Source organism: Pseudomonas arcuscaelestis (assembly GCF_016881005.1).
Classification (GTDB): Bacteria; Pseudomonadota; Gammaproteobacteria; order Pseudomonadales; family Pseudomonadaceae; genus Aquipseudomonas; species Aquipseudomonas arcuscaelestis.
Genome location: NZ_JACOPV010000016.1, coordinates 1 through 113,765 on the forward strand (window position 1 = coordinate 1; position 113,765 = coordinate 113,765).

Annotated in this window: 102 protein-coding genes, 2 tRNA genes and 1 riboswitch (1 of these 105 running past the window's edge); of the genes, 58 read left to right on the forward strand and 46 right to left on the reverse strand. The window is 59.8% G+C overall.

Translation table 11 applies throughout. The features are described from left to right. Positions 1–299: 299 nt before the first annotated feature. The gene (locus H8F21_RS22750) at positions 300–605 is read right to left on the reverse strand and encodes a hypothetical protein (RefSeq protein WP_203479694.1); all 306 of its coding nucleotides are present in this window, start codon (positions 603–605) and stop codon (positions 300–302) included. Between the two features lie 159 nt (positions 606–764). On the opposite strand from H8F21_RS22750, the gene H8F21_RS22755 reads away from it, so the two are divergent. Together H8F21_RS22755 and H8F21_RS22760 are read left to right on the forward strand one after the other, a co-directional pair. Further along, complete coding sequence (locus H8F21_RS22755; protein WP_203543064.1) at positions 765–1,265, forward strand: sigma-70 family RNA polymerase sigma factor; 501 nt, start codon at positions 765–767, stop codon at positions 1,263–1,265. Next, on the forward strand, positions 1,262–2,209 hold the full coding sequence (locus tag H8F21_RS22760; protein ID WP_203585390.1) for a FecR domain-containing protein: 948 nt from the start codon (positions 1,262–1,264) through the stop codon (positions 2,207–2,209). Before H8F21_RS22755 ends, H8F21_RS22760 begins: the two co-directional genes overlap by 4 nt. Here the strand turns inward: H8F21_RS22760 and H8F21_RS22765 are convergent. The 12 genes from H8F21_RS22765 to H8F21_RS22820 form a co-directional block, all read right to left on the reverse strand. Continuing rightward, positions 2,179–5,025, reverse strand: coding sequence for a M16 family metallopeptidase (locus H8F21_RS22765; protein WP_203585391.1), 2,847 nt, complete (start codon positions 5,023–5,025; stop codon positions 2,179–2,181). The two genes, H8F21_RS22760 and H8F21_RS22765, sit on opposite strands and share 31 nt — an antisense overlap. After that, positions 5,015–6,718, reverse strand: a complete 1,704-nt coding sequence (locus H8F21_RS22770) for an ABC transporter ATP-binding protein/permease (protein WP_203585392.1) — start codon at positions 6,716–6,718, stop codon at positions 5,015–5,017. Before H8F21_RS22770 ends, H8F21_RS22765 begins: the two co-directional genes overlap by 11 nt. Positions 6,719–6,785: 67 nt before the next feature. After that, positions 6,786–9,560 (reverse strand): TonB-dependent receptor, encoded by a 2,775-nt coding sequence (locus H8F21_RS22775; protein ID WP_203585393.1) that lies wholly within the window; start codon positions 9,558–9,560, stop codon positions 6,786–6,788. Positions 9,561–9,667: 107 nt separating this feature from the next. Continuing rightward, on the reverse strand, positions 9,668–11,374 hold the full coding sequence (locus H8F21_RS22780) for a SulP family inorganic anion transporter (protein WP_203585394.1): 1,707 nt from the start codon (positions 11,372–11,374) through the stop codon (positions 9,668–9,670). A gap of 132 nt (positions 11,375–11,506) precedes the next feature. Beyond that, complete coding sequence (locus H8F21_RS22785; protein WP_136474941.1) at positions 11,507–12,046, reverse strand: BRO-N domain-containing protein; 540 nt, start codon at positions 12,044–12,046, stop codon at positions 11,507–11,509. Between the two features lie 379 nt (positions 12,047–12,425). Then, the gene (locus tag H8F21_RS22790) at positions 12,426–13,340 is read right to left on the reverse strand and encodes a LysR family transcriptional regulator (RefSeq protein WP_203585395.1); all 915 of its coding nucleotides are present in this window, start codon (positions 13,338–13,340) and stop codon (positions 12,426–12,428) included. A gap of 64 nt (positions 13,341–13,404) precedes the next feature. After that, positions 13,405–14,130, reverse strand: coding sequence for an SDR family NAD(P)-dependent oxidoreductase (locus H8F21_RS22795; RefSeq protein ID WP_203479691.1), 726 nt, complete (start codon positions 14,128–14,130; stop codon positions 13,405–13,407). A 14-nt stretch (positions 14,131–14,144) separates the two neighbouring features. Continuing rightward, the gene (locus H8F21_RS22800; protein ID WP_203479690.1) at positions 14,145–15,068 is read right to left on the reverse strand and encodes an NAD-dependent epimerase/dehydratase family protein; all 924 of its coding nucleotides are present in this window, start codon (positions 15,066–15,068) and stop codon (positions 14,145–14,147) included. An 11-nt stretch (positions 15,069–15,079) separates the two neighbouring features. Further along, positions 15,080–15,910 carry a polysaccharide deacetylase family protein gene (locus tag H8F21_RS22805; RefSeq protein WP_203543057.1) on the reverse strand — a complete coding sequence of 277 codons (831 nt, stop codon included), beginning with the start codon at positions 15,908–15,910 and terminating at the stop codon, positions 15,080–15,082. Beyond that, the gene (locus H8F21_RS22810; RefSeq protein WP_203585396.1) at positions 15,907–17,331 is read right to left on the reverse strand and encodes an APC family permease; all 1,425 of its coding nucleotides are present in this window, start codon (positions 17,329–17,331) and stop codon (positions 15,907–15,909) included. The genes H8F21_RS22805 and H8F21_RS22810 overlap by 4 nt, the downstream gene beginning before the upstream one ends. 17 nt (positions 17,332–17,348) lie before the next feature. Next, positions 17,349–18,305, reverse strand: coding sequence for an agmatinase (speB, locus tag H8F21_RS22815; protein ID WP_136474947.1), 957 nt, complete (start codon positions 18,303–18,305; stop codon positions 17,349–17,351). Positions 18,306–18,596: 291 nt separating this feature from the next. Next, positions 18,597–20,009, reverse strand: a complete 1,413-nt coding sequence (locus H8F21_RS22820; RefSeq protein ID WP_203585397.1) for a purine-cytosine permease family protein — start codon at positions 20,007–20,009, stop codon at positions 18,597–18,599. 261 nt (positions 20,010–20,270) lie between these two features. On the opposite strand from H8F21_RS22820, the gene H8F21_RS22825 reads away from it, so the two are divergent. Then, entirely contained in the window at positions 20,271–20,717 is a 447-nt protein-coding gene (locus tag H8F21_RS22825) for a hypothetical protein (protein WP_136474949.1), read from the forward strand. Between the two features lie 121 nt (positions 20,718–20,838). After that, positions 20,839–21,564, forward strand: a complete 726-nt coding sequence (locus H8F21_RS22830; protein WP_203479686.1) for a tellurite resistance TerB family protein — start codon at positions 20,839–20,841, stop codon at positions 21,562–21,564. Positions 21,565–21,849: 285 nt separating this feature from the next. Here H8F21_RS22830 and H8F21_RS22835 read toward each other — a convergent pair whose 3' ends face one another. After that, positions 21,850–23,097 carry a ribonucleotide-diphosphate reductase subunit beta gene (locus H8F21_RS22835; RefSeq protein WP_203479685.1) on the reverse strand — a complete coding sequence of 416 codons (1,248 nt, stop codon included), beginning with the start codon at positions 23,095–23,097 and terminating at the stop codon, positions 21,850–21,852. 219 nt (positions 23,098–23,316) lie between these two features. Then, positions 23,317–26,199, reverse strand: a complete 2,883-nt coding sequence (locus tag H8F21_RS22840) for a ribonucleoside-diphosphate reductase subunit alpha (RefSeq protein ID WP_203479684.1) — start codon at positions 26,197–26,199, stop codon at positions 23,317–23,319. Positions 26,200–26,987: 788 nt separating this feature from the next. On the opposite strand from H8F21_RS22840, the gene H8F21_RS22845 reads away from it, so the two are divergent. The 3 genes from H8F21_RS22845 to fhuF are packed head-to-tail and all read left to right on the forward strand — an operon-like array spanning position 26,988 to position 29,868. Then, positions 26,988–27,707 carry a response regulator gene (locus H8F21_RS22845; RefSeq protein ID WP_203585398.1) on the forward strand — a complete coding sequence of 240 codons (720 nt, stop codon included), beginning with the start codon at positions 26,988–26,990 and terminating at the stop codon, positions 27,705–27,707. Further along, positions 27,704–29,323, forward strand: coding sequence for an ATP-binding protein (locus H8F21_RS22850; protein WP_203585399.1), 1,620 nt, complete (start codon positions 27,704–27,706; stop codon positions 29,321–29,323). Before H8F21_RS22845 ends, H8F21_RS22850 begins: the two co-directional genes overlap by 4 nt. Continuing rightward, on the forward strand, positions 29,320–29,868 hold the full coding sequence (fhuF, locus tag H8F21_RS22855) for a siderophore-iron reductase FhuF (RefSeq protein WP_203479681.1): 549 nt from the start codon (positions 29,320–29,322) through the stop codon (positions 29,866–29,868). The genes H8F21_RS22850 and fhuF overlap by 4 nt, the downstream gene beginning before the upstream one ends. 3 nt (positions 29,869–29,871) lie before the next feature. Here the strand turns inward: fhuF and H8F21_RS22860 are convergent, their stop codons facing one another. After that, positions 29,872–30,573 (reverse strand): 4'-phosphopantetheinyl transferase family protein, encoded by a 702-nt coding sequence (locus H8F21_RS22860; protein ID WP_203479680.1) that lies wholly within the window; start codon positions 30,571–30,573, stop codon positions 29,872–29,874. Between the two features lie 192 nt (positions 30,574–30,765). Between H8F21_RS22860 and H8F21_RS22865 the strand changes: the two genes are divergently transcribed. From H8F21_RS22865 to H8F21_RS22880, 4 genes are all read left to right on the forward strand, one after another. Beyond that, positions 30,766–31,368, forward strand: a complete 603-nt coding sequence (locus H8F21_RS22865) for an outer membrane beta-barrel protein (RefSeq protein ID WP_136474956.1) — start codon at positions 30,766–30,768, stop codon at positions 31,366–31,368. A gap of 110 nt (positions 31,369–31,478) precedes the next feature. After that, positions 31,479–32,156, forward strand: coding sequence for a response regulator transcription factor (locus H8F21_RS22870; protein ID WP_203585400.1), 678 nt, complete (start codon positions 31,479–31,481; stop codon positions 32,154–32,156). Beyond that, positions 32,153–33,499 carry an ATP-binding protein gene (locus tag H8F21_RS22875; protein ID WP_203479679.1) on the forward strand — a complete coding sequence of 449 codons (1,347 nt, stop codon included), beginning with the start codon at positions 32,153–32,155 and terminating at the stop codon, positions 33,497–33,499. The genes H8F21_RS22870 and H8F21_RS22875 overlap by 4 nt, the downstream gene beginning before the upstream one ends. 312 nt (positions 33,500–33,811) lie before the next feature. Further along, the gene (locus H8F21_RS22880; protein ID WP_203479678.1) at positions 33,812–35,134 is read left to right on the forward strand and encodes a dicarboxylate/amino acid:cation symporter; all 1,323 of its coding nucleotides are present in this window, start codon (positions 33,812–33,814) and stop codon (positions 35,132–35,134) included. An 81-nt stretch (positions 35,135–35,215) separates the two neighbouring features. Here H8F21_RS22880 and H8F21_RS22885 read toward each other — a convergent pair whose 3' ends face one another. Both H8F21_RS22885 and H8F21_RS22890 read right to left on the reverse strand, forming a co-directional pair. Beyond that, on the reverse strand, positions 35,216–35,710 hold the full coding sequence (locus tag H8F21_RS22885) for a SprT family zinc-dependent metalloprotease (RefSeq protein WP_203543048.1): 495 nt from the start codon (positions 35,708–35,710) through the stop codon (positions 35,216–35,218). A 140-nt stretch (positions 35,711–35,850) separates the two neighbouring features. Next, positions 35,851–36,450, reverse strand: coding sequence for a Yip1 family protein (locus tag H8F21_RS22890; protein ID WP_136474961.1), 600 nt, complete (start codon positions 36,448–36,450; stop codon positions 35,851–35,853). A gap of 273 nt (positions 36,451–36,723) precedes the next feature. On the opposite strand from H8F21_RS22890, the gene ttcA reads away from it, so the two are divergent. Next, positions 36,724–37,548: a tRNA 2-thiocytidine(32) synthetase TtcA gene (gene ttcA, locus H8F21_RS22895; RefSeq protein ID WP_203479676.1), complete on the forward strand. Its 825-nt coding sequence runs from the start codon at positions 36,724–36,726 to the stop codon at positions 37,546–37,548. A 5-nt stretch (positions 37,549–37,553) separates the two neighbouring features. Continuing rightward, the gene (locus H8F21_RS22900; RefSeq protein WP_203479675.1) at positions 37,554–38,225 is read left to right on the forward strand and encodes a DNA-3-methyladenine glycosylase I; all 672 of its coding nucleotides are present in this window, start codon (positions 37,554–37,556) and stop codon (positions 38,223–38,225) included. 57 nt (positions 38,226–38,282) lie between these two features. Here the strand turns inward: H8F21_RS22900 and H8F21_RS22905 are convergent, their stop codons facing one another. The 3 genes from H8F21_RS22905 to arsC are packed head-to-tail and all read right to left on the reverse strand — an operon-like array spanning position 38,283 to position 39,647. Further along, the gene (locus H8F21_RS22905) at positions 38,283–38,699 is read right to left on the reverse strand and encodes a DUF2069 domain-containing protein (protein ID WP_203479674.1); all 417 of its coding nucleotides are present in this window, start codon (positions 38,697–38,699) and stop codon (positions 38,283–38,285) included. After that, positions 38,692–39,297 (reverse strand): NAD(P)H:quinone oxidoreductase, encoded by a 606-nt coding sequence (wrbA, locus tag H8F21_RS22910; protein ID WP_203479673.1) that lies wholly within the window; start codon positions 39,295–39,297, stop codon positions 38,692–38,694. The genes H8F21_RS22905 and wrbA overlap by 8 nt, the downstream gene beginning before the upstream one ends. Beyond that, on the reverse strand, positions 39,294–39,647 hold the full coding sequence (gene arsC / locus H8F21_RS22915; protein ID WP_203479672.1) for an arsenate reductase (glutaredoxin): 354 nt from the start codon (positions 39,645–39,647) through the stop codon (positions 39,294–39,296). Before arsC ends, wrbA begins: the two co-directional genes overlap by 4 nt. 86 nt (positions 39,648–39,733) lie before the next feature. On the opposite strand from arsC, the gene H8F21_RS22920 reads away from it, so the two are divergent. After that, positions 39,734–40,198 carry a TlpA disulfide reductase family protein gene (locus H8F21_RS22920; RefSeq protein WP_203479671.1) on the forward strand — a complete coding sequence of 155 codons (465 nt, stop codon included), beginning with the start codon at positions 39,734–39,736 and terminating at the stop codon, positions 40,196–40,198. An 87-nt stretch (positions 40,199–40,285) separates the two neighbouring features. Here H8F21_RS22920 and H8F21_RS22925 read toward each other — a convergent pair whose 3' ends face one another. The 4 genes from H8F21_RS22925 to H8F21_RS22940 all read right to left on the reverse strand — a co-directional run bounded on the left by H8F21_RS22925 (position 40,286) and on the right by H8F21_RS22940 (position 44,964). Continuing rightward, a complete protein-coding gene (locus H8F21_RS22925; protein ID WP_408004467.1) occupies positions 40,286–40,690 on the reverse strand; it encodes an META domain-containing protein in 405 nt (134 codons plus the stop codon). Continuing rightward, the gene (locus H8F21_RS22930; RefSeq protein ID WP_203479669.1) at positions 40,687–41,124 is read right to left on the reverse strand and encodes a hypothetical protein; all 438 of its coding nucleotides are present in this window, start codon (positions 41,122–41,124) and stop codon (positions 40,687–40,689) included. The genes H8F21_RS22925 and H8F21_RS22930 overlap by 4 nt, the downstream gene beginning before the upstream one ends. A gap of 31 nt (positions 41,125–41,155) precedes the next feature. Further along, positions 41,156–42,145, reverse strand: coding sequence for a 2-hydroxyacid dehydrogenase (locus H8F21_RS22935; protein ID WP_203479668.1), 990 nt, complete (start codon positions 42,143–42,145; stop codon positions 41,156–41,158). Between the two features lie 65 nt (positions 42,146–42,210). Next, positions 42,211–44,964: a response regulator gene (locus H8F21_RS22940; RefSeq protein ID WP_203479667.1), complete on the reverse strand. Its 2,754-nt coding sequence runs from the start codon at positions 44,962–44,964 to the stop codon at positions 42,211–42,213. A 217-nt stretch (positions 44,965–45,181) separates the two neighbouring features. On the opposite strand from H8F21_RS22940, the gene H8F21_RS22945 reads away from it, so the two are divergent. The 7 genes from H8F21_RS22945 to H8F21_RS22975 all read left to right on the forward strand — a co-directional run bounded on the left by H8F21_RS22945 (position 45,182) and on the right by H8F21_RS22975 (position 53,420). After that, the gene (locus H8F21_RS22945) at positions 45,182–45,901 is read left to right on the forward strand and encodes a response regulator transcription factor (RefSeq protein ID WP_203479666.1); all 720 of its coding nucleotides are present in this window, start codon (positions 45,182–45,184) and stop codon (positions 45,899–45,901) included. Beyond that, positions 45,873–47,246, forward strand: a complete 1,374-nt coding sequence (locus tag H8F21_RS22950) for a sensor histidine kinase (RefSeq protein WP_203479665.1) — start codon at positions 45,873–45,875, stop codon at positions 47,244–47,246. The genes H8F21_RS22945 and H8F21_RS22950 overlap by 29 nt, the downstream gene beginning before the upstream one ends. 103 nt (positions 47,247–47,349) lie before the next feature. Then, positions 47,350–48,252: a cysteine synthase CysM gene (gene cysM / locus H8F21_RS22955; RefSeq protein WP_203479664.1), complete on the forward strand. Its 903-nt coding sequence runs from the start codon at positions 47,350–47,352 to the stop codon at positions 48,250–48,252. Then, a complete protein-coding gene (gene rlmD, locus H8F21_RS22960) occupies positions 48,252–49,610 on the forward strand; it encodes a 23S rRNA (uracil(1939)-C(5))-methyltransferase RlmD (RefSeq protein ID WP_203479663.1) in 1,359 nt (452 codons plus the stop codon). The genes cysM and rlmD overlap by 1 nt, the downstream gene beginning before the upstream one ends. Before the next feature lie 99 nt (positions 49,611–49,709). Beyond that, on the forward strand, positions 49,710–51,950 hold the full coding sequence (gene relA / locus H8F21_RS22965; RefSeq protein ID WP_203479662.1) for a GTP diphosphokinase: 2,241 nt from the start codon (positions 49,710–49,712) through the stop codon (positions 51,948–51,950). A gap of 74 nt (positions 51,951–52,024) precedes the next feature. Then, positions 52,025–52,855 carry a nucleoside triphosphate pyrophosphohydrolase gene (gene mazG, locus H8F21_RS22970; protein WP_203479661.1) on the forward strand — a complete coding sequence of 277 codons (831 nt, stop codon included), beginning with the start codon at positions 52,025–52,027 and terminating at the stop codon, positions 52,853–52,855. A gap of 25 nt (positions 52,856–52,880) precedes the next feature. Beyond that, entirely contained in the window at positions 52,881–53,420 is a 540-nt protein-coding gene (locus tag H8F21_RS22975; RefSeq protein WP_136474978.1) for a DUF2058 domain-containing protein, read from the forward strand. A gap of 43 nt (positions 53,421–53,463) precedes the next feature. Here the strand turns inward: H8F21_RS22975 and H8F21_RS22980 are convergent, their stop codons facing one another. The 4 genes from H8F21_RS22980 to purM all read right to left on the reverse strand — a co-directional run bounded on the left by H8F21_RS22980 (position 53,464) and on the right by purM (position 56,262). Next, the gene (locus tag H8F21_RS22980; RefSeq protein WP_136474979.1) at positions 53,464–53,646 is read right to left on the reverse strand and encodes a hypothetical protein; all 183 of its coding nucleotides are present in this window, start codon (positions 53,644–53,646) and stop codon (positions 53,464–53,466) included. A 185-nt stretch (positions 53,647–53,831) separates the two neighbouring features. After that, positions 53,832–54,542 (reverse strand): DUF3108 domain-containing protein, encoded by a 711-nt coding sequence (locus tag H8F21_RS22985; protein WP_136474980.1) that lies wholly within the window; start codon positions 54,540–54,542, stop codon positions 53,832–53,834. Positions 54,543–54,550: 8 nt separating this feature from the next. Further along, a complete protein-coding gene (gene purN / locus H8F21_RS22990; RefSeq protein WP_203479660.1) occupies positions 54,551–55,204 on the reverse strand; it encodes a phosphoribosylglycinamide formyltransferase in 654 nt (217 codons plus the stop codon). Then, positions 55,204–56,262, reverse strand: a complete 1,059-nt coding sequence (gene purM, locus H8F21_RS22995; RefSeq protein ID WP_203479659.1) for a phosphoribosylformylglycinamidine cyclo-ligase — start codon at positions 56,260–56,262, stop codon at positions 55,204–55,206. The genes purN and purM overlap by 1 nt, the downstream gene beginning before the upstream one ends. 345 nt (positions 56,263–56,607) lie before the next feature. On the opposite strand from purM, the gene H8F21_RS23000 reads away from it, so the two are divergent. The 6 genes from H8F21_RS23000 (at position 56,608) to H8F21_RS23025 (ending at position 61,706) form a co-directional block, all read left to right on the forward strand. Next, positions 56,608–57,675 carry a DUF2066 domain-containing protein gene (locus H8F21_RS23000; protein WP_203479658.1) on the forward strand — a complete coding sequence of 356 codons (1,068 nt, stop codon included), beginning with the start codon at positions 56,608–56,610 and terminating at the stop codon, positions 57,673–57,675. 15 nt (positions 57,676–57,690) lie between these two features. Beyond that, on the forward strand, positions 57,691–58,764 hold the full coding sequence (locus H8F21_RS23005) for an AI-2E family transporter (protein WP_203479657.1): 1,074 nt from the start codon (positions 57,691–57,693) through the stop codon (positions 58,762–58,764). 157 nt (positions 58,765–58,921) lie between these two features. Then, the gene (hda, locus tag H8F21_RS23010; protein ID WP_010220358.1) at positions 58,922–59,626 is read left to right on the forward strand and encodes a DnaA regulatory inactivator Hda; all 705 of its coding nucleotides are present in this window, start codon (positions 58,922–58,924) and stop codon (positions 59,624–59,626) included. A 115-nt stretch (positions 59,627–59,741) separates the two neighbouring features. Continuing rightward, positions 59,742–60,374: a C40 family peptidase gene (locus H8F21_RS23015; RefSeq protein WP_136474985.1), complete on the forward strand. Its 633-nt coding sequence runs from the start codon at positions 59,742–59,744 to the stop codon at positions 60,372–60,374. 134 nt (positions 60,375–60,508) lie between these two features. Beyond that, positions 60,509–61,039: a C40 family peptidase gene (locus H8F21_RS23020; RefSeq protein WP_203479655.1), complete on the forward strand. Its 531-nt coding sequence runs from the start codon at positions 60,509–60,511 to the stop codon at positions 61,037–61,039. A 16-nt stretch (positions 61,040–61,055) separates the two neighbouring features. Continuing rightward, positions 61,056–61,706, forward strand: coding sequence for an O-methyltransferase (locus tag H8F21_RS23025; protein WP_203479654.1), 651 nt, complete (start codon positions 61,056–61,058; stop codon positions 61,704–61,706). Between the two features lie 51 nt (positions 61,707–61,757). Here H8F21_RS23025 and H8F21_RS23030 read toward each other — a convergent pair whose 3' ends face one another. Next, positions 61,758–63,074, reverse strand: coding sequence for a PQQ-dependent sugar dehydrogenase (locus H8F21_RS23030; RefSeq protein ID WP_203585401.1), 1,317 nt, complete (start codon positions 63,072–63,074; stop codon positions 61,758–61,760). A 68-nt stretch (positions 63,075–63,142) separates the two neighbouring features. Continuing rightward, the gene (locus tag H8F21_RS23035; protein ID WP_203543037.1) at positions 63,143–63,721 is read right to left on the reverse strand and encodes a hypothetical protein; all 579 of its coding nucleotides are present in this window, start codon (positions 63,719–63,721) and stop codon (positions 63,143–63,145) included. Positions 63,722–63,870: 149 nt separating this feature from the next. Further along, positions 63,871–64,093, forward strand: a riboswitch (cobalamin riboswitch). Positions 64,094–64,258: 165 nt separating this feature from the next. Here H8F21_RS23035 and cobO point away from each other — a divergent pair. From cobO to H8F21_RS23105, 15 genes are all read left to right on the forward strand, one after another. Beyond that, positions 64,259–64,870 carry a cob(I)yrinic acid a,c-diamide adenosyltransferase gene (gene cobO / locus H8F21_RS23040; RefSeq protein WP_136474990.1) on the forward strand — a complete coding sequence of 204 codons (612 nt, stop codon included), beginning with the start codon at positions 64,259–64,261 and terminating at the stop codon, positions 64,868–64,870. Further along, positions 64,867–66,162 (forward strand): cobyrinate a,c-diamide synthase, encoded by a 1,296-nt coding sequence (locus H8F21_RS23045; RefSeq protein WP_203585402.1) that lies wholly within the window; start codon positions 64,867–64,869, stop codon positions 66,160–66,162. Before cobO ends, H8F21_RS23045 begins: the two co-directional genes overlap by 4 nt. After that, positions 66,159–66,806, forward strand: coding sequence for a 5,6-dimethylbenzimidazole synthase (gene bluB / locus H8F21_RS23050; protein WP_203479650.1), 648 nt, complete (start codon positions 66,159–66,161; stop codon positions 66,804–66,806). Before H8F21_RS23045 ends, bluB begins: the two co-directional genes overlap by 4 nt. Further along, the gene (gene cbiB / locus H8F21_RS23055; protein WP_203585403.1) at positions 66,806–67,714 is read left to right on the forward strand and encodes an adenosylcobinamide-phosphate synthase CbiB; all 909 of its coding nucleotides are present in this window, start codon (positions 66,806–66,808) and stop codon (positions 67,712–67,714) included. The genes bluB and cbiB overlap by 1 nt, the downstream gene beginning before the upstream one ends. Further along, positions 67,707–68,699 carry a threonine-phosphate decarboxylase CobD gene (gene cobD / locus H8F21_RS23060; RefSeq protein WP_203585404.1) on the forward strand — a complete coding sequence of 331 codons (993 nt, stop codon included), beginning with the start codon at positions 67,707–67,709 and terminating at the stop codon, positions 68,697–68,699. The genes cbiB and cobD overlap by 8 nt, the downstream gene beginning before the upstream one ends. Continuing rightward, on the forward strand, positions 68,696–70,150 hold the full coding sequence (locus H8F21_RS23065; protein WP_203585405.1) for a cobyric acid synthase: 1,455 nt from the start codon (positions 68,696–68,698) through the stop codon (positions 70,148–70,150). Before cobD ends, H8F21_RS23065 begins: the two co-directional genes overlap by 4 nt. 1 nt (position 70,151) lies before the next feature. Next, positions 70,152–70,673 carry a bifunctional adenosylcobinamide kinase/adenosylcobinamide-phosphate guanylyltransferase gene (cobU, locus tag H8F21_RS23070; protein WP_203585406.1) on the forward strand — a complete coding sequence of 174 codons (522 nt, stop codon included), beginning with the start codon at positions 70,152–70,154 and terminating at the stop codon, positions 70,671–70,673. Next, on the forward strand, positions 70,670–71,725 hold the full coding sequence (gene cobT / locus H8F21_RS23075; protein WP_203585407.1) for a nicotinate-nucleotide--dimethylbenzimidazole phosphoribosyltransferase: 1,056 nt from the start codon (positions 70,670–70,672) through the stop codon (positions 71,723–71,725). The genes cobU and cobT overlap by 4 nt, the downstream gene beginning before the upstream one ends. Further along, complete coding sequence (cobC, locus tag H8F21_RS23080) at positions 71,722–72,291, forward strand: alpha-ribazole phosphatase family protein (RefSeq protein ID WP_203585408.1); 570 nt, start codon at positions 71,722–71,724, stop codon at positions 72,289–72,291. Before cobT ends, cobC begins: the two co-directional genes overlap by 4 nt. A gap of 1 nt (position 72,292) precedes the next feature. Beyond that, entirely contained in the window at positions 72,293–73,021 is a 729-nt protein-coding gene (locus H8F21_RS23085) for an adenosylcobinamide-GDP ribazoletransferase (protein WP_203479643.1), read from the forward strand. A 99-nt stretch (positions 73,022–73,120) separates the two neighbouring features. Next, positions 73,121–74,284, forward strand: coding sequence for a glycoside hydrolase family 5 protein (locus H8F21_RS23090; protein WP_328824533.1), 1,164 nt, complete (start codon positions 73,121–73,123; stop codon positions 74,282–74,284). Between the two features lie 53 nt (positions 74,285–74,337). Then, positions 74,338–74,742, forward strand: a complete 405-nt coding sequence (locus H8F21_RS23095; RefSeq protein ID WP_203479641.1) for a MarR family winged helix-turn-helix transcriptional regulator — start codon at positions 74,338–74,340, stop codon at positions 74,740–74,742. Positions 74,743–74,804: 62 nt separating this feature from the next. Next, complete coding sequence (locus H8F21_RS23100) at positions 74,805–76,007, forward strand: MFS transporter (protein ID WP_203543030.1); 1,203 nt, start codon at positions 74,805–74,807, stop codon at positions 76,005–76,007. Continuing rightward, positions 76,004–76,126, forward strand: a complete 123-nt coding sequence (locus H8F21_RS29805) for a hypothetical protein (RefSeq protein WP_256658329.1) — start codon at positions 76,004–76,006, stop codon at positions 76,124–76,126. Before H8F21_RS23100 ends, H8F21_RS29805 begins: the two co-directional genes overlap by 4 nt. A gap of 44 nt (positions 76,127–76,170) precedes the next feature. Further along, entirely contained in the window at positions 76,171–76,728 is a 558-nt protein-coding gene (locus tag H8F21_RS23105; RefSeq protein ID WP_136475003.1) for a glutathione peroxidase, read from the forward strand. Between the two features lie 9 nt (positions 76,729–76,737). On the opposite strand, the gene H8F21_RS23110 is transcribed toward H8F21_RS23105, so the two are convergent. Continuing rightward, positions 76,738–77,001 carry a DUF2798 domain-containing protein gene (locus H8F21_RS23110; protein WP_203585410.1) on the reverse strand — a complete coding sequence of 88 codons (264 nt, stop codon included), beginning with the start codon at positions 76,999–77,001 and terminating at the stop codon, positions 76,738–76,740. Between the two features lie 115 nt (positions 77,002–77,116). On the opposite strand from H8F21_RS23110, the gene H8F21_RS23115 reads away from it, so the two are divergent. Next, positions 77,117–78,052 carry a LysR family transcriptional regulator gene (locus H8F21_RS23115; protein WP_203585411.1) on the forward strand — a complete coding sequence of 312 codons (936 nt, stop codon included), beginning with the start codon at positions 77,117–77,119 and terminating at the stop codon, positions 78,050–78,052. Positions 78,053–78,089: 37 nt separating this feature from the next. Here the strand turns inward: H8F21_RS23115 and H8F21_RS23120 are convergent, their stop codons facing one another. The 3 genes from H8F21_RS23120 to H8F21_RS23130 form a co-directional block, all read right to left on the reverse strand. Beyond that, a complete protein-coding gene (locus H8F21_RS23120; protein ID WP_203543027.1) occupies positions 78,090–79,355 on the reverse strand; it encodes an OmpP1/FadL family transporter in 1,266 nt (421 codons plus the stop codon). A 147-nt stretch (positions 79,356–79,502) separates the two neighbouring features. Beyond that, entirely contained in the window at positions 79,503–79,985 is a 483-nt protein-coding gene (locus tag H8F21_RS23125; RefSeq protein WP_203585435.1) for a hypothetical protein, read from the reverse strand. Positions 79,986–80,703: 718 nt separating this feature from the next. After that, positions 80,704–80,928, reverse strand: coding sequence for a hypothetical protein (locus H8F21_RS23130; protein ID WP_203479620.1), 225 nt, complete (start codon positions 80,926–80,928; stop codon positions 80,704–80,706). Positions 80,929–81,881: 953 nt separating this feature from the next. Between H8F21_RS23130 and H8F21_RS23135 the strand changes: the two genes are divergently transcribed. Both H8F21_RS23135 and H8F21_RS23140 read left to right on the forward strand, forming a co-directional pair. Continuing rightward, on the forward strand, positions 81,882–82,310 hold the full coding sequence (locus H8F21_RS23135) for a tetratricopeptide repeat protein (protein ID WP_203479619.1): 429 nt from the start codon (positions 81,882–81,884) through the stop codon (positions 82,308–82,310). A gap of 178 nt (positions 82,311–82,488) precedes the next feature. Further along, the gene (locus H8F21_RS23140) at positions 82,489–83,877 is read left to right on the forward strand and encodes a DNA recombination protein RmuC (RefSeq protein WP_203585436.1); all 1,389 of its coding nucleotides are present in this window, start codon (positions 82,489–82,491) and stop codon (positions 83,875–83,877) included. Here H8F21_RS23140 and H8F21_RS23145 read toward each other — a convergent pair. Further along, positions 83,849–87,322, reverse strand: a complete 3,474-nt coding sequence (locus tag H8F21_RS23145; protein ID WP_203479618.1) for a hybrid sensor histidine kinase/response regulator — start codon at positions 87,320–87,322, stop codon at positions 83,849–83,851. The genes H8F21_RS23140 and H8F21_RS23145 overlap by 29 nt on opposite strands. 224 nt (positions 87,323–87,546) lie before the next feature. Next, positions 87,547–88,740, reverse strand: coding sequence for an MFS transporter (locus H8F21_RS23150; protein ID WP_203585412.1), 1,194 nt, complete (start codon positions 88,738–88,740; stop codon positions 87,547–87,549). A 185-nt stretch (positions 88,741–88,925) separates the two neighbouring features. On the opposite strand from H8F21_RS23150, the gene H8F21_RS23155 reads away from it, so the two are divergent. Both H8F21_RS23155 and H8F21_RS23160 read left to right on the forward strand, forming a co-directional pair. Further along, positions 88,926–90,071 (forward strand): TDT family transporter, encoded by a 1,146-nt coding sequence (locus tag H8F21_RS23155; RefSeq protein ID WP_203543023.1) that lies wholly within the window; start codon positions 88,926–88,928, stop codon positions 90,069–90,071. 79 nt (positions 90,072–90,150) lie between these two features. Further along, positions 90,151–92,025 carry an MFS transporter gene (locus tag H8F21_RS23160; protein WP_203585413.1) on the forward strand — a complete coding sequence of 625 codons (1,875 nt, stop codon included), beginning with the start codon at positions 90,151–90,153 and terminating at the stop codon, positions 92,023–92,025. Positions 92,026–92,040: 15 nt separating this feature from the next. Here H8F21_RS23160 and sugE read toward each other — a convergent pair whose 3' ends face one another. Beyond that, on the reverse strand, positions 92,041–92,358 hold the full coding sequence (sugE, locus tag H8F21_RS23165) for a quaternary ammonium compound efflux SMR transporter SugE (RefSeq protein ID WP_203479614.1): 318 nt from the start codon (positions 92,356–92,358) through the stop codon (positions 92,041–92,043). A 162-nt stretch (positions 92,359–92,520) separates the two neighbouring features. After that, positions 92,521–93,441, reverse strand: coding sequence for a recombination-associated protein RdgC (gene rdgC / locus H8F21_RS23170; protein ID WP_136475014.1), 921 nt, complete (start codon positions 93,439–93,441; stop codon positions 92,521–92,523). 160 nt (positions 93,442–93,601) lie between these two features. Between rdgC and H8F21_RS23175 the strand changes: the two genes are divergently transcribed. The 10 genes from H8F21_RS23175 (at position 93,602) to H8F21_RS23220 (ending at position 104,603) form a co-directional block, all read left to right on the forward strand. Then, positions 93,602–93,677: transfer RNA gene (locus H8F21_RS23175), tRNA-Val, on the forward strand. A gap of 13 nt (positions 93,678–93,690) precedes the next feature. Further along, positions 93,691–93,767 (forward strand) — tRNA-Asp (locus tag H8F21_RS23180). Positions 93,768–94,133: 366 nt separating this feature from the next. After that, entirely contained in the window at positions 94,134–97,925 is a 3,792-nt protein-coding gene (locus H8F21_RS23185; RefSeq protein ID WP_203585414.1) for a bifunctional nitrate reductase/sulfite reductase flavoprotein subunit alpha, read from the forward strand. A gap of 272 nt (positions 97,926–98,197) precedes the next feature. Then, positions 98,198–100,753, forward strand: coding sequence for a nitrite reductase large subunit NirB (gene nirB, locus H8F21_RS23190; RefSeq protein WP_203543020.1), 2,556 nt, complete (start codon positions 98,198–98,200; stop codon positions 100,751–100,753). Continuing rightward, positions 100,753–101,118, forward strand: coding sequence for a nitrite reductase small subunit NirD (gene nirD / locus H8F21_RS23195; protein ID WP_203543019.1), 366 nt, complete (start codon positions 100,753–100,755; stop codon positions 101,116–101,118). The genes nirB and nirD overlap by 1 nt, the downstream gene beginning before the upstream one ends. Before the next feature lie 60 nt (positions 101,119–101,178). After that, on the forward strand, positions 101,179–102,111 hold the full coding sequence (gene pcaQ / locus H8F21_RS23200) for a pca operon transcription factor PcaQ (protein WP_203479610.1): 933 nt from the start codon (positions 101,179–101,181) through the stop codon (positions 102,109–102,111). A gap of 227 nt (positions 102,112–102,338) precedes the next feature. Next, a complete protein-coding gene (locus H8F21_RS23205; RefSeq protein WP_136475019.1) occupies positions 102,339–103,073 on the forward strand; it encodes an FKBP-type peptidyl-prolyl cis-trans isomerase in 735 nt (244 codons plus the stop codon). 281 nt (positions 103,074–103,354) lie between these two features. Continuing rightward, positions 103,355–103,795, forward strand: coding sequence for a YkvA family protein (locus H8F21_RS23210; RefSeq protein ID WP_136475020.1), 441 nt, complete (start codon positions 103,355–103,357; stop codon positions 103,793–103,795). 98 nt (positions 103,796–103,893) lie between these two features. Next, positions 103,894–104,232, forward strand: a complete 339-nt coding sequence (locus H8F21_RS23215; protein ID WP_136475021.1) for a helix-turn-helix domain-containing protein — start codon at positions 103,894–103,896, stop codon at positions 104,230–104,232. Continuing rightward, positions 104,214–104,603 (forward strand): hypothetical protein, encoded by a 390-nt coding sequence (locus tag H8F21_RS23220; protein ID WP_203479608.1) that lies wholly within the window; start codon positions 104,214–104,216, stop codon positions 104,601–104,603. Before H8F21_RS23215 ends, H8F21_RS23220 begins: the two co-directional genes overlap by 19 nt. 19 nt (positions 104,604–104,622) lie before the next feature. Here the strand turns inward: H8F21_RS23220 and H8F21_RS23225 are convergent, their stop codons facing one another. Together H8F21_RS23225 and H8F21_RS23230 are read right to left on the reverse strand one after the other, a co-directional pair. Then, positions 104,623–106,350: a bifunctional diguanylate cyclase/phosphodiesterase gene (locus H8F21_RS23225; protein WP_203585415.1), complete on the reverse strand. Its 1,728-nt coding sequence runs from the start codon at positions 106,348–106,350 to the stop codon at positions 104,623–104,625. Positions 106,351–106,474: 124 nt separating this feature from the next. Further along, on the reverse strand, positions 106,475–108,562 hold the full coding sequence (locus tag H8F21_RS23230; protein WP_203479696.1) for a carboxy terminal-processing peptidase: 2,088 nt from the start codon (positions 108,560–108,562) through the stop codon (positions 106,475–106,477). Positions 108,563–108,702: 140 nt separating this feature from the next. Between H8F21_RS23230 and H8F21_RS23235 the strand changes: the two genes are divergently transcribed. After that, positions 108,703–109,665, forward strand: coding sequence for an NAD(P)H-quinone oxidoreductase (locus tag H8F21_RS23235; RefSeq protein WP_203585416.1), 963 nt, complete (start codon positions 108,703–108,705; stop codon positions 109,663–109,665). Positions 109,666–109,740: 75 nt separating this feature from the next. Here H8F21_RS23235 and H8F21_RS23240 read toward each other — a convergent pair whose 3' ends face one another. The 5 genes in view from H8F21_RS23240 to H8F21_RS23260 are tightly spaced (at most 25 nt apart) and all read right to left on the reverse strand, a layout consistent with a single transcriptional unit that may run on beyond the window. After that, positions 109,741–110,394 (reverse strand): HAD family hydrolase, encoded by a 654-nt coding sequence (locus H8F21_RS23240; RefSeq protein WP_203479605.1) that lies wholly within the window; start codon positions 110,392–110,394, stop codon positions 109,741–109,743. 25 nt (positions 110,395–110,419) lie between these two features. Beyond that, positions 110,420–111,409 carry an ABC transporter ATP-binding protein gene (locus H8F21_RS23245; RefSeq protein ID WP_203585417.1) on the reverse strand — a complete coding sequence of 330 codons (990 nt, stop codon included), beginning with the start codon at positions 111,407–111,409 and terminating at the stop codon, positions 110,420–110,422. 1 nt (position 111,410) lies between these two features. After that, positions 111,411–112,208: an ABC transporter permease gene (locus H8F21_RS23250; protein ID WP_203479603.1), complete on the reverse strand. Its 798-nt coding sequence runs from the start codon at positions 112,206–112,208 to the stop codon at positions 111,411–111,413. Beyond that, on the reverse strand, positions 112,195–113,028 hold the full coding sequence (locus H8F21_RS23255) for an ABC transporter permease (protein ID WP_203543071.1): 834 nt from the start codon (positions 113,026–113,028) through the stop codon (positions 112,195–112,197). The genes H8F21_RS23250 and H8F21_RS23255 overlap by 14 nt, the downstream gene beginning before the upstream one ends. A 5-nt stretch (positions 113,029–113,033) precedes the next feature. Next, positions 113,034–113,765: the 3' portion of an alkaline phosphatase family protein gene (locus H8F21_RS23260; RefSeq protein WP_203585418.1), read on the reverse strand. It continues 75 nt past the right edge of the window; only the last 732 of its 807 coding nucleotides appear in the window; the start codon falls outside the window, past its right edge — the gene reads right to left on this strand; its stop codon occupies positions 113,034–113,036.

Sequence of the window (113,765 nt, forward strand, 5' to 3'; positions counted from 1 at the left end):
CTCAGTAGTGAAACGATGCATCGCCGATGGTAGTGTGGGGTTTCCCCATGTGAGAGTAGGTCATCGTCAAGATTAAATTCCGAAACCCCTATCTGCGCATGCAGGTAGGGGTTTTGTCTTTTCCGCGGTCGCAAGCCGCGTCAATGTGGCGGCTTGCGTGCCTCGCGATACCCATACCCATACGCACCGCAGTCGCAGGTCAAGTCTGCGCCCAGCGGTTGATATCGCTGGCGTTAAATCGACAAATCGATAGGCAAAAAAAACCACCCCGTTGGGAGTGGTTTTGGGCATCTGATTGCTTACACAAAAGCCTGCGGCGTTACGCCACGAGGCAGGCGGCAGCGATCAGGCTGTGCGGCCAGGCGTACACGCCAGTTGGCCTTGAAGCAGAACGCGCTCGCTGCAGCCTTTTTCACTAGGCTGGCTTGGCGCTGTTTGCGCAGCTCGGCCAATGAGGGGGTCGCGGTCTTGGCCGGCGCCTCTTGCGTTTTGACCAGAGAACGTTGGCACGACTTGCAATCGACTTTGTCGGTTTCAGAAGTGCTGCTGAGGTTATTGCCGTTGCGACCGCAAGCGACGGAGTCGCTGCTGGTTGAATAGTGCATTACCAAAACTGTACATCTCCACACATATGAACATAAGCCCCAGTATTTTCGCATAGTTGGCAGCGGATGCGGCGCTGTCGTCACTACGCTGCAGTTCAGCGTTTCAATCCTTTTGAATAATGATTATCATTAGCGATTATTCCTAATGTCTAAGTGATCATGCATACCAAGGATGTTGTCGTCAGCCTCTATCAGGATCACTGCGGCTGGCTCAAGGGGTGGTTGCAGCAGCGTCTGGGGTGTTCGAGCGACGCCGCCGACCTGGCGCATGACATCTTCGTCAAGGTGTTGCACAAGAACCTTGAGGAGGTGCGAGAGCCTCGGGCGTTTCTCAGGACCATTGCCCACGGCTTGATGGTCGACAAAGTACGCCGCAAGGAACTTGAGCGTGCGTACTTGATCACCATGCAGCAGATGCCTGAGGCACTGGCGGCTTCGCCTGAGTTGACCTGCTCGATTCTGCAGTCGTTGTATGCACTGGATCGCATGTTGAACAGTTTGCCGACCAAGGTGCGCCAGGCCTTCCTGCTGTGTCAGGTCGACGGTCTCAAATACGCTGAAGCCGCTGAACGACTTGGCGTTACGGTCAGCTCTATCAAAAAGTACATGCACACCGCGCTGCTGCGCTGCCTGGAACTGGAATTGGAGCTGGAGGCATGAGTGCGCTGCGCGACGATCGGCAAAGCCTGAGCGAGGCGCTGAACTGGCTTATTGAGTTGCGTGAAGCTCAACAAGGTGACCCTCGCTATAGCTCCTGGCAGGACTGGCTTGCGGCCAGTGGCCAGAATCGCCAGGCCTGGCAACGCGTCGAGACGCTCGGCCAACGGCTGTCAGGTAGCCAGGGTCGTTTACTGCTGCACTCCTTGCGAGCAACCCCTGCGCCGACTTCCCGTCGCGCCTTCGTCGGTAAGCTTTGCGTGTTGCTCGGCGGCGCGGGGGCTCTTGCCTACAGTGGACAGCGTCTGGCATGGCCGGAGCTGAGTGCTGGGTACCGCACCACCACTGGTGAGTTGCGCAACCTGGAGTTGAGCAATCACCTGCAATTGACCCTGAACACCGCCACAGCGCTGGATATAGACAGTGGCGGGCAGGGCACACGGATTGCATTGCTCAAAGGCGAGATCATGGTCGACTCGCGCCAGGTGGTGTCCGGCCCTATACAGGTGCAATTGTCCGAGGCGCGAGTGTGGGCTGACCGGGCACGTTTTTCGGTTCGTGCGCTGCAGGGTGAGTCGCCACGGGTGTGTGTCTACCAGGGGCAGTTACGCATCAACTTCGGCAACAAGGAGCAGCAGCTTGTCGGCGGCGAACAATTAGTGATTTCAACGCAGCAGACGCGCCGCGAAGATTTGCCGGTTGCCTCCGACGCCTGGACCCGTGGCTTGTTGATCAGTGACAGCATGTCCTTGGCATCCTTTATTCGGGAGCTGGACCGTTACCGTGGCGGGTGGCTGCACTGCGACCCGCAAGTCGCAGCGTTGCGTGTTTCCGGTGCCTTTGATCTGCGCCATCCCGAACAGGTCCTGGCCACGCTCGGCCAGGTTCTGCCGGTAAAAGTGCAATACCGCACCCGTTACTGGGCGACGGTGGTTCCCGCGGCTTGAAGGGCAGTGCTGGCTGGGGCCAGAACGAACAACTTGGGGTTATGCCCCAGCAGCTTCCTGCACAGGGCGTTGACGTGGGAAAGATCCAGCTCGCGTAAACGTTGCGGCGCATCGGCCAGGCTGTTGAAGTCGTCATCCACCATCGCCACCTGGACCAGGGCTTCGGTCCAATAGGCAGCGCTACGACGTTGCTGCGTCAGCTCGTTGAGCTGGGCCTGGCGGGCCTGGTCCAGCTCGTTCTGACTGACGCCTTGCTCGGCCAGCTGGCTCACGACCTTCTGCGCCTGTGCGGTCAAGGATTCGGCGCGTTCGGGGGCGGCGGTGAAGTTCAGCCGAGCCAGGTAGTAGGACGATGGCAAGCGTGTAAGCAGTTGGCTGAAACCGATGGCATAAACCCCGGATGCTTCTTCACGAATGGCCTGGCGCAAGCGCTGGTTGGCAACTTTGTCGACCAGGGCCAATGTCTGGACATTCAGGTCGCTCCATTGTGCAGGATTGCTATAGAGCAGGTTGACCATCGTCTTCGGGCTGCTGGACCACGGGTATGTGTGCTGCATGCTCTGCTGCAACGGCTGCACCCCAATGTCGCGCCAATGCACAGCTGCGCCTGCGACTGTAGGCAGGCTGGCCAGCCAGGTTCGTGACAGCTGCTGTACGTGCTCCATATCCACCGGACCGCTGATCACCAAGGTCATTCCTTGACGCACGGCGAACAGCTCGCTGTATACCTCGCGCAGTTGCGCGGCCTGGAAGGTGCGCCAAGGTCCCTGGGCATCGCTGACCAGGCGCTCGCCGTTGCTGTAAGCGGTGCGATTGATGGCATCCATGAAGCGTCGTTCGGCGGGCAAGCTGTCGAGGCTGGTGATGTAACGTTGGCGCATTTCTTCCAGGCGTTCACTGTCGAAACGGGGCGCCGAGAGTTTCAGACGCAGCAGCTTGAACAGGGTTTCCAACTGATCCGCAGGTGCCGTGCCGCGCATACCGTGAAACAGGCTTTCGCTGAACGGCTTCAGTTGCACCTGACTGGCCTGCCCCAGTCGTGCCAGTTGCAGTGCCGAGTACTCGCCGTAACCACTGCGCTCCGCCAGGCTAATGGACCAGTTGGAGAGACCGGCCTGATCGGTGGGCTCGACAGATGTCCCCCCGTACTGGCGCAACTCCAGGCGTACATTGTCCTGAAGGGCTGGATCGGCCTTGACGATCACTCTCAGCCCGTTGCTCAGGCGCCACTGCAGTGCAGCGACTGCTGGCAATGGCGACAGCTCGGTCACGCTTCCTGGCGCCGGTGTGGCAAGTTGCAGTTGTTGCATCCGCGCAGCGTAAGGAAAGGCCTCAGGCTGGCTAGCCAGAGCCTTCTGCCATAGTGCCGCCCAGTGCTGGTCGTTGTGCTGCTTGGCGTCGCTCTTGGGGCCTACCAGCGCCAGGCGCGGTGATGCCTCGGCCAATAGCTCGCTGACCGCTGCCTGCAGGTGCAAGGCGGTGATCTTCGGTAGCCAGGCCTGGGTAATTTGCAGTTGCTGACGCTTGTCATACAGCGGCATCTGGAACTCCACGGCCTGGGCCATGGTGTCGGCCAGCACCTGATTGCTATAACGCTGTTGGCCGCTAGCCTGGTTATCCAGCTTTTCCACCAGGCGCTGCTTGGCAGCGTCCAACTCCTGCGCAGAAACCGGTTGAGTGGCCATGCGTTGCAGTTCGGTGAACAACTGCTCGCTGGCCTGAGCGTAGTTAGGGTCACGCGGGTGCAGCACGATCCGGTATTGGCCACGGCGGGCGTCAAGCAATAGGGCGCGCTCGGCAACCCCCGCCTGGCTGAACATCCCTTGCTCCACCAGAAGGTCAAGGCGCTCGTCGAGTACGCTTAACCACAGGGCATCAATCAAATCACGCCATTGCCCATTCTGGCTGTCCAGCGCGGCCGGCAGGTTTCGCTGCAATACCAACTGCACAAGACGCTGTCCCTGTTCGGCATCAAACACCGAAGCCACGCGCAACGCCTTCGCGCCACGAAACTGTGCGGTGCTGGACGGTGCTGCAGTTCCGCGCGGTTGGGTGCCGAACAATGCATCGATGCGGCCACGTAGTTGAGCATCGTCGAAGCGCCCGACCAGCAGCAAGGTCATGCGCTGGGGTTGGTACCAGTCGCGGTAATACGCCTGTGCCTGCGCAAGGGGCGCATGACGAATGACGTCCAGGTCGCCGATGGGGTTGCGGTCCTGGTAGTCGCTGTCCTGGTAGAGCAAGTCATCGATGCGCTGATTGATGCGTTGCCCCACGCCTTGGCGTAGTCGCCACTCTTCGACGATTACCTCACGCTCGGCTTCGAACGCTGCCGGGTCGAAGCTCAGGTTCGCAGCCCAATCCGCCATCAGGCGCAATGCCAGGTCGGCATGTTCAGGAGCAGCGTCGGCCAGGGAGATTTTGTACAAGGTGCTGTTGAAGCTGGTGGCGGCGTTGATATCCGGTCCCAGGCTGATGCCCAAGCGTTCCAGTGCGGCCAGGCCGGCTTTGCCCGGAAAGTGTTGGCTACCCTTGAATGCCATGTGCTCGACGAAGTGCGACAACCCGCGCTGTTGCGGGCTTTCCTGCAGTGAACCGCTGGCTATCAACAGGCGCAGTTCCATGCCATCGGACTCGCGTGGTACCAACATCACCCGCATGCCGTTGGCCAGGTGGTACTCGCGTAGTTCAGGCCGCGTGGGTAGCGCATGATGGGGTTCGTTCGGTACAGGCGCGGGGTGCTGGGGCACAACTGCTGCGCCGCAGGCGGTCAGCAACAGCAGCGTACACAGCGTCAGAATGGGTCTAGCGTTCATGTGCAAAGCGTTCCTCGCAGGGGTAAGTCGCGGCGTTCAGGTCGATTACGTGGTCGGCCTGAAGCGCCAGATGAGGCTGATGGCTGACCAGCAGGATGGCGCTGCTGTGCAAGTGCCGGCGCAGCAGCGCCAGCAATGCGCTGGCGGCAGGTGGATCGAGCGCCGAGAAGGTTTCGTCGAGCAGCAACAGTGCAGGGTGGTTGAGCAGCAGGCGGGCGATTAACAGGCGCTGGCGTTCACCACCGGACAAACGCTGATACCAGTCAGCTCGGTGCGCCAACTGATCACGCCAGTGGCCCATGCCCACCTCATCCAGCGCCCAGTGCAATTGGCTGTCGCTGAACGCCCCCGTCAGGCGCGGATACGTCAGCAACTCGGTCAGTGTTCCGTCTCCCAGGTACGGGTCCTGAGGCATCCAGAACACCGCAGCCTGTATCAGCCATCGGCCTTGAAAGTGCGGCCAGAACCCGGCCAGGGTTCGCAGCAAGGTTGATTTCCCCAACCCCGAGCGTCCGCTCAGCAAGGTCAGGGTGCCAGGCTGCAAGCGCAGGGTCAGTGCGGGCAGCAACGGTGAGCCATCGCTGTGCTGGACCGACAGCTCGGCTTCCAGCAGTGCATTGCCTGAAGGTTTGGAGGCAACCATGGGCGCGTGCAACGGTGCATCCAGCATCACCACAAAGCCATGCAAGCGCTCGACACACGCGGCCCACGCGGCAATGTCGCGATAGGCGTAGATAAACCAGCTCAAGGCGCCAGCAACTTGACCGAAGGCCGACTGAATACGCATCAGCCCGCCCAGTTGTAGTTCACCTGATAAAAATTTGGGCAAGGCAAAGAAGAACGGCGCCAGCAGGGTGGCTTGTTGATAACCGACGGTGAAAAACGCCAGGTTGCGTTCTGCGCGCATCAGGCGGTACCAGTTGCCGATCACTTCAGCGAAACGTGAACGCAAGGCCTCGCGGTCATGTTCCTGGCCGTGATGCCCTGCAATCGCATCGGCGTGGCGACGGCGAAAGATCAGGGCGCTGCGGTAGTCCGCCTCACGCTGTTGCTGACCGACGTTCAGGCCTTGCAGCGCGCCACCGATCCAATGGGTCACGGCAATCCCGGCCAGGGTATAGGCCAGGCAGGTCCAGACCATGTAGCCCGGCAGGCGATAGGTTTCTCCTGCAAGACTGAATGTGAAGGCACCCGACAAGGTCCAGAGAATGCTGACGAACGAAACCAGCGTAACCAGCGAACGGATGAACGACAGCAGCAGCTTGAGCGAGTGCTCGACCATCAACCGCACATCATCGGCGATGCGCTGGTCGGGGTTGTCCGGCTCGCGGTCCTGTAGCTGCAGGCGATAGTGCTGGCCCTCTGCAGAAAGCCAGCGTGTGCACAAATGTTCTGTCAGCCAGTTACGCCAGCGAATATGCAGGTGCTTGCGCAGGTAGTCGGCATACACCACGACCAGAATCATCGCAGCAACCAGGCCGACAAAGCTGTACAGCAAGGGATAGAGCGCCTCGCCGTCGAGCGCTTGCAAGGCGTTGTAGAAGTCGCCGTTCCACTGATTCATGCGCACGCTGAACCACACGCCAAGCAGCGTCAGCGCAATCACTGTGGCCAGTAAAAACCAGGCGGGCCACGCCGAACGCGAGCGCCAGAAAGGGCCGGTGATGGCCCAGAATTGTCGAAGTCTTGTCATCAGGATCCACGGCCCGGTCTGGGCCGCTCCTCAAAAGAAGGAGGCGGCCCCGCAAGGCCGCGACGGCTCAGAAGTCGTACGTCATGCCCAACCACACCTGACGGCCAGGCTGATAGATCTTGTAGGTGCCGCCGTTCCACGACATGGTGTCGCTCTGGTTTTTGTTGTTGAGCACGTTGTTGACCTGGGCGTTAAAGCCCAGGCCATGGGCAAAGGCCGGCTTCCATTGCACGTTGGTGTCCCAGCGCCACAGTGAACCGATTCGCGCCGAGCTGTATTTACGTACGCGCAGATCACTGTCAGGCAGCGGGTAATAGCCGTCTACGCCGGTGTCGTGCTTGTACACCTGATCGCGGCTGCTTTCCCAGGTCACCCGGTTGAACAGGGTGATGCCGTAAGCCTGCCAATCGGCCTGCCAATCCACGTTGAGCTTCCAGGGGGCGTTGAAGTCGCTGGCCGGCAGGTCCTTGGCATTGATCACCTTGCCTTCGTACCAGACCTGGCTTGGGTCCAGCTTCATGGTCATATCAATGTCGCTGTAGCCCAGCTCCAGAGCGGTATCACTGCGGGTGCGCTGCCAGGCCAGCGCGGCGCTGAAACGGTGTTCTGCATGCAGGGCACGCCAAGGCTCGAGCATGCTGACGCTGAGGTAGACGTTGTCGCTGTCGGTCTTGCTGTCGTTGACGAATTCCTTGACGCTGCGCTCGTTGCTGGCGCGACTGTCCGGGTACTTGGGACGACTGCGCACTTCATCGCGGTGCTTGCGATTGACGTACTGCACGGCCCACAAACTGTTACCCCAGCGCTGATCCAGGCCGAGCATCAGCTCATCGCTGTAAGGCGTCTTCAGGTTGTCCAGGCCTTCATAGTCTGGCGTTGCGTCCCAGGTGCCGTCGCCGTTGTCAATCAGCGGGAAGCAATCGAAGTAACAGTGTTTGAGGCCACCGTTCTGCGCACCGTACAGGGCGTAGGTGAGCATGGAACTGCCGTAATAACGGTTGGCGCCAGCCTTGAGCACCGTAGCACCGTTGCCAAACGCGTCCAGGGACACCGACAACCGCGGCGCCAGATTGTTGCTGCCGATGAAGTCGTCGCGATCCATGCGCAGGCCTGGTCGAACGGTCAGGCGTCCCCAATCCATCTCGTCCTCGGCGAACAGGTGGTAGCTGGTGTAGCGGGTGCTTGCTGAGCCGGCAAAGAAGGCATCGATCTGACGCAGGTTGATGTATTCGCCGTACGCGTCGAAATTGGCCGCGTAATAGGTTTCCTCACGCTCGAACTCGGCATCCACCTGGTTGACGCCGGCACCGAGGGTGAAGCGATGTCCCAGCCCGGCGGCGAAGATGCGGTCGAAGGCAAACTGGCCGGACAGCTCCACGGTGTCCTGATAACTATTCAGGCTGCCGGGGCCGCCGTAGTTGTACGTAACGGGATTACGCCAGTCGCTGGAATCGATCAGGGATACTCGATGGTCAGTGTCACTGTCGCGAATATCGGTCAAGTGCCGGTAGCTGGCATTGAGCTCCATTTGCCCTAGTGAGGTCATGTGTTCGAGCTTGAGGATACTGGCCAGGCCATCATGGCTGTTCTGGTAGCCGGAGTTGGCCACCGTGTTCTGGAACATCTGCTCCTCGTAACCGGAGTACAGTACCGTCCAATGCACGGTGGTTTCCGGGGTGGCGTACCAACTGAATTTGCTCGACAGGTTGTCGGACTGGCGCCGTTGCAGGCGGTTGCTTGGCGGGTGATTGAAGCCAACGAGTGTATCGCCATCGATATCGAATCCCGGCCCGCCAAGGTCGCGCATGGGGATCTTCGAGTCCCGGCGCGAAGCGCTGACCACTACGCCGAGGTTCTCTGCCAGTTGGGTTTCGCCCCAGAAGCCGTAGTCACTTTTCTGGTAGCTGGGCTGGAAGCGCGAGGGGTGCGACATGCTGTTATTGGTGCTGTCGAAATCCAGGCTGTCGTCGGTGAAGGTTTTGTTCCAGTCGGCATCGGTGTGGCGGTAGTACAACTGGCCCGCCTGGCCACCGCGCCAGCTGCGCGATGTCGCCTCTACCACACCGCCGGTAAAGCCGCTGTAGCGGGCGGAAATGTTCGAGTCGTGAACTTCCAGGCTATCGATCAGGCGGCTATCCAGGTAGAACCCCTGTTCGCTGGAGGTGCCCGAGGCCATGGTTACGCCGTTGCCGGCATCGACCGGATCCAGGTCATTGTTCATACGCATGCCATCGAGGCTGAACAAGCCCTGATAGGGGCGTGAGCCGTGGATAGAGATCGAGTCGGGCTTGATTTCCCCTTGGCTCAAGCCGTTCTGGCTGCTGTTGGAGAACTGCACCACCGGGTGACTGCGCAGCAGGTCGGTAAGGTTGCTGTTGGCCTGGGGCCGATGTTCGATTTGCTCCGAGGTCAGCCGGAAGGGGTGAGCAAAGCGGTTTTCCTCCGCCATTTGCGGGCCGGTCACGGCAGTGCTGGGCAGGCGCACGCTGTCTTGCGACAAACCTTTTTGGGCCTTGATCAGGTAGCCGCCATCGACCGCTTCGTAGGTCAAACCAGTGCCCGCCAGCAGCAACTGCAACCCGGACATCGGGCTGAAATTGCCCTCCAATGGCTGCGCCTGCAGCTTGTCGACCAGACGCGCATCGAACGCCAGGCGGATGCCTGCGTGCTCGGCAAAACGAGCAAGGCTTAACCCCAATGGCCCGGCCGGCAGCGAAAAATAGCGTTTTTCAGCGGATTGTTCAGCGCTGCGCCCAGGTTCTTCGGCCTGCACCGCAGGCACTACAGCGAGCAACAATGAAGCACACAGCAAAGACGGGAGGTGGGGGTGATGACGGAACATCAATCGGGGATCCTATGCAGTCTCGATGCAACTCCACCGAAGTGGAAATCATTATCGATTGCTATGCCGATCCAGATTGAAAAAGGGACAATGCCCTGGGAAAAATTTTAGGGCGTCCAGTCCACCCCATGCTCTTCGAGATAAGAATCCACGGCAGCCCCAACCGTGGGTTGAAAAATGTCGGTGCCAATATGTTCCAGCACTTCCAGGCGCAGGAGTTTGTCTTTGACCGGGTCTTTCATTTCGGCAAAGCGCAGCTCGATGTTTGAAGCGCGCAGTGCCTGCTCCAACTCCACCAGCATATCCGCCGAGGTGACATCCACGCTGGTCACCGGCTCTGCGGCCACCACCACCCGGCGAACCTCGGTAGGGGATTTGGCGATGGCTTCCAGCACGCATTTTTGAAACAGTTCGGCGTTGGCAAAGAACAGCGGCGCATCCCAGCGAAACAGCACCAAACCGGGCACCAGGCGGGCCTTGGGGTAACGCGAAATATCGTGAAAGCCGCGAATCCCATCAACCCGGCCGAGCACGGTGTAGTGCGGGCGCCAGCCATCCCAAAGAAATTCAATGACTGCGATCACCACAGCCAGTCCGATACCCGGAACCGCCCCGAGCACCACGACGCCGACAAAGCAGGTGATTGAAAGCCAGAACTCCCAGCGCTGAATCCGATAGATCCGCTTCAAGTCCTTGAACTCGAAAAGGCCGATGGCGGCGGCGATCACCACGGCTGCGAGGGCGCTGTTGGGCAGGTGTTGCAACAGGTTGGGCGCAAACAGCAGCAACAGCGCCACGCCAATGGCGCCGACTACACCGGTTAATTGGGTGCGTGAGCCGGCCGCCTCGGCAACCGGCGTGCGCGAGGAACTGCTACTGATGGGAAAACCCTGGAACAGCCCGGTTGCCAGGTTAGCGATACCCAGGCCGACCATTTCCTGGTTCGGATCGACAGGTGTGCGGGTCCTGGCCGCGTATGTACGTGACAGCACACTGGTGTCGGCGAAAGACACCAATGCAACGGCGAAACCGCCGATCAGTACGGTGCTCAGGTCCGAGGCCTGCAGCCAGGGCACGGAAAAGTTGGGTAAGCCTTGGGGCATGGAACCCAACACCTTCACGCCATGGGTGGTATCGAGCCCAAGGCTGCCGACCACAAGGGTGGCGGCTACCACTGCAATCAAAATGCCGGGCAGGCGCTGGAAGCGAGCAAGCAGCAGAATCAACGCCAGCGTCGCGGCGCCTATAACGAAGCCAGCCCAATTGGCCTGACCTGCCAGCAGCGCTTCGTCGAGAGCCAGCATGTCGCGCAGCGGCCCGGTGCTCTGCACGGAGATGCCGAACAATTTTGGTGTCTGGCTGATCAGCACGGTGAAGGCGATGCCGTTCATGTAGCCGTAGCGAATGGGCTTGGACAACAGCTCAGTGATAAAGCCCAAACGCAGAAGACCGGCGCCGATACACACAAGCCCCGACACCAGTGCCATGGCGCTGGCAAGGGCGATGGCGCGCATGGGGTCACCACCGGAAAGCGGCAGTACCACGGCCAGGATAATCGCCGCCAATGCCGAGTCAGGTCCTATCACCAGAATGCGGCTTGGTCCGAACAGGGCGTAGGCCAGCAGCGGCACGATACTGGCGTACAGCCCGTAGATACCCGGTACCCCGGAGGCTTCGGCATAGGCGATACCCACCGGAACCAACATGGTCGTCAGCACCAATCCGGCGAGCAGGTCCTTGGGCAAGTCCGCGAAGTGATACGACCGTAGTACCTGTAGCCCGGGCAACCAGCGTCGCCAACCGCGTTCTTTCATGCACTGCTCCTTGCGTGGGATGGACGCGTTCAAGGATGGTTTAGCATGTTTTATGCGGCGCCAACCTGCAGAAATCAATAGGTGCCGGTGGACGTAATTACTTGTGCAGATACAGCTAATGGGGGACTTGGCTCAATCCCCAAACCTATGCAGCCGCAGCGCTCGTTGTGCACATTCGCGCCAACTTGATTTGCGTTTCACCGGTAGCACAATAGGCCCCTCTACTTTTAGCACCACGGGCACGTCGCGTAAGCGTATCCAAGGCTCGCTTTGCCAGTACAACAAGCTCGCGGTAGCCCCTCCCGGCCAGCGCATCAACCCCAGCCGCGGCAAATCGGTCTTCTCAGGTTCACGTCCATCACGCAGTACCGCTACCACTTCATGGGTTAGCCAGTGCCGCAGGTGGCGATTTTCCGGGATGTAATGATGAGCAAGCAGGGTATAGGCCCCGGATTCGCTAATCATGACCGTCGCTTGGTACTGGCCGTAGCGCAGCAGCTGCACTTTGCGATGTTGGTCGGGGTCGAGCTTGCGGATGCAGTGTTGGTCGAAAAAATGGCCTGTCATTCGACCCAGCTCAAGGGCGCAGAACCATGCCTGGGATTCGAGCCAGAGGACATGTAGAGGGCGGTTGTGGCGGTAGAACAGTATCGGTTCATGATGGTCAGTCACAGCTGACCTCCGATAGAGCGCTGAAGCAGAGTGCGCACGTCGGTAGGCATATACAAAACCCCTGCGTGATTACAGCCTTACTAAAGGCTGGGTGTCGGGAGCTAAGAAACCCCACGCAGAAGGCCGGACGTATTTCCCTTACGGGTCTTGTATTAGTCCACTCCCGACATATCAGAGTGTTTTGCGCGCAGCAGTAGACCACAGGCAAAAAAATGCCGCATCTGTCGGGAGCGGGCTAGCCGCTACGTGAGGCGTTTCTTAGGCGCCAATCCTTACGGTAAAACGGCGATGACCCCCGGTCAAATGCTCAGCTGTAGGCAATTTCCGAAACTAAAAATTGACCCTCCAGCCTCACCAGCGGGCATGCCCCAGGATGGCCTTATTCCGTCGGGGGCTGGCTGCTGTCTATCATCAACGCGGCCAGAAAACCGGCCAAGCCCGTCTGGATCTGAAGGCCTTGGCGGGTAATGCAGTGGAAGGCTGAAATGTAGGACAGTCGGTCCGCAAGAATGGGCCGCAACCGTCCCTGCTCAACCCAGGTTTGCGCATAGTGGGTGGGCAGATAGCCAATGTAGCTGCCCGAAAACAGCAGGAGGGCGATGGCTTCCATTGAAAAGGCGCTGATCATGTTGCGAAAGTGCAGCTCGTAGGGGCGGCGATTTTCGGCAACGTAGCCGCGATCCACGTAGTCCGAGGCGCTGATTTCGTCAATGGTCAACGACTCGTCAGGGCGATTGAAAAAGGGATGCTCGGCACTGCAGTAAAGGTTCTGTTCCTCATCGAACAGCGGCTTGTAGTCCAGCCCCGACAAGCGATGATGGAAGGCACCTATCGCCAGGTGCAAACGCTCCTCCAGCACTGCTTGCTCAAGTTCGTCCGGGCGCATTACATGCAACTGCAAGCGCACTCTGGGGTTACTTTTACGAAAGCGCGCAATTGCAAAGGGTAGAGGGCTGTTAGGCATCGTTGCCAGGCTGTCGACGGTGCCCAGTTGCAAATGCTCCTGGGAGCGCCCGTTGACTGCCACGGTTTTCTGCCGAAACCGTTCGATGTCGGCAAACAGCTCTTGCGCCGCAGTGTAGGTCGCCATGCCCTCGTCGGTAAGCTGGAAACCTGACTTGCCGCGCTTGCACAGCGAGTAGCCAACGCGAATCTCCAGGTCGCGGATAACCACACTCAATCGCGGCAGGCTCATGTTCAGACGAACTTGAGCCGCGGTAAAACCGCCGGCTTCGACAATGGTGCAGAAGGTGCGCAACATCCGCAGATCTACGTCGTTCAGATTTCCGAGCATGGCTTCCTCTTTTTTCAGGCATTTCTAGCGTGGTGGTATAGCGTCCCTTAAAGCGTTCGAGCGCTCAGCCATTCATCACCCCACCGCCATTCACACCCAACACCTGGCCTGTGGTGAAGCTTGCGTTGTTGGAGGCCAAGAATACAACGCTATTGGCAATCTCCTGTGCGCTGCCAAGCCGTTGCAAAGGATAGCGGGCGGCTTCCTCTTTGATATAGGCCGGCCCCAGGCGCTCGACCATCGGGGTGAGCGTTCCACCCGGGGCCACCGCATTCACGCGCACACCTTGCGGTGCCAACTCCCTCGCCAATGCCTTGGTAAAGGCGATGATTCCACCTTTGGCAGCGGAGTAATGGCAAAGGTTGGCGCAGCCAAGCTGGCCAAGGTCGGAGGCAATGTTAACGATGGCACCGCTGCCTTGGCGGGTCATCAGGCGCGCTGCTTGCTGGGAGAACAGGAAGGTCCCGTACAAATGCACGCGCAGCATTTTGTCCCACTGCTCGAACGACATTTGCGTGATCGGCGCTTCATTGAGAATGCCGGCGTTGTTCACCAGCACGTCCAGACGCTGCACGCCGCTGAAGGCCTGCTGTACCGTCGCCGGGGCTGAAACATCGCCCAGGGCGATTTGCACGCTGACACCCTTTTGCTCCAGTTCCTGTACCAACGACTCAAGTTCGTGGCTGAACGTCAGGTCGTTCAATATTGCGCTGTCCCCCGGTTCGGCCAGCGCCAGCGCGATAGCACGACCAATACCATTGGCAGCACCTGTCACAAGATACGATTTCATCGATCAGCTCCATTTCAGTAGGGGTGGTTTTCCAACCAGCGTGCGTAAGTAGCCAGGCCGTCACTCAGCAGAAATTCGGGGCGATATCCCAACTGCTCACAAGCGGCCGTAATGTCGAAGCGTGCGTTCTCATCCAGCACTTCGAGGGTGCCCGGACCAATATGGATGGCAGCATTGGGATAGAGCTGCCGCACACGGTTGGCTACATCGGCATAACGCTCCTGCTCGCCTGCAGTAACGTTGAAAACCCGTTGCTTGAGTTGCTGCTCATCGACAAAGGCTGCCAGCAGGCAGGATGCAGCCACATCGGCGACATGCACGTACTGCAGTCGATAATCGCCGCCGTACGGCTCTGTGAGCGGCTGCCCATCGATGGCTGCGCGCAGCAATTCCTTGAGGTAGCACTGCATGAATTGCCCAGGCCCGTAGATCCAGCCGGGGCGAAGCGAAACGACACTGACCTGATAAAGGTCGGAGTAGACCTGGCCAAGTTTTTCGGTGAACACCTTGGTGCAGCCGTAAGGGGTCGTTGGGTTCAGCGGCGCAGTTTCATCGATAACGCCAAGCGCCTGGTTGTGTCCGTAGGCGCATTCAGAGCTGAGGTTCACTACGCGGGGAATTTCGCACAGCCTGGCGGCCTCCAGCACATGGGTGGTACCCAGGGCGTTGGTCAGCACGGTTTGCAGTGGAATGCGCCGAGAATCTACCGGGTGCGAGATAGCGGCGGTATGAATAACCGCGTCAAAACGCTGCAATCTGCAGGTTTCGATCAGGCTGGCCAAGTCCAGCAGATCGCCTTGCCGATAGTGGAAGCCGGACGCATCGATGGCGCATAGCAAACTACGGTCGTAGCCTGTGACGCTGTGCCCTTGCTTGAGCAATTGGTGCACGACTTCTTGCCCAAGAAACCCGTTGGAGCCAGTTACCAGAACATTCATGGGACAACCTCTCAGTAAGGGTGGACGGGGAGTTCAAGCGCGCCTCGGCGCACCTGCTCGTATACGTCATCGGGTGTGCACCACCAGGCGTCGTCGTTCTGCTTGATGAGCTGGATCAGGCGTTCCAGCATCAGCAATCGTGAAGGCCTGCCAATCAGTTGCGGGTGCATGGTCAGAATGAAATGTCCGCCATAGGCGCGCATGCCTTCGAGCTCTGCGGTCCATAGGCTCAAGGCTTTGTCTGGTGCTTCGATTACTCCACCCACCGCAGGCTCGGCGGAGTAGGCGAACTGCTCCCAATCATCGAGCGCCCAACTGACCGGAAGCTCGAGAAGTTGCCCGGTGGCACCACCGACCAGATACGGACGGTCGTCACCCATCAGGCTGCTGTCACTTCTGAAACCAAGCTCGACCAGCGCCTCAATCACATCCGGCGTGATTTCCCAGACAGGCGCACGGTAGTGATGCACTTCGCGCCCGATGGTGCGCTCCAGCACCGCTTTGCTGTCTTTGAGAATCTGCAGGTTCTGTTCCGGCGTTTGCTCGTCTACCCGTTCATGGAAATAGCCGTGGCAACCGATGCTGTGGCCGGCCTCGGCGATGCCGCGAACCACGTTCGGGTCCCTTTGCGCCACCACTGCCGGAACATAGAACTGCGCGCGTATTTCATAGCGCTCCAGCAGCTCGAGAATCCTCGGCACGCCAACCCGGCGCCCGTATGCGCCCATGGAAAGTAATGTCAGGCGACGCCCTTCGAGGCTGGAGGAATCCCACGCGGTTTCTGCATCCAGGTCGAAACTCAAGGTGACGGCAAAGCGTTTGCGATCAGGCCACATGATCATGGGGAAACGATCCTCTGCGACAGCGCCTTGCGGCGCATGCGGTTGTAGACAAGCACGGCTGCGCCACTGGCGATGATCACCGCGCCGCAGTACCAGACGTGATAGAGATAGGCAGGGTCTGCAGGCTGGGCCCCTGCGGTGTAGGCGATGTAGGCCAGGGTCAGCAGGGCCAGGGCGGGCAGGCCCGACATGGCAAGTGCCTTGGTCCGTTGTTGCTCACGAAAGGTGGCGAAGATGAAGCACAGGAGCATGGTGCTGTAGGAGATCATCATGGTGATCGACACCACGTCGTAGTACCACTGCAGTTCGCTGATCGGTTTTGCCCAGATCATCGCCAGTGCGCACAAGGTACCGATCAGGGTGAGGCGCGCCGGCACGCGTCGCGTGTTGAGTTTCTCCAGTGCCGAGGGCAACTCGCCTTCGTGGCTCATGCGATAGCCGGCACGTACCCCGGCATTCAGCGAGATGTTCAAGCAATTGCATGCGGAGGTGATGATGACCAGGGTGGGCAACCACAGTAGCCACGAGGGCAAGTACAGCTGGGCAATACTGCCAATCGCCTGTGCGCTGTCGGCGAACATGCCTGCCAGCGTGCTTGCAGGCACAGCCATCTTCCAGCCAATGGCGGCGATCGAATAGATCACCAGCATGGCTGTCAGGGTCAGCAGGAACGAGCGCTGGATGGTTCGTACGGGCGTCTTCGCTTCCTCGATGAAATTGATCGAGGAGTCGAATTGGGCAAGCATCCACATGCCAAACAACATGCCCGGTCCGATTGCGGTCCAGAAGCTGTCGAGCGATGACGGCATGTAGGAGTTCAACACGCCGGCGCCAGGCACCTGCGGGTCGATGATGCCAGCCAGCCCAAGGCCCAGGAGTACGGCCAGCTCCAGCGCCAGGAGGCAGATAGCGACTTTTGCGGTCGCTTCCACCCCGCGCAGGTTGAGGACCATGAACACCACGATCAGCACGCTGGCCACCAGTTGCCCGGTGTACGGCGAGCCGTTGAGCCCTAGCAGGCTTTGGGTGTACTGCGCGCCCACCAGTGCACACATCGCTGTGACACTGAAGCACATGATCACGTAGGCCCAGCCAAGGATGATTGCCGCCCCGGGCGACAGGTAGCGTTTGCTGAAGACAAACACCCCGCCTGCCGCTGGCGCACGTCGCACCAGATAGATAAGACTGAAGGCAATCACCATCATCGGGAAGAAATAAGCCGCCAGAATCGACAGTGGAGCCAGTTCTCCCGACAGGGTGTACAGCAGGGGCATCGACGATACCCCTACCCATGCCGGTCCGTTGAAAGCCAGGGTATTGGCGCAGACATTCAGTGTGCTGAGCCGGCCTTTGGACAGGGTGGTATCGATTTCCCGAACCTCACCCTTGCGGTCGTAACCTATGAAGTCGCTGAAGCTCATGCTGGCTTCTCCTCGACTTAGCTGCGTTCAGCCAAAGCATCGGCAAGGATGCAGAGGAGCTCGAACATCATGGTTGCGCCAACCAATGCTGTGGCACCGCCCAAATCAAAAGGCGGGGAGACTTCCACCACATCGGCGCCGACCAGGTTCAGTCCACGCAAACCACGAACCATTTGCTGCGCCTGCAGGGTGGTCATCCCGCCGATTTCAGGGGTGCCGGTGCCGGGTGCAAAAGCGGGGTCGAGCACGTCGACATCAAAGCTGATGTAGGTGGGGTCCTGGCCCACCACACGGCGTACTTCTGCCAGCGTGCCCTCGACGCCAAGGTCGCAGAACTCTTCCATGTGGATGACGCGAATGCCGCATTCTTCTGCGAAGGCTTCATCGTCTGCGGAGTAAATCGAACCGCGAATACCGATTTGTACCGTGCGTCGCGGGTCGAGCAGGCCTTCTTCGATGGCGCGACGAAAGGGCGTGCCGTGGGTGTAGGGGTTGTCGCCGAAGTAGCGGTCGTTGGTGTCGGAGTGCGCGTCGAAATGCACCATGCCGATGGGACGGTGGCGTGCCAGTGCGCGAAAGATCGGCAAAGTGACAAGGTGGTCGCCGCCCACCGACAGCGGAATCACCCCGGCCTGATGCAGTTTGCTGAAGAAACCTTCGATCTGCTTCAAGGAGTCGAGCAGGTCGATCGGGTTAACCGGCGCGTCGCCCAGGTCGCCGACGCGGGTCAGGTCGTAGGGCGCAATGCGGCTGACATGGTGAACCTTACGCATCAGGCTGGACATATTGCGCACTTCCCGCGGCCCGTGCCGAGCCCCGGCACGGTTGGTGGTGCCGCCGTCCCACGGTACACCGACCAGGCCGATACGGACTTGCGCGGGGTCTTCGAACACGGGCAAGCGCATGAAGGTCGGAATGCCGGCGAAACGTGGCACCAGTGCAGCATCAACGGGTTGCGGGTTGTTATTGCTCATAGCGGATCTCCTCGTCGAACCGGGGTGACGGTCGACTCATTGTCTTTATCGTTCAGGAGTGAAAAAGGGCAGGTGCAGCCAGGGCGTGAAACCGGGGAGGGGTGAGGGCATAGATAAAAACCTTGTTATTATTTTTGGATGTTCCAGGCTTAGCGTACGAACAGCGGGCGAGTTGATAAATCGCCAACATCGAAAGTCAGCTTTTCAAAAAAATTAAGTGATTGCCGGGTGAACGCTCACCCCGAGAGCGTATGCAGGGGGTGAGCTGCGCGGGTTTGAACCCAATGCTATTTACAGGCTGTGTTGTACGGGGGATGAAACGGCTGCTTTGGATCTCTTAGCCAGGAAGTAATACATAACCCCGGGTATTATCAAACCAATGATCCAAGAGATATCGACGCCATTCATTTTTTCAACCAGTGCACCGGTATAGAGGCTGGTTGAAATAAAAGGCATTTGAATCAGGACGCCAATTACGTAAGTGCTGATGCCCAGCGTGTTCCATCGGCCATATTGGCCATTGGGATCGAACAGCGCGTTCAAGTTGTATCGCTCTTTATTGACGAAGTAGAAATCGACAAGATTGATAGCGCTCCAAGGCGTGAAGAATGCCAGCAAGAACAAGATGAACGATTTGAAAACGCCGATGAAAGAGTCCTCACCCAGCAGCGCAACAGCGGTCGATGCGCCGACAATGCACAATACGAAAACAATGCGTTGGCGTTGGCTGATTGCAACATGCCCGCGAAAGCCACTGATAACCGTAGCGGCGCACATGAAGCTGCCGTAGGCGTTCAGGGTCGAGATCGTGAGTTTGCCGAAAGCGATGCTGAAGTAGATCAGGGCGGCGGCGGCCCCGGTGCTTCCCAGTCCGACGATCACAGAGACTTCATGGCCGGCGAAGTTCGCACCTGCCAGGGCCGCGGCGAACACCCCGAGTACCATCGATATCTGCGCCCCGATAACTGAGCCAAGGCCAACGGCGAGGATCGTCTTGATTGACGAAGTCTTGCTCGGCAGGTAGCGCGAATAGTCCGCCACATAGGGTCCATAGGCAATCTGCCAGGACGCGGAGAGTGACACGGCGAGAAGAAAGCTACCCCAGTCGAAATGACGAATCGCAAGCAACTGGCCGATATCGTTGGTGAGGGTCAGTCGGGCAAAGAGATAGCAGAACGCAACAACCCCAACGATGCTCGCGGCACGCCCGGCGATGTGAATGAAGCGATAGCCCATGATGGTCATCAGCATCGTCAAACCGGCAAAGATCAGAATGCCACTGCTGTTACTGACACCGGCCAATTGCGAAACAGCCTGGCCGGATAGAATCGCGCCTGTTGCGTTAAAGCCCAAGTACATCAGCGCAACTAGAATAATAGGGATGGTTGCGCCATAGACACCAAACTGCACACGGCTGGAGATCATTTGCGGAAGACCCAGTTTCGGCCCTTGTGCAGCATGCAGGGCCATGACAGCACCGCCAAATATCTGCCCGACCAACAAACCAATCAGTGACCAAAATACATCGCCGCCTAAAACAACAGCGAGGGAGCCTGTTAGCAATGCAGTAATTTGTAAGTTGCAGCCTAGCCACAAGGTGAACTGACTGAAGAGGCTACCGTGCCTTTCCGATTCGGGTATGTGGTCGATAGTGCGTGTTTCGAGCAAGGACGGCTGCGCTGAATCAACACGGGTGTTGGGCATTTGCTATCTCCACGGGACATTGTTGTCCTCGTAATTGTTGTGGGTCGCAAGAGATGGGCAGGGATGTAATGCGAGAGTGGTTTAATTGGGTTTTGTTGTTTTTTTTGTGCGCGGCTAGAGTAGCGATAGTTTGTAGCTAATAGATACCCTGAACTGATTAATCCGGCTTTCGGTTTCGGTTAACTATGTTGCTGTCGTACTGTAGGCAGGCCGACCGGGGGCAGGTCTATACTGGGTACTCACTTCTGCGAGTGAGTAATCATGAAAGACCTGACGCGCATGTGCTGGCTGGCTTCGGCAGTCGCTGTTGTGATGATGGGCTGCGCTGGCTATGAAAATCGCAAGGCCGACTTCGTCCAGATCGATCTTAAGCCCGTAGGGCATAACGCTGGCGAAATCGGCTACGTCACGATGGTGCCACGCGGCAATGCAACCGACCTTAGCTTCCATGTCAGCGGTGTATACCGCAGCTTGCACCAGGTTCGCCTGTATACCTATATCTACAAGGGCTCCTGCACCAGCCGCGCGGCGCAACCGGCTTACTCATTGAATGACATCGTCATGGTCAATCGCAGCAGCACCGGCTGGGATTTTTCCAGGACCGTGCCCACACCCATTGGCACGTTGAGTGGCCATGGTTACTCGGTGGTTCTCAGCACTGGCCCGGAAGAGGGCAGCATCGAACAGTTCTGCGCCGAGATTCCTTGATGCTGGGCGGATATAAACAAGGCAGGGCCTGCTCGGCCGTCAGCCAGACGGTCGTGGTGGGTTGCCTTGAGGGGGCTATCGTTTGTTGTCTGGGCAACAACTACCACAGGAGGGCGGTGCCATGAACACCAGTGATCTACTCGAACAATTACTCCGGTCCGGGCAGGGCTCGCAGGCGCAACAAGGGGGCGGCGGCATGTCGTCGCAAGACCCAATGGGCGGACTGGGTGGTTTGCTGGGCGGGCTGCTCGGCGGCGGTGGAGGCGCTGGTGGTGGCGGCCTCGGTGGTTTGCTCGGCGGTCTATTAGGTGGCAGTAGTGCCAGTAACAATGGTGGCGGTTATAGCCAGGGGCGTTCCGGGGGCGGTACAAATTACGCGGCCTTGGCCTCGTTGGGCATGATGGCCTTCCAGGCCTATCAAAGCTGGCAGCGCAGCCAGGCGGCAGCCCCGCAACAGATGGTGCGCACTGTCGATCAATTGTCCGGGCCAGAGGCCGAAGATCACAGCCATGCGATCCTGCGTGCACTGATTGCTGCGGCCAAGGCGGACGGTCGCATCGACAAGCAGGAAGAACAGTTGATCTACGCAGAAATCAAACGCCACACCAGCGACCCGCAATTGCAGCAATGGTTGGATGTTGAAGTCAGCAAGCCGCTCGATGCTGCCGAAGTCGCCCAATCAGCCCAGGACCCGGCCATGGCCGCGGAAATGTACCTGGCCAGTGTGATGCTGGTGGATGACCAGCAAGAAGCAGAGCGGGCCTATCTGGACGAACTGGCCGGCGCGCTACAGATCGATCCGCAGTTGCAGCTGCACCTGGAACAGCAGGCCAAGGGCAGTGCCTGACTGGCCGAGTTACCCTCTGGTTAAGTTGGTTGGGGGAGTGAGGCTGCGAGCTTATCTATTAATGTGGCACCGCTGCCGGCCCTACGCTGACTCGAAACCGCCCCGCGCCAATGGATCAGCACCTGGCTGTATGTGTCACCGACTACACAGTTGGCCTACCGTGAATAAGCAAAAAAAAGCCACCTCAGCATGCAGTGCTGAGGTGGCTTTGGTGGCTTCAGGTCTAGCGGTTCAGTTAACGCCGAACAGCGTTCAACTGCTCATCTGCACCTGGGGAGCAAGGCATCAATCCCAGCTCAACGCCCCACCTGTTTGATACTCGATAACCCGAGTCTCGAAGAAGTTCTTCTCTTTCTTCAAGTCCATGATCTCGCTCATCCATGGGAACGGGTTGGTGGTACCTGGGTATTCTTCTTTCAAACCGATCTGCGACAGGCGACGGTTGGCGATGAACTTGAGGTAGTCCTCCATCATCGCCGCGTTCATGCCCAGTACGCCGCGCGGCATGGTGTCGCGAGCGTATTCGATTTCCAACTGGGTGCCTTGCAGGATCATTTGCGAGGCTTCTTCTTTCATTTCGGCATCCCACAGGTGTGGGTTTTCGATCTTGATCTGGTTGATCACGTCGATACCGAAGTTCAAGTGCATGGACTCGTCACGCAGGATGTACTGGAACTGCTCGGCAACGCCAGTCATCTTGTTGCGACGACCCATGGACAGGATCTGGGTGAAGCCGCAGTAGAAGAAGATGCCTTCCAGAACGCAGTAGTAGGCGATCAGGTTGCGCAGCAGTTCTTTGTCGGTCTCGACGGTACCGGTATTGAATTCCGGGTCGGAGATCGCGCGGGTGTAGCTCAGGCCCCAGGCGGCTTTCTTCGCAACCGACGGGATCTCGTGGTACATGTTGAAGATCTCGCCTTCATCCATGCCCAGCGATTCGATGCAGTACTGGTAGGCGTGGGTGTGGATCGCCTCTTCGAACGCCTGGCGCAGGATGTACTGGCGGCACTCGGGGTTGGTGATCAGGCGGTACACGGCCAGCGCCAGGTTGTTGGCAACCAGGGAGTCGGCAGTGGAGAAGAAGCCCAGGTTACGCATGACGATGCGACGCTCGTCGTCGGTCAGGCCTTCCGGGTTTTTCCACAGGGCGATGTCCGCGGTCATGTTGACCTCTTGCGGCATCCAGTGGTTGGCGCAACCGTCCAGGTACTTCTGCCAGGCCCAGTCGTACTTGAATGGCACCAGCTGGTTGAGGTCGGCGCGGCAGTTGATCATGCGCTTTTCGTCAACCGCAACACGGGCAGCGGAGCCTTCCAGCTCAGCCAGGCCTTCGGCGATGTCGAGTTGGTCCAGGGCGGCCTTGGCACGCTTGACGGCTTCCGAGTCATCGGCAGTCACGGCGCGGGCTTCCAACGCGGCAACACCGCCAGCGTTATCGAGCTTGTCGATGCCTGCGGCAGCAGCTTGAGTGGCGGTTGCGCCTTTGGAGGCTTCTTCGCCTTCGTCTTTGTCGAATTCGTCCCAGCTCAGCATGGTGGGTCTCCTGCTTGAGGGCCATGTTCAGTATGGCCGGTGGATCTTGGTTGCGTTGCTTGCGGTTGAGTACTGCTGTGCACGCAAAAACTTTGAATGCTTCCGGGAGCTTGGCTCCTCGGAGGAGGCCAGGGTTGTCCCTGACCTTCTATTAGGCTGCTGTGGGAGCGGCTTTGGCCGCTTTCGCGGGGCAAGCCCGCTCCCACAGGGGGTGTGGCGTTACTGGCAGGCTTCGCAATCCGGCTCGTCGATAGCGCAAGCCTTCGGCACTGGCGCAGGGCCGGCTGCCTGGATCGGGGCGCTGTCGCCACCGCTGGATACAGCGTTGAGCTTGCCGGTGTTGATGGTCGACTTCTCGGTGCTGGTCGCAGCCAGGGCACGGAGGTAGTAGGTGGTTTTCAGACCACGGTACCAAGCCATGCGGTAGGTGACGTCCAGTTTCTTGCCCGAAGCGCCGGCAATGTACAGGTTCAGCGACTGGGCCTGGTCGATCCACTTCTGACGGCGGCTGGCGGCGTCGACGATCCACTTGGTTTCCACTTCGAACGCAGTGGCGTACAGGTCTTTGAGTTCCTGTGGAATGCGCTCGATCTGCTGTACCGAACCATCGTAGTACTTCAGGTCGTTGATCATGACCGAGTCCCACAGACCGCGGGCCTTGAGGTCGCGAACCAGATACGGGTTGATCACGGTGAACTCGCCCGACAGGTTCGATTTCACATACAGGTTCTGGTAGGTCGGCTCGATCGACTGCGATACGCCGGTAATATTGGCGATGGTTGCGGTCGGCGCGATGGCCATGATGTTCGAGTTACGAATACCTTTCTGAACACGAGCCCGTACCGGTGCCCAGTCCAGGGTTTCGTTCAGGTCGACGTCGATGTACTTCTGGCCACGGGCTTCGATCAGGATCTGTTGCGAATCCAGTGGCAGGACGCCTTTGGACCACAGCGAACCCTGGAAGGTCTCGTACGAGCCGCGCTCATCGGCCAGGTCGCAGGATGCCTGGATCGCGAAGTAGCTGACCGCTTCCATCGACTTGTCGGCGAACTCGACGGCCGCGTCGGAACCGTAGGCAATGTGCTGCAGGTACAGCGCGTCCTGGAAGCCCATGATGCCCAGGCCCACTGGACGGTGCTTGAGGTTCGAGTTACGTGCTTGCGGCACCGAGTAGTAGTTGATGTCGATCACGTTGTCGAGCATGCGCACGGCCGTGTTCACGGTGCGTTGCAGCTTGGCGGTGTCCAGCTTGCCGTCGACGATGTGGTTCGGCAGGTTGATCGAGCCCAGGTTGCAGACGGCGATTTCATCCTTGTTGGTGTTCAAGGTGATTTCGGTGCACAGGTTCGAGCTGTGGACCACGCCCACGTGCTGCTGCGGCGAACGCAGGTTGCATGGGTCTTTGAAGGTCAACCATGGGTGGCCGGTCTCGAACAGCATCGAGAGCATCTTGCGCCACAGGTCTTTGGCCTGGATGGTCTTGAATACCTTGATCTTGTTGTATTCGGTCAGCGCTTCGTAATACTCGTAGCGCTCTTCGAAGGCCTTGCCGGTCAGATCGTGCAGGTCGGGTACTTCGTTTGGCGAGAACAGGGTCCACTTGCCGTCATCGAAGACGCGCTTCATGAACAGGTCAGGGATCCAGTTGGCGGTGTTCATGTCGTGGGTACGACGGCGATCATCACCGGTGTTCTTGCGCAGCTCGATGAATTCTTCGATGTCCAGGTGCCAGGTTTCCAGGTAGGCACAGACAGCGCCTTTGCGCTTGCCGCCCTGGTTTACCGCAACAGCTGTGTCATTGACCACTTTCAGGAATGGAACGACGCCCTGGGATTTACCGTTGGTGCCCTTGATATAGGAGCCCAGTGCACGCACAGGGGTCCAGTCGTTACCCAGGCCACCGGCGAATTTCGACAGCATGGCGTTGTCGTGGATCGCGTGGTAGATGCCCGAGAGGTCGTCCGGCACGGTAGTCAGGTAGCAGCTCGACAGCTGTGGACGCTGGGTACCGGCGTTGAACAGGGTCGGGGTCGAAGCCATGTAGTCGAAGGACGACAACAGGTTGTAGAACTCGATGGCACGGGCTTCTTTGTTTTTCTCTTCGAGCGCCAGGCCCATGGCCACACGCATGAAGAACACCTGAGGCAGCTCGAAACGTACGCCATCCTTATGGATGAAGTAACGGTCGTACAGGGTCTGCAGGCCCAGGTAGGTGAACTGCTGGTCGCGCTCGTGGTTGATCGCCTTGCCCAGTTGTTCCAGGTCGAAGTCGGCCAGTGCCGGGTTGAGCAGCTCAAACTCCACGCCCTTGGCAACGTAGGCTGGCAGGGCCTTGGCGTACAGGTCGGCCATCTCGTGGTGAGTGGCGCTGTCGGCAACGCCGAGGAAACTCAGGCCTTCGGCACGCAGGGTGTCCATCAGCAGGCGGGCGGTAACGAAAGAGTAGTTCGGCTCGCGCTCGACCAGGGTACGGGCGGTCATTACCAAGGCGGTGTTGACGTCCTTGATGGCCACGCCGTCGTAGAGGTTCTTCAGGGTTTCGCGCTGGATCAGGTCGCCATCGACTTCGGCCAGACCTTCGCAGGCCTCGGAGATGATGGTGTTCAGACGGTTCATGTCCAGCGGCGCCAGGCTGCCGTCAGCCAGGGTGATACGGATGCTTGGGTGCGGCTGAACGGTGCTGTCTTCGGCGTGGCTACGGGTAGCACGCTCTTTGGCGCGCTGATCGCGGTAGATCACGTAGTCGCGGGCAACTTTCTGCTCGCCGGCACGCATCAGAGCCAGTTCGACCTGGTCCTGGATTTCTTCGATGTGGATAGTGCCGCCCGACGGCATGCGACGTTTGAACGTAGCAGTAACCTGTTCGGTCAGACGGGCAACGGTGTCATGGATACGCGACGAGGCAGCAGCGGTGCCACCTTCAACTGCAAGGAACGCCTTGGTGATAGCCACGGTGATCTTGTCGTCGGTGTAGGCGACGACAGTGCCATTGCGCTTGATCACACGCAGTTGGCCTGGGGCGGTAGCAGCCAGATCCTGGTTCGAATCGGCGGCCTGCGGCGCCTGGGCCTGCGGGTTCTCGCGAGTTGTGTCGGTTTGCATGGGTGTCTCCACATTCTCTATGTTTATTTAGGCGCTGTGTAAGCGCCAACCGTTCCGTCCGAAAGCCCAACAACCGACCCTGACGACACGCAGGAACACGACGCTCCGGCATGCCGAACAGGTCGGGCATACTCACTTCGGGACAGATCAGGAAATAAGGGGCAATTACTTGCCGCTCCCTGGCCGAAGTCAAAGGTTCTGAGTCTCGCTCAAAACTGTTGCTGTAAGGTGTGCCTATGGCTTGCAACACCCGTACCCGAAACAACACCCTCCAAGGGTTTGCAACGGACGCCTGCGCCGGAGCGGTTTGGCTACTGAATACGTTTTAAGTTCAAGCAAAAAAAGCACTATTTAAGGGCTTGAGTTCTTTGCTTGACTTGTGCTTGGGAATCGCTTCAAAACCCAAGATGTAGTGTTTTGTTTCGATGGGGATACAAGATAATGCGGTCCAAGGGGTATTGCAAGGTCATGCTCTGTGGATAACTTGTGCGTAGTTTGTGAGTGATTTTGCCTAAAGCCTTGTAGGCCGCGTCTTAGCGCCAGATCACCACTCGTCACCCTTTTTTTAACGGGCCGTCGTTACCCAGGTACAAATTTTAGGGCGCGCACCCTACCACAATTTCCTGGTTCTTCCGAGCGGCCGACGCGGCGGTTGTCCGCAACGGGTGGCGGCGGTTGGCAGGTGTCGGTGCCTTCCGTAGTATCCGGGGCAGAACTGGCCTTTTGGGGACGCCAGTACCCAACGCATATAACAACAAGTTCATAACAATAAGCTGTCGAGGTGGACCGTGGAGCAGCAGCGCAGCCAGGTATTGATTGTCGAGGATGACCAGCGTTTGGCCGACCTGACACGCGAGTACCTGCAGGCCAACGGCTTTGAAGTCGAGGTTGAAGGTGATGGCGCCAAGGCCGCGGCGCGGATAATCGCCGAGCAACCGGACCTGGTGATTCTCGACCTGATGCTGCCCGGAGAAGACGGCCTGAGCATCTGTCGCAAGGTTCGCCAGCAATTTGCCGGGCCAATTCTCATGCTCACCGCTCGCAGCGACGACCTGGACCAGGTTCAAGGCCTGGACCTGGGCGCCGACGACTACGTCTGCAAGCCGGTTCGGCCGCGCTTGTTGCTGGCGCGCATCAACGCGTTGCTGCGCCGCAGCGAGCCTGCCGAGAGCGAACCAGTGCAATGTCTGCAGTTCGGGCCGCTGCGGGTCGATAACGTGCTGCGCGAGGCCTGGCTGCAAGACAACGGTATCGAGCTGACCAGCGCGGAATTCGATTTGCTCTGGCTGTTGGTCAGCAACGCCGGGCGCACGTTGTCCCGGGAAGAAATTTTCACCTCGTTGCGCGGCGTCGGTTATGACGGCCAGGATCGCTCCATCGATGTGCGTATTTCCAGAATCCGCCCCAAAATCGGCGACGACCCTGAGCACCCGCGAATGATCAAGACCATCCGCAGCAAAGGCTATCTATTCGTGCGCGAGGCGGCAGAGGCGATGGGCCAGTCGTGATGAATTCGATTTTCCTGCGTATCTATGGCGGCATGCTCGCCGCCCTGGTGCTGGTGGCAGTGCTTGGGGTGCTGAGTGTGCACCTGCTCAACGAGGTTCGAGCCGGTCAGTACCGTGAGCGTCTGGCCCACGGCACCTTCACCTTGATGGCCGACAACCTGGCGCCGCTTGGCGAAGTGGAGCGCAAGCGCAATCTGCTGATCTGGGAGCGCTTGCTGGGCATTCCGCTGGACCTGCAACCGTCGTCTGCCGCGGGTCTGGATGGCGGCCAGCGCAGCAAGTTGAATCGCGGCCAGGTGCTGGTAGAGAAGACCGGCCCGCATGCGGCCAGGGTCATGCGCCAGGTCGGCACGCAGGACCTGCTGTTGGTGGGCGAGGTAGAGCAGATCAGCGAGCAGTTGGCGCGAGCGACGATCTACCTGCTTGCCGATGAGCTGGTGCGTTATCCCATTGGTGAGCAGCCCCGGCGCCTGGCGCAGATCAAGCAGGACAAAGGTTTTGGTTTTGACTTGAGCCTGCGCCGTATCGACCAGACCGACATGGACGACGACCAGCGTCGACGTGTCGATGAAGGCGACACGGTAATGGCGCTTGGCAAGGATGGCGACTCGATCCGCGTAGTTGCCGGCATGGTCGGCACGCCCTGGGTGCTGGAGATTGGCCCGCTGTATCAGATGAACCCTTATCCGCCGCAGTTGCTGGCGTTGATTGCGGTACTTGGGCTGTGCCTTATTGGTTTGATTGTCTATCTATTGGTGCGGCAGCTGGAGCGACGCCTTTCCGATCTCGAGACTGCTGCCACGCGCATCGCCCAAGGCAGCTTGTCTACCCGTGTGGCGGCCGATGATGCCGATTCTGTCGGGCGCCTGGCCGCCGCCTTCAATGGCATGGCCGAACACCTGCAGCGTTCGCTGGCCATCCAGCGGGAGCTGGTACGCGCCGTTTCCCATGAGTTGCGCACCCCAGTGGCACGGCTGCGCTTCGGCCTGGAAATGATCGCCAGCGCCCGCGACGACCAGGCGCGGGAAAAATATTTGAGCGGCATGGACGGGGACATTCAGGAGCTCGACAAGCTGGTTGACGAGATGCTCACCTACGCCCGCCTCGAGCAGGGTGCGCCGGCCTTGAACTTTCAGCGAGTCAACCTCGATGCGCTGTTCGATCAGGTGATTGCCGAGCTGGCGCCCCTGCGCAGCGACGTCAAGGTGGTGCGCGGCGTGTGCCTGGGCGATGAGCAAGAGGCTCAAGGGCAGGGGGCATGGGTCGAAGCCGAGCCGCGCTATTTGCAACGGGCCGTGCAGAACCTGGTGAGCAATGCCATGCGCCATGCAGAATCCCAGGTCAGCCTCGGTTATCAGTTGGGAACGCAGCGTTGCCGAATCGATGTCGAGGATGACGGCCCGGGTGTTCCGGAGGAAGTCTGGGATCGCATCTTTACTCCCTTCACTCGACTGGATGACAGCCGAACCCGTGCTTCAGGCGGTCACGGCCTGGGCTTGTCGATTGTGCGGCGGATTATCTACTGGCATAACGGGCGGGCTTCGGTGGGCCACAGTGAACAACTAGGGGGCGCCCGGTTCAGCTTGACCTGGCCGCGCAGCCAGGATCAGGAATGAGTGCTGCCCAGCCGCTGGACAAGGTGCTCGAAGCGTCTCGTTTCGACGCGCTGCTGCTTGAACTGTATGGCCCGGAACTGATGCCCGGGCAACGCCCCGTATTGGTTTCGCAGTGGTCCAAGTACTACTTTGCTGCGGTCTGGAAGGTGCTGCTGGACGGCGCATCACTGCCAGTGTTCGCTGCCACCGAGGTAACCCTGGATGCTCGTGGACTGCCCATCATGCTGACTGGGAAGGCAGAGCATTGCGCAGGACTGGATGCGCTGCTGCAACAGCACCTGCAACCGCTGGTGTCGCGTCTGGCGACCTTGGGGGCGGTGGCACCCGGGGTGCTCTGGGGCAACGCGGGCGATTGCCTGGATCAGGCATTGCAGGGGGTGGAGTTGGACATCGGCGACCTGGGCCGTTTGCTCGCCTGCGCTGACAGCCCGCTGCATGCGGCAGTGGGCCTGAATGCGTCGGGCAAACGTCAACGTCGCACCTGCTGCCTCAGCTACAAGGTGGATTGGGTCGGCCATTGCCAGCACTGTCCGTTGCTTGTTTGACGCTCAGACGCTGACCAACGTCAGCAATTGGTCATCCTGCAAACAGAACTGTCCCTCAAGCTCGCGGCCGCTATGCCATTGCGCCGATAAATCAGTGAGCAAGCGCAAGCGTGCGTGGCCGTCCGCGGACCATTCCAGCACCTCGGCATGCTCGAAATAGAAGCGCTGTTGCACGATGGGGTAGAGGGCCTTGAACAGGCTTTCCTTGAGGGAAAATGTCAGGGTCACGCTGAGTCCGGTCTGCGCGCTATCCATTCTTTGCTGCTCGGCCTCGGTAAGAATCTCCCGCACCAGGCGTTCAGCGCGCTCATGGCTGAGTAAGGTTTCCTGATCCAGTCCAATGCCCTGGCAGTCACTGTTACGCGCGACCACGGCAGCCGCCCAGCCTTTGCCGTGGGTGATCGAACCGCTGATGCCGGTGGGCCAGATCGGGGAGCGATCCTCGTGGGTAGCGGGGACATACAGGCGACCATCAAGGCGCTGCAGGGCAGCCCGGGCGCACACTCGTCCGGCCAGGTACTCCGCCTGGCGCTTGGCGACCGAGCGTTGCAGGTTGGGCGTCTGCTCGATGCCGGCGCGCGCGAAGTCGTCGCTGGCAAGCAAGGCGGGGTCAAAGGCACAGCTGACCAGCTCTGCACCGGCAATGGTCTGCGGCAAGGGCCAGTGGTGGTGCAAAGCAGTGCAGCAGGAGGGCAGTCGGTTCATGGCGCTATTGTGCCGTGGCGATCAAGTGCTTGCCAATGATGCTCAGCGAGAGCACCCCGGTGCGGGTTAGGGGGTATTTTCATTCTGCGGGCGTTGTTCAGCCTAGGTTCAGGCTGGGTTCAGCGGCGGTTCAGGAGGGTTTCCTTAACCTTGCTCTATCACTTGAACGGCACACCGCCAGGAGTAACTCTCATGAAAGCGCTCAACACTCTGTTCCTTGCCGCAGCCTTTTTCAGCGCCAGCGCTGCAGTCCAGGCAGCCGACACCACTTTCGCCGGTGTCACTTACGGCCAGACCAGCGACAAAATCAAAAAATCCGGTTTGCTCAGCAGCAACACCGAGCACTTGAACACCGACGGCATCATCAGTAAGGACGGCACCTGGGGCGTACGTGTCGGCCAGATGAACGACCAGGGTCGCTACTACCTCACCTATGACAACGTTTCCAACGACCACAGCGGCTTGAAGGTGCGCCAGGAAAACCTCTTGGGCAGCTACGACATGTTCTACCCACTGGGCACCAGCACCAAGCTGTTCGGCGGTGCCAGCGCCGGCCTGACCAAGCTCAGCCAGGAGTCTTCCGGCTACAGCCGCGACACCGATACCGGTTACGCCATCGGCTTGCAAGCCGGCGTGCTACAGCAGGTTTCCGACAATGCCTCGGTTGAACTGGGCTACCGTTACCTGCGCAGCAATGCCAGCACCGAGCTTGCCGAGCATGGTGGTCCGAAAGTCGGCACCCTGCGCCTGGACAGCAGCGCGCAAACCTACCTGTCGGCCAACTACTTGTTCTGACCCACGCACGGGATTGCTCGAACCGACCTGCAAGCGCATGGCCGGTTCGCTGTTATTCTGCACGGGGCCAGGCCTGCGTGACGAACTAAGGAAAGGGTAGGGAGGAACCTATGAAACTGCTGGTGGTTGAGGACGAAGCGCTGTTGCGGCATCACTTGTTCAGCCGCTTGACCGAGAGTGGGCATGTGGTTGAAGCCGTGGCCGACGCCGAGGAAGCCTTGTATCAAGCCGCGCAGTTCAACCATGACCTGGCGGTGATCGACCTGGGCCTTCCGGGCATGAGTGGGCTGGACCTCATTCGCCAGTTGCGCTCCCAGGGCAAGGGCTTTCCCATTCTGATTCTTACCGCGCGGGGCAACTGGCAAGACAAAGTCGAAGGCCTGGCGGCAGGCGCCGACGATTATGTCGTCAAGCCTTTCCAGTTCGAAGAACTCGAGGCGCGGCTCAACGCCTTGCTGCGGCGTTCCAGCGGCTTTACCCAGTCGACCATCGCTGCCGGCCCCCTGGTGCTCGACCTCAATCGCAAACAGGCGACGCTGGACGAACAGCCGCTGGCGCTGACTGCCTACGAGTACCGCATCCTGGAATACCTGATGCGCCATCATCAGCAAGTGGTGGCCAAGGATCGCCTGATGGAGCAGCTGTATCCCGATGACGACGAGCGCGATCCAAATGTGATCGAAGTGCTGGTGGGGCGCCTGCGCCGCAAGCTTGAGGGTGACAACGGCTTCAAGCCTATCGATACCGTCCGTGGCTTGGGCTACCTGTTCACCGAGCGCTGCCGATGATCCGTTCGTTACGGGTGCGCCTGATGCTGGCGGCTGCGCTGCTGGCGCTGTTGTTCATGCTCGCCTTGCTGCCAGCCCTGCAGAAGACGTTCAGCCTGGCATTGCAGGAGTCGATCGAAAAGCGCCTGGCCTCGGATGTTACTACCTTGATATCGGCAGCGCGCATCGAGCACAACCAGTTGCAGATGCCGGACTTGCTGCCGGATGAAAAATACAACCTGCCCGACAGCCGTTTGCTCGGCTACATCTATGATCGCCAGGGCAATCTGGTCTGGCGGTCCCGGGCTACGGCCGATGAAAACATCAACTACACCCCACGCTATGACGGGCGCGGCAACGAATTTGCGCGCATCCGCCAGGCCGACGGCGAGGAGTTCTTTGTCTATGACGTCGAAGTCAAGCTGCTCGGTGGCAAGACGGCAGCGTTCAGCATCGTTGCATTACAGCCGGTGCGCGAATACCAGCATACCCTCGACGGCCTGCGCGAACGCCTGTACCTGGGGTTTGGTGCGGCGCTGCTGGCCTTGCTGGTGTTGCTCTGGGCGGGTTTGACCTGGGGCTTGCGCTCGTTGCGCCAGTTGAGTCACGAGCTTGATGATGTCGAGTCCGGTGCCCGCGATGGGCTCAGCGGCGAGCATCCTCGTGAGTTGTTGCGTTTGACCGGTTCATTGAACCGCCTGTTGCGCAGTGAGCGTGACCAGCGCCAACGCTACCGTGATTCCCTGGACGACCTGGCCCATAGCCTGAAAACCCCGTTGGCGGTGTTGCAAGGGGTAAGTGAAAGCATGGGCCAGCGTCGTGAAGACCGTGAGCAGTCGCGGATTCTGCAAAGTCAGATCGAGCGCATGAGCCAGCAGATCGACTACCAGTTGCAACGCGCCAGCCTGCGCAAGAGTGGCCTGGTCCGTTATCAGGTAGCGGTGCAACCGTTGCTCGAAAGCCTGTGCAGCACGCTGGCCAAGGTGTACCGCGACAAACAGGTGAACATCACCCTTGATGTGCCCGAGCAGGCTGTCGTGCCGATGGAGCAAGGGGCATTGCTCGAGCTGCTTGGCAACCTGCTGGAAAACGCCTACCGCCTGTGCCTGAGCCAGATCCGCATCAGCCTGCGCAGTGATCCTTCGGCGATCGAGTTGTGTATCGAGGATGACGGTCCGGGCGTACCGCTTGATCAGCGCGAACGCATTCTGCAGCGTGGAGAACGCCTGGATCGGCAGAACCCGGGGCAGGGCATTGGCCTGGCGGTGGTCAAGGACATTATCGAGAGCTATGACGCCAGCCTCACGCTGGATGACTCCGAACTCGGTGGCGCCGCATTTCGTATCCGCTTTTCCTTGGACTGAATCGCCATTTTCTCTGGAATGAATCGCGATTTCCTCTGGGCGGATTACCGCCATCCTTATGGTTTTGCAAAAGGTGTCGGGCGGAAATCCGCCAAATCGCTCGGCACTCTTGCATCCTCTTTGTGCACGAAACCCGCGTAAACACTGGGCTTGCACTCATAAAGCGCACATTGGCATCGGGCTTGCTATTGACCAGACAGAGATCTGCCAGGCAGCTCGACACAACAAATCCCTCCAGTGCAGGAGGGTTCGCGCTTTAGGTACCCCACGCGTCCTGGGAAGGATCGGGGCGGTACACTTGAGGAAATAGCCATGACGACGCGTCAGCCACTGTACAAATCGCTGTATATCCAGGTGTTGGTAGCCATCACCATCGGTATCCTGCTGGGTCACTACTACCCTGAAACCGGCGTTGCCCTCAAACCCCTGGGTGACGGCTTCGTCAAACTGATCAAAATGGTCATCGCCCCGATCATCTTCTGCACCGTGGTCAGCGGTATCGCTGGCATGCAGAGCATGAAGTCGGTTGGCAAGACCGGTGGCTACGCGCTGCTCTACTTCGAAGTTGTTTCCACTATCGCCCTGATCATCGGTCTGGTCGTGGTCAACGTTGTCCAGCCGGGCGCTGGCATGCACATCGATGTCAGCACCCTGAACGCCAGCAGTGTGGCCGCCTATGCCGCCGCCGGCGCGCAGCAGACAACGATCGGCTTCCTGCTCAACATCATTCCAAACACCGTGGTCGGCGCCTTCGCCAACGGCGACATCCTGCAAGTGCTGATGTTCTCGGTGATCTTCGGTTTTGCCCTGCATCGCCTGGGTGCCTACGGCAAGCCGCTGCTGGACATGATCGATCGCTTCGCCCATGTCATGTTCAACATCATCAACATGATCATGAAGCTGGCACCGGTCGGTGCTTTCGGTGCCATGGCCTTCACCATCGGTCAGTACGGGGTAGGTTCGCTGGTGCAGTTGGGCTACCTGATGGCCTGCTTCTACGCCACGTGCGTACTGTTCATCCTGGTGGTGCTGGGTGGTATCGCCCGTGCACACGGTTTCAGCGTTCTCAAGCTGATCCGCTACATCCGTGAAGAGCTGATGATCGTGCTGGGTACTTCGTCGTCCGAGTCGGCCCTGCCACGCATGCTGACCAAGATGGAACGCCTGGGTGCGAAGAAGTCCGTGGTAGGCCTGGTGATTCCAACGGGCTACTCGTTCAACCTGGACGGAACGTCGATCTACCTGACCATGGCTGCGGTGTTCATCGCCCAGGCCACCGACACGACCATGGATATCACCCACCAGATCACCTTGCTGCTGGTGCTGCTGGTTGCGTCCAAAGGTGCCGCCGGCGTCACCGGTTCGGGCTTTATCGTGCTGGCGGCCACCCTGTCCGCAGTGGGCCACTTGCCGGTAGCCGGCCTGGCACTGATCCTGGGTATCGACCGCTTCATGTCCGAAGCCCGTGCCCTGACCAACCTGATCGGTAACGCTGTTGCGACCGTGGTGGTGGCCAAGTGGGTCAATGAACTGGACGAAGACAAGCTGCACGCAGAGCTTGCTTCCGGTGGTTCGCCGCTGATCGATACCCGCCCGATGGACGACCTGGGCGTAGCCGAGGGTCCTGCTCGCTAAGCCATTGGCTGAGCCATGAAAAAACCCATCTACGGATGGGTTTTTTTGTGCCTGGTTGAATACCTGTCATGGGGCAGGGCTTTACTCTACGCGCGTCTCGCCGCTGTACACCAAGGTGTTGCGGCAGCGCCTGCACAGGTAGCGCCGGCCCTGACGCACCAGGCTGTGGCGCTGGGACGAGAAGGGGAAGTCGCTGTCGGCGCAAGGGCAGCGGTAGATGTAGCGCGTCACTGTGCGACGTTTGACTTCATAGGTGTGGCAGCGATTGGGTGGCAGTTCGTAAACACCGCGCATGATTAGCTGCCATTCCTCGCCATGCGGCTGGATTCGATCACCAAACAGTTGATGGGCAACCAGATGGGCGACTTCGTGGGCCACGGTCTGCTTGAGGAAGTCATCGCTGTTTTCGCGGTACAACTGCAAATTGAATCGCAGCAGGTTTTCATGCAAATGGGCGACGCCAGCCTTTTGCCCACGCAGCTTGAAGCTCACTTCAGGGCGGGGAAAAGGGCGCTTGAAAAAGGTTTCGGCTTGCTGATAACAGGTTTCGACGCGGGATTTGAGCAGTTCGGGCATATCGGGGAACACTCCTGGCCGGCAATTATGCCGCAACCGCCGCGGCGCTGCCGAGCCACCTGTCAGCGCACAGCTTCAGGCCGCCTTGCGGCGGCCTGAAGGTTACTGCGCCTATGTTGCTGATTTTCTAATAATGGATGCTAGTTGGTATAGACAGGCCCCACGCCCAGTCCCCAGACAATCACGGTGAAGGCCATGATGGCTACCAGCACCACCAGGCCGACCGCCAATACCGAGCTCGAGAACAGAAAGCCTTCGTCCGAAGGTATGTTCATGAAGGTCGGCAGGCCGACATAGAGCAGATAAACCGTGTAGCACACGGCTGCCGTGCCGACGACCATCCCCAACCACAGGTGGGGGTAGAGCGCCGCCAGGCCGCCGACAAACAGCGGCGTTGCGGTATAAGTAGCAAACGCGATGCAGCGGGCCATGCTTGGGTTGGCGTCGTAGGTGCGCGCCATCCAGTGAATGAAGGCGCCCATTACCGCGACACCAGCAAGCATTGCCAGGTACGACATGATGGTCATCCATAACGCGCTTTCCTGGGTCAGCATGACCGGGGCGCGATCGCCAATGACCCAGCCGACCTGGGTAGTCCCGATAAATGCAGAGATGGCGGGGATCGCCGCCAGGATGAGTGTGTGGGTCAGGTACATGTGGCTGATGCTTTCTTCCTCGCCACGGATTTCTTTCCATTCTTGGTCAGGATGGGTAAACAGCCCCAGTACGTGATGGATCATGCCAGTCACTCCTTCCGTCGTTACCATCGCCCCCCAGCGGAGCGCTTGTGACCCCAAGTGATGGGGGCCAGAGGATCGAGGTCACCTATGATGTGTGGCCTTATGTCGCAGTATAGGAAGGAGTACGCCCCGCAAAGCCGGCTTTTTAGAGCAAATTGCGCTGTAAGCGCCACGGCTAATCACCTTGCAGTCTTTATCGGATGGGCCTACGCCTGCCGACGGTTTGTGCGTAAAATATGCCGCTTTTGTCACACCTCGCGGATTTCAAGCGCTATGGGCACCCTTTCGGTCAACCAGAACAAACTGCAAAAACGCCTGCGTCGTCTCGCCGGCGAAGCCATTACCGACTTCAACATGATTGAAGACGGTGACAAGGTCATGGTCTGCCTGTCCGGCGGCAAAGACAGCTACACCATGCTCGATGTTCTGCTGTACCTGCAGAAGGTGGCGCCGATCAAATTCGAGATCGTCGCGGTGAACATGGATCAGAAGCAACCAGGCTTCCCTGAGCACGTGCTGCCGGCTTACCTCAAGGCCTTGGGCGTCGAGTACCACATCGTCGAGAAAGACACCTATTCGGTGGTCAAGGAGCTGGTACCGGAAGGCAAGACCACCTGCTCGCTGTGCTCGCGCCTGCGTCGCGGCACCCTGTACACCTTTGCCGACGAGATCGGTGCAACCAAGATGGCCCTGGGTCACCACCGTGACGACATTGTCGAGACGTTCTTCCTCAATATGTTCTTCAACGGCACCCTCAAGGCCATGCCGCCGAAGTTGCGCGCCGACGACGGTCGCAACGTGGTGATCCGCCCGCTGGCCTATTGCAGCGAGAAAGACATCCAGGCTTATTCGGACCTGAAGGAATTCCCGATCATTCCGTGCAACCTGTGCGGCTCGCAGGAAAACCTGCAGCGTCAGGTCGTGAAGGACATGCTGGTGGAGTGGGAGCGTAAAACGCCGGGCCGTACCGAGAGCATCTTCCGTGGCTTGCAGAACGTTGTGCCGTCGCAACTGGCTGACCGTAACCTGTTCGACTTCGTCAACCTAAAGATCGACGAAACCGCCACCCCGCGCTTTGTTGACGTGATGAACATCTGACCGGCATGCGCGATTACCAATGGTTGCATGAGTATTGCCTGAACCGCTTCGGCTCCGCGGCGGCCCTGGAAGCCCATCTGCCCCAGGCCAGGACCGCAGAGCAGCTGCGTGCTATCAGCGCCGACCGTTATCTGTCGACCTTGGCGTTGCGGGTGTTTCGCGCCGGGCTCAAGCACAGTCTGGTGGATTCCAAGTGGCCGGCTTTCGAACAGGTGTTCTTTGGCTTCGATCCGCACAAGGTCGTGTTGATGGGCGCCGAGCACCTGGAACGGCTGATGCAGGACACGCGCATCATTCGCCACCTGGGCAAGCTCAAGAGCGTGCCGCGCAATGCGCAGATGATGCTCGACGTGGAAAACGAGCGGGGCAGCTTTGCTGCCCTGATCGCCGATTGGCCGGTCACCGATATTGTCGGTTTATGGAAGTACCTGGCCAAGCATGGCAACCAGATGGGTGGGTTGTCGGCACCGCGCTTCTTGCGCATGGTCGGCAAGGATACGTTCATTCCTACCAACGACATGAGCGCAGCGTTGATTGCCCAGGACATCATCGACAAGCCGCCGACCAGCCAACGCGACCTGGCGTTGGTCCAGGCTGCTTTCAACCAGTGGCATGCTGAAAGTGGCCGGCCGCTGTGTCAGTTGTCGGTGATGCTCGCGCACACCGTCAATCATTGAGGCACCTACCGGGTGATGTCGGCTTAGCCACACGGTAGGAGCGAGCTTACCCCGCGTTCAATTCGAGCCTTCACCGGCCAGGCGCCGGTCATACTGGAAGCGCCAGCGCACATACAGCAAGGCACTGATGAACAGCGCCAGGCTGATTGCCACTTCCAGCCAGCCGAACAGTGCCCGCGCTGGGTCGAATGCAGCCAGTACCCCTTTGATGAAGTACAGGTTGACCACAAAACAGGTCCAGGCATGAGCGCGGGCGTTGCCCAGCAGCATGCCCGGTAGCAACAGCGCCAGCGGCACCAGTTCTACCGCCAGGATCACCCCGGTGCGGGCGCCATGCAGGTCGGCGAACATCAGGTTGTTGATCGTCAGCAGCGCAATCAGGCCAAAAAAGCTTGCCAGGCTCAATGCGCGGACTAGCCGCAGGCGCGGCATCAACCAGTCGATAGAGGGCAGTACCTTGGGCTTTTTAGCCACGGCTGTTCTCCAGCAGTTTGGCAGTGCTGGCCAGGCGTTGGCCCAACGCGCGGCACAGGGCGATTTCGTCAGCATCCAGGTCGCGTTTGCCGTCTGCCCCGGCGTGATGGCTGGCGCCATAAGGGGTGCCGCCACCGCGGGTTTCCAGCAACGCCGACTCGCTGTAGGGCAGCCCCATGATCAGCATGCCGTGGTGCATCAACGGCAGCAGCATCGACAGCAGGGTCGATTCCTGGCCGCCATGCAGGCTGGCGGTGGAGGTGAACGCCGCTGCCGGCTTGCCGACCAGACCACCGCTGAGCCACAGGCTGCTGGTGCCATCGATGAAGTACTTCAGTGGCGCAGCCATGTTGCCGAAGCGTGTCGGGCTGCCCAGGGCCAGGCCCGAACAATGGCGCAGATCGTCAAGGGTGGCGTACAGCGCGCCGGCGACCGGAATGTCCGGGGCCACGGCCTCACATTCGGTGGAAATCGCCGGAACGGTACGAATTCGTGCTTCCAGGCCTTCCATTTCGACACCGCGGGCAATCTGCCGGGCCATTTCACTTGTCGAGCCGTGGCGGCTGTAAAACAGGATCAGGATGTAAGGTGCGCTCACGGCAGGATCTCCAGAACCTTCTCCGGAGGACGGCCAATAACCGCTTTGTCACCGGCAACCAGAATAGGGCGCTCGATCAGTTTTGGGTGCTTGACCATGGCGTCTATCAGTTGCGCATCGCTCAAGGCCGGGTCAGCCAGGTTGAGCGCCTTGTACTCGTCTTCACCGCTGCGCAGCAATTGACGCGCACCTACGCCCAATTTGCCGAGCAGGGTCGTGAGGGTCGCTGCATCGGGTGGGGTTTCCAGGTAGCGCACAACAGTGGGGGCCAGGCCACGGGCTTCGAGAAGTTCGAGGGCACCGCGAGATTTCGAGCAGCGTGGATTGTGATAAAGCGTCAGGTCAGTCATGTTCGGGTCGCATCCAGCAGGGTGTGGCAGCTATTCTAACCGCAGCGACTTCGCATTTTGCTTGAATCTTCGAGAAGGATTGACCCATGACAAGGCGTTTTGCAGCAGCACTGGCCATCACCGCGAGTTTGTTGCTCAGCGGTTGCGGTGCAGACTATGGCCTGGACCAGAACGGCCAGACTGTGAAAGCCGAGCAGATCGACGGGCACTGGCTGGTGCTCAATTACTGGGCGGAATGGTGCGGGCCCTGCCGTACCGAAATCCCAGAACTCAATGCCGCCGCCAAGCAATGGCAGGCGCAAGGCATCAAGGTTGTGGGCGTCAACTTTGACGGCCTGCAAGGCGATGACCTGAAAAAAGCCACAGAGGCACTGGGTATTGGCTTCACCGTCCTGGCCCAGGACCCGGCCGAACGTTATGAGCTACCGCGCAGCGAAGCGTTGCCTGTCACCTACATCATCGATGACAAAGGCAAAGTACGCGAGCAGTTGATGGGCGAGCAGACACTGGAAGGACTGAACGCAAAAATCAAGGCTCTCAAGGGGGTCTGAAGCGTCAAGCTACAAGCTGCAAGAAAGAGCAGGAGGTTCACCCCTTGCTTTTACTTGGTGCCTGTAGCTTGTAGCTTAAGGCTACCGTCAGCCCTCTTCAGGCCAAAAGCGCAGTGGCTTGCCTTCGGCAGGCCAGAAGCGTACTTGTTCGATTGGCGAGATGTCCCAGCGTTGCACGGTCTCCAGGGCCTGGAGGAAGCGCTTTTCCTGTTCCATCAAGGCCGGTGCGCACATTTTGCGGGTGCTGCCGACTTTGCCGAAGGTGATTTTGTCGCCGTCGAGCTGGTAGGGCGCGAACCAGTGGTTGCAACCGCCATTGCCATAGGCCCGGCCATCGCTGGCCAGGGTCAGGGTCAAGTGGCTGTAGTCCATCAGCGGGCGCTCGCCAATCCATTCCAGCAGGTAGCTGCGCTCCTGCTCCAGCTTCATTGGCTCGGCAGCGCAGCCCAGCAGCACTGTGCCGGTCAGGGCCGCGAGCAGCAGGTTTTTCACTGGGCCGTCTCCTTGCATTTCGGGCACAGGTGCTTGTCGCCACGGCTGCTCCAGCCCAGTTCAGCGATGCGTGCGCTGGCGGCCGGCTGCAAGGCTTTCTTGCCAAGCTTGGCGTCTACCGCGAATTCGAAGCTGAGGTTGGCCTGGCAGCTGTCGCAGTTGACTTCCCAGGTGTGGATCGCCAGTTCGCCGAACACCGGGCCACTGGCAACCGCGACCCATTGGCCGGTTGGGTTGATCAAGTGGCGTACGGTTTCCACGGTCAGGCGCATGGACAAGTCCTTGCTGCCCTTGAGGGTGACCAACAACACGTCATTTTTCTTGATCGAACCGCCATTGCCGGTCACTTGGTAGCGACCCGGCACCAGCGCGCGGCATTCGATCAGGGTGTATTGCGGATTAAACAGGGTGTAGCGGAAATCGTGTTCGACCATGGGTCCTCCAAATCTGCCGCGTATCCTAGCATCAACCCTCGACCAAGTTCTGCGGATTGCCTGCCGCCCAGCGGGTAATGTTGTCCAGCGTCGTCTCAGCAATGGCTGCCAGTGCTTCGCGGGTGAGGAATGCCTGGTGGGCGGTGACGATAACGTTGGGGAAGGTCAGCAAGCGCGCCAGTACATCGTCCTGCAATGGCAGGTCGGAGCGATCCTCGAAAAACAGCTGGGCTTCTTCTTCGTAGACGTCCAGGCCCAGATAGCCCAGTTGACCGTCCTTCAATGCCTCGATCAGCGCTGGGGTATCGATCAGCGCGCCGCGACCGGTGTTGATCAACATGGCACCCGGCTGCAACTGCCCAAGGCTCTGTGAGTTGATCAGGTGCTGAGTCTGTTCGGTCAGGGGGCAATGCAGGCTAATGATCTGCGCCTGGCGTAACAACTCCGGCAGCTCAAGATAGGTGGCGCCCAACGCCAGCAACTCAGGGTTGGGGTAGGGGTCATAGGCCAGCAGCTTGCAGCCGAAGCCGGCCATGATGCGCGCAAACGTGGCGCCGATCTGGCCGGTGCCGACCACGCCGACCGTTTTGCCATGCAGATCGAAGCCGGTCAGCCCGTGTAGACTGAAGTTGCCTTCGCGGGTTCGGTTGTAGGCGCGGTGCAGGCGGCGGTTCAGCGCCAGGATCAGGGCGACGGCATGTTCCGCCACGGCGTGCGGTGAGTAGGCCGGTACCCGCACCACTGCCAGGCCCAGGTGTTTGGCTGCGGCCAGGTCGACATGGTTGTAGCCGGCTGAACGCAGGGCGATCAGGCGAGTGCCGCCGTCGGCGAGGCGCTTGAGCACGTCAGCGTTCAAATCATCATTGATGAAGGCGCACACCACTTCATGGCCGTGGGCCAGGGCTGCGGTGTCTTCAGTCAGCCGCGCCGGTTGAAAGTGCAGGTCCAGCCCGTGGCTTGTCACGGCACTGGTAAAACTGTCCTGGTCGTAGGTCTGGCTGCTGAAAAACAATACGCGCATGGGGTCATCCTGAGTCAATTGCGAACAAGTCTAACCGCGGGCGCCAGTGTTGAACTTGCTTTGGATCAGGCGCTCAGGCGTGCCTGGGCGGTCAGCCGCAGGATAGCCCGGTCCAATTCGTCCAAGGCTCGCGGGGCTTCGGGGTCGTTCTGTTTGAGCAGGGTTTCACTGCGTTGGCAGGCTGCGCGCAACTGTGGCACGCCGCAGTAGCGCGAAGCGCCATTGAGGCGGTGCACGCGCTCGATCATGCCGTTGCGATCAGCCGCTTCGCGGGCGATGCGGATAGCCTCGCGGTCGGCTTCCAGTGACGCGAGCAACATGGCCAGCATATCGGCGGCCAGGTCCGGCTTGCCCGCGGCCAGGCGTAAGCCTTCTTCGGGGTCAAGTACCTTGAGTTCGCTGCTGTTGGCGATGCGCTCCGCTGTGCGTTCGTGGTTGGGTGCGCTGAGGTTCAAGCCGGTCCACTTGAGCACCACCTGGGCCAGTTGGCGCTCGCTGATCGGTTTGGTCAGGTAGTCGTCCATTCCGCTGTGCAGCAGCGCACGCTTTTCGTTGGCCATGGCGTGGGCGGTGAGGGCGACAATAGGCAGTGGAGCGCCGCCTTGGCTGATCTCCCACTGGCGTATCTGCTCGGTGCACTCGCGACCATCCATGCCCGGCATTTGCACATCCATCAGCACCAGGTCGAAGCGCTCATCCTGAACCGCCTGTACTGCTGCGTAACCGCTGTCGACCGCCAGCACTTCGGCGCCTAGATCCTCGAGCAAGGTTTGCACCAGCAGAAGGTTGGCCGGGTTGTCGTCGACGCAGAGCACTTTAGGCGATGGCTGGTCGCTGCTGGCTTTGGCTTCACTGTTGATGCGCCGTGGCTGAACCAAATCAAGCAGGGCACGGCGCAATTTGCGTGTACAGGCAGGCTTGGCTTGTAGTTGGCCGTGGGCGTTGGGCAGGTAAGGGTGATAAAGCGCCTGCTCGGTGGTAGGACAGAGCACCAGCGCCTGGCAGTCCAGGCGCTCCAGTTGTTGCACGTACTGACCCAGGCGTTCGGGAGAAACGCTGTCCAGGTTTACGCCCATGACCGCCAGGGTAAAGGGTTCGCCTGCCATCCGTGCGGCTGCTACTGCGTGCAGCAGCGGGTCAATGGAGTTGAAGGCGGTAACGCGCAGGCCGCAATCTTCCAGTTGATGTTCCAGGGCCTGCAGCGCCAGTTCATGGGCGTCGACTATCGCCACCCGACGGTCCACCAGCGATTGCAGCGGCAGATCCTCCGCGTCGTCGCGGGCCTTGGGCAGACGCAAGCTGACCCAGAATTGCGAGCCTTCGCCCGGGGTGCTGTCGACACCGATTTCACCGCCCATCTGTTCGATCAGGCGCTTGGCGATCACCAGCCCCAGGCCGGTGCCACCCGGCTGGCGCGACAGTGAGTTGTCGGCCTGGCTGAAGGCCTGGAACAAGGCGCGGACATCCTGGCTGGTCAGGCCAATGCCCGTATCCTGGACACTGATCCGCAGTTGCACGCTGTCTTCGTGCTCTTCTTCGAGCATGGCCCGGGTAACAATGGTGCCTTCGCGGGTGAACTTGATGGCGTTGCTGACCAGGTTGGTCAGGATCTGCTTGAGGCGCAGTGGGTCGCCCACCAATGACAAGGGGGTGTCGCGGTACACCAGGCTGACCAGCTCCAACTGTTTGGCATGCGCGGCCGGGGCCAGAATGGTCAGGGTGTCCTGGATCAGGTCGCGCAGATTGAACGGAATGCTGTCGAGCACCAGCTTTCCTGCTTCGATCTTGGAGAAGTCGAGAATCTCGTTGATGATGCCGAGCAAGTTGCCGGCAGACTTCTCGATGGTGCCCAGATAGTCGTGTTGACGCGGCGTCAGCTCGCTTTTTTGCAACAGGTGGGTAAAACCAAGAATACCGTTGAGCGGTGTACGGATCTCGTGACTCATGTTGGCGAGGAATTCGGATTTGATCCGGCTGGCTTCCAAGGCCTCTTTACGGGCCATGTCCAGTTCGATGTTCTGGATCTCGATGGTCTCCAGGTTCTGTCGAACGTCTTCGGTTGCCTGGTCGATACTGTGTTGCAACTCTTCATGAGCGTTTTGCAGGGTCTCGGCCATGCGGTTGATGCCTGAGGCCAACTCGTCCATTTCGTAGCTGCCCATCACCGGCAGGCGCTCTTCCAGGTTGCCATCCTTGAGTTGAGTGACGGCGTGCTTGATCTCGCTGATAGGGCCATTGATCGTGCGGCTCATGCGCAGAGCCAACAAGGCAGTGGCAAGCATGCCGAAGAAAATCAGCAACAGGCTGGTGAACAGGCTGCGGTAGCCGCGCAGTAGGGTGCCATCGTGGGACAGTTCGATTTCTACCCAGCCCAGCAGGCGATCAGCTTCGCTGGGAATGCGATCACCGGCCAGGTCGCGATGATGACCGAAGACGGGAAGCAGGTAGCGAGTTGCATCGCTACCGGAACGCTCAAGCATTTCCGTACCGCCGCCGGAAGGCGCTTGATTGAGCATGGAGGGGCCAGCATGGGCAAGGTTGTTGCGGCCCGGATCGCGGAAAGCCACCGCACGTACATCGGGCTGGTCCAGCGCCTGGGCAGCAATTCGCTCCAGTTGCGCTGGGTCGTGACGAACCAGGGCCGGGGCAACCAGCGGCGCCAGGTGCTCGGCAATCATTTTGCCGCGCTGCAACAGTTGGGTTTGCAGCTCGTTCTGCTGCAGCCAGGTGAAATAGCTGCCCAGCACCAGGGCCATCAGCCCAGCCGGTAATAAAGCTAACAGCAACACGCGGCTGCGAATTCCCAAACGATTCAGCACGCAACTCTCCTGTGCCTGGCAAGTGCTGTAGCCGCCCTCAGCACAAGCTGTGCGGGCCAAGACGGAAAAGTACCGCGCCTTCTCGTGCATTGCACTCATTTGTATCTACTTTTGACGCTGGACGATGCGCCAACCTCGAATCAACCAGCAGTTGCGGGTTGCCTGCGCAAGGTAATTACTCAATAATCGCGCAATTGAGAATTACTAGCAGCAGCCAATGAATCCCGTAGCTATTAGCGAATCCAGCATTCTTGCCATTGAGGACGATCCGGTCCTCGGTGCCCATTTGCACGAAGAACTGCAGCGTGGTGGTTTCAAGGTTACCTGGTGCAAGAATGGCCTGGATGGATTGGATGCCGCGCGCGCGTCGCGTTTCGATGTGGTGCTGATGGACATCCTGCTTCCAGGTCTGAACGGCTTGGATGTGCTGGCCAGGCTTCGTGAAAAAAGCTCGACACCGGTCATCCTGATGTCGGCCCTGGGCGCAGAAGCGGATCGCATCAGTGGTTTCCAGCGGGGTGCCGATGACTACCTGCCCAAGCCGTTCAGCATGGCTGAGCTGCAGGTACGAATTGAAGCGATCCTGCGCCGCGTGGCGCTGGAGCGCCGCCGCCAGCAGCCAGCCCCCACCGCGCAAGTGGGGGCGCTGCAGTTCGACGAGCAGACCTGCGATGTGTGCTGCGACGAGCGTTGGGCCGGCCTGACACTCAGTGAATACCGCCTGCTCGACACCTTGCACCGTAGCCATGAGGAAGTGCTGAGCAAGGCATTTCTGTATCAGCAGGTGCTGCAGCGCGGTTATTCCCGGCATGATCGCAGCCTGGACATGCATGTCAGCCAGATCCGCCGAAAGCTCAAAGCCATCGGCTACCAGGAGCGTGAAGTGCGCACGGTGTGGGGCAAGGGTTATGTGCTCAGTGCGGCAGAGGTCAACTGAATTGCCCACTCGCCACTCGTTGTTCTGGAAACTGGCCATTCTTCTGGTGGGCTTTTGTTTGCTGATGATCGGTCTGAGCATGAGCTGGGGCCGTCATATGGAAACCCAGAATGCGTTTCTCTCCGATGACGCCCGTGCCACCTTGACCGGCTATGCCGCCGAGGCCGAGCAAGCCTGGGAGCAGGGCGGCCAGGCTGGGGTGGACGCATGGTTGGCCGAGATGACCGGCAGGGAAGGGACCTGGATGGCGGTGCTGGGGAAAGATTTGCAATCGTTGAGCAGCACACCGCTATTGCCTGAGCAAAGCCGCAAGATAACCTTTTTGCGTGGCATCGACTGGCCGGTGAGCCGGCGGGTAATCGGCCTGCCGTGGATGCGTGTACCGTTTGTGCAGCACCCGGAACAAGGGTTGTTGGTAGTGGAATTGCCTGAGCGCCTGATGCCCGGCCAATACCGCCTGTTCTGGCAGTTCATTACCAATGGCGTGATCCCCGGGCTGTTCACCCTGCTGCTGTGCGTCGGGCTGTATCGCATGTTGATCATGCCGCTGATCCAGTTGCGTGAGCAGGCCAATGCCTGGCGGGCGGATCGCTTGTCGGCGCGGGTCGCCAGCAGCACCACCAGCCGCCAGGATGAACTGGGTGAACTGGGCCGCGCATTTGATGACATGGCCGAGCGCCTGCAAGGCACCGTCGCGTTGCAGCAACAATTGCTGCGCGATCTTTCGCATGAGTTGCGCACCCCGCTGAGTCGCCTGCGCGTTGCCAGCGAAGGCGAAACCGATGCCGGGCAACTGCGTGAGCGCCTCGGGCGCGAAGTCGACTGCATGCAGCGTCTGGTCGAAGACGCCTTGCAGCTGGCCTGGCTCGATACCGAGCGCGCGCCGATGAGCAAGGAGCCGATCCAGATCCAGGCGCTATGGGAAATGCTCGCCGAAGACGCCTGCTTTGAAAGTACCTGGCCGTCGTCGCAATTACGTTGCGATGTAGGTCCCGCGTGCTGGGTGCAGGGCAACCTCAATAGCCTTGCCCAGGCCTTGGAAAACATTCTGCGCAACGCCATCCGCCACTCGCCGGCCAATGGTGTGATTCGCCTGGGTGGCCAGCGCCAGGGCGAGCACTGGCTGCTATGGCTGGAAGACCAGGGTGGCGGCGTCGCCGAAGGCGAGCTTGAACGAATCTTCGCCCCGTTCGCCCGCCTCGATGGCTCGCGCCCCGGAGACGGCGGCTTCGGCCTGGGCCTGAGCATTGCGCGCAATGCTGTCGTGCGCCAGGGCGGACGCCTATGGGCGCAGAACACAGGCCAAGGCCTGCGCCTGAACTTCCAGCTCCCTGCATCGGCCTGAAGCTTATAGCTTTCCGGCATAAGCCCAGTACATTGCGTGATATGGACGGGGCACTTTTGCCGGTATGATAGGCGCCCCCGCAGTCTGGATTGCGAACTACGCCATGACCTTGCAGTACCCAACCATCGCCGATTGCGTCGGCAACACGCCTCTGGTCCGCCTGCAGCGCATTGCCGGTGAAACCAGCAACACCCTCCTGCTCAAGCTTGAAGGTAATAACCCGGCAGGTTCGGTCAAGGACCGACCCGCGCTATCGATGATCACCCGCGCCGAACTGCGTGGGCAGATCAAGCCAGGCGATACGTTGATCGAAGCGACCTCGGGTAATACCGGCATCGCCTTGGCCATGGCGGCGGCGATCAAGGGTTACAAGATGATCCTGATCATGCCCGACAACTCTAGTGCCGAGCGCAAGGCAGCAATGACCGCCTATGGTGCCGAGTTGATTCTGGTCAGCAAGGAAGAAGGCATGGAAGGTGCTCGCGACCTTGCCGACCGTCTGCAGGCCGATGGCCGTGGCCTGGTGCTCGACCAGTTCGGCAACGGTGACAATCCAGAAGCGCACTATGTCAGCACCGGTCCCGAGATCTGGCAGCAGACCCAGGGCAGCATTACTCATTTCGTCAGTTCCATGGGCACCACCGGCACCATCATGGGCTGCTCGCGTTACCTCAAGGAGCAGAACCCGGCCGTGCAGATTGTTGGGTTGCAGCCGATGGAAGGCTCGGCCATCCCGGGCATTCGCCGCTGGCCTGAAGAGTACCTGCCGAAAATCTACCAATCCGATCGCGTTGATCGCGTGATCGATATGGCGCAGGTCGAAGCTGAAGAAACGACGCGTCGGCTGGCTCGAGAAGAGGGCATTTTCTGCGGTGTGTCCTCCGGTGGTGCAGTGGCGGCGATGTTGCGCCTGTCGCGTGAACTGGAAAACGCCGTGATCGTGGCAATTATTTGTGACCGTGGCGACCGTTACCTGTCGACCGGCATTTTCGACGCGGCGAACTGATGTCCAAAAGTAAACGCAACAGCGGTCTGCGCTTCCAGCCGACCGGCGGCAGCCGTGCACCACAGATTCCTGCGGGAAAAAAACAACGCCTGCGCATCGAGCGCCTGGCGGGGGATGGTCGTGGCATCGCCTTTTTCGAGGGGCGTACCTGGTTTGTCAGTGGTGCGCTGGCTGAAGAGGACGTCGAGGCCCGGGTGCTCAATACTCATGGCAAGGTCGTCGAGGCGCGCCTGGAGCGTGTGTTCACCTCCAGCCCGGAGCGCCGCGAAGCGCCGTGCAAGCATTTCGATCGGTGTGGCGGCTGCAACCTGCAGCACTTGGCCCATGCTGATCAGTTGAACATCAAGCAGCGCTTGCTCGCCGAGCAGTTGCAGCGGGTTGCCGGTGTGGCGCCCGAGCACTGGGTCGCGCCGTTGAGCGGACCGGAGTTCGGTTACCGGCGCCGGGCGCGCGTTGCGGTGCGTTGGGACGTCAAGGCGAAGAAGCTGGAAGTCGGCTTTCGCGCCGAGGCCAGCCAAGACATCGTCGCCATCGAAGAATGCCCGGTACTGGTACAACCCTTGCAGTCGATCATGTGTCACCTGCCAATGCTCTTGCAGAGTCTGAGCAAGGCGCAGGTGATTGGGCATGTCGAATTGTTCAGTGGCACGGCGTTGGCCTTGCTGGTGCGCCATACCGCTGCACTGGCTGAGGGCGACCAGGCGCGCTTGCAGGCATTCTGCAATGAGGCAGGTGTACAGCTATGGTTACAAGGCGAGGGTGAACCTTCGGCTGTCGAGGCAGGTCAGACCCTCGGCTTTACCCTGGCACCGTGGAATCTCGAGCTTGCCTACCGGCCTGGAGATTTCGTTCAGGTGAACGCCGAGGTCAACACCGCGATGATCGAGCAGGCACTGCAATGGCTGGCGCCAAAGGCTGACGAGCGGGTACTCGATTTGTTCTGCGGCTTGGGCAATTTCGCCCTGCCGCTGGCTCTGCAGGCACGCGAAGTGGTGGCAGTGGAAGGTGTACAGGCAATGGTCGAGCGCGCAGCGGCCAATGCACGAAGCAACAATCTGCATAATGTGCAGTTTTTTCAGGCCGATTTATCGCAGCCATTGTCCGCCTCCGGCTGGGCCGCTGGGGGCTTTTCTGCGGTACTCTTGGATCCACCGCGAGACGGTGCTTTCGAGGTGGTGCGAAAAATCGCAGACCTCGGTGCGAAACGTCTCGTATATGTATCGTGCAACCCGGCAACCCTGGCCCGCGACACGCTCGAGCTGGTCAGGCAGGGTTACCGGTTAAAATGTGCCGGGATTCTCGACATGTTTCCTCAGACGGCGCATGTCGAAGCCATGGCGTTATTCGAAGCGGGCTAGCGGGACTGGCGCGTCAGGCGCTGCACCTCGGGTCCGGCAGGGGCAGCACCAGTGATTTCAAGCGCATCGTGAATGCGCTGTAGGGAAAGGTAAACAAAGATGGTACAGGTGAGAGTGCACCAGCCGGTCAACAACGACGGCAGTATCAATCTCGAAGCATGGCTGGATCATGTGGTGAGCGTCGACCTGGCGCTGGACCGTGAGGCGCTTAAAGAGGCTTGCGAGTTCGCTCAGGAAATCGAGACAAAGGGCAACCCGGCCAAGCATTCCTGGGCTGACGGAACCTCGAGTTTCCAGGCTGGACTGGAAATTGCCGAAATCCTTGCCGATCTCAAGCTCGACCAGGATTCCCTGGTCGCTGCGGTTATCTACCGCGCCGTGCGTGAAGGCAAGGTAACCCTGGCTGAAGTCGGTCAGCGCTTTGGGCCGGTGGTGTCCAAGCTTATCGATGGTGTGCTGCGCATGGCCGCCATCAGTGCCAGTCTCAGCCCACGTCAATCGTTGGTGCTGGGTTCGCAAGCGCAAGTCGAGAACCTGCGCAAAATGCTTGTGGCTATGGTCGATGATGTGCGCGTGGCGCTGATCAAGCTGGCCGAACGTACCTGTGCAATTCGCGCGGTCAAGGGTGCTGACGACGAGAAACGCAACCGTGTCGCCCGCGAAGTATTCGATATCTATGCACCCCTGGCGCACCGTCTGGGTATCGGTCATATCAAGTGGGAGTTGGAGGACTTGTCCTTCCGCTACCTGGAGCCCGACCAGTACAAGCAGATCGCTAAACTGCTGCATGAGCGACGCCTGGATCGTGAACGCTTCATCAGCGATGTGATGAACCAGCTGCAGAACGAGCTGCTGGCCACCGGGGTCAAGGCCGATATCAGCGGCCGAGCCAAACACATCTATTCGATCTGGCGCAAAATGCAGCGCAAAGGCCTGGAGTTCAGCCAGATCTACGACGTGCGAGCGGTGCGTGTACTGGTTCCGGAAATGCGCGACTGCTACACCGCGCTGGGGATCGTGCATACCCTCTGGCGGCACATCCCCAAAGAATTCGATGACTACATCGCCAACCCCAAGGAAAACGGCTACCGCTCGCTGCACACTGCGGTCATCGGTCCTGAGGGCAAGGTGCTTGAAGTTCAGATCCGTACCCATGCCATGCACGAAGAGGCCGAACTCGGCGTGTGTGCGCACTGGCGTTACAAGGGTACCGATGTCAAATCCGGCTCCAACCATTACGAGGAGAAAATCTCCTGGTTGCGCCAGGTGCTGGAATGGCACGAAGAATTGGGCGACATCGGTGGTCTGGCCGAGCAGTTGCGCGTGGATATCGAACCGGATCGGGTGTATGTCTTTACCCCGGACGGGCACGCCATCGATCTGCCCAAGGGTGCTACACCGCTGGATTTCGCCTACCGGGTGCATACCGAGATTGGTCACAACTGCCGTGGCGCGAAGATCAATGGGCGGATCGTGCCGCTCAACTACAGCCTGCAGACTGGCGAGCAGGTCGAGATCATTACCAGCAAGCACGGCAATCCGAGCCGCGACTGGTTGAACTCCAACCTGGGTTACGTCACCACTTCGCGGGCGCGGGCCAAGATTGTCCATTGGTTCAAGCTGCAGGCGCGTGATCAGAACGTTGCGGCCGGCAAAACCCTGCTCGAACGCGAACTCAACCGTTTGGGTCTACCGCAGGTGGACTTCGAGCGGTTGGCGGAAAAAGCCAACCTCAAGGCCGCCGAGGACATGTTTGCCTCGCTTGGGGCTGGCGATCTGCGTCTGGCTCATCTGGTCAACGCCGCGCAGCAACTGGTTGAGCCAGAGCGCAGCGGGCATATCGAGCTGGTGCCACGCAAAGCCACCGGCTATAAGCCGGGCAAGCGCGGCGATATCCAGATCCAGGGCGTCGGCAACCTGCTCACGCAAATGGCCGGTTGCTGCCAGCCATTGCCGGGAGACGCGATTGTCGGCTACATCACCGTAGGCCGTGGTGTAACCATCCACCGTCAGGATTGCGCCTCGGTGCTGCAACTGGCCGGGCGTGAACCGGAGCGGATCATCCAGGTAAGCTGGGGCCCGGTACCGGTGCAAACCTATCCGGTGGATATCATCATTCGTGCCTATGACCGCCCAGGCTTGCTGCGAGATGTCTCCCAGGTACTGCTCAACGAGCGGATCAACGTTCTGGCGGTCAACACCCGCTCGAACAAGGAAGACAACACGGCGCTGATGTCGCTGACCATCGAGATTCCTGGCCTGGATGCCCTTGGGCGCCTGCTGGGTCGGATCTCGCAGTTGCCGAACATCATCGAGACGCGGCGAAACCGTACGCCTTGAGACTGTCCTCGCGAAGCCGGCCCCCGCAGTGTGAGGACCGGCTAGCCTCGCGAAGGCCTTAGCAGAGATCACCGATGTATACCCTAGACGACCTGCTTCACCTCATGGCCCGACTGCGTGACCCGCAGCACGGTTGCCCATGGGATTTGAAGCAGACCTACGCGACCATCATTCCCTACACCCTGGAAGAAGCCTACGAAGTGGCCGACGCGATCGAGCGCGGCGATTTCGAGCACTTGCAGGGTGAACTGGGCGACCTGCTGTTCCAGGTCGTCTATTACAGCCAGTTGGCCCGTGAAGAAGGGCGATTCGAGTTTGCCGGGGTTATCGACAGCATTACGCGCAAGCTTATCCGTCGTCACCCACACGTGTTTCCCACCGGCGAGCTGTACGCATCATTGGATACGCCAAAGCTCGACGAGGCTGAGGTCAAGCAGCGCTGGGAGCAGATCAAGGCTCAAGAGCGCGCCGAAAAGGGCGTTCCCGAACAGCTGTCGTTGCTTGACGATGTGCCAGCCGCCTTGCCAGCGTTGTCCCGAGCCGCCAAGCTGCAAAAGCGTACGGCCCAGGTCGGCTTCGATTGGCCCGATCCGTTGCCGGTGCTGGACAAGGTGCGAGAAGAACTCGACGAAGTGCTGCAAGCGATGGCCGACAATGACAGTGAGGCGCTGGCCGATGAGCTGGGTGACCTGCTGTTTGCCACGGTCAATCTGGCCCGGCATTTGAAAGTCGACCCGGAAAACGCCTTGCGCGGCGCGAATCAAAAGTTTGAACGACGTTTCCGTTTTATCGAGCAGGCATTGCGCGACAGTGGGCGTTCGATTGAAGATTGCACCCTAGAAGACATGGATGCGCTTTGGGGCGAAGCCAAACGTCAGGAAAAGAACCTGCCCAGCTGCGGCTGAGTAGACGCACATAAGTGAGTGAACGATGAGCCTTTCCCTTCGTGACCAATTGCTCAAAGCCGGTCTGGTTAACCAGAAGCAGGTCAAGCAGGTCAGTAAAGAGCAGAAGAAACAGAAGCGCCTGGAGCATAAGGGCCAGGTCGAAGTTGACGATACCCAGCAGCGGCTGGCCAAGGAAGCCATGGCCGAGAAAGCCAAGCGCGACCAGGAACTGAACCGCCAGCAGCAGGAGAAAGCCGAGCAGAAGGCCCGTGCCGCCCAAGTCAAGCAATTGATCGAGGTGTCGCGCCTGCCCAAGTTGACCACCGAGGACTACTACAACTTCGTCGACGACAAGAAGGTCAAGCGCCTGTCGGTCAATGCCCTGATGCGCAGTAAGCTGAGCAGCGGCTCACTGGCCATCGTTGCCCATGGTGGGGGTTACGAGGTTATTCCGCGTGAAGCGGCACTGAAGATCCAGGAGCGCGATCCCAAGCGTATTGTTCTGCTCAATACCCAGGTCGACGAGCCGGATGCCGATGATCCTTACGCGGCCTACGTGATCCCTGACGATCTTATGTGGTAAACACGACAAACCCCGCCTTGGCGGGGTTTGTTTTTTTTGCAGGCTATTCCTGCTGCCGCCTGGCCTCCAGGCATTCCAGTTCGATTCGGTAGTTATGGGCTTCATGCTCGGTATGGAACATGCCTACCAGTTCGCCTTGTTGGTGCACATCCCAGATGCGTACACCCGCAGCCAGGACTTCGTAGGACATTCTGTTGTCGTCGTGCTCAGTTACTTTGACAGTCATCTGCAAACTCCGATTCAGTTACCTGCGGCACCTTGTCGCAGGTCTCTTTTATAGAGTTTGTTAGCTGGCTACGTAAATGCTTGGCGCATGAAACATCTTTCATGCAAGCTGCTAAATCGCTCGCGTAGAAAAAAGAAACCCCGCACCAGGCGGGGTTTCAGCGTAACCATCAGCAGGGCAATAAATCAGTTGCCCTTGACCGCCTTGCCGTCAACCGTACCGTCTTGCAGCACGATTACGTACTCTTTGCCGTCGGTCTCGACTTGGCGCAGTTGTACTAGCAGGTAATCCCAGTCTTTGGCAAACCACAGCTCGGTAATGCGCTTGCTCTGGCTTGGATCGCGCACGCGTTCAACCTTGATAGCCTCGACCTGGCCGGTCTTGGTGGTGACTTTTTCGGTGCCCAGGACGCGGAAGTCATAGGTGTCGATTTCGTCGCCATCGACCACTTGGTAGCTGACGCTCTTCTTGCCGGCGGCTACATCGTGTTGCAAGGCCAGTTGGTAGGTGGACTTGTCCAGCACGCCGCGGTTCAGCGGCAGCTTGACTGCGTCACCACGGTCGGAACCGGTAATGAGCTTGCTGTTCCAGTCAAAGTCGAGGTCGACTTTCTTGGCCTTGCCCAGGCCACCACGTTCGAAATGGTAGGTCTGTGGCAGCAGGGTGTCCTTGTCCAGACGCAGGGTACTTTGCTCGGTCAGGCTGGCGATCATCATCGATGCCTTGAAGTTGAGGCTCCAGGTACCGTTGGCGTTCTTTTCCAGGCTGCGTTCAGCGGTACCGCTCATTGGCAGCTGTTTCCAGTCGGCGGTGTAGCTGGCCGAAAATGGCTTCAGATCGGCTGCCTGAAGCGGCAGTGCGAGCACGGCAAGTGCGAAGAGCAGGGCGCGACGCATAGTATCTCCTAGGATCGAATCAAGTGGCCGCTGGCCGCCAGGGGCTGGCCATCCAGTAGAGCACCGTGCTCGCCAAGGCGCAAACGACCTTCGGCAAACCAGCGCACCGCCAGCGGGTAAATCTGATGTTCCTGGCGGTGAACCCTTTGCGCCAGGCTTTGCGGTGTGTCGTCCAACTCTACCGGTATTACTGCCTGTACGACCAGCGGCCCGCCATCGAGTTCCTCAGTAACGAAGTGCACGCTGCAGCCATGCTCGCCGTCACCGGCCTCAAGGGCGCGCTGATGGGTGTGCAGGCCTTTGTACTTGGGCAGTAGCGATGGATGGATATTCAACAGGCGGCCGTGGTAATGGCGTACGAATCCTGCGCTGAGGATGCGCATGAAACCGGCCAGTACCACCAACTGCGGCTGGTAGCCATCGATCAGCTCGACCAGCGCTGTGTCGAACGCTTCGCGGCCGTCAAAGGCCTTGTGGTCGAGCACGGCGGTGTCGATGCCCGCATCGCGGGCGCGCTGCAGGCCATAGGCATCGGCGCGATTGGAGATGACCGCGCGGATTCGCACCGGGCTATCGCCGGTGCGAACGCTGTCGATCAAGGCTTGCAGGTTACTGCCGGTGCCAGACAGCAGCACCACAACGTCACAAGTCTTGCTTGGCATCAGTGCGCCTTGACGTTCTTCAGCTCGACCTGGGCAGCGCCTTCGGCGGCAACGCCGATTTGGCCGATGACCCATGGCTGCTCGCCAGCTTCACGCAGAACGTTCAGGGCAGTTTCAACCTGGTCCTGGGCTACGCAGATGACCATGCCAACGCCGCAGTTGAGGACGCGGTGCATTTCGTGCTCGTCGACGTTGCCTTTTTCCTGCAGCCAGTCGAAGACCACCGGGCGTACCCAGCTGGCGACGTCAACAACGGCCTGGGCGCCTTTTGGCAGCACGCGTGGGATGTTGTCGAGCAGGCCGCCACCGGTGATGTGGGCCATGGCCTTGACTGCGCCGGTATCTTTGATCAGCTTGAGCAGCGGCTTGACGTAGATGCGGGTCGGGGCCATCAGCAACTCGGTCAGCGGTTGGCCGTCGAGCTGGATATTTTCAATGTCGGCACCCGACACTTCGATGATCTTGCGGATCAGCGAATAGCCGTTGGAGTGTGGACCGGAAGACGGCAGGGCGATCAGCGCGTCGCCAGCGGCAACCTTGGTGCCGTCGATGATTTCGGCTTTTTCCACTACGCCGACACAGAAACCAGCCAGGTCGTAGTCTTCGCCTTCGTACATGCCAGGCATTTCAGCGGTTTCACCGCCAACCAGGGAGCAGCCTGCCAGTTCGCAGCCTGCGCCGATGCCGGTTACCACGGTGGCAGCGACGTCAACGTTCAGCTTGCCGGTCGCGTAGTAGTCGAGGAAGAACAGCGGTTCTGCACCGCAAACGACCAGGTCGTTGACGCACATGGCGACCAGGTCCTGGCCGATGCTGTCGTGCTTGTTCAGGTTCAGCGCCAGGCGCAGCTTGGTGCCCACACCATCGGTGCCGGAGACCAGAACCGGCTGTTTGTAGCCAGCCGGGATCTCGCAGAGGGCGCCAAAGCCGCCCAGGCCGCCCATGACTTCCGGGCGCGCCGTGCGCTTGGCAACGCCTTTGATGCGTTCGACCAATGCTTCACCGGCGTCGATGTCTACACCGGCGTCCTTGTAGCTCAGGGAGGGTTGCTTGCTCATGATCCAGGCCTTTAGGGGGGAGGGATTCAGGGGAATCGACCGTGACCTGCCAGGCAAAGCGGAGGGTAATCCAGCTGCCTGACCGTCGCCGGTCTGCGAAGGCGCGCGATTTTATCAGGGTTGCCCCGTAGCGGCCATCCTCAGGCCGACGGGCAGGGCCAAGATCAGCTAAAAAAATAGTCTTTAACCGTGTCCGACTGGTTGCCAGGGCGCAGGCTGTATAAGGTATAGCAAAGGCTATTTGATCAAATCGAGCGCAGTGGCTGAATGTTTTGCACGGTGCTGCGGTCATAGCCACGTTCTTCTATAAGCATCGCTTCTTTATTACCAGGACAGGAATCCTCCATGCGTTTGCGTAATTACCTGACCATTGGCTGTCTTGCCTTGTTTGCATGCTCGGCCCAGGCCGAAACCGTCCCCGGCCTTTATCAGGTCCGCGAGCCGGTCGATGGCCAGGGCGCCGAAGCCCGCGCCCAAGCTACAAGCAAAGCCCTGGATACCCTCGTGTTGCGCCTGACGGGCGACCCCAAGGCGGCCCAGAGCCCGGCCTTGGCCGGGTTGCGCAAGGATCCGCAACAAATCATCAGTCAATTCGGCTTCGAAGCTGGGCCACCGGAAACCGTACTAGTGGATTTCGATCCGGGAACCACCGAGCGCACCTTGCGTCAGGCGGGCCTGGCGCTGTGGGGCAACAACCGCCCCTCAATCCTCGGCTGGTGGTTGAACGACAGCGTTGAAGGCTCAAGCCTGGTCGGCGATGGCCAGGGCAGTGCCGAGCCGTTGCGCCGTGCGGCCCAGCACCGCGGTCTGCCATTGCGTCTGCCGTTGGCGGACCTCAACGAACAATTGCTGGCAACGGCCAAGAATCTTGAAGGTGCCGATCCTGCGCCGCTGCGCGATGCATCCGAGCGTTATGGCGCTGATGCGCTGCTGGCCGTTCATGCCAGCGAGGCCGATGGCAAATGGCAGGGCACCTGGCGCCTGTGGTTGGGCGACCAGCGCGAGCAGGGCAAAGTCGAGGGCGCCGATCAGGCTGCCTTGGCAGATGCGGTGATGCTTGCGGTGAGCAATCGCCTGGCGCCGCGTTTCGTTGCTCGTCCCGGTGCCAGCAGCGAAATGCAGGTGCAGGTCCAGGGTATGAACCTGGCTCGCTATGCCGAACTGGGCCGCGTGCTGGAACCCTATGGCGCACGCCTCAATCTTGTTGACGGCGATACCCTTACTTACCAGGTGACCGGCAACAGCGATCAGTTGCGTGCCCAACTCGGCTTGGCCAAGCTCCAGGAGCTGCCCGCCGAGGCGCCGGTACCGCCGCCAGTTGCCGATCCGGCCACTCAGGCCACTGCGTCCAACCCGGCAGCAGCTCAGGCCGCCGCCCCTAAACCGTTCAATGGCCTGCGTTTTCGCTGGTAGTAACCGAGGTTGTTCATGACTGATATGCGTCGCTGGGTCTGGCTGGGCGTAGCGCTGCTGTGCGCAGCCTTGTTGTACTGGCTGCACCCGATCCTTTCGCCTTTTCTGATTGGCATCATGCTGGCCTACCTGGCGGATCCGCTGGTCGATCGCCTGGAGCGTGCCGGAATGTCCCGCACCTGGGGCGTGGTAGTGGTCTTCACTTTGTTTACCCTGCTGCTGACGCTGTTGCTGCTGGTGTTGGTGCCGATGCTGGCCAAGCAACTGATACGGCTCTATGAGCTGGCGCCGCAGATGCTCGACTGGCTGCAGCATGACGCGCTGCCCTGGGTGCAGACGCGGCTGGGTCTGGCCGACGGGTTCTGGAAGTTCGACAAGATAAAGGCTGCCATCAGCGGCCATATGGGGCAGACCACCGACATTGTCGGGGTCATTCTGTCCCAGGCCACGGCGTCAGGCCTGGCGTTGCTGGGCTGGTTGGCGAACCTGGTGCTGATTCCGGTGGTGAGCTTCTATCTGCTGCGCGACTGGGACGTGATGATGGCCAAGATCCGCAGGCTGTTGCCGCGCCAGCGTGAAGAAAGGGTGGTTGCATTGGCCGCGGAGTGCCATGAAGTGCTGGGCGCTTTCGTTCGCGGTCAACTGCTGGTGATGCTGGCGTTGGGCATCATCTACGCTTCTGGCCTGATGTTGGTCGGCCTTGAACTGGGCCTGTTGATTGGCTTGCTGGCGGGGCTGGCAGCGATCGTGCCGTACATGGGTTTCATCATCGGCATCGGCGCGGCAATGATTGCCGGCTTGTTCCAGTTTGGCGGTGATCCTTATCCGCTGATGGGCATCGCTGCGGTCTTCATGGTCGGCCAGGCGCTGGAAGGCATGGTCCTGACGCCGCTGCTGGTGGGCGACCGTATCGGCCTGCACCCGGTGGCGGTGATTTTCGCCATTCTGGCCGGCGGTGAACTGTTCGGGTTCACCGGGGTGCTGTTGGCGCTGCCGATGGCGGCGGTGATCATGGTATTGCTGCGCCATGTCCATGATCTCTATAAAGAGTCGGACATGTATGCGGGCGAGATCGACCCGGAACTCTAGCTTAATGGCCAAAGGCTTTCATCGATTATCAGGCGTCGATGCAAGCCTTTGATTTTACTTGTGGTCCGCGCTGATTGTGCGACCGGCGCCACGGGTATAAACTTTGCAGACTTTTCACAAAAGGCCCCTTGTGGTTCTTCGGAACTGCCCAGCCAGCATGAAACCGATCCAGTTGCCCTTGGGTGTGCGTCTGCGTGACGACGCCACCTTCATCAACTATTACCCGGGTGCCAACGCCGCAGCATTGGGCTACGTTGAGCGACTCTGCGAAGCCGACGCCGGCTGGACCGAAAGCCTGATTTATCTCTGGGGCAAGCAGGGCGTGGGGCGCACCCATTTGCTCCAGGCGGCCTGCTTGCGCTTCGAGCAATTGGGCGAACCCGCTGTATACCTGCCGCTGGCACAACTGCTCGACCGCGGTGTCGAGTTGCTGGACAACCTCGAACAATACGAACTGGTGTGCCTCGACGACCTGCATGTCATTGCCGGCAAGCCAGAGTGGGAAGAGGCCATGTTCCACTTGTTCAATCGCCTGCGCGACAGTGGCCGGCGGTTGCTGCTGGCAGCCTCCAGTTCACCTCGGGAATTGCCAATCAAGCTGGCAGACCTCAAGTCGCGCCTGACCCTGGCGCTGATCTTCCAGATGCGTGCGTTGTCTGACGAAGACAAACTGCGCGCCCTGCAATTGCGTGCTTCTCGTCGTGGCTTGCACCTCACCGATGAAGTCGGGCACTTCATTCTCACCCGCGGCACCCGCAGCATGAGTGCGCTTTTCGATCTGCTCGAGCGCCTGGATCAGGCGTCATTGCAGGCTCAACGCAAGCTCACCATCCCGTTTTTGAAAGAAACCTTGGGCTGGTAAAGCAGGTTCTAGAGCCTCGGCACATAAAAGTCACATTTTTTTCGATTGAATTTGCAAATCGACCCGATAGAAGGCATAGTTTCCCCCTCTTTAAATTCCAGACACGGTCGTGCCCATGCTAAAGCGCTTCGCACCCCTCGTGCCCCTCGCACTTGTGACCCTGCTTTTCGGCTGCGCAGCACATAGCCCTGTTTCGCAGCAGCAGGTTGAGCAACCCGTTAGCGCCCAGCTTTCGAGCCAGTCCTCCCTCTCTTCGGTATTCGAAGAAGAAATGGCGACTGAAGAAGAGCTGCAAGATTTCGCCAGCAGCAAGCCATACCAGCTGCCAGCCCTGGCAGACAACATTCTTGAACGTGGCATGTCCCTGATCGGTACCCGTTACCGTTTTGGCGGCACCTCCGAGAACACCGGCTTTGATTGCAGCGGTTTCATCGGCTACCTGTTCCGCGAAGAGGCCGGCGTGAACCTGCCGCGTTCTACCCGCGAAATGATCAACGTGAAGGCCCCGCTGGTTGCACGTAACAACCTCAAGCCGGGTGACCTGCTGTTCTTCAGCACCAACGGCCGCGGCCGTGTAAGCCACGCCGGCATCTACCTGGGTGATGATCAGTTCATCCACTCCAGCAGCCGCCGCAGCGGTGGTGTGCGCATCGACAAGCTCGGTGATCGCTACTGGAGCAAGACCTTCATTGAAGCTAAGCGTGCATTGGCCATGGCACCGACCGCGACTACCATCTCGCGCAACTGATCATGAACCTTTGCGGTATCACGGCGACGTAGCTGAAAAGCTCGTCGCCGTGCGTATTTACAGAAAGCGTCTAATCTAAATTCTCAACTATTTCCGGTCTAACACCGGGCGGCCTCAGACAGGATGTTCTGACCATGGCGATTAAGGCGCGCTTCGCTCTATTTTCCCTGCTGGCACTGCTCGGTGCCTGCTCTAGCCATGCCCCGGCCCCGAAAGTGGTCGAGCCCGTTGTCATGGCCCCTCAAGTGTATTTCTCCCCCGTTGCCGAAGACGTTCTGTTCCGTGCCCTGGGCCTGGTCGGTACGCCTTATCGCTGGGGCGGCAACACACCGGATGCCGGGTTTGATTGCAGCGGCCTGATTGGCTACGTCTATCGTGATGCTGCGGGCATTGCGCTGCCGCGCACCACACGCGAGATGATCGGTATCCGTGGGCCGAGTATCGAGCGCGGTTCCCTGCAGTCCGGGGACCTGGTGTTCTTTGCCACCAGTGGCGGCGCTCAGGTCAGCCATGCTGGCATCTACGTTGGCGAAGGCCGCTTCGTTCACGCTCCCTCTGCCGGTGGCACCGTGCGTCTGGACTACCTGTCCAACAGCTACTGGAACAAGGCGTACCTGAATGCCAAGCGGGTCATTGTGCCTGCTCATCTGGCCCGCAACCCCTGACCTTTTGAGGTAGGCGATGACTGCGCAAACGCTCTACCTCGATGATGCTCTCTACCACTACCTGCAAGCGGTGTCCGTACGCGAGACGCCGTTGCTGGCACGCCTGCGCGTAGCAACCCAGGCGTTGCCCGAAGCGCGATGGCAAGTAGCACCGGAGCAGGGCCAGTTGCTGGCATTGCTGGTGCGGTTGATCGGCGCACAACGGGTGATCGAGGTCGGAACCTTTACCGGCTACAGCGCCTTGTGCATGGCGCAGGCGATGGATCATGGGCAATTGCTGTGCTGTGACCTGCCAGGCTCCTACAACGACATTGCCTGGCAATACTGGCGCGAAGCTGCAGTGGCCGAGCGCATCGAAATGCGCTTGGGGCCGGCCTTGCAAACCCTGGCCACCTTGCCAGATGAGCGATATGACCTGATCTTCATCGATGCCGACAAGGCCAATTACCCACTTTACCTGGAAGAGGCGCTGCGCTTGCTGCGCACGGGCGGCCTGGTCGTGTTCGACAACACCCTGTGGAGCGGGCGAGTTTTGCAGGAGCAGGCGGACAGTGACGATACGCGCGCGATCCAGGCATTGAACCTGGCGCTGAAGAACGATCTGCGTGTCGACCTGTCGATGCTGCCGATAGGCGATGGTCTGACACTCTGCCGCAAGCGTCTGTAGACAGGCGCCGGCGCTTTGCAACAGGTTGCGGGGCGCGCTGCGAGTTGAAGGCTATTGGGCCTTGCTTACCCGCCAGATCTTGTTGCCCACGTCATCGGCTACCAGCAAGCCGCCACGCTGATCATTGATTACACCCACCGGCCGGCCCATGGCCTTGCCTTCGTCATTAAGAAAACCGCTGAGCAGGTCGATGGGTTTGCCCGCCGGTTTGCCGGCACTGCTGAATGGCACGAAGATCACTTTGTAGCCGCTGTGCGGTTTGCGGTTCCAGGAGCCGTGCTGGCCGATGACCGCGCCTTGTTCGAATGGCGGTGGCAGTACGCCGGGCTCAGCGAAGGTCAGGCCCAGTGAGGCGGTGTGCGGGCCGACGGCGTAGTCCGGGGCGATGGCCTTGGCGACCAGCTGCGGGTTCTGGGGGCTGACCCTTTTATCGATATTCTGGCCATAGTAGCTGTACGGCCAGCCATAAAAGCCACCGTCCTTGACTGAGGTGATGTAGTCGGGCACCAGGTCGCTGCCGATTTCGTCACGCTCATTGACTGCTGTCCACAGCTGTCCGCTGTGGGGTTCCCAGGCCATGCCGTTGGGGTTGCGCAGGCCGGATGCGAACAAGCGTTGCTTGCCGCTGGCGGGGTCGACTTCCCAGATCGCTGCGCGGCCCTTCTCCTTATCCAGGCCGTTTTCGCCGACATTGCTGTTAGAGCCGACAGTTACATAGAGCTTCTTGCCGTCGAGGCTGGCAATCACGTTTTTGGTCCAGTGATGATTCAAGGGGCCGCCGGGTAGAACGGCTACCAGGGTGCCGGGGCCCTGGATCGAGGTGGCGCCGGGCTGGTAGTTGAAACGCAGCAGGCGATCGGTGTCGGCCACGTAAAAGTCGTTGCCGATCAGCGCCATGCCAAATGGCGAATTGAGGTTTTCGATAAAGGTTGTGCGCGTTTCGGCTACGCCATCTTGATCGCTGTCACGCAGCAGGCTGATGCGGTTGGCGCTCGGCACCCCGGCACCGGCGCGGCTCATGGCCTTGCCCATGATCCAGCCGCGAATGCCCTTGCCATCTTCGGGCTTGGGTGGGGCATTGGTTTCGGCCACCAGCACATCGCCATTGGGCAATACATACAGCCAGCGCGGATGGTCCAGGCCTTCGGCAAAAGCTGCCACCTGAGTGCCAGCCGCTGCTACTGGCTTGGCGCCCTGGGGCCAGCCGATGGCCGGGGCGACGTTGACGGTAGGGATCAGGGTTTTGTTCGGTTCGGGCAACTGCGGTGAGGGTCCGAAACCGTCGCTGACCTCCAAGCGAGCGGTTTCCCCGCAGCCACTCAAGCCGGCGGCAACCGCCAATAGCAACGCAATCCTGTGCATGCCCATGTCATTCCCCTTGCAAAGTTGACCACTGTAAAAAGTAGAGGGGGTCAGCCAGGCAGAGGTTCCTTCAATTACGCCTGCTTGAGCAGCAGGGCTATGCCGGGATGATACTGCCCGGCTTCGTTGTGCAGTTTGCGGTAGGCGTAGGGGAAGTACCAGGCCACCGCACAAGCGGTATGTTTTTGCAGGTCCTCGACCAGGTCCTGGAGTTCTTCAGGACTGGCGTGCTGCCCGGCTTTCCAGGGGCTGGCAAACAGGGCTGCGATTTTCAGTTGGCTGGGGGCGGCAACGTAGCGGGCGACGGCGACGCTCTCCTGCAGGGCGTTGTTCAGGTCCAGGCGGCCGATGCGTGGCCAGCGTTGGCTGGCTTGCAGGTAGGCGGCTTCATCCTGGCTGGCGATGTACAAGTCGCAGCGCCCCTCACGTTCACCTTCGTCGCGCTGTTTTTTGCTCTGATGATGTTGCAAGGTCACAAGCTCAGCCTGCCAGGCGGCGGTGGAAAGCAGGCTCAGGTTGGCTTGGGCGCCATGCCAGTATGGAGCTTCAGCGTCGCCCAAGATCTGATTGAAGCGGTCGATACAGGTCACCCAGCGTTCCAGGACGGGGCGCAGGAATTCCAGGCGCGCGTTATTGATGATCAGACCTTGCATGTCGCTCTCCTTGTATCTGTTGTAATTGAGCATAGCCATGATGTGGCCATTTGATATCACTGCTGATACGTTGACACAAGAGCCGGTGGGCGTCATTGACCCACGCCGGTACTGCGCCTTTCATTGACGCTCCGGGTGCAACCCTCTAACCTTCGCGACTTGTTTCAGGTGCTCTGTGGGCTACGGCCTGGCAGGGTGAAACAGGGAAGCCGGTGGGTGCGCAAACGCGTGCGAGTCCGGCGCTGCCCCCGCAACGGTAAATGAGTCAAGGCCGCGCACGGCCACTGGGTAATCGAGCCCGGGAAGGCGCGCGATCCCGGGTATTGGTACCCACTCACAAGCCCGGAGACCGGCCTGTTACAGCCAACGGCATCACGGAGGGTGATGCGCGTACTCTTCGGCCTGTGCCGCAGCCCCGCGCAATTCTCCGTTTGCCATATCCATTCATCTGTCGCCTGGTCATTACCTCGAAATTCGTGCAGCGCTGCGCTGCAGGAATCGTCGTGCAACGGCTGACAGTGGTTTGCGGAGACTTCGATGACTGAATCCACCGAGCGTGACGAACGCCACCTGGCACGAATGCTGCGCAAGAAGGCAGTAATCGACGAGCGTATTGCCAACTCGCCTAACGAATGCGGTTTGCTCCTGGTGCTCAGTGGCAACGGCAAGGGCAAGAGCAGCTCGGCCTTCGGCATGCTTGCCCGGGCGATGGGCCACGGCATGCAATGCGGCGTGGTGCAGTTCATCAAGGGCCGCAACAGTACCGGTGAAGAGTTGTTCTTCCGGCGCTTCCCCGAGCAGGTGCGCTATCACGTGATGGGCGAGGGCTTCACCTGGGAAACCCAGGATCGCCAGCGCGACATCGCCGCGGCCGAAGCCGCCTGGGCGGTATCCCGTCAATTGCTGCAGGACCCTGCGATCACGTTCGTCGTGCTCGATGAGCTGAACATTGCCCTCAAGCATGGCTACCTCGATCTGGAACAGGTGCTCAGCGACCTGCAGGCGCGTCCGCCAATGCAGCACGTGATTGTCACGGGGCGCGGTGCCAAGGATGAAATGATCGAGCTGGCTGACACCGTTACCGAGATGGGCATGATCAAGCATGCTTTCCAGGCGGGCATTCGTGCGCAGAAGGGCGTTGAGCTATGAGTGATACGCGTCACTGCCCGGCGGTACTGATTGCCGCCCCGGCCTCTGGCCAGGGCAAGACCACCGTGACTGCCGCCCTGGCTCGACTGCACCGTAATCAAGGGCGCAAGGTTCGCGTGTTCAAGTGCGGTCCGGATTTTCTCGATCCGATGATTCTGGAACGGGCCAGTGGTGCGCCGGTGTATCAGTTGGATCTGTGGATGGTCGGTGAGCAGGAAAGCCGGCGGCTGCTTTGGGAGGCAGCAGGTGATGCCGACCTGATTCTGATCGAAGGCGTTATGGGCCTGTTCGACGGCACGCCTTCGAGCGCCGACCTCGCGCGTCATTTTGCCGTGCCTGTGTTGGCGGTGATTGACGGCACGGCCATGGCTCAAACCTTTGGCGCCCTGGCGCTGGGGCTGGCCCGTTATCAAGCCGATTTGCCCTTTGCCGGGGTGCTGGCCAATCGCGTTGGCACGCTGCGCCACGCACAATTGCTCGAGGGTAGCCTGACTGAAGGGTTGCGCTGGTATGGCGGACTGTCGCGGGAAACCGGCATCGAGCTGCCGAGTCGGCATCTGGGCCTGGTCCAGGCCAGTGAGCTCAATGACCTGGACGCTCGCCTCGACGCCGCAGCGTCAGCCCTGGCGGCCAGTTGTGAATCGTCGCTACCGCCGGCAGTGGCTTTTGCGGCGCCGACCGTTGAGGCCATCGAGCCTTTGCTCGAAGGATTGACCATCGCCGTGGCCCGTGATGAAGCATTTGCGTTCACCTATGGTGCCAACCTCGATTTGTTGCGGGCCATGGGTGCAGCGCTGACATTCTTTTCGCCACTGCATGACCACACCCTGCCGCCGGCGGACAGCCTTTACTTGCCCGGCGGCTACCCGGAGCTGCACCACCAGGCGTTGGCCGCGAACACCTCGATGCTCACTGCGATTCGCAGTCATCATCAGGCCGGCAAGCCTGTGCTCGCCGAATGTGGCGGCATGCTTTATCTGCTCGATGCCCTGACCGATGTGGCCGGTGAGCGTGCCGAACTACTTGGCCTGCTGGAGGGCGAAGCTGTGATGCAGAAGCGCCTCGCGGCACTGGCCCTGCAAGCGGTCGAGTTGCCCGAAGGCACCTTGCGTGGGCACACCTATCATCACTCGCTGACCACCACCTCACTGGCGCCAATCGCCCGGGGCCTGAGTCCTAACGGCGGGCGCGGTGCTGAAGCGGTCTATCGCAGTGGTCGGTTGACGGCCTCCTATGTGCACTTCTATTTCGCCTCTAATCCCCAGGCTGCGGCAGCATTATTGAAACCATGAGCGACCATGCCTTCACCGACGCCGAGCGCGCAGCGGTCTATCGAGTCATCGGCGAACGCCGCGACATGCGTCACTTCATCCCGGGTGAGGTAGCGCCCGAACTGCTCGGGCGTCTGCTCCAGGCAGCCCATCAGGCACCCAGCGTCGGCCTGATGCAGCCATGGCGCTTTATTCGTATCACCGACCGCGAGCTGCGTCAGCGCATCCAGGGCTTGGTGGAAACGGAGCGCGTGCGCACCGCCGAAGCACTGGGTGAGCGCTCCGATGCGTTCATGCAGCTCAAGGTCGAAGGCATCAGCGACTGCGCCGAACTGTTGGTAGCGGCCTTGATGGATGATCGCGAAAAGCACATTTTCGGTCGTCGCACGTTGCCGGAGATGGACCTGGCTTCACTGTCTTGTGCAATCCAGAACCTCTGGCTGGCCGCACGTGCCGAAGGGCTGGGCATGGGCTGGGTGTCGCTGTTCGAGCCCCAGGCCCTGGCCGAACTGTTGGGTATGCCGGCCGGCGCCAAACCGCTGGCGATTCTCTGCCTGGGTCCGGTCCAGGCGTTCTACCCGGCGCCTATGTTGGTGCTCGAAGGCTGGACCACGGCGCGACCGTTGAGCGAAATGTTGTTTGAAAACCAGTGGGGAGAGTCTTGATGAGCGTGGCGTTGCTGACCGTAGCCGGGGTGGCGCTGGATGCGTTGTTGGGTGAGCCCCAGCGTCGACATCCGCTGGTTGCGTTTGGCCGTTTGGCCAAACGCCTGGAGCAGCGCTTCAATGCGGCTGGCCGTGGCTGGCGCAGCCATGGGGTCACTGCATGGTTCCTGGCGGTGATTCCCTTGACCCTGGTGGCCACGCTGCTGTCCTGGCTGCCCTATATCGGCTGGTTGGTGGAAGTGTTGGCGTTGTACTGCGCCTTGGGGCTACGCAGCCTCGGTGAGCACGTCACCCCGGTGGCAGACGCACTGCGCAATGGCGACCTGGATGAGGCACGCCGTCGCGTGGGCTTTCTGGTCAGCCGCGAAACCCGCGAGCTGGACGAAACCGCGGTGGCGCGTGCAGCGACCGAGTCGGTGCTGGAAAACGGCAGTGATGCGGTGTTTGCCGCGTTGTTCTGGTTTGTCGTGGCGGGAGCGCCAGGCGTGGTGCTCTATCGCTTGAGCAACACCCTCGATGCCATGTGGGGCTATCGCAATGAGCGCTTCGAGCGTTTCGGCTGGGCGGCCGCCCGTATCGATGACCTGCTCAACTATATTCCTGCTCGGCTGGTGGCGCTGACGTATGCATTGCTGGGCAAAACCCGTCTGGCCCTGTCGTGCTGGCGCCGTCAGGCACCGTTGTGGGACAGCCCCAATGCCGGCCCGGTCATGGCCGCCGGTGCTGGTACCCTCGGCGTGGAGCTGGGCGGTCCGGCTGTGTATCACGGTGAGCTGCATGAGCGTGCGCAACTTGGCCAAGGCCCGGTGGCCGATGCCGATGCGATCGATCGTGGCTGGCGCCTGGTTTGCCAAGGCGTGTGGTTATGGCTGCTGCTGTTGTGCCTGGGAGCGGAATTCTATGCTTGAACACGGTGGTCGGCTGCAGCGCGCAGTGCAGCAATACGGTATCGCTCGGGAGCAGTGGCTGGACTTGTCCAGTGGTATTGCACCCTGGGCCTATGCCATTCCAGACATTCCGCTGCGCGCCTGGGCGCGCCTGCCGGAAACCCATGATGGCTTGGAGCAGGCAGCGGCTGATTACTATCGAGTCCGCCAGGTGCTGCCGGTAGCGGGCTCTCAGGCTGCGATCCAGGCCTTGCCGCAGCTGCGCGGCCGTAGCAATGTTGGCGTCCTCTCGCCGTGCTATGCCGAACATGCCCAGGCCTGGCGTCGTGCCGGGCATCAGGTCCTGGAAGTGCAGGGCGATCGAGTGGACGACCTGCTCGACAGCCTGGATGTGCTGGTGGTGGTCAACCCTAACAACCCCACCGGCTGTTTGTTCAAGGCTGGGCAGTTGCTGGAATGGCATGCACGTCTGGCCCGGCGCGGCGGTTGGTTGTTGGTCGATGAAGCGTTCATGGACAACACGCCGCAACACAGTATTGGCGCCGAGGCGGAGCAAGCCGGGCTTATCGTGTTGCGCTCCTTTGGCAAGTTCTTCGGTCTTGCCGGCGTGCGTCTTGGCTTTGTGTTGGCAGAGACGGCACTGCTGCAGCGTCTGGCTGAACTTCTGGGGCCGTGGACCATTAGCGGGCCGACCCGCATTCTCGCTCAGGCCTGCCTGCTCGACAGTGCTGCGCACCCGCGTCAGATCGCCCTCTGTGCCGCTGCCAGCCAGCGTTTGGCAAGCATGCTGACGACGGTAGGTCTGGTCCCGGCAGGGGGCTGTGACCTGTTCCAGTATCTGCTCATCGACAACGCCGCGCAGTTGCATGAATTCATGGCGCAGCGCGGTATTTTGCTGCGTCTGTTCACCCAGCCGTCCAGCTTGCGATTGGGTCTGCCTGCCACAGAGGCAGACTTTCAGCGCCTGGAGCAGGCGCTCAATGAATACCGCCAGGAGCACGCATGAGTACCTTGATGGTGCAGGGCACCACCTCCGATGCCGGTAAAAGTACCCTGGTGACCGCGCTGTGCCGCTGGCTGTTGCGCCAGGGCGTGGCGGTGGTGCCATTCAAACCACAGAACATGGCGCTCAACAGTGCGGTGACTGCCGACGGTGGCGAAATTGGTCGCGCCCAGGCTGTTCAGGCGCAAGCTGCTGGCCTGGCCCCGCACACCGACATGAACCCGGTGCTGCTCAAGCCCAACAGTGATACCGGGGCGCAGGTGATCGTTCACGGGCGCGCGGTCACCAGCATGAATGCGGTGGCTTATCACGACTACAAGGTTATCGCCATGCAGGCGGTGCTCGAGTCTCACCAACGATTGAGTGCGCAGTATCCGGTGGTGATGGTCGAAGGTGCTGGCTCGCCAGCGGAAATCAATCTGCGTGCCGGCGACATCGCCAACATGGGCTTTGCCGAAGCGGTGGACTGCCCGGTTATCCTGATTGCCGATATCAATCGCGGTGGTGTTTTCGCCCACCTGGTGGGCACCCTGGAGCTGTTGTCGGCCACTGAGCAGGCGCGGGTCAAAGGTTTTGTCATCAACCGTTTTCGCGGCGACATCGCCTTGCTGCAACCCGGCCTGGACTGGCTCGAAACACGTACCGGCAAGCCGGTGCTGGGGGTGTTGCCCTATGTGATGGATCTGCACCTGGAAGCTGAAGACGGCATCGACCAGCGCCAGGGTGAGAAAGCGGCGCGTGCGCTGAAAGTGATCGTGCCGGTACTGCCGCGCATCAGCAATCACACCGACTTCGACCCGTTGCGCCTGCACCCACAGGTCGACCTGCAGTTCATCGGCCCCGGTGAGTCCATTCCACCCGCCGACCTGATCATCCTGCCAGGCTCCAAAAGTGTGCGCGGCGATCTGGCGCAATTGCGTAGCCGCGGCTGGGACCAGGCGATCAGTCGTCATCTACGTTATGGCGGCAAAATCCTGGGTATTTGCGGCGGCCTACAGATGCTCGGCCAGCGCGTGGACGACCCATTGGGGCTGGAAGGGCAGGCCGGCAGCAGTGACGGATTGGGCCTGCTCGATTTTGTCACGGTGCTCGAAGCAGAAAAGCAATTGCGCAACGTGGCTGGCACCTTGCAACTGGAGCAAGCGCCAATCAGCGGTTATGAAATTCATGCCGGTGTAACCCGCGGTGCAGCGCTTGAGCATCCGGCTGTGCTGCTGGCCGATGGCCGTAGTGACGGTGCTATCAGCGCCGATGGCCAGGTTTTGGCGACCTATCTGCATGGCCTGTTCGAGAGCCCGCAATCGTGCGCGGCATTGTTGCGTTGGGCGGGCTTGCACGAGGTCGAGCACGTCGATTATCAGGCGTTGCGCGAACGGGACATCGAGCGCTTGGCTGACCTGGTCGAGCAACACCTGGATACCCCACGCCTGCGTCAACTGTGCGGAATGAACTGACATGCTCAACCTGATTCTTGGCGGCGCCCGTTCCGGGAAGAGCCGCTTGGCCGAACAACTGGCCGAACGCAGTGGCCTGGCGGTGATTTACGTTGCCACCAGCGAGCCGCTGGACGGTGAAATGAATGCCCGGGTGCAATTGCACCGTGAGCGCCGGCCAGACAGTTGGGGGCTCATCGAAGAACCCCTGGCCCTGGCCCAAGTGCTGCGCGCCAATGCCAGTGCCGAGCACTGCCTGTTGGTCGATTGCCTGACTTTGTGGCTGACCAACCTGCTGATGCTGGACAACCCGCAGCGTCTGCTTGCCGAGCGCAGCGCATTGCTGGAGTGCCTGGTTGAGCTGCCGGGCGAAATCATTCTGGTCAGCAACGAGACTGGCCTTGGTGTCGTGCCGATGGGCGAACTGACCCGACGCTATGTCGATGAAGCCGGCTGGCTGCACCAGGCAATTGCCGAGCGCTGCCAGCGGGTGGTGCTTAGCGTTGCCGGCCTTCCCCTTACGTTGAAAGGAACTGCACCATGAATCACACCTGGTGGCTTGATGCCTGCCGTGCTGTTGATCAGGCTGCCTGCGATCAGGCGTTGGCACGTCAGCAGCAATTGACCAAGCCGGCCGGCTCCCTCGGACGCCTGGAACGGCTTGCCGTGCAACTGGCCGGCCTGCAGGGGCAGCTCAAGCCACGGCTTGATAGTGTCAGTATCAGCATTTTTGCCGGTGATCATGGGGTGGTTGCCGAAGGTATCTCGGCGTATCCCCAAGCGGTTACCGGGCAGATGCTGCAAAACTTTGTCGGCGGTGGTGCGGCGATCAGCGTGCTGGCCCGTCAGTTGAATGCTCAACTGGAAGTGGTAGATCTGGGGACAATTGATCCCGATCTGAATCTGCCGGGTGTACGTCACTTGCGTGTGGGGCCGGGCACGGCGAATTTTGCCAAGGCGGCGGCGATGAGTCGGGCACAGGGGCTGCAAGCCATGCAAGGCGGCCGAGACAGCGCACTACGAGCGGCTGCCAGCGGCGCCCAGCTGTTTATCGGTGGCGAGATGGGCATCGGCAATACCACCGCCGCCAGTGCCCTGGCGTGCGCCTTGCTCAAGTGCCCGGCCAGCGACCTCAGCGGTCCTGGTACCGGCCTGGACGCTGCTGGCGTTGCGCACAAGGCGCAGGTAATCGAGCGCGCACTAAAGGTGCATGCGCATCTGTCCGATGATCCATTGCGGCAATTGTTCTGCTTTGGCGGCTTCGAAATCGCGGCATTGGTGGGCGCTTATCTGGGCTGTGCCCAGGCTGGGGTTGCGGTGCTCATTGATGGCTTCATCTGTACCGTTGCCGCATTGGTGGCTGTACGAATCAACCCCGCGTGTCGGGACTGGTTGTTGTTCGGTCACTGTGGCGCCGAACCTGGACATCGTCGGGTGCTGGTTGAATTGAAGGGTGAGCCGGTACTGGAGCTTGGCCTGCGCCTTGGCGAAGGGAGTGGCGCGGCACTGGCGGTTCCGGTGTTGCGCCTGGCCTGTGATCTGCACGGGCAAATGGCGACCTTCGCCGAAGCTGCGGTGGCGGACCGTCCGGCATGATTATCGATTTGCTGCGTCACGGCGAAACCGAGTTGGGCGGCGGCCTGCGCGGCAGCCTGGACGATGCGTTGACAGCCAAGGGCTGGGAGCAGATGCAGGCGGCAGTCGCCAGTGCTGGCCCATGGCATGCCGTGGTCAGTTCACCCCTGCAGCGCTGCGCGCGTTTTGCTCAAATGCTCGGCGAACAAAGGCGCTTGCCAGTGCAATTGGCGCCTGGATTGCGGGAGCTGCATTTCGGTGAGTGGGAAGGGCGTAGTGCCGCAGACTTGATGGTTACCCATGAGCAACAGTTGGGTCAGTTCTGGTCAGATCCCTATGCCTATACCCCGCCTGGTGGCGAGGCTGTCATCGACTTCGCTAGCCGTGTGTTGGCAGCCATTGCCGATTTGCCTCGTGAACATGCCGGCAAGCCTGTATTGCTGGTTACCCATGGGGGCGTGATGCGTTTGCTGCTTGCACGGGCCAGGGGCTTGCCCCGTGAGCAGTTGCTGCAGGTCGAGGTCGGCCATGGCGCCTTGTACCGCCTTGAGCTGCTAGCCGACGGTAATCTGCGGGAAGTGCACTGAAATGCTGGGGTTCTGGATTGCCTTGCAGTTCCTCAGCAGTTTGCCGGTGCGCCTGCCGGGCATGCCGTCAGCCGCGCAGATGGGCCGCTCGGTGCTGTTCTATCCACTCGTGGGATTGCTGTTCGGGGTATTGCTCTGGGGCTTGCACGCGTTGCTCGAAGGCAGTCCGGTGCTCTTGCATGCGGCCTTGCTCCTTAGCGCCTGGGTCGTGCTCAGTGGTGGCCTGCATCTGGATGGTCTGGCTGACAGCGCTGATGCCTGGCTCGGTGGCTTCGGTGACCGCGAACGTACCCTGGAAATCATGAAGGATCCGCGCAGCGGCCCCATTGCGGTGGTGACGCTGGTATTGGTGCTATTGCTCAAGTTTTGCGCGGTACTGGTGCTGGTGGAGCGCGGGCAAGGCGTGTTGCTGATACTGGCGCCTCTGCTGGGTCGAGCGTCATTACTGGGGCTGTTTCTCTGCACCCCTTATGTTCGGTCTGGTGGAATAGGCCAGGCCTTGGCCGATCATTTGCCGCGACGAAGTGCGGCATGGGCGCTCTTTGCCAGTTTTGCCCTGTGTTTGTGTATCGCAGGTCTGCAAGGTTTGTATGTATTGATCGTCGCAGGCGTAGCCTTTTTCTGGCTTCGTCGAGTGATGATTCGGCGCTTGGGTGGGACTACCGGCGACACTGCCGGTGCCCTCCTGGAATTGCTGGAGTTGGCGGTTTTGCTCGGTTTGACCCTGTAATTGCTTGTAATCAGGGCGTCATTTCCCTGGTCGAATTCAGGCGTATGCTCGCCCATTTCTTGGGCATGGAGGTGGCATATGCGAGGGGTGTTGAAGAGCATGCTGGTGGTGCTGTGCTGTTTTGTCGCCAGCGCCAAGGCTGCAGACCTGATCGACTTCTGGGATGCCCCCCGCCACGGCGGCAACAGTTTCAACCGACTGCCGCCTGATCAGGCGTATTTTCAGGCGCTCAGGGATTACGGGGCTACCTGGGTGCGTTTGTCTTATGACAAATGGCAGCCGGCAAATCGCGACTTTCTGTTGGGTGATGCAGATGGCTACGCAGGTTTGGCAGGGGCAGACCTTACGCAACTGCGCAAAGTGCTCGATGCTGCCCATGCTGCCGGACTCAAAGTTGTCATCGCACCGCTGTCGTTGCCCGGTATGCGCTGGGCGCAGAACAACAGCAATCGCTTTGACGACCGTCTCTGGCAGGACAAAGCCTGGTGGGATCAATCTGCGGCCTTCTGGCGCGACCTGGCCAGGCAACTCAAGGATCATCCGGCAGTCGCTGCCTACAACCTTATCAACGAGCCTGCGCCGGAAAAAATGGCCGGGCTGGCCGAGCACGCGCCAGCTGCCGCCATGCGCGCCTGGTATCAGCAACAGCAGGGTAGCGCCCGTGATCTGCCGGCTTTTTATCGGCATATCATTACGGCCATTCGTGAAGTCGACCCGCTGACCCCGGTAATGGTCGATGCCGGTTGGTACGCAGCGGCTGATGCCTTTGCCTATTGGCCGCAAGCGTTGGCGGATCAGCGAGTGCTGTACAGCTTCCATATGTATGAGCCCTATCACGCCACGAGCGCACCTAACCTGGCTCGCGCGAAGCCCTATGCTTATCCAGGGTCGGTCCCCTTTGCCGGGCAGACCCAGAACTGGGACAGCGCCAGGGTTGAGGCGTACCTGCAAAAGCCTTGGCAATGGGCGCAAGCACAGCAAGTGCCGGCCAATCGCCTGGTGGCCGGCGAGTTCGGCTGCATGCGGCGCTTGGCGGGGTGTCGGCAATACCTTGATGACGTGCTGGGCCCCCTTGATCGGGCAAAGCTGCATTGGGCTTTCTACAGCTTTCGTGAGGACAGCTGGGATGGCATGGATTACGAGTTGGGAGCCACCAAGGTGCCCTGGGCTTACTGGCAGGCGATAGAGCAGCAACTTCCAGACCCGTTGAAGCGTCAGGCCACGGGCGAGTTCGAACCGATTCGCAAGCGCTTGCAGCCGTAGCCCTAACAGGAAAATACTTGCTGTGAGGTTAATGCGGGTATATACACGTAATCATGTTGACCAGTGAATGCATCTGCACCCATCTGCGTCGTGCTGCCCGTGGGGTCAGTCGACACTATGACGAAGCGCTTGAAGGCTTCGGGGTCAATGTCGCGCAGTTTTCGCTATTGCGCCATTTGCGTCGTCTTGATCAGCCGAGTATTTCAACGCTGGCCGATGCCATGGGCCTGGACCGCAGCACCCTGGGTCGAAACCTGCGGGTATTGGAAGCTGAAGGGCTGGTGGCACTGGCAGAAGGTCGGGATCTGCGTAATCGCCTGGTGCTGCTTACTGACCAGGGCCAGGCCCGTTTGCAGTTGGCTGAGCCGGCGTGGGAAAAGGCCCAGGCGCGCATGATCGAGACCTTGGGAGCGGGGCAGCGTGATGAGCTGGTACGTCTGCTTGAGCTGCTTGCCTGATTTTCCCGACTTAAAACGGGTATATACCCGTTTAACCTTGCAGCGTAGTGGAGAAAACAATAATGACATCGGTATGGCGAACCAGTGGTTGGATTCTCCTGGGGGCCGCGTTGATTCTGGCCCTCTCACTGGGGGTGCGGCACGGCTTTGGCTTGTTCCTGGCGCCCATGAGTGCAGATTTTGGCTGGGGGCGAGGGGTTTTTGCCTTTGCCATTGCCTTGCAGAATCTGATTTGGGGGCTGGCGCAACCTTTCGCAGGGGCCTTGGCTGATCGCTTGGGCGCGGCAAAAGTAGTGATGGTCGGGGGGATTCTCTATGCCGTCGGCTTGGTGCTGATGGGAATGTCGGATTCGGCCCTGACCTTGTCGCTCAGTGCTGGCCTGTTGATCGGTATTGGCCTTTCCGGTACTTCGTTTTCGGTAATCCTGGGTGTGGTCGGTCGTGCCGTACCCGCCGAAAAACGCAGCATGGCCATGGGCATCGCCAGTGCCGCCGGATCGTTCGGCCAATTCGCCATGCTGCCCGGCACCCTTGGTCTGATTGGCTGGCTTGGCTGGTCGGCAGCCTTGTTGGTGCTGGGCTTGCTGGTAGCCTTCATTGTGCCGCTGGTGGGCTTGTTGAAAGATCGGCCGCTGCCCAGCCAGGGTGTCGAGCAGAGTCTTGGCCAGGCGTTGCATGAAGCTTGTTCGCATTCCGGCTTCTGGCTGCTGGCGCTGGGCTTTTTCGTCTGTGGTTTTCAAGTGGTGTTCATCGGTGTCCATATTCCGGCTTACCTGGTCGACCAGCATTTGCCAGCCACCATCGGCACGACGGTGCTGGCGCTGGTAGGGCTGTTCAATATCGTCGGGACCTATACTGCCGGCTGGCTGGGTGGGCGCATGTCCAAGCCGCGCTTGCTGGCGGCGCTGTATTTGCTACGTGCAGTGGTCATTGTGTTGTTCCTCTGGGCGCCGGTCACTCAGTTGAGTGCCTACCTGTTTGGCATCGCCATGGGCTTGTTGTGGCTGTCGACAGTACCCTTGACCAACGGCACGGTAGCGACGCTGTTTGGTGTGCGTAACTTGTCGATGCTCGGTGGCATTGTCTTCCTGTTCCACCAGCTGGGTGCATTCCTTGGCGGGTGGCTGGGTGGTGTGGTGTATGACAAAACGGGTAACTATGACTTGGTCTGGCAGATATCGATCGCCCTCAGCCTGATTGCAGCGGCGCTCAACTGGCCGGTGCGTGAGCGCCCGGTGGCGCGCTTGCAGGCGCAAGCGGCATGAGCCGCCTTGCCTTGCGCGGGGGCCTGGCGTTGGCCGCGCTATTGCTGTTGGCCCTGATCTGGTGGGGTTGGCACGAAGGTGGCTTGGCGCTGATGCAGTTGGGCATGGGCGTGTGCTGAGCGTATCCTGCAAGCTATAAGGCTTGATCAAAGGAGAGACGACAATGCGCGCACGCTGGATGTTGGTTCCGCTGTTCACCCTCATGGCTGCAGCAACGGCGCAGGCGGCCGGGTGTCCGGCGCTGCTTGAGAAGCAAGGCAGCTTGCCGGAACTGCGCGGCAAGGAGCAGATCGACTTGTGCGAGCGCTTTGCCGGCAAGCCGCTGGTGGTGATCAATACGGCCAGTTACTGTGGTTTTGCACCGCAGTTCGAAGGCCTTGAGAGCGTTTACAAGACCTACCACGAGCAAGGCCTGGAAATGCTTGGCGTACCGTCCAACGACTTCAAGCAGGAAGACGCTGACCTGGAAAAGACCGCCAAGGTTTGTTACGCCAATTACGGCGTTACCTTCACCATGACCAAGCCGCAGCCGGTACGCGGCAGCGATGCGACAGCGCTGTTCAAGGAGCTGGCTGAGCAGAGTAGTGCGCCGAAGTGGAATTTCTACAAGTACGTGGTCGATCGCCAAGGCAAAGTCGTCGCCAGCTTTTCCAGCCTGACCAAACCCAATGATCCCGAGTTCACGGCCGCTATCGAGAAGGCCATCGCTTCACAGCCGTGAATGGCTTGATCAGTGGCTGGGATGAACAGTCCAGGCCACCAGTTTGAGCACAATCGGGCGCACTACCAGAACGCAGGCGAAAGCGACCGGCATGGCGAGCTGATAAGCCTTGAACACATGGTGCAGGTAGTTGGCGTCGATGCCGGCGGTGGCTGCCGTGATCACGAAGCACATCAAAAAGGCCATGATGGCTGACATATAGAATGCAAATACATAAGGGGTGGCGCGCACGCCAAGCTTGAGTCGGCCAAGGCCGACCTTCTGTGTTGTCATGAAGACTCCTTGTTGATTATCGAGGTTGCAGACTAGCAAGCGCCATTGAGCGCAGGTAGACGAGGCGAGCTTAGGTCTTTATAAAGAAAACCTTACGAATGCCGGATTGATCTGCATGAACCTGCTGGGCTCGATTAAAAGTTTTATCAAAGTTGTCGAAGCAGGCAGCATCGCAGGCGGCGCGCGCACCCTGGGGTTGAGTGCGGCAGCTGTGAGCCAGAACATTGCGCGCCTTGAAGGTCACCTACAGGTCCGGCTGTTGTCGCGCACTACCCGGAGCATGGCGTTGACACCCGAGGGCACGCTGTACTACGACAAGGTCAAGCACATAGAGCGCGACCTTGAGCAGGCCTGTCTGGCGATCACCACGCCTGACAGTGAGCCTAAGGGGCGCTTGTGCATTGCTTCGACTTCGGCTTTTGGTCGCCATGCCGTGGCGCCGTTGATTCCTGAGTTCAGTGCTCGTTATCCGCAGCTTTCGATTGAACTGGTTACGAATGACAGACGCGTCAATCATGCTCAGGAAGGCGTGGATGTCAGTATTCGTATCACCCCGCAGTTGGAAGATGGCTTGCTGGCGCGGCACATTACCCGCGTACCTTTTATTTGCTGCGCCTCACCGGTTTATCTCGCCCAGGCCGGCTGGCCAGGTGCGCCGGAGGAACTCAAGCAGCACCGCTGCCTGGTGTTTCGTTATCCGGTAGACGGTCGATTCTTGCGATGGAGATTTGTCCGCGATGGCCTGCGTTTCGACGCTGAGTTCGGTGACGTGCTGATCAGTGACGACATCGACGTGCTTACCCAGATGGCCATCAACCATGGTGGAATCGCTCGCCTTGCAGACTTCGTCGCCCGGCCGTTGATCGAGAGCGGACAGTTGGTTGCGCTTTTTGAGTATTCACAACCTGATCAGGTTTATGTGCAGGCGGAGCCGATGGATATCTACCTGTGTGTCGCCGATCGTTTTGCCATGACGCCCAAGGTGCGGGTATTTATGGATTTTCTCCAGGAGCGTTTAGGCAACCTTTCGTTGCCCGATACGAGGGCATAAAAAAACCGCCCAAAGGCGGCTTTTCAACCAGTTGAAATCAGAAGCGGTAGGTAAGGGAGGCACCCAGACCGTGAGCACTGTTTTCATATTTGCCGCTGTAGGAGCCTTTGGTTGGGCTGCTCAGGTCAACCTTGGTGTCTTCTTCCCACAGGTAGGAATAGGCCAGGTCGATCGTCATGTCGTCTGTAGGGTTGTAACCGGCACCCAGGCTGAACACTTTACGATCGCCAGTTGGGATGCGCGGCGAGCGGTCGTGGTTGTTGGTTGGCGACTGGTCAACCGAGAAGCCGGCGCGCAGGGTCCATTCCTTGTTCAGCTTGTAGGCTGCACCAATGGCGTGAGCCCAGGTGTCATGCCAGTTCTGCTCTTCGCTAATCTGGCCAATTGCTGGTGCGAGTGGGCCAGGAACGCCTTTGTTGTTGACGGTGATGGCTTCCAGGCGGCTCCAGCGGGTCCAGGTGCTACCGGCGTAGAGAGTCCAGTTGGCATCCAGTTCGTGGGTAACCGAGAAGTCGACCGATTCAGGGGTTTTGATTTTCAGCGAAGCATCGAATTTGTTGCCGCTGAATGGACCAAAGCCGGAGCCGCTGATCTTGGTATCGCCTTCGAGTTTGTAATCGACCATCGAGTGGTAGGTCAGGCCAACGCGGGTGCTGTCGGTTGCTTGAACCAGGACACCGACGTTGTAGCCGATGGCCGTGTCGTCACCGGAAATTTTCACTTTGCCGTCATTACGGCCTAGCGAACCAGCGTTGAGTGCAGCGGATTCCAGGGTGCCATCAATACGGTTGATGGTTGGGCCGAAACCAATCGACACCTTGTCGTTGAAGGCATAGCTGATGGTCGGCTGCAGGGTGACGACTTGAACTTCGCTCTTGCTGCCGAAGTAACGGCCGGCAAAACCGCTTTCATAGTCGGTGACCAGGCCGAAAGGTACGTACATGCCGATACCGAAAGCCCAGTGCTCATCGATAGGCTTGACGTAGAACCCCATAGGTACGCCGACAAACGGCACCATGTCACCGTCGTTGCTACCACCGAAGGTGCCTTGGCCATTCTTGATGTCGGTTTTGGCAATAATGGCTGCGCCACCAACGGTGACTTGTTCGCGCTTGAGGCGCGACATACCGGCAGGGTTGCCGAATACAGTGCTGGCATCATCGGCAGATGAGGAACGCCCCGCAAAGCCTGTGCCCATACCGCTGACGCTTTGTTCGTTGAGGGCAAAGCCACTCGCGAACAGTTGAGTCGAAGCAAGCGTGACGGCCAGGCCAAGAGAGGTTTTGAGCATTACTTTTTTCATTATTAGAACTCCTTGATATCTCCGGGGCGAAAATTACCAACATTTGGCCCGTAGCGCTATAGCGCCGTATCGCAGGAGATAGAGCGGTTTTGTAGGACAATCCGACCAGATTTGTGGGGTTTTTCTGAATATGGAAAATGGTGATTGCTAGCAGGCTTGGAGCGTCACCTGGGCGATGCAGTTTTGCCAGGCGCAGGTGAAGTCGCGCAGGCGCCCTTGAGGGTGAAAAGTTTGGCGCCAAATTCGCGCCAGGCCCAGCAGGTCGTCGGCAGCAGGAAGTGGGGGGGCTTGTTCCTCGATGAGCATCCAGGCAATGGCTGTGGCGTAGCGAAGGTTGACCGTCAGTTCCAGGTGCGGGCCGCTGAGGAAGGCGTGCTGGCTGGCCAGGCCACGGACCAGGCTGGCAAGTTCAGGGTCGCGGGCCAGGAACTGATCCCAGACGCTTTGGTGACGCATTTCACCGATACGGTAGAGGCCGTGGCCGCGTCGATCATGGAGCGCGGAGCCGAGGGCGGATTGGCTGGCGGCAACACCCAGCAACAATGCTTCAGCGCTTGCGCAGTGACGGCCCAGGTAGATCAGGGTCGGGCGGATGACAAATTGGCTCAACTCGCTCGCGGCGATACCCATAACACCCTCGAACATTGGTTTGGCCGGCGGACACTGGGGCTTGGCAGCTGGTGAGTCGGTCAGGCCCGCCGGAAGCGGTGATGGCCGCTTGAGTTGAAGTGTAGTGTCATATTCGCGGTGTAAAGGCCTGTTTTTAAAACATTTGCAGCTTTTGGTTATAAATCATATGCCGTGTGGTGATTAGCGCTTCGCTTGCTATGGGCATAAAAAGGGTTCTTCGTGTTATCCCTGGTGGGTGATTCTGGGAGTGGACTGGGCTGGGCTGGGATTTGAGGCTTATCCATTCAGTGCGGCGCCGCTGTCGGCCCCTTCCGCCCTTACGGCGGGTCCCTTTTGTCTTGGCAAAAGGAACCAAAACCGCTTGCTCCTGCATACGGCCCTACGCTGCGCTTCGGGTCCCCTCGCTACGGCACCTTCCAGGGCCACGCGGCCTACGACTTGCTTCGCCAAGTCTACGTCTCGCGTCTTCGGCTAACGCCGAAGGTGCTGCGCACCGCCCCTACAGGCACCTCCACTCGGCCTGCTGAAGTCGCACTCCGCGGCGCCTGAGCTGACGTGCATGAAGATCAAGGCCAAGATCAGGATCAGGATGTGGATAAGCTCGCAGGCTCAATCCCCAAGCTGTCCAGCCAGGGGTTGTAGTCGCCGGGATTGCGTAACGACTTATAAAAAAGCCCCGCGAGAGGGCGGGGCTTGAGCTGCTGCAGCGAAGCGTGAATCAGGCCACCAAGGCCTGACGGGTACGCTCGATAACCGCCTGAAGCGGTGCGGACTGGCTGTACTGCTCGGGGTACAGACGCTCGCTGTGACGGGCAATGCCGTGCTCGTTGACCAGGGTGAAACTGAAGCTGCCTTTGCGCGATGCCATGATCAAGCAGTTCAGTGGCGCAAATGCCTGGGATAGGGTGCGAATCGCAGCCTGAGTATGGATAGAGTTAGTCATAGTTATTAGATGTTCCTGCAATAGACACGGTTTCGATCCGTGCACACTTAAAACGTTCCAGTAACGCCGGGATTTAGTCGGGGCGAAGAACCTGACTGGAACAGAGCAGCCAGTTTTGGGCGCATTTATTATGTGGCGCTGGGGCTGACTGGTAGGTACGTCGGAGGGCAGGCAACACACCGGGTCGAGGTTCTATGCCACGGGGTGAGGATCCTGATCAATCTGCAGGTTGGTTCGCTCAGAGTAATAAGTGATTTACCTGGGAACCATCAAGTGGGCCGGTCCTTGTTTCAACAGGTGCGGCTTCAGGGTGAAGTGGACCTGTAAGGACTGCTTTGGCCAGAATTGACTTTCAGCTTGGTACTAACGGCAGCAAGACTACCGCAATGGCTGTGTCTTGGCAAGGGTGTATGGCTTTTCATTCGGGGAGCCGGCCAGTATCTCGTGTTTTTGCCACGCTGTGAAGGCCTGTGTAACGGGTGAAACGCCGCGAACGTGTCAATTTCGTGCAGGGAAGTGCCTTTCTGTACGGAGGTTGTACACACTTGGTGCAGCGGCTGTCACAGCTTTGCAACAGCAGGGGGGGAGACTGCCAATGACTTGGCTGAACTCTTAAGTCAATGAAAAAAAACACTAATTTTAGCTGGTGAAAAAATCGTCAGTTTGAGCCAAAGCCCCGTTTCATGGGGGTTTGCGGCCCCTTGAAGGGGGTTGTCCACCGAGTTATCCACAGCTTCTGTGGATTGTCCCGAGCGCTTGCTCTAGGACGGGCGTGCCAGGTTTTTCCGATCTGTCTGACAATCTGTACGCAGGCATCCGTCAGCTGAAAAAGCGTTGTCTAACGTCAATAAATAAACTTGGAAATATTTTGTAAAAAGTATCCGTGAGGCTCGGGCCATTGTCGGAAAAATGGAGTAGAGTGGCGCGCCTCTCGAATTGCCTTCGCTGTCGTTATGAAGTTTCGCGCCAAAATTCCTGCAATTTCTTCAGTTCCCCCGCCTGTGCCTGAGCCAAAGCGCTTCTCCTTGAAGGTTGCCTTGTGGCTGCTCGACAGTCCGCGCCTGGGGGACAATCCGAACGTCAAGCATTTTGCTGGGCGCTTGCTCAAGCAGCCGGCGCGCCAGGGTGTGGTTGTAGCGCAAAGTCGACTTGGGCAGATGCTTTGTCGCGATTGTGGCAATGCTCGCGACCGGCGTATCGGCCACGACCTGTTGCGCCAGGCTGCTCGTGCTGGCGACCGGCGTGCCCAGCTTGAATTCGGCCGTCTGTGTGCGCTACCGCAGCACAATGAGCCCGAGCAGGCACGCTACTGGCTGGAGCAGGCTTCGTCCCAGGGGTCGCAGGAAGCCAGGCGCTTGCTCAAGCAATTGCCCGATGCCTGACGCGGCGCAGCGCCAAGGCTGGTAAGCTCAGGCGCTGATTTCAGGTGGGAGTGTTCGGGTGGCAATTGCGTTAGATCTGACCAGTATCGTGCTGGGTATCGTGGCGGCCGCGGTGCCATGTCTGGGCTGGGTGTTCCAGCAGCAACGGCGTCAGGCCGCGCGCGATGCGCAGGCTGCGTTGTTGGAGGAGCGCTTGAGCAGCGCACAGTTGGCCCAGGAAGGTTTGCTCGCCCAACTTGATGCCTGCCGCGACGAAATCAGTGACCTGAGCCAGGCCAATGCCGCCAAGCAGGCGACACTTGCGGCGCAAGCTCGGGAGCTGGAGTTGCTGCAGATCGAGCGTGACAATGCCCGCGACGCCAGTCATGCCTGGCAGATCGAACGTAACGCCCGGGAGGCAGAGCTACGCCGCCTGGACGCGCACAGTGCGGCCTTGGCTGCTGAGCTGCGTGAGCAGCAGGAAAGCCACCAGCAGCGTCTCAACGACCTTCAGGGCTCTCGGGATGAGCTGCGGGCGCAGTTCGCCGAGATGGCTACGAAGATCTTCGACGAACGTGAGCAACGTTTCGCCCAGACCAGCCATCAGCACCTGGGGCAATTGCTCGATCCGTTGAAAGAGCGTATCCAGGCGTTTGAAAAGCGCGTCGAGGACAGCTATCAGCAGGAAGCCCGCGAGCGTTTCTCCCTGGCCAAGGAACTGGAGCGCCTGCAACAGCTGAACTTGCGCCTCAGTGACGAAGCGACCAACCTGACCCAGGCGTTGAAAGGCCAGAAAACCCAAGGCAACTGGGGCGAATTGATTCTGGAGCGCGTGCTGGAGCACGCGGGCCTTGAGAAAGGCCGTGAATACCAGACCCAGGTCAATCTGAAGAGCGCCGACGGTGAGCGTTTTCAGCCCGACGTGTTGATCATGCTGCCTGGCGACAAACAGGTTGTGGTCGATTCCAAGGTCAGCCTGACGGCCTATCAGCAATATGTTGCCGCGGATGACAGCGACATCGCCCAGGCCGCGCTCAAGCAGCATGTGCTGTCGTTGCGCAATCATGTCAAAGGCTTGTCCGGCAAGGACTACAACCGCCTGGAAGGCTTACATAGCCTGGATTTCGTCTTGCTCTTCGTGCCGATCGAGGCTGCATTCTCCGCCGCCCTGCAGGCCGAACCGAACTTGTTCCAGGAAGCCTTCGACCGCCAGATTGTGATTGTCAGCCCAACAACACTGTTGGCCACCCTGAGGGTGATCGACAGCCTGTGGAAGCAGGAACGCCAAAGCCAGAATGCGCGGGAGATTGCCGAGCGTGCCGGCTGGCTGTACGACAAGTTCGTGTTGTTCATCCAGGATCTGGACGAACTCGGCAGTCGCTTGCAACAGGTAGATAAGGCCTACAGTGCGGCGCGCAACAAGCTCTGCGAGGGGCGTGGCAATCTGATCAGCCGCAGCGAGCAGCTTAAATTGCTGGGTGCGCGAGCCAGCAAAAGCCTTCCGGCAGATTTGCTGGAGCGGGCCATGAGCGAAGGCGACCCGTTGGCCGCCAGTGCTCTTACTGGACCAGACTCAGGTGTCGATTGAGCAGGGCACGCAACGCGGCTGGCTTGACCGGCTTGGCCAGGTAGTCAAGGCCTGCAGCATGCACTTGCGCCACGGTTTCGCTGCGACCGTCGGCGCTGATCACCACACCAGGAACGGGTTCGCCAAGGCTTTTGCGTAGCCAGGCCATCAATTCTGTGCCGGTATCGCCTTCGTCCAGATGATAGTCGACCAGGACCAGGTGCGGGCGCAGGCCTTCTTCCAGGAGCGCCTGGCATTCATCGCGGTTACGGGCTGTCCAGACTTGGCAGCCCCAGCGGCTGAGCAGGCTGTTCATACCAATCAGAATGCTGTCTTCGTTGTCCACGCACAGCACCTGCAAACCTGCCAGGGGTTGACCGGCTTGCTCGGTCGGCGCGGTGACAGCGGCGGCCGGCGTGGTCGCCAGCGGTACGCTGACCCGGAAGACACTGCCCTTACCGGGCCAGGAACGTACTTCCAGGGTGTGGCCAAGTACGCGGCACAGGCCGTCAGCGATGGCCAGGCCCAGGCCCAGGCCTTTTTCCGCACGCGTCTGGTGACTGTCCAGGCGCTTGAACTCTTCGAAAATCACTTGCAGCTTGTCGTCGGCAATCCCGGGGCCACGGTCCCAGACTTCCAGCCACAACTTGCCGGCGTTGCGGCGCACCCCCAGTAGAATCGGGCCCTTGCCGTAGCGGAAGGCGTTGGTCAGGAAGTTCTGCAGGATGCGCCGCAGCAACTTCATGTCACTGTGCACCCGCAGGCGGCTGCCGCGCACGCGAAAGTCCAGGCCTTGTTGCTGGGCCAGGACTTTGAACTCGGCGCCCAGGGTATCGAACAGCTCGTTAAGGGCGAACGGCTTGGGATCGGGATTGATCTTGCCGTTTTCCAGGCGCGAAATGTCGAGCAGATCACTGATCAATTCTTCTGCCGAGCGCAACGAGCTGTCCAGATGCTGGACCAACTGCTGGGCGTCCGCTGACAGCCCGTCGCCTTGATGGGAGAGGGCAGCGGAGAACAGCCGTGCAGCGTTCAAGGGCTGCATCAGGTCATGACTTACGGCAGCCAGGAAGCGGGTTTTCGACTGGTTGGCGGATTCGGCGTGGCTCTTTGCCTCGGTCAGCGCCTGGTTCAATTGCGAAAGCTCCTGGGTACGCTCCGAGACCCGTTGCTCAAGGCCTTCGTTGGCATCCTTGAGCGCTTGCTCGGCTTCGCGGAACGGGGTGATGTCGGTGAAACTCATGACAAAGCCGCCGCCAGGCATCGGATTGCCGATCAGCTCGATGACGCGACCGTTGGGAAACAGCCGCTCCGAGGTATGCGCGCGGCCTTGACGCATCCAGTGCAGGCGGCGGGCTACATGAACCTGGGCTTCACCCGGCCCGCAAAGACCACGCTCGGCGTTGTAGCGGATGATATCGGCAATCGGTCTGCCGACACTGATAAGACCGTCCGGGTAGTTGAACAGCTCCAGATACCGGCGATTCCAGGCTACCAGCAGCAGGTTCTGGTCGACCACGCTGATACCCTGGCTGATGTTTTCGATGGCGCCTTGCAGCAGTGCGCGGTTGAACTGCAGGACTTCCGAGGCTTCGTCGGCAATGCGCACGACATCCTCAAGCTGCATATCGCGGCCTTCGATGGCCGCCTTGACCACTGCTCGGGTCGAGGACGCACCCAGCACGCCCGCCAGCAAGCGCTCGGTGTGCTCGATCCAGTCACCGTCGGCATTCTGGTTGGGGTTGAAACCCTTGCCCTGGCGGTAGGCAAAGCGGATGAAACTCTGGCGCGCGCGTTCCTCACCGACAAAACGCGCGGCAAGGTGCAGCAGGTCGTCAATTTGCACCGCCAGCAGCGAGCGACTGTTGGGGCGGGCGCTGGTTTGCTGGCCGATAAACCGGCCGGCCTGCCAGTGTTCGGAAACGCGGGTGCGCGACAGGATCGAGACCCAGGCAAACAGCGTGAAGTTACCCGCCAGCGACAGCACAACACCTTGGGTCAGTGGTGTGATTGGCAGGTTCAATGGGTTGCCATGTAGCCACGCCAGGCCAGGAAACAGGTCCAGTGACCAGCCCAGGCTGTGGGCGGCGATCGGCAGGACCAGGGTATAGAACCAGAGGAAAATCCCCGCTGCCAAGCCTGCGAACACGCCCCGGCGGTTGGCCTGTTTCCAGTACAGGGCGCCGAGCATTGCTGGCGTCAGTTGGGTTACGGCGGCAAAGGCGACCTGGCCGATGGTGGCCAGACTGGCAGTGGAACCGAGCAGTCGATAGCTGACATAGGCCAGCAGGAGGATGGCGACAATGGTCACCCGGCGTACCGACAGCATCCAGTGGCGGAACACCTCGAATGGGCGCTCGGCGTTGTTGCGCCGCAACAACCACGGCAGCAGCATGTCGTTGGAAACCATGGTCGACAGGGCCACGGCTTCAACGATAACCATACCGGTGGCGGCCGAGGCGCCGCCGATAAACGCCAGCAGCGCCAGGGCCGGATGCGCTTCGGCCAGCGGCAGGCTGATGACGAACGAGTCGGGGATTACCCCTGGCAGGAGCATTTGTCCGGCCAGGGCAATAGGCACCACGAACAGCGCCGCAAGAATCAGGTACGTCGGGAATACCCAGCGCGCCAGGCGCAGATCCTGTGGTTCAATGTTTTCGACCACGGTGACGTGGAACTGTCGCGGCAGGCAGATGATCGCCATCATCGCCACCCCGGTCTGGACCACCATCGATGGCCAATTGACGGTTTCGTTCCAGAAACCTTCCAGGCGCGGTGCCAATTTCGCCTGGCTGAACAGGTCGTCGAAGCCGTCATACAGGTAAAAAGTAACGAAGATACCAACGGCAAGGAACGCCAGCAGTTTGACCATCGATTCGAAGGCGATGGCCAGGACCATGCCACGGTGGTGTTCGGTGACATCCAGGCTGCGGGTACCGAACACGATGGAGAACAGCGCCAGTACCAGCGAGACCACCAACGCAGTGTCTTGTACGCGGCTGCCGGTGGCGTCGGCGCTGGCGCCGATCAGCAGGTTCACGCCAAGCACGATGCCTTTGAGTTGCAAGGCAATGTACGGCAGCACGCCCACCAGGCAGATCAGCGCCACCACCACCGCCAGTGACTGCGACTTGCCGTAGCGGGCGGCGATAAAGTCAGCAATCGAGGTAATGTTTTCCTGTTTGCTGATCAGCACCATTTTCTGCAGCACCCAGGGTGCAAACAGCAGCAACAGCACAGGGCCCAGGTAGATGGGCAGGAAGGCCCAGAGTTGTTCGGCGGATTGGCCGACAGCGCCGAAGAACGTCCAGCTGGTGCAGTACACCGCCAGCGATAAGCTGTACACCCAGGCGCGCAGACGCGGTGGCAACGGCGTTTTACGGCGGTCACCATAGAATGCGATAGCGAACATGATGGCCATATAGGCCAGGGCGACCACGGCGATCAGCCCACTGGACAGCGACATGACTACTCCGAAACAAAAAAATGCTAGAGCCGTCGGCGTAACGGCGAATCTTGATCAATCAGTCTGGCACGCCGTTGACGCTTCGTCAGCGCCGACGATGGTAGCAGTGGCAGAGCGTCGCAGGTTCGCGGATGACTGGGTCATTATTCTTATCGGGGCGGGTAGACCACGATCAACATCAAACGCAGATTGTGATGCCTGCCGCGATCGGGTCTTGCGCCTATTCAGGCTGTTGTGCCGTTGTTTCCTTTGGCGCCCAGGTAATAGAACAGTGCCGCCAGGCACACAGAGCCAATCAGCAGGTAGAACGTGGCCACGGGCACCAGGTGCGCAAGAGCGAAGCCGCAAATTACCGGGCCCAGGGCAGCACCGAGGTTGGACAGGTTTTGTGCACCGTAATAAACCCCACGCAGGTGTTCGGGGGCGATGCTGTCGATAAACATGTATTCAGCCGGAATCACGATGATTTCACCCAGGGTGAACACCAGCATTGCCAGGCACCAGGCCAACAGCGACTGGGCCAGGGAAAAGCCAAGCAGGCCGGCCAGGAACAATGCCATGCCGGCCAGCAGCCAGGGCATCAGTTGGCGGCTGCTGATGCGCCGGCCGATCACATATTGCAGGGCGATGACAGTGACCGCGTTGGTGGCTACCAAATAACTGATATACCGGGCTGCTTCGCTGGCGCTGCTGGTGACTACCAGGTACTGCGACAGGTAAGCGGTGAATTGTCCGAACACCACGGCACTGAGCGCGCCGCCGAGGGTAAAGCAGATTAGCCGGCGGTCTTTGAGCAGTTGCCCACCCACACTGAGAAAGCCCGTCTGCGGGCCGTTATCCAGATTTGCCCGCGCCGAGCGCTCGCCCCAGCGCCGATAGAGCAGGCACATGACCAGGCCCAACAGTGCAGATACCAGAAAGGGCAGGTGATCATCGAGCAGTATCAGCGCCACGCCAACGAATGGCCCAACCGCGTAAGCCACGTTGCTCAAGGTGTATTTGATCGAGAACACCTCGGAGCGCTCATCCAGTGGTAGCAGTGCACAGAATCCAGCCTTGGCGGCAATGTCGACAACCGCCAATGCCAGGTTGATCAGAACCAGGCTGATAAAGAACAGGCTCAGCTCACGGCTGACCACCGCAGTAATGAAAGCCCCGGTGAACACCAGGGTCGAGGCGATGATCACCGTATAGCTGCGCAGGGTATCGATGAGGTAGCCGCCATACAGGCTCAACAGCGACGCAACAATCAACGCGCCGCCAATCATCAAGCCGATGCCGCTGATATCCAGGGAAAAGTTTTGCGCCAGGTAGACCACCAGGTAGGGCAGGGTGATTGCACGGGCGAGTGTCAATACAAAAGTGGTGGCCAGCAATAGGCGCACCTGCGGGCTGTAGCGTATTGCGGCGGCGAGCATTTTTACGTCCTTGTTGTTCGTGCGATAAGCCGACAAGTGTGAAGCATACGCTCGGTAATCAAAGGCTGAACAGGGGGTTTTTATATCTTCAAAATAGATAACACATAGCTGAAATACCCGTTTTATAGATAATAATTTTCACCCTAGGATGATCCCACGTCACCGGCCAACAGGAGACCTTGATCATGCCGTGCTTGCAACCCAACGCATCCCCCCTCAGACCCTTGCGCCACCTGGCGCATCCGCGTGAGGTGATCCGTCAGTTCACCCCCAACTGGTTCGCCGCAACCATGGGCACCGGAGTGTTGTCCCTGGCGCTCATGCAGGTAGGCATTAACAGTCTGCAGGGGCTGGCGCAGGCGTTGTGGTGGCTGACCATTGCCCTGTTTTTACTGTTTAGCGGCTTGTACGCTGCACGCTGGATCATGTTTTTCCATGAGGCACGGCAGATTTTTGCCCATTCAACGGTGTCGATGTTCTTCGGCACTATTCCGATGGGCCTGGCGACCATCCTCAATGGATTCCTGGTATTTGGCATCGATCGCTGGGGCGAAGGGATCGTGCCCTGGATCGAGGCGATGTGGTGGTTCGATGTTGGCCTGGCGCTGCTTTGCGGCGTATCGATCCCTTACCTGATGTTCACCCGCCAGGAGCACAGCATTGATCAGATGACTGCTGTCTGGTTGCTGCCAGTGGTCGCCGCGGAGGTTGCTGCTGCCAGTGGAGGCCAGTTGGCGCCGCACTTGGTCGATGCCCACAGCCAGTTTCAGGTGCTGGTGACCAGCTATGTGCTGTGGGCGGTATCGCTGCCGGTAGCCTTCAGCATTCTGACCATTCTCATGCTGCGTATGGCCTTGCACAAACTACCTGCTGCGAACATGGCGGCGTCCAGCTGGCTGGCACTCGGTCCTATCGGTACCGGCGCTCTGGGCATGTTGCTGCTGGGGGCTGATGCACCCGCGATCTTTGCCGCCAACGGCTTTGGCAATCTGGGTGACATCGCCCAAGGCCTGGGCTTGATCGCCGGGATCGTGCTGTGGGGCGCAGGCTTGTGGTGGTTGCTCACTGCGGTGCTGATCACTTGGCGCTACATGCGCCATGGCATGCCGTTCAATCTGGGCTGGTGGGGCTTCACCTTCCCGCTGGGTGTCTACAGCCTGGCTACCCTCAAACTCGGTGCCTGGTTGGGGCTGGCCTTCTTCCAGCACATGGGGCTGGTGCTGGTGGTCGCGCTGGTCGCATTGTGGTTGATGGTTTCCAGTCTGACCTTGCGCGGCGCCTGGCGTGGTGAGTTGTTCGCCTCGCCGTGTATTGCCAGCTTACATAAGTAGGTTGTAATTACCTGGGTGGTTGTGGCTTTGTGCGGGTTGCGTGCCTCCAATGACAAAGCCCCACTCAGGTACACGGACGATGAGTCAAACTTCGCAATTCAGTCTTCTTGGCAAAAAGCGATTTTTGCCATTCTTCATTACCCAGTCGCTCGGGGCCTTCAACGACAACCTGTTCAAGCAATCGTTGATCCTGGCCATTCTCTACAAGTTGGCCCTCGAGGGTGATCGCTCGATCTGGATCAACCTCTGCGCCTTGTTGTTCATCCTGCCGTTTTTCCTGTTCTCCGCCCTGGCCGGGCAGTTTGGCGAGAAGTATCCCAAGGACGCCTTGATTCGACTGATCAAGCTGGCCGAAATTGGCATCATGGCAGTGGGCGCCATCGGTTTTCTCACCAACCATCTGGCGCTGATGCTCCTGGCGCTGTTCGCCATGGGCACCCATTCGGCGCTGTTCGGGCCGGTCAAATACTCGATCCTGCCCCAGGCCCTGCGAGAGCAGGAGTTGGTGGGCGGCAATGGCCTGGTTGAGATGGGCACCTTCCTGGCGATTCTGGCCGGTACCATCGGCGCTGGAGTCATGATGTCCAGCAGTCACTATGCGCCTGTGGTTGCCACGGCGGTGGTCGCGGTGGCTGTGCTCGGCTACCTGTCCAGCCAGTGGATTCCACGGGCCAGTGCAGCGTCGCCGCAGATGAAGCTGGACTGGAACATTTTCACGCAGTCCTGGGCCACCTTGCGCCTGGGACTGGGGCAGACACCAGCAGTGTCTCGCTCGATTGTCGGCAACTCCTGGTTCTGGTTTGTCGGGGCCATCTACCTCACGCAGATTCCGGCCTACGCCAAGGATTGGTTGCACGGTGACGAAACCGTGGTCACCTTGGTGCTGACCCTGTTTTCCGTCGGCATCGCCCTGGGTTCACTGTTGTGCGAACGCCTCAGCGGTCACAAGGTGGAAATCGGCCTGGTGCCTTTCGGCTCCTTTGGCCTGACCCTGTTTGGTTTGCTCTGGTGGTGGCATTCCGGGGATGTGCCTGCAGCAGCGACGCCTTATGACTGGTTGACGCTTCTGGGTATGCCGCAGGCCTGGTGGATACTGCTGTCTATTGTGGGCCTGGGGGTATTTGGTGGGTTCTATATTGTGCCCCTGTACGCCTTGATCCAATCGCGTACCGCGGTCAATGAGCGCTCACGCGTGATTGCTGCGAACAACATTCTCAATGCGTTGTTCATGGTGGTGTCGGCAATTGTCACCATCGTCCTGCTGAGCGTGGTGGAGCTGACTATTCCCCAGCTGTTCCTGGTGGTGTCGCTGCTCAACATCGGCGTCAACGCCTACATCTTCCGGATTGTTCCTGAGTTCACCATGCGCTTCATGATTTGGTTACTCAGCCATTCCATGTACCGGGTCGAGCATCGAGACCTGCAACAAATTCCGGAGGAAGGAGCGGCACTGCTGGTGTGCAATCATGTGTCGTTTGTTGATGCGTTGTTGATAGGTGGCGCAGTGCGACGGCCGATTCGCTTTGTCATGTACTACAAGATCTTCCAGCTGCCGGTACTCAACTTTATTTTTCGCACCGCAGGCGCCATCCCTATTGCCGGACGCAACGAAGACGCAGAAATCTATGAGCAGGCGTTCAAGCAGATTGCCGCCTACCTGGCTGAAGGCGAGCTGGTGTGTATTTTTCCCGAGGGCAAGCTGACCAGCGATGGCGAGATTGATGAATTCAAGGGTGGCTTGAGCCGAATCATCGAGCAGACACCGGTACCGGTGATCCCGATGGCCTTGCAGGGTTTGTGGGGAAGTTTCTTCAGCCGTGATCCGGCCAAGGGCTTTTTTCACCGCTTGTGGTCGCGGGTAACCCTGGTAGCCGGTACTGCCATCCCGGTAGAGACAGCAGAACCGGCCTTGTTGCGCGAGCGGGTCAGCCAGTTGCGTGGCGACGTGCGCTAACAGGCGAGCTCAAGGTCAGCTGGCGCTGACCTTGAGGCCGACCAGGCCTGCGACAATAAGGGCGACACTGGCCAGGCGCATAAGCGCCATGGACTCGCCAAACAGGATAATCCCGGCGATCACCGTGCCGATCGCACCCACCCCGGTCCAGATCGCATACGCGGTGCCCAGCGGCAGCTCCTTCATTGCCAACCCGAGCAAGCCGAGGCTGACCAGCATGGCAGCGACAGTCAGCACGGTGGGCAATGGGCGAGTGAAGCCGTCGGTGTATTTGAGGCCGACCGCCCAGCCAACTTCAAACAGACCAGCGAAAAACAGAATGATCCAGGACATGCAGTATCTCCATCGAATGATGGGGCCGTCCCCGTAATGGTCACGCGTTGCGTCGTGAGGTCGTCCTCACCGTTCGGCAGCTTAAGGCTGCAAGTTTCAAGCTTCAAGTAAAGGCATGCAATACGCAGGACATGCCTTCACTTGGTGCTTGAAGCTTTAGGCTTATATGCCCTGCGGAATGTCTTCGCCGCCCAATGCCTCGAACAGCGCCGGCAGGAAATCGCCAAAGGTCAGCATCATCAGGGTAAAGCTGGCGTCGAGCTGGCCCAGGGCTTCTTCGCCGCCGTCTTCTTCGGCCTGGTCTTGCAGCAGTTCTTCGAAGCGCAGGCGTTTGATGACCATCTTGTCGTCGAGTACGAACGACAGTTTGTCCTGCCAGGCCAGTGACAGCTGGGTCACTACCTTGCCGGTACCCAAGTGCAGCTGGATTTCGTCGCTGGTCAGATCCTGACGCTTGCAGCGCACGATGCCACCGTCTTCATGGGTGTCACGCAGTTCGCATTCGTCCAGTACATAGAAGTCAGGCGCTGCTTGTTGGGTCTTGACCCAATCGGTCATGGTTGCGCTCGGGGCAATCTTTACGGTTACCGGGCGTACGGGCAGCGAGCCCATTACTTCACGCAGGGTCGAGAGCAGGTCTTCGGCACGTTTGGCGCTGGCCGAGTTGACCAGGATCAGGCCCTGCTTGGGAGCGATGGCGGCGAAGATCATCGAGCGGCGAATAAAGGCCCGTGGCAAGAAAGCCTGGATGATCTCGTCCTTGATCTGGTCGCGCTCCTTCTTATAGACCTTGCGCATTTGTTCAGCTTCGATTTCGTCGATCTTCTCTTTCACCGCATCGCGTACCACGCTGCCTGGAAGAATACGTTCTTCCTTGCGCGCCGCGATCAGCAGAAAGTCACCGCTGACGTGAACCAGAGGTGCATCTTCGCCTTTGCCGAACGGGGCGACGAAGCCGTAAGTGGTCAACTCCTGGCTGGCGCAAGGGCGCGCCGGCTTGCTGGCCAGAGCGGTTTCCAGTGCTTCGGGATCGAACGGGACATCCTGGGTCAGGCGGTAGGTCAGCAGGTTTTTGAACCACATGGGGTGAAGCTCTCCTTAATACATAGGCGGGCATTATTCTCCGAGCAGGCACCCAAGGCCAACCCCGCGCTAAGTCTTTGGAACGCCTGAAAAATTTTTTTAAAAAAGTGCTTGCCAGAGTGTTCGGTGCTCCGTAGAATGCGCGCCACACCGAGACGAAGGGTGATTAGCTCAGCCGGGAGAGCATCTGCCTTACAAGCAGAGGGTCGGCGGTTCGATCCCGTCATCACCCACCACTCAGTGTATAGCGCAGCGGTAGTTCAGTCGGTTAGAATACCGGCCTGTCACGCCGGGGGTCGCGGGTTCGAGTCCCGTCCGCTGCGCCATATTTAGCTTCAGGGCCCACTGAACACCCTGAAGCAACAAAGAAAGTGACCTTAGGGTCGCTTTTTTTGTGCCTGGAATTTTTCCAGACTCCACCAGCACGCTGGTACGCCATTGCTTTCTCCGTGCCAGCATGGGCCGAGTTGGTGCGCGCATACCCAAGGCAGTGCAAAAGTTGCGCTGCGCGCTTGAGCAAATCGCGGGCTCATGCGGCGCCTGCGGTTCTGGCGCGACCCTTGCTTTAGCTTGAACATTCGGCAATCAACGCAGATTGCCCCGTTCACGACAAAGGCGCCGTGTTGCCCCGCTTGTTTTTCAAGCCGGGGCAGCAGGGCGCCTTTTTGTTTGCGCAAGCAGGAGGTCGGCAGATGAGCAGCACCAGTGTGCGTAGCGTTTGCCCTTATTGTGGGGTCGGGTGTGGCATTGTCATGTCGGTTGAGGGCAACCGGGTGACCAAGATCAGTGGTGACAAGCAGCATCCGAGCAATTTCGGGCGCTTGTGCACCAAAGGGTTGACAGCGCATTTGCCGTTGCGCGATTCAGGTCGTATGGAGCACGCCTTCCTGCGCAACGAGCGCCAGCGCGATCCGGTGCAGACAGCCATCGATGTCGCCATTGAGCAGACGGCGCTGCGCTTGCGTGCAATCATCGACGAGCACGGGCCAGACGCCCTGGGGTTCTATGTCTCCGGCCAGATGTCGCTGGAGGCCCAGTACCTGATCAACAAACTGGCCAAAGGCTTTATCCGTAGCCGACACATCGAGTCCAATTCGCGTCTGTGCATGGCCAGCGCCAGCAGTGGCTACAAGCAATCGCTGGGCGCCGACGGACCACCGGGCAGCTACCAGGACATTGATCGCGCCGACGTGTTCTTCGTCATCGGCGCGAACATGGCCGACTGTCATCCGATTCTCTTTCTGCGCCTGCTTGATCGGCTCAAGGCCGGGGCTCGACTGATCGTTGTCGATCCGCGGCGGAGTGCGACCGCCGACAAGGCCGACCTGTTCCTGCAGATCAAGCCGGGCACCGATCTGGCGCTGCTCAATGGCCTGCTGTATTTGCTCAGGCACAAGGGCCACTGTGACCACGCCTTCATCGCGCGCTACACCGAAGGCTGGGAAGCCATGGCGGACTTTCTCGAGGATTACACCCCCGAGCGCGTCGCGGCCATCACCGGCCTTGCCGAGGCGGACATTCGTCAGGCCGCCGACTGGATCGGCCAGGCGCCGGAGTGGATGAGCTGCTGGACCATGGGCCTGAACCAGAGCATTCATGGTACCTGGCAGACCAACGCACTGTGCAATTTGCACCTGGCCACTGGCGCAATCTGTCGGCCCGGTAGCGGGCCGTTCTCCCTGACCGGCCAGCCCAACGCCATGGGCGGGCGCGAGATGGGCTACATGGGCGCGGGCCTGCCCGGTCAGCGCTCAGCTTTGCTCGACAGTGATCGGGCTTTTGTCGAGCAGCTCTGGCAAGTGCCTGCTGGCAGTCTGCGCCGTGAAGCGGGGGATGGCACCGTGGCCTTGTTCGAGCAATTGGCTGCGGGGCAGATCAAGGCGTGCTGGATTATTTGCAGCAACCCGGTGGCCAGCGTTGCCAATCGCCAGCAGGTGATCGATGGATTGCGCAAGGCAGCGCTGGTGATCACCCAGGATGCCTTTCTCGATACCGAAACCAACCGCTACGCCGATATCCTCCTGCCCGCGGCGCTTTGGGCCGAAGGCGAAGGGGTGATGATCAACTCCGAGCGCAACCTGACTTTGATGAGCAAGGCCGTAGAGCCTGCGGGTGACAGCTTGCCGGACTGGCAAATCATCGCCCGGGTTGCTTGTGCCATGGGCTACGCCGAGGCCTTCAGCTACGAAAATGCCGAGGCTGTGTTCGATGAAATCCGCCGCGCCTGGAATCCCGCGACGGGCTACGATGTGCGTGGGATCAGCTATACCGCCTTGCGCCAGGCGCCTCGGCAGTGGCCGTGCGAACCCGGGCGCACAGACACGCGCAGCCCGCTGCGCTATCGCAACGACGGCATCAGCCAGACGCTGTACCGCGATACTCAAGGGCATGCACCGAGCATTGCCTTTCCCACCAGCAGCGCCAAGGCGCGTTTCTTTGCGCGTCCGTGCCTGCCTGCTGCCGAGTTGCCGGATGATGAGTTTGTCCTGGTGCTCAATACCGGCCGGGTCCAGCATCAATGGCACACGCTGACCAAGACCGGCAAGGTTGGCGCACTGAACAAGCTTGATCCAGGCCCCTTTGTGGAAATTCATCCGGAAGATGCCACACGCCTGGGGATCGCTGAAAAAGACCAGGTGCAAATACGTTCTCGACGGGGTCGGGCAGTATTACCGGCACGAATCACCACGCGGGTGCTGCCGGGCAATTGCTTTGCCCCCTTTCATTGGAACGATGTCTACGGTGAAAACCTGGCAATTAACGCACTGACCAGTGACGCCGTTGATCCTGACTCGCTGCAACCTGCTTTCAAATACTGCGCAGTGGCGTTAAGCCGGGTAGCAGGTGAGCGCATAAAGGCAGTTGAAATTGAGCAGCCGCCTGTTTCGATGCAAGACCAGCATTTGTTGCTCTGGGCCTCGCAAACCGGCAACGGCCAGGCCCTTGCCGAACAGTGCGCAGCGCGCTTGCGCGAAGTGGGGCTGGCGGTGCAGTTGAGCTGCATGGAAGATGTAGCGCTGGCGCAACTCGATAGCCCCGCTAGTCTGCTGTTGATCGCCAGTACGTTTGGTGACGGCGATGCGCCAGATTCAGGCGCCGGTTTTTGGCAGGACCTGCATGGCGAGCATTCGCAACGCTGTGCCGGGCTGCCCTATGCGGTATTGGCCCTGGGCGATTCCAGCTACGAGCAGTTTTGTGGCTTTGGTCGCAAGCTGGACCAGCGCTTGTCCGAGGTGGGCGGCCAGCGCCTGCTGGCACGCGTCGATTGCGAGGGGGACTTCAGCGAGCCCGCCGGGCAATGGCTGCAGGCCTTGCTCAGCAAGCTCGGCCAGCAGGCGCCGCTGCTTGCTCTGCCTATGCCAGCGCCGGCGACCTCGGGTTTCAACAAGCACAAGCCGTTGCCGACCAGATTGGTGGGCAACCGCTTGCTGAACAGTCCAGGAGCGAGCAAGGAAACACGGCAGATAATCTTCGATTTGGCCGGTAGCGAAATGCGCTATCAGGCGGGTGATGCCTTGGGCGTGTGGCCGCGCAACTGCCCGGCGCTGGTGGATGAGTTGCTGACGGCGGCGGGGCTTGAGGGAGCCAGCCCTGTCAGCCTTAAAGGCAAGGCCGACATGGCGTTGTGCAGCGCCTTGAGCGAGCACCTGGAAATTGCCCGCATTACCCCGGCAATCCTCGAAGCCATTGCCCGACATAGCGGCGACTCAATGCTGACCGATCTGCTCAAGCCGCAAAACAAGGCGGCCCTCAAAGCGTGGCTGTGGGGCAAACAACTGATCGACCTGGTGCATGCTTTCCAGCCGCAATGGGACCAGGAAACCTGGTTGAGCCTGCTCAAACCCTTGCAGCCCCGGCTGTACTCGATCAGTTCAAGCCCCAAGCTGCATCCGGATCAGGTTCACCTGACCCTCTCCACCGTTCGCTACGGCCAGCGCAAAGGCGTTTGCTCCACCTACCTGGCCGATCGCGTTGCACAGGCAGAAGTGGCTATTTTCACCCAACCGACCGCCCATTTTCGCTTGCCCAAGGACAACACTGCGCCGGTGATCATGGTCGGCCCCGGCACTGGGGTAGCACCCTTTCGAGCGTTCTTGCAGGAGCGTCAGGCCGAGGCAGCCAAGGGGCGCAACTGGCTGCTGTTCGGCGAGCAAAAGGCTGCCAGCGATTTTTACTACCGGGACGAGTTGTTGAATTGGCAGCGCGAAGGGCATTTGCATCGGCTGGACACCGCGTTCTCCCGCGATCAGTCGGAAAAAATCTATGTGCAGCAACGCATGCTCGAGCAAGGCGCTGAGCTTTGGCGCTGGTTGGAGGAAGGGGGGCACTTTTATGTCTGTGGTGACGCCGAGCGCATGGCCCGTGACGTCGATGCGGCGCTCAGGCAGGTGATTACCAAGCATGGAGCGATGAACGTCGATCAGGCTGATGCCTACGTCGCTGAGATGAGTCGCAACAAGCGCTATCTGCGCGATGTGTATTGAGCGCCCCATAAGGGGGAGGGCTGCACCAGGCTGGGTCGGAAAGTGCGCTTGGCTGTAACCACAGGCCCCGGTTTCAGCGAGTTTGGCAGTTGGCACGCTCTCTGCTACTGCACTGTTACAACGTTCTGGCAGGTCAATGGCGATCTGCACCCTGAACTACATAAAACGACCAGGCAAAGGCGCCTGGAGCTTCGGCTCCAGGCGCCTTTTTGTTTTTCCGGGCTAGCCCCAGCAGCACAGCCACCGTGAATGGCCTTGAGTGAGGATCGGGTATGAATGCAGAAACTATTGTCCAGCGGCAGAAGTTGATCATCGTCGGCAACGGCATGGTCGGGCACCACTGCGTTGAGCAACTGATTGAGCGCAATGCGTTGAGCCGTTTCGAGGTGAGGGTGTTCGGCGAGGAGCGCCAGCGTGCCTACGACCGTGTTCACTTGTCCGAGTATTTCAGTGGCAGCGACGCTGAAGCCTTGGCCCTGGGCGATGCGAGCCTGTACGCCGACAGCGGCGTCAGCCTGCACTTGGGCGAAACGGTGCTGGAGATCGACCGCGAACGTTGCGAAGTGTTGACGTCGGCTGGACGCTACCGCTACGACCAACTGATCCTGGCCACCGGTTCCTACCCTTTCGTTCCACCGGTGGTTGGCTGCGAAGGGGCGTCGCGTCTGGTCTACCGCACCCTCGATGATCTGGATGGTATCCGCGCGGCGGCTGCCCATGCACGACGTGGCGTGGTGGTCGGCGGCGGGCTGCTGGGGCTTGAAGCTGCCAACGCCCTTAAGTCACTGGGGCTCGAAGCGCATGTGGTGGAGTTCGCACCACGCTTGATGCCGGTGCAGTTGGACAGCGAAGGTGGCGCAGCCCTGCGGGCGCAGATCGAGGCACTGGGGGTCGGTGTGCATGTCTCGCGCGGCACGCAAGCGGTGGTAACCGGTGAAGACTATCGCTACCGGATGAACTTCGAGGGTGGCGAATACCTGGAAACCGACCTGATCGTGTTTTCCGCCGGTATCCGTCCGCAGGATGCCTTGGGGCGCAGCAGCGGTTTGGAGATTGCCGCACGCGGTGGCGTGGTGATCGACAGTGATTGTCGCAGCAGCGACCCGCGCATTTTTGCCATTGGCGAATGCGCATCGTGGAACGGCAGCGTGTTCGGCCTCGTAGCGCCGGGCTACAGCATGGCGCGTAACGTCGCGGCGACGCTGATGGGGGATGCGGCCGCCCGCTTCAAGGGTGCCGACATGTCGACCAAGCTCAAGTTGCTCGGCGTTGACGTCGGTTCGATCGGCGATGCCCACGGCGCAACACCCGGGGCGCGCAGCTACCGCTTCATCGATGAAGCCAACTCGGCGTACCGCCGCCTGGTCGTGGATGCCTCGGGCAAACGCGTGCTGGGCGCGGTGCTGGTAGGCGATAACAGCTATTACGACACCTTGCTGCAATACGTGCAGAACGCAATTGCCCTGCCGGCTGATCCCGCGGCCTTGATTCTGCCGCAAGTGTCCGGGGCGCCGACCCTCGGTGCCGATGCCCTGCCGGACACTGCGACCATCTGCTCCTGCCACAACGTCAGCAAAGGCGCGATCTGCGGCGCCATCGACGAGGGGTGTGGCGAACTGGCTGCCCTCAAGCAACAGACCAAGGCGTGTACCGGTTGCGGTGGTTGCGCGGCATTGCTCAAGCAAGTCTTTGAGCATGAGCTGATTGCTCGGGGTGTCAGTGTCGACAAGAGCCTGTGCGAACACTTTGCCTACACGCGCCAAGAGTTGTATGCCCTGGTACGCGTTGAGGGCATCCTCAGTTTTGACGAAATGCTCGCCAAGCATGGTCGCGGCCATGTCGGTTGCGACATCTGCAAGCCCACGGTCGGCTCCATCCTCGCATCGTGCTGGAACCAGCCCATCATGGACGCATCGCTGGTGCCGTTGCAGGACACCAACGACACCTTCATGGCCAACATGCAAAAGAATGGTACCTATTCGGTTGTGCCGCGAATTCCTGGCGGTGAAATTACCCCGGACAAGCTCATCGTCATCGGTGAGGTGGCGAAAAAATACGACCTCTACACCAAGATTACCGGTGGCCAGCGCATCGATCTTTTTGGCGCGCAATTGCATGAGTTGCCGGCGATCTGGAGTGAATTGATCGAAGCCGGCTTCGAAACCGGCCACGCCTACGGCAAGTCCACGCGCACGGTAAAGTCCTGTGTCGGCAGTACCTGGTGCCGCTATGGCGTGCAAGACAGCGTAAAAATGGCCCTGCTCCTGGAAGACCGCTACAAGGGCCTGCGCTCGCCGCACAAACTCAAGTTCGCCGTCTCTGGCTGCACCCGCGAATGTGCCGAAGCGCAGAGTAAGGATATTGGTGTAATCGCCACCGAGAAGGGCTGGAACCTGTACATCTGTGGCAATGGCGGCATGCGTCCGCGCCATGCCGAGCTGTTCGCCACTGACCTGGATGATGCCGGGCTGATTCGTCTCATCGATCGGGTACTGATGTTCTACATTCGCACCGCCGACAAATTGCAGCGTACCTCGGTGTGGCGCGAGAGCCTGGAAGGCGGCTTGAACTATCTGAAACAGGTCATTATCGAAGATTCACTAGGCCTGGCTGCCGAGCTGGAAGCTCAGATGCAGTTAGTGGTCGATCGCTACGAATGTGAATGGGCCAATGCTCTCAAGGATCCCGAGAAGCTCAAGCGCTTTCGCACTTTCGTCAATGACCATCGCCCAGACCCCGGCGTGCATTTTGTTCGTGAGCGTGGTCAACGCCGCCCCATTGCCGCCGCAGAGCTTCACTTGATCCCGACCACTGAAGAGGTGCTGTGATGAGTCTGTCCAATGCTGCTGTAAACCTGCAAACCCAAGACTGGCAAGCGGTGTGCAACCGCCAGGACCTGGTTGCGCAATCGGGCGTGGTTGTCTGGTTCGAAGGCCGGCAGGTGGCGCTGTTCTACCTGCCTGAGGAGCAAACACCCCTGTTTGCTATCGACAACCACGACCCCAAGTCAGGCGCCAATGTGATCGGTCGCGGTCTGATCGGGCACATCAAAGGCGAGTTGGTGGTTGCAGCGCCCTTGTACAAACAGCATTTCAGCCTGCGCGATGGTCACTGCCTGGAAGATGCGCAGCAGGGCCTGCAAGTGTGGCCGGTGCGGATTCGCGGTGACCAGGTAGAGATCGGCGTGCAGTAACAGCAGGTTCATCCGGCGAAAGCAGTCGCAGGCTGGTCAGGGCCTCGATAAACTCCGAGGATGAACCTCGACACCCGAATCAAATTCCGCCACCTGTTGTGCTTTCTCGAAATCGCTCGCCAGGGCAGTTTCGCCAAGGCTGCCGATGCCATGGCAATCAGTCAGCCGGCGATTTCCAAAACCCTCAAGGAGTTGGAAGCGCTTTTGCAGACCCGCCTGTTCGAGCGCAGCAAGCAGGGCGTCGAATTGACCCCTGCCGGGGTGCGCTTCATGCGCTACGCAGGGCCGAGCGTGCAGGCCCTGCGCGAAGGCGTGAGTAGCTTGCGTGGTGAAGAACACGCGCCACCACAGGTCAAGGTCGGTGTACTGTCGACGGTGGAAAGCCTGCTGATGCCGGAGGTGCTGTGCCGCCTGCATCAACGTCACCAGGCCCTGGTAGTCAGTGTCGCCACCGGGCCCAGCGCGCACCTGCTGGCGCAACTGCATGTCGGCGAACTTGACCTGGTGATCGGGCGCATGACCGACAGCCCGCAGATCCAAGGCCTGTCGTTCGAACATCTGTACAGCGAGTCGATGTCGCTGGTGGTGCGTCCGGCTCATCCGTTGCTTGCGCGCCAGCCCGTCGAGCGCAGCCAACTGGGGCGTTACCCATTGGTGCTACCGCTGGCCGGCACCACTATTCGCAAGCATGCCGACAGCTTGTTTATCCAGTGCGCCATCGAGCAGCCGGCCCAGCGCCTGGAAACCCTTTCGCCCGCCTTGAGCCGGCGTTACGTGCAAAGCAGTGACGCGGTGTGGGTCGCACCCAGGGATGCGGTGCGCATCGACCTGGGGCGCGGTGAGTTATGCGAGCTGGACCTTGGCGTACAAGAGCCGGGCGGCTCGGTAGGCATCTGTAGCAATGCCGCTTTGCCGTTGAGCTTGCCCACGCGCTGGCTGTGCGAAGTGCTGCGCGAAGTGGCAGGGCAGTACCGCGATGGCAGCTACCCGTGAAATCCTGGCAATCTTACAAACAGCTACAAAACCTGCTGGAAGAAGTTGCCCAAGTGCGTGGCCCCGTCAATACTGGCCACTGGCTGCAGCTTTGTATGAAGATGGATTTACTTGGCTGAACTTATCCGGCTTTTCTTGCTCTCATGCCGGTAGCCATTGGTCGTGGCCGCCTGATAAGCTCGCGGCTTTACTCGAATGCCCTATTGGCGCATGAACAAGGAAATAGCATGAAACAGCATCGGTTGGCGGCTGCGGTTGCCCTGGTTAGTCTGGTCCTGGCGGGTTGCGATTCGCAGACCAGCGTCGAGCTCAAGACTCCGGCACAGAAAGCCTCCTACGGTATTGGCCTGAACATGGGCAAAAGCCTGGCTCAGGAAGGCATGGACGACCTTGATTCTAAAGCTGTCGCTCAAGGCATCGAAGATGCTGTCGGCAAGAAAGAACAGAAAATCAAGGACGAAGAACTGGTCGAAGCCTTTGCTGCCTTGCAGAAGCGCGCTGAAGAGCGCCTGGTCAAGATGAGCGAAGAATCGGCTGCCGCTGGCAAGAAGTTCCTTGATGAAAACGGCAAGAAAGCCGGTGTCGTCACCACTGCTTCGGGCCTGCAGTACGAAGTGGTCAAGAAGGCCGACGGCGCTCAGCCCAAGCCTACCGACGTAGTCACTGTTCACTACGAAGGCAAGCTGATCGACGGCAAGGTATTCGACAGCTCGGTCGAGCGCGGCAGCCCGATCGACCTGCCAGTAAGCGGCGTGATCCCGGGTTGGGTCGAAGGCCTGCAACTGATGCACGTTGGTGAGAAGTACAAGCTGTTCATTCCGTCGGACCTGGCTTACGGCGCACAAAGCCCAAGCCCGATGATCCCGGCCAATTCGGTTCTGGTATTCGAACTGGAACTGCTGGGCATCAAGGACCAGGCCAAGCCTGACGCCGAGGCGCCAGCTGATCCTGCAGCCGAGTAAATTCGCTTGCAGTACCGACAACGCCCCGTCTCTACGGGGCGTTGTTGTTTGTGTAATCGATACGAACGCTGTAGGGCTCAGACGGTCTGAAAAGCTGCACCCCATGTGTAAAAGGTGCAGGATTGGCAAAACGTTTGCGCAATTGAAACAGGTGTGTAAAAAACGCCCGATTTAAGCCCGGCCCTTGCCGGGCGGGCGCCCTGAGCTCCAAAAGTGGCTCTGTTCACAAGGTTATCCACAATAATTGTGGATAACATTTCCCCGGTGGGGATGGAGGACGTATGAAAGCTCCGTGGAATTTCGCCCGCTTTCTGCCCTTGGCCGAGCGATTGCTCAGCCGTGGCCGTCTGCCAGCGTTGATTTTCGCCGTGGCGCGCAAAGGCCCACGGCTGGGCAAGCTGCGCGAAGACGTGCGCTTGATGCAGGCGCTGTGCCTGGCCTGGTGGCGCGGTGAATACCGCTCGATCAGCACCAAGGCGCTGGTTACTGTGGTCGCCGGGTTGCTGTACTTCGTAAGCCCGCTGGATGCCATTCCCGACTGGTTGCTGGGGGTTGGCATGCTGGATGACATCGCCGTCCTGGCCTGGGTAATGAAGGCTGTGTCCGATGAGCTGGCGGCCTTCAGCGCCTGGCGCAAGCGTCAGGCGCCGGAAAAACTGCGGGTGGTCGAACGCCTGCCCGATACCCCCGAAGCGCTACGACTGGAGCAGACCAAAGGCTAATTTCATCAGTACGCTGCACACCCTTGTGGGCTGGTAATATAATTGGCATAAGGATTATGCCTACAAATTACATCTCGTAATCCTACAAGGGGGTTGCAATGGGTATTCAGGTCATCAGCCGGGACGGTCAACCCGAATATGCGGTTGTACCTTGGGAGCAGTACCAGGCACTGCTCAAGGCAGCAGGCCAATTGGAGTCGACGGTTGTTGAAGATGCGCATGCTACCTCTCAAGAAACCAGCAGCTTGCCGTGTTTCAGCGAGCTGGGGCGTTTGCGCGAGGGCAAGGGGCTGGCTGCCGAGCAACTGGCTCGCAGCGTTGGTATCAGCCCGGTGTACCTGGCTTTGATCGAGAGTGGCGAGCGCCACCCTGATGCCGCGATTCGTCGTAGTCTGGCGTGGGAGCTAGGTGTCCCTGGATGGAGCGAGCCGACGTGAGCGGCGTACGGATCAGCCGCCAGCATTGGGATGGTCTGCTCGACGAGCTGGATCTGGCTCGCCGCCAACGCCACCTGCTGACCTATCGTGCGTTACTCGAACGCCTGCAACTGCCCAGCCCCGCCATGCAGACCCTGACCGCAGCGCTGGAACATCTGGCGGCACTCGACGCCCGTGCCGAACAGCCCCTGCGCAGCTCGCTGGTGATAAGCCAGGGCGCCAGCCGCTTGCCACGTACCGGCTTTTTCGAGTGTGTGGAGCGCCTCGGGCGCTTTGCCGGACCATCGGACGGCATGGCCGCTGCCTCCTGGCATGCCTCGGAAGTGGTGCGGGTGTTCGAATACAGCTATCCGGAAAAAGAAGAAGCCTGATCCCTACCCACGGTATCGATCAGGTACAGGCTGTGCCCGCATAGGCCTGGTGCTTGGCCTGTGATGCCAGTTCGGCAAGCTGCCCGGCATCGAGGTCGGCGCATGCCTCCGGGCGCAGGTGCACCACGCCGATAGACAATGACAACAGCGCGAACTCCTGACGCTGCCCTTGGCGATTGGGGGCGATGAAACACCCCGCTTGCATATGTTCGGGGCGGTAGAAGCGTCGGCACTGGCGCTGGAAGTCTTCGAGCAGCAGTTGCAACCTGCGCTCCCAGTCGGCAGAACCCAGAACCAGCATGAAATCGTCACCGCCGATGTGACCGACGAAGTCGTGGTTTGGATCTACCCGTTCATTCAGGCATTGGGCCAGGCACAGCAAGACCTCGTCGCCACGGGCATAACCGTAGATGTCATTGAACGGCTTGAAACTGTCGATATCCACATAGCAGATGGTTGCCTCGCGCTGCTGTTGCAGCAGGCGAGTCAGGCACTGCTGGATTGGAACGTTGCCCGGCAACAGGGTCAGGGGATTGGCATAACGCGCCTGCTGGATTTTTTGCTCGGTGATCAATTTGAGTACATCGATTACCCGGCCCAGGCCCAGGTAGCGGCCGTTGTGAATAATGATGAAGTCTTCTTCAATGCGCTGACGCGCTCGACTGGTGAGCAAACGGCTGACCTGTTGCAGCGACTGGGTCAATTCCACGGCCAGAAAATCGTCGCTCATCAGCCTGCTGATCGGCTTGCGGGCGAACAGGTCGGTGGCAAAAGGTTTGAGTAGAACATCGGACAACGAATGACGGTGGACGATACCGCAGGGTTGACGGTGTTCATTGAGTACCGCCAGCGAATTGAGGTTGGCCTGACGCCGAAACAGTTCCAGCACTTGCGCAGTGGAGGTGCCTTGCGGCACCGCAGGCTGCTCGTTGAGCAGGGCCGCCAGGTTGCCGCCGTCTTCGCTGAGGGTCTGCATTTGCCGCTCAGGGCAGCCAAGCATGTGCTGGATATCTCGCGATGGCTGTTCCTGCGGACGGCCGAGCAGGTAGCCTTGAACAAGGTCGACGCCCATTTCAGTCAATACCTTGAGCTCTTCGGCAAGCTCGATACCTTCGGCGATCACTTGCGCTCGCGATGCTCGGGCGATTTGTAGGATGGAGCCGACGAACTCGCGTTTGACCGCATCCAGGTGAATGCCATCGATAAAGTGACGATCGATCTTGACGTAGTCCGGACGGAGTTCCGACCACAAACGCAGGCTTGAATAGCCGGCGCCGAGGTCATCCAGGGCAATCGAAAAACCCATGTCACGATAGTGGTGCAGGGCATTGAACAGCAGTTGGAAGTCGTCGGTAGGCGTTTGCTCGGTGAGCTCGATGACCACCCGGCTTGGCGATAAACCCAGCTCGTGCAGCATTTTCAAGGTGCGCCCGGACTGATACTGAGGCTCCAGCAAGGACTCAGGCGACACGTTGAGGAACAGCTTGCCATCCAGTTGCTGCTGACTGAAGTGTCTGCATGCGCTTTCCCGGCAGGCCACTTCCAGCTCGGTCAAACGACCGGCCTGGCGAGCGACGCCAAACAGGTTGATCGGTGAATGCAGGGGGCTGTTGGAGGGGCCACGGCTCAAGGCTTCGTAGCCGAGGATACGCCGCTCGGACAGGCAGACAATGGGCTGGAACAGGCTGTGCAAGCCGCCTTGAGCAAGAATGGTGCTCAACGCGCTGAGCTGTTCGGTCACGGTCATTGGCGGTACTACCTTGAAAAAAAGGGACTGAGGCCAGTGGCGCTCAGTCCCTTATTTCACGACAGAATCGTGACTGTTTGATGACGCAATAGAGGCACAGTCACATTATTTTGCCATCACCGTATTACGGGTTGTTTTTCGCCACTGCCGAGTTCAAACCCAGGTAGTCGAGCAAGATACGTCCCGACTCCGCGAGGTAGGCGTCGTCTTCCGGTTTGGTATCGTCCGGCTCCGCTGGCAGCGCGTCTTCGTCTTCCTTCTTCAGTTCCTTGAGCGGCTCTTCGCCCTTGGCCTTGCGTCGGGTGTTTTCCAGCGCTAGTTGCTTGCTTTCGATATCGGCATGCTGGGCACGGCGTTCAGCTTCGTTGAGGCTGACGGTTTTCTCGTTCATCAGCTTTTGCGTCAACGCCAGGCGGTCGCGGATATAGACAAACTCCGGGTCCTTGGCGGTGCGGCTGTCGTGGCGTGCCTTGAGCTGGGCCAGGAACGGCTTGAACGGGTCGACCGCAGGTTTGATCGCAGGGCGAATGGTGTCCCACGGCATCGCTTCGGGCAGGGCGCTTTCGCCAATTTCCTTGGTGTCGATGATCGACGGGTAGTCGATGTCTGGCAGTACACCCTGATGCTGGGTGCTTTGCCCGGAAACCCGGTAGAACTTGGCCAGTGTCAGTTTCAGCTCGCCGTGGTTGAGCGGCTGGATAGTCTGCACCGTGCCTTTACCGAAGGTTTGGCCACCCAGAATCAACGCACGATGGTAGTCCTGCATGGCACCGGCGAAAATCTCCGACGCCGAGGCGGACAAGCGGTTGACCACCAACGCCAGCGGACCTTTGTAGAAGGCACCCGGGTTTTCATCTTCAAGCACATCGACGCGGCCATCGGCGTTGCGTACCAGTACCGTCGGGCCTTTGTCGATGAACAGGCTGGTCAGCTCGGTCGCTTCCTGCAGAGAGCCACCGCCGTTGTTGCGCAGGTCGATGACCACGCCGTCGACTTTTTCCTTCTGCAATTCGGTGAGCAGTTTTTTCACGTCACGCGTGGTGCTCTTGTACTCAGGATCGCCCGCCCGGAAGGCCTTGAAGTCCAGGTAGAAGGCCGGAATCTCGATGATGCCGAGCTTGTAGTCGCGCCCATCCTGCTTGAGCTTGAGCACCGATTTTTTTGCTGCCTGCTCTTCAAGTTTCACCGCTTCACGGGTGATCGGCACGATTTTGGTGGTCTGGTCGTTCGGGGCGTTGCTGGCTGGAATCACTTCCAGGCGTACCACTGAACCTTTCGGGCCACGAATCAGCTTGACCACTTCATCCAGGCGCCAGCCGATCACGTCGACCATTTCCTTGTTGCCCTGGGCTACGCCGATGATCTTGTCGGCCGGAGCGACCTGCTTGGTCTTGGCGGCAGGGCCGGCAGGCACCAGGCGCACGATCTTGACCTGATCGTTGTCGCTTTGCAGCACGGCTCCGATACCTTCGAGCGACAGGCTCATGTTGATATCGAAGTTTTCCGCGCTGTCGGGCGACAGGTAGTTGGTGTGCGGGTCGTAGGACTGCGCAAAGGTGTTGATGTAGGTCTGGAAGATGTCTTCGGCGCGGGTCTGGTCCAGGCGCGAGAGTTGGTTCTTGTAGCGTTTGGTCAGCAGCTCCTGAATTGCCTTTGGCTCTTTGCCGGCAATCTTCAGGCGCAAGACTTCATCTTTGACCCGTTTGCGCCACAGGTCGTCGAGTTCTGCCTGGCTTTTGATCCACGGGGCGTCCTTGCGATCGACCAGCAGCGTTTCCTTGGTGCTGAAGTCGAAGTTATCGACACCCTTGTTCAGCTCGGCCAGGGCGAAGTCCAGGCGCGACTTGACGCGGTCCAGGTAGCGCTTGTAGATGGTGAAGCCAGGGTCCAGGTTGCCGCTTTTGAGGAAGTCGTCGAACTGCGTCTTCCACTTGTCGAACTCGGCGATGTCGCTGGCCAGGAAGTAGCTACGCGCAGGGTCGAGCAGCTTGATGTAGCTGTCATAGATGATGACTGAGCGCGCATCATTGAGCGGCGGCTTGCTGTAGTGGTGGCGCTTGAGCAGCTCGACCACGTTGAGACTGGCGACGATTTCGTCGCGATCAGGCTGGAGTTTATCCCAGCTGTTGGCAGCCAATGCATTGCCTGTAAACGGCAAACTGCCCAGTCCGATCAACAGTGCGAGGGTGGTGCTTGGTAAAAAATGCTTCATGCTGATTCGACGCAGGGACAATTGATCACGCATATTAGGCCGTCTTTGAATTCGCCGGTTCCATAAGAACCGGACGCATAATGCAAAAAGCCCGGGGCTACAGCACCCAGGCTCAGTCATGACTCAACTATGGAGGCACTGTGAAGGCATTGCAAGGCGTTGACGGACATGTGGAGTGGGTTGCGACGACAAGTCCAGCTTGCGATATCGGTCAAGTACGAATTCGTGTGGCTGCTGCTGGCCTCAATCGTGCCGATCTGCTGCAACGTGCAGGGCTTTATCCACCACCCCCTGGGGCGAGCGAGTTTCTTGGCCTGGAATGCTCGGGGGTGATCACTGAAGTGGGCGCAGGTTCGTCCTGGCAGGTCGGTGACCGCGTCTGTGCGCTGCTGGCGGGCGGCGGCATGGCTGAAGAAGTGGTAGTGGATGCCCGTCATGTGCTGCCGGTGCCGGAAGGTTTGAGCCTGCACGAAGCTGCGGCGATTCCCGAGGTGTACGCCACTGCCTGGCTCAATCTGTTCCAACTGGCTGGGCTCAAGCCGGGTGAGAAGGTATTGCTGCATGCCGGCGCCAGTGGCGTCGGCTCGGCCGCTATTCAACTGTGCAAGGCCTTCGGCAGCCCGTGCTGGGTAAGCGTCGGCTCGGCCGAGCGCCTGGCCTACTGCGAAGAACTGGGGGCCAGCGCCGGGGTGGTGCGCGGTGATGACCTTAACAGCTTGAATGATTTCGGCCCGTTCGATGTGATTCTTGACCCGGTCGGGGCCAACTACGCCGAGTTGAACCTCAAACTGCTGGCCCGGGATGGACGCTGGGTAATCATTGGTTTGATGGGCGGGCGCAAGGCTGAGTTGGATATGGCGCAACTGCTGGTCAAGCGTGTGCAAGTGACCGGATCGACGCTGCGCACGCGCGACGATCAGTTCAAGGCGGAACTGCTGCGCGATCTGGGCCAGCAAGTGTGGCCACTGTTCACTGAAGGGCGGCTCAAGCCACAACTGGCCAAGGCCTTCCCGATCAAGGACGCCGAAGCCGCGTTTGCCGAGCTTGCCAGCAATCAGGTGTCGGGCAAGCTGGTGCTGGTGATCGACGAGAGCCTGGCTTAAGTCAGATCGCGGGGCAAGCCCACTGCCACAGTGTTTGCGCTCAGTGGCAGCGGACTTGCCCCGCGATGAACTCAATCACGTCCAGGCATGAATCGGCCAATTGTTGGTCTCGGCATGCTCGCGCAGCACCGGGTCCGGGTTGACCACATGCGGGTAGTCGACCTTCACCAGCAGTGGCAGGTCATTGCGCGAGTCCGAGTAGAAACTTGCGCCTTCAAGGTTTTCCTCTTCCTGATCCAGCCATTCCAGCAGACGGGTGATCTTGCCTTCACGGTAGGTCAGCACACCGGTAGTTTTGCCGGTATACACCCCGTTTTGCACTTGCAGGTTGATCCCCAGGTATTCATCAATGCCCAGGCGCGCGGCAATCGGCCCGACCAAATGGGTGCCCGAGGCCGAGATCACCAGGATGCGGTCGCCCGCCTTGCGATGTTCGGCAACGGTTCGGGTGGCGTCGCTGAAGATAATCGGCTCGATAAAGTCTTCAACCCACGGTCCCACCAGATGATCGACTTCTTCCGGGGTACGCCCGATCAACGGCTCGAGGCTGAACGCCATATAGTCTTCCATGGCCAGGTGCCCCTTGCCGTAGGCGTCCATAAGCTCCTTGTCGCGGCGCAGAAAGGATTCGCCATCGACCCAGCCGAGGCGGGCCATCTGTTCGCTCCACAACGAGGCGCAGTCGCCGTGGATCAAGGTTTCATCCAGATCGAAAATCGCTAGTGCCATGTTCAGAAAAACTCCTGTGCAACCCTCACGCGACTTCGCGCAGGGCGGTGGGATCGATCAACAAGGATACCCGCTGGCCGTCGGGGTGCAGATCGGCGGACGAGCGGTTGAGCACATCGACCATCAATTCTACCCCGCGTGCCTCGACGCGGTAGCGGATCACGTTGCCAAGCAGGCTGTGACCGCGCACCTGGCCTTCCAGCTCACCGCTGAGGCTAAGAGCGATAGCTTCCGGGCGGATCGCCAGGCGACTGTCCACAGGGCGTTGCAGCAAGCGGCTGGCGCTCTGCGCGTCCAATAGGTTGTAGTTACCGATAAAGCCTGCCGCGAACACATCCACGGGCGCGGTGTAGAGGGTTTCGGCATCGCCGCTCTGAACGATACGCCCCTGATTCATCAGGAAGATGCGGTCTGAAAGAATCAGCGCTTCTTCCTGGTCATGGGTGACGAAGATCGTCGTCAGGCCCAGGTCGCGCTGGATCTGGCGTATCTGCTCGCGCAAATGCTTGCGAATCCGCGCATCCAATGCTGACAGGGGCTCGTCGAGCAACAGCAGGCGCGGGCGAGTGACCAGTGAGCGGGCGAGGGCGACGCGTTGGCACTGGCCACCGGATAACTGATGTGGATAGCGGCTGGCGAAGTCCTGCAGCTCTACCAGTTGCAACACCTCACGCACCCGCGTGCGGGTTTCATCGGCATTGACCTTCTGCATGCGCAGGCCAAAGGCGACGTTCCGTTCCACGGTCATATTGGGAAACAGGGCATAGCTCTGGAACACCATGCCGATGCCACGTTTTTGCGGGCTCACCGGGACCAAATCATTGCCATCGAGGAGAATTTTGCCGCTATCGACCGCGGTCAGTCCGGCAATGCAGCGCAACAGGGTGGATTTACCACAGCCGGAGGGGCCAAGCAGGGTGACAAATTCACCGCGTTGGATCTGGCAGTTGATGTCGTTGAACACCGGGTTGCCGCCATAGCTTTTTTGCAGATTCTGTACGCTGACAAAGCTCATATCAGGACTTGTCCTTGTTCAGGTGGTTGGCGACCCAGGTCAGCACCAGCACGAAGAGGAAATAGGAAATCACCAGGGCACTGTTGAAGTGACCACTGCTGTTACGCATGTTGTTCAGGTACACCTGCAGGGTTTCGTAGCGGGTGCCCACCAACAAATTGGCAAATACGAACTCGCCAAACAGGAACGAGAACGACAGCAGCAAGGCCACCAGCAGACCCTTGCGCAAATTTGGCAGTACCACCAGAAACGCAGCCTGGAACGTGCTCGCGCCCAGCAGTTGGGCGGCGTCCATCAAGTCGCGCAGGTTGATGGCCTGCAGGTTGTTGGTAATGGCCCGGTACATGAACGGCAAGGCCACGGTGAAATAACAGCCGATCAGAATCCACGGCGTACCGACCATGGCCATGGGCCCCGAACCATATAGCTGCAGCAAACCCACGGAAGACACGACCGGCGGCACGGCAAACGGCAGCAGGATGAGGATGTTCATCAGCGCATCGAGGCGCGGAAAGTGGTAGTGCACCACAAACAGCAGCGGCAGGATCAACAGCACCGACAACAACAGCGCTCCTACGCACACCAGCAACGATTGGCCGAAGGCCGCGAGAAAGCGCGGGTCGCTCCACAGCGCCAGGTACCACTTGAACGTAAGACCACTGGGCAACAGACTCGCCGACCAACTGGTAGCCAGCGAGTAGAGAAGGGTGCCGGCCAGCGGAAGCAGGAGAATGATGAACAGCAGGTAGACCATCAGGCGATGGTAGAGCGGGTGGGTGCCTGGTTCAGCGCGCGACATGGTAGCTCCTCTTCAGCAGCCATTGATGAACAACGGTCACCAATGTCATCAACCCAACCAGGATCATCGCCAGGGCGCTGGCCAGGTTCGGATCCAGTGAGATGTCGCCGGCCACCAGGGCGGCGATGCGGATCGGCAATACGTTGAAGTTGCCGGTGGTCAAGGCGTAGACCGTGGCATAGGCACCCAGGGCATTAGCCAGCAGGATCACAAAGGTGCCGAGCAGCGCGGGTGTCAGCACCGGCAGGCCGATATGCCGCCAGTATTGCCAGGAACTGGCCCCGAGCAGTTCCGCCGACTCTCGCCAGTCTTCGCGCAACGCATCAAAGGCGGGGTAAAGCAGCAACACACCCAACGGGATCTGGAAGTAGGTGTAGAGAATGATCAGCCCGGTTTTGGAATAGAGGTTGAAGTCCTCGATAATGCCAGCCTGTTTCAGCAGCAGGGTCAGCGCGCCGTTGAAACCCAGCAAAATGATGAAGGCAAAGGCCAGCGGCACGCCGGAAAAGTTACTGGTCATATTGGCGAATGCGTTAACAAAATCGCGCAGGCGCGAATCGACCTTGCGCAAGGAATAGCTACCGAGAACGGCAATGACAATACCGAATACGCTCGACCAGAAGCTGATTTCCAGGCTGTGCTGGATGGCCTGGCGGTAGAAGCGCGAATCGAAGATCTTGCTGAAATTGGCCAGGCCCCAGCCACTCTCCGCCTGCAGACTGTGGATCGCAACCCAGGCCAAGGGGGCGATCTGGAAGATGATGAAGAACAGCGCAAAAGGCAGCAGGAAAAGCATTGCCAGCCATCGGCCGCGTTTGATCGAATTCACTTGAGCAGCTCCCGGCACACAGGCTTGTCATGCGTGACACCCAGCAACTCGCAGATGGTGCCGCACAATTCGGTCTGTAACGGCTTGGCCGCCGGATCGAGGCTGAACGCTTCGCCAAACACGAACAGCGGAACCTCGCGTTCTTCGGCCAGCAGGCCGTTGTGCGAGCGGTCGTTGTTCATGCCGTGGTCGGCAGTCACCAGCACCTGATAACCCTCCTGCAGCCATGTGTGCAGGTAGTCGGCCAGAAGAATGTCGGCACTGCGCGCGCTGTTGCGATACTGGCTGCTGTCCAGGCCGTGGCGGTGGCCGGCGTCATCGATGTTCATCGGATGGGCGAGGAGAAAGTTGGGCGCGTGGCGGCGGCGCAGGTACTCGGCATCGGCGAACAGGTGCGAGTCCGGGTAATGATCGGCGTAGTAGAACAGCCCGTGCTGGATGGGCAACTTGGGCGAATGGGTGTGACGGTCGCGCAGCGGCTCGAACGGTGAGCGGTTGTACAGCTCGCTGACCCAGTGATACGCCGCCGCTGCGGTGCCCAGGCCAGCTTCGCGGGCATAGTGGAAGATGCTGCGTTGCTGCGACAGGCGAGTGACGTTGTTATGCACGATACCGCTGTCGATTGGCGCTACGCCGGTGAGGATGCATTCATACAGTGGCCGCGACAGGACTGGCAATTCGCATTCGACGCGATACAGGGCGGCGCGGTCAGCCTCGACATAAGCGTG

What these genes read in the sequence shown, in the direction of transcription:
- H8F21_RS22750 (WP_203479694.1), bottom strand. Translation starts at nt 605, where the DNA reads ATGCACTATTCAACCAGCAGCGACTCCGTCGCTTGCGGTCGCAACGGC.
- H8F21_RS22755 (WP_203543064.1), top strand. Translation starts at nt 765, where the DNA reads ATGCATACCAAGGATGTTGTCGTCAGCCTCTATCAGGATCACTGCGGC.
- H8F21_RS22760 (WP_203585390.1), top strand. Translation starts at nt 1,262, where the DNA reads ATGAGTGCGCTGCGCGACGATCGGCAAAGCCTGAGCGAGGCGCTGAAC.
- H8F21_RS22765 (WP_203585391.1), bottom strand. Translation starts at nt 5,025, where the DNA reads ATGAACGCTAGACCCATTCTGACGCTGTGTACGCTGCTGTTGCTGACC.
- H8F21_RS22770 (WP_203585392.1), bottom strand. Translation starts at nt 6,718, where the DNA reads ATGACAAGACTTCGACAATTCTGGGCCATCACCGGCCCTTTCTGGCGC.
- H8F21_RS22775 (WP_203585393.1), bottom strand. Translation starts at nt 9,560, where the DNA reads ATGTTCCGTCATCACCCCCACCTCCCGTCTTTGCTGTGTGCTTCATTG.
- H8F21_RS22780 (WP_203585394.1), bottom strand. Translation starts at nt 11,374, where the DNA reads ATGAAAGAACGCGGTTGGCGACGCTGGTTGCCCGGGCTACAGGTACTA.
- H8F21_RS22790 (WP_203585395.1), bottom strand. Translation starts at nt 13,340, where the DNA reads ATGCTCGGAAATCTGAACGACGTAGATCTGCGGATGTTGCGCACCTTC.
- H8F21_RS22795 (WP_203479691.1), bottom strand. Translation starts at nt 14,130, where the DNA reads ATGAAATCGTATCTTGTGACAGGTGCTGCCAATGGTATTGGTCGTGCT.
- H8F21_RS22800 (WP_203479690.1), bottom strand. Translation starts at nt 15,068, where the DNA reads ATGAATGTTCTGGTAACTGGCTCCAACGGGTTTCTTGGGCAAGAAGTC.
- H8F21_RS22805 (WP_203543057.1), bottom strand. Translation starts at nt 15,910, where the DNA reads ATGATCATGTGGCCTGATCGCAAACGCTTTGCCGTCACCTTGAGTTTC.
- H8F21_RS22810 (WP_203585396.1), bottom strand. Translation starts at nt 17,331, where the DNA reads ATGAGCTTCAGCGACTTCATAGGTTACGACCGCAAGGGTGAGGTTCGG.
- speB (WP_136474947.1), bottom strand. Translation starts at nt 18,305, where the DNA reads ATGAGCAATAACAACCCGCAACCCGTTGATGCTGCACTGGTGCCACGT.
- H8F21_RS22820 (WP_203585397.1), bottom strand. Translation starts at nt 20,009, where the DNA reads ATGCCCAACACCCGTGTTGATTCAGCGCAGCCGTCCTTGCTCGAAACA.
- H8F21_RS22825 (WP_136474949.1), top strand. Translation starts at nt 20,271, where the DNA reads ATGAAAGACCTGACGCGCATGTGCTGGCTGGCTTCGGCAGTCGCTGTT.
- H8F21_RS22830 (WP_203479686.1), top strand. Translation starts at nt 20,839, where the DNA reads ATGAACACCAGTGATCTACTCGAACAATTACTCCGGTCCGGGCAGGGC.
- H8F21_RS22835 (WP_203479685.1), bottom strand. Translation starts at nt 23,097, where the DNA reads ATGCTGAGCTGGGACGAATTCGACAAAGACGAAGGCGAAGAAGCCTCC.
- H8F21_RS22840 (WP_203479684.1), bottom strand. Translation starts at nt 26,199, where the DNA reads ATGCAAACCGACACAACTCGCGAGAACCCGCAGGCCCAGGCGCCGCAG.
- fhuF (WP_203479681.1), top strand. Translation starts at nt 29,320, where the DNA reads ATGAGTGCTGCCCAGCCGCTGGACAAGGTGCTCGAAGCGTCTCGTTTC.
- H8F21_RS22860 (WP_203479680.1), bottom strand. Translation starts at nt 30,573, where the DNA reads ATGAACCGACTGCCCTCCTGCTGCACTGCTTTGCACCACCACTGGCCC.
- H8F21_RS22865 (WP_136474956.1), top strand. Translation starts at nt 30,766, where the DNA reads ATGAAAGCGCTCAACACTCTGTTCCTTGCCGCAGCCTTTTTCAGCGCC.
- H8F21_RS22870 (WP_203585400.1), top strand. Translation starts at nt 31,479, where the DNA reads ATGAAACTGCTGGTGGTTGAGGACGAAGCGCTGTTGCGGCATCACTTG.
- H8F21_RS22875 (WP_203479679.1), top strand. Translation starts at nt 32,153, where the DNA reads ATGATCCGTTCGTTACGGGTGCGCCTGATGCTGGCGGCTGCGCTGCTG.
- H8F21_RS22880 (WP_203479678.1), top strand. Translation starts at nt 33,812, where the DNA reads ATGACGACGCGTCAGCCACTGTACAAATCGCTGTATATCCAGGTGTTG.
- H8F21_RS22885 (WP_203543048.1), bottom strand. Translation starts at nt 35,710, where the DNA reads ATGCCCGAACTGCTCAAATCCCGCGTCGAAACCTGTTATCAGCAAGCC.
- H8F21_RS22890 (WP_136474961.1), bottom strand. Translation starts at nt 36,450, where the DNA reads ATGATCCATCACGTACTGGGGCTGTTTACCCATCCTGACCAAGAATGG.
- ttcA (WP_203479676.1), top strand. Translation starts at nt 36,724, where the DNA reads ATGGGCACCCTTTCGGTCAACCAGAACAAACTGCAAAAACGCCTGCGT.
- H8F21_RS22900 (WP_203479675.1), top strand. Translation starts at nt 37,554, where the DNA reads ATGCGCGATTACCAATGGTTGCATGAGTATTGCCTGAACCGCTTCGGC.
- arsC (WP_203479672.1), bottom strand. Translation starts at nt 39,647, where the DNA reads ATGACTGACCTGACGCTTTATCACAATCCACGCTGCTCGAAATCTCGC.
- H8F21_RS22920 (WP_203479671.1), top strand. Translation starts at nt 39,734, where the DNA reads ATGACAAGGCGTTTTGCAGCAGCACTGGCCATCACCGCGAGTTTGTTG.
- H8F21_RS22930 (WP_203479669.1), bottom strand. Translation starts at nt 41,124, where the DNA reads ATGGTCGAACACGATTTCCGCTACACCCTGTTTAATCCGCAATACACC.
- H8F21_RS22935 (WP_203479668.1), bottom strand. Translation starts at nt 42,145, where the DNA reads ATGCGCGTATTGTTTTTCAGCAGCCAGACCTACGACCAGGACAGTTTT.
- H8F21_RS22945 (WP_203479666.1), top strand. Translation starts at nt 45,182, where the DNA reads ATGAATCCCGTAGCTATTAGCGAATCCAGCATTCTTGCCATTGAGGAC.
- H8F21_RS22950 (WP_203479665.1), top strand. Translation starts at nt 45,873, where the DNA reads ATGTGCTCAGTGCGGCAGAGGTCAACTGAATTGCCCACTCGCCACTCG.
- cysM (WP_203479664.1), top strand. Translation starts at nt 47,350, where the DNA reads ATGACCTTGCAGTACCCAACCATCGCCGATTGCGTCGGCAACACGCCT.
- rlmD (WP_203479663.1), top strand. Translation starts at nt 48,252, where the DNA reads ATGTCCAAAAGTAAACGCAACAGCGGTCTGCGCTTCCAGCCGACCGGC.
- relA (WP_203479662.1), top strand. Translation starts at nt 49,710, where the DNA reads ATGGTACAGGTGAGAGTGCACCAGCCGGTCAACAACGACGGCAGTATC.
- mazG (WP_203479661.1), top strand. Translation starts at nt 52,025, where the DNA reads ATGTATACCCTAGACGACCTGCTTCACCTCATGGCCCGACTGCGTGAC.
- H8F21_RS22975 (WP_136474978.1), top strand. Translation starts at nt 52,881, where the DNA reads ATGAGCCTTTCCCTTCGTGACCAATTGCTCAAAGCCGGTCTGGTTAAC.
- H8F21_RS22980 (WP_136474979.1), bottom strand. Translation starts at nt 53,646, where the DNA reads ATGACTGTCAAAGTAACTGAGCACGACGACAACAGAATGTCCTACGAA.
- H8F21_RS22985 (WP_136474980.1), bottom strand. Translation starts at nt 54,542, where the DNA reads ATGCGTCGCGCCCTGCTCTTCGCACTTGCCGTGCTCGCACTGCCGCTT.
- purN (WP_203479660.1), bottom strand. Translation starts at nt 55,204, where the DNA reads ATGCCAAGCAAGACTTGTGACGTTGTGGTGCTGCTGTCTGGCACCGGC.
- purM (WP_203479659.1), bottom strand. Translation starts at nt 56,262, where the DNA reads ATGAGCAAGCAACCCTCCCTGAGCTACAAGGACGCCGGTGTAGACATC.
- H8F21_RS23000 (WP_203479658.1), top strand. Translation starts at nt 56,608, where the DNA reads ATGCGTTTGCGTAATTACCTGACCATTGGCTGTCTTGCCTTGTTTGCA.
- H8F21_RS23005 (WP_203479657.1), top strand. Translation starts at nt 57,691, where the DNA reads ATGACTGATATGCGTCGCTGGGTCTGGCTGGGCGTAGCGCTGCTGTGC.
- hda (WP_010220358.1), top strand. Translation starts at nt 58,922, where the DNA reads ATGAAACCGATCCAGTTGCCCTTGGGTGTGCGTCTGCGTGACGACGCC.
- H8F21_RS23015 (WP_136474985.1), top strand. Translation starts at nt 59,742, where the DNA reads ATGCTAAAGCGCTTCGCACCCCTCGTGCCCCTCGCACTTGTGACCCTG.
- H8F21_RS23020 (WP_203479655.1), top strand. Translation starts at nt 60,509, where the DNA reads ATGGCGATTAAGGCGCGCTTCGCTCTATTTTCCCTGCTGGCACTGCTC.
- H8F21_RS23025 (WP_203479654.1), top strand. Translation starts at nt 61,056, where the DNA reads ATGACTGCGCAAACGCTCTACCTCGATGATGCTCTCTACCACTACCTG.
- H8F21_RS23030 (WP_203585401.1), bottom strand. Translation starts at nt 63,074, where the DNA reads ATGGGCATGCACAGGATTGCGTTGCTATTGGCGGTTGCCGCCGGCTTG.
- H8F21_RS23035 (WP_203543037.1), bottom strand. Translation starts at nt 63,721, where the DNA reads ATGCAAGGTCTGATCATCAATAACGCGCGCCTGGAATTCCTGCGCCCC.
- cobO (WP_136474990.1), top strand. Translation starts at nt 64,259, where the DNA reads ATGACTGAATCCACCGAGCGTGACGAACGCCACCTGGCACGAATGCTG.
- H8F21_RS23045 (WP_203585402.1), top strand. Translation starts at nt 64,867, where the DNA reads ATGAGTGATACGCGTCACTGCCCGGCGGTACTGATTGCCGCCCCGGCC.
- bluB (WP_203479650.1), top strand. Translation starts at nt 66,159, where the DNA reads ATGAGCGACCATGCCTTCACCGACGCCGAGCGCGCAGCGGTCTATCGA.
- cbiB (WP_203585403.1), top strand. Translation starts at nt 66,806, where the DNA reads ATGAGCGTGGCGTTGCTGACCGTAGCCGGGGTGGCGCTGGATGCGTTG.
- cobD (WP_203585404.1), top strand. Translation starts at nt 67,707, where the DNA reads ATGCTTGAACACGGTGGTCGGCTGCAGCGCGCAGTGCAGCAATACGGT.
- H8F21_RS23065 (WP_203585405.1), top strand. Translation starts at nt 68,696, where the DNA reads ATGAGTACCTTGATGGTGCAGGGCACCACCTCCGATGCCGGTAAAAGT.
- cobU (WP_203585406.1), top strand. Translation starts at nt 70,152, where the DNA reads ATGCTCAACCTGATTCTTGGCGGCGCCCGTTCCGGGAAGAGCCGCTTG.
- cobT (WP_203585407.1), top strand. Translation starts at nt 70,670, where the DNA reads ATGAATCACACCTGGTGGCTTGATGCCTGCCGTGCTGTTGATCAGGCT.
- cobC (WP_203585408.1), top strand. Translation starts at nt 71,722, where the DNA reads ATGATTATCGATTTGCTGCGTCACGGCGAAACCGAGTTGGGCGGCGGC.
- H8F21_RS23085 (WP_203479643.1), top strand. Translation starts at nt 72,293, where the DNA reads ATGCTGGGGTTCTGGATTGCCTTGCAGTTCCTCAGCAGTTTGCCGGTG.
- H8F21_RS23090 (WP_328824533.1), top strand. Translation starts at nt 73,121, where the DNA reads ATGCTGGTGGTGCTGTGCTGTTTTGTCGCCAGCGCCAAGGCTGCAGAC.
- H8F21_RS23095 (WP_203479641.1), top strand. Translation starts at nt 74,338, where the DNA reads ATGTTGACCAGTGAATGCATCTGCACCCATCTGCGTCGTGCTGCCCGT.
- H8F21_RS23100 (WP_203543030.1), top strand. Translation starts at nt 74,805, where the DNA reads ATGACATCGGTATGGCGAACCAGTGGTTGGATTCTCCTGGGGGCCGCG.
- H8F21_RS29805 (WP_256658329.1), top strand. Translation starts at nt 76,004, where the DNA reads ATGAGCCGCCTTGCCTTGCGCGGGGGCCTGGCGTTGGCCGCGCTATTG.
- H8F21_RS23105 (WP_136475003.1), top strand. Translation starts at nt 76,171, where the DNA reads ATGCGCGCACGCTGGATGTTGGTTCCGCTGTTCACCCTCATGGCTGCA.
- H8F21_RS23110 (WP_203585410.1), bottom strand. Translation starts at nt 77,001, where the DNA reads ATGACAACACAGAAGGTCGGCCTTGGCCGACTCAAGCTTGGCGTGCGC.
- H8F21_RS23115 (WP_203585411.1), top strand. Translation starts at nt 77,117, where the DNA reads ATGAACCTGCTGGGCTCGATTAAAAGTTTTATCAAAGTTGTCGAAGCA.
- H8F21_RS23120 (WP_203543027.1), bottom strand. Translation starts at nt 79,355, where the DNA reads ATGAAAAAAGTAATGCTCAAAACCTCTCTTGGCCTGGCCGTCACGCTT.
- H8F21_RS23125 (WP_203585435.1), bottom strand. Translation starts at nt 79,985, where the DNA reads ATGGGTATCGCCGCGAGCGAGTTGAGCCAATTTGTCATCCGCCCGACC.
- H8F21_RS23130 (WP_203479620.1), bottom strand. Translation starts at nt 80,928, where the DNA reads ATGACTAACTCTATCCATACTCAGGCTGCGATTCGCACCCTATCCCAG.
- H8F21_RS23135 (WP_203479619.1), top strand. Translation starts at nt 81,882, where the DNA reads ATGAAGTTTCGCGCCAAAATTCCTGCAATTTCTTCAGTTCCCCCGCCT.
- H8F21_RS23145 (WP_203479618.1), bottom strand. Translation starts at nt 87,322, where the DNA reads ATGTCGCTGTCCAGTGGGCTGATCGCCGTGGTCGCCCTGGCCTATATG.
- H8F21_RS23150 (WP_203585412.1), bottom strand. Translation starts at nt 88,740, where the DNA reads ATGCTCGCCGCCGCAATACGCTACAGCCCGCAGGTGCGCCTATTGCTG.
- H8F21_RS23155 (WP_203543023.1), top strand. Translation starts at nt 88,926, where the DNA reads ATGCCGTGCTTGCAACCCAACGCATCCCCCCTCAGACCCTTGCGCCAC.
- H8F21_RS23160 (WP_203585413.1), top strand. Translation starts at nt 90,151, where the DNA reads ATGAGTCAAACTTCGCAATTCAGTCTTCTTGGCAAAAAGCGATTTTTG.
- sugE (WP_203479614.1), bottom strand. Translation starts at nt 92,358, where the DNA reads ATGTCCTGGATCATTCTGTTTTTCGCTGGTCTGTTTGAAGTTGGCTGG.
- rdgC (WP_136475014.1), bottom strand. Translation starts at nt 93,441, where the DNA reads ATGTGGTTCAAAAACCTGCTGACCTACCGCCTGACCCAGGATGTCCCG.
- H8F21_RS23185 (WP_203585414.1), top strand. Translation starts at nt 94,134, where the DNA reads ATGAGCAGCACCAGTGTGCGTAGCGTTTGCCCTTATTGTGGGGTCGGG.
- nirB (WP_203543020.1), top strand. Translation starts at nt 98,198, where the DNA reads ATGAATGCAGAAACTATTGTCCAGCGGCAGAAGTTGATCATCGTCGGC.
- nirD (WP_203543019.1), top strand. Translation starts at nt 100,753, where the DNA reads ATGAGTCTGTCCAATGCTGCTGTAAACCTGCAAACCCAAGACTGGCAA.
- pcaQ (WP_203479610.1), top strand. Translation starts at nt 101,179, where the DNA reads ATGAACCTCGACACCCGAATCAAATTCCGCCACCTGTTGTGCTTTCTC.
- H8F21_RS23205 (WP_136475019.1), top strand. Translation starts at nt 102,339, where the DNA reads ATGAAACAGCATCGGTTGGCGGCTGCGGTTGCCCTGGTTAGTCTGGTC.
- H8F21_RS23210 (WP_136475020.1), top strand. Translation starts at nt 103,355, where the DNA reads ATGAAAGCTCCGTGGAATTTCGCCCGCTTTCTGCCCTTGGCCGAGCGA.
- H8F21_RS23215 (WP_136475021.1), top strand. Translation starts at nt 103,894, where the DNA reads ATGGGTATTCAGGTCATCAGCCGGGACGGTCAACCCGAATATGCGGTT.
- H8F21_RS23220 (WP_203479608.1), top strand. Translation starts at nt 104,214, where the DNA reads ATGGAGCGAGCCGACGTGAGCGGCGTACGGATCAGCCGCCAGCATTGG.
- H8F21_RS23225 (WP_203585415.1), bottom strand. Translation starts at nt 106,350, where the DNA reads ATGACCGTGACCGAACAGCTCAGCGCGTTGAGCACCATTCTTGCTCAA.
- H8F21_RS23230 (WP_203479696.1), bottom strand. Translation starts at nt 108,562, where the DNA reads ATGAAGCATTTTTTACCAAGCACCACCCTCGCACTGTTGATCGGACTG.
- H8F21_RS23240 (WP_203479605.1), bottom strand. Translation starts at nt 110,394, where the DNA reads ATGGCACTAGCGATTTTCGATCTGGATGAAACCTTGATCCACGGCGAC.
- H8F21_RS23245 (WP_203585417.1), bottom strand. Translation starts at nt 111,409, where the DNA reads ATGAGCTTTGTCAGCGTACAGAATCTGCAAAAAAGCTATGGCGGCAAC.
- H8F21_RS23250 (WP_203479603.1), bottom strand. Translation starts at nt 112,208, where the DNA reads ATGTCGCGCGCTGAACCAGGCACCCACCCGCTCTACCATCGCCTGATG.